Genomic DNA, 98,321 nt, shown 5'->3' on the forward strand with positions numbered 1-98,321 from the left:
TATCTTTCGTTAGGCGCGGACGGTTGGCATTTAATCATGGACTCTGAGCTATACCCCTGTATCACCGGTAGCGGTCTGTGGTGCTGCCGTCGTCTCGGCAGCACGGATCTGAGCCAGCAAGGCATCGTTGAAGTGCAGCCCTTTGAGGCTGGCAGGCGGGGGAACGATTGGCGGCCCCTCGATCGGCACCGGCTGAATATCGGGCGGACGCTCCTCGTCACCTTGCTTGCGAGCGACCGCGTACTCGATCTCCTTGCCGACCCACTTGGAATCTGCCGCAGCGTGCGACCAGAAGAGCAGAAATACATCGCAATGATCAATTTCGCGGTACAGAGCCCTCTCCCAGCGATCTCCGGGATCGAGATCGAGGATGTCCTGGAACACTGACAACCCGGCGATTCGGAAAGCCTGCACCCGGCGCAGGACTTCGGCCCTGTCTTTCGAAGAATAGCTGATGAACGCGCGGCGATAGCGGCGCGCCCGCAGCTCGCGCGCATCGGCGGCACCGGGCGAGGTCCCGGCCGCGGTCAAGGCGACCTGGAAACGCAACGTACCAGCCGGCACGCCAGCGACTGCGATGCGCACGCGCCCGATGACCTGCGCGCCAGCCGCGTCGGCAGGCACCACAACTTCGAATTGCGCCGCCGTCGTGCGGCCACGCCAGACCACCGCCGCGTCGGGTTCCGACACCGTGAGCGCCGGAATCTCGAGGTGCAAATCGACGCGCGTGCCAGGCAGCAGATCGAGCGGCAATGAATACGTGCCCCGTCGCTCGGCCGCCTCGTCCGCCTGGCGCGCCTGCGCGTCCACTTCCGTGGCGGCGTCCGGCGAATACAAGTAGACCTGGACCAAGAACATGCTGTCCCGTGGCACCTGCGGCGGGCAGAAGACGGCGGTATCGACCGGTTCACCACCCCTAGCAGAAGACCCGCGCGTGATCGAGCCGCGAGTGTCCCCTGGCACGGGAGCTGGCAGCGACACGGCACCGGCGGTCTGGCTTGTGGCTTCCGCAACCACCGCCTCCCGCGACGTGGCTTCAAGAGGCTCGGCTTTCTCCGGGCTCTCCACGATCGCACCCGCACGGCCCCGCTTCGTCCCGGGCAGTTCAACCAGCACCGAGTCGGGCACGCGATCAAGGGTACGTTCGGCGAATTCGCAGGTAGCCTCCACGGTGGCGGTTTCGTGGGTGGGTGGAAACTCGAGCAGCACGCTGCCTGACGAAGCCGCAATCTCTCGCGCAGCCTGACGGCCGACACGTGTGAGATCGACACGTGAACCATCACCCAGCCGCATCGATACCGGTGTGCCTGTGAACGCCTTGAAGTAAAGGCTCAGCGAGCTATCGATGGCGGGCTTGCTTGGGAGGTCCAGAACGAAACGGAATTGGTAGTCCGGGGCCTCGAAGTACCGCTTGCCGGCCTCGTAACCGCCGGTGACCAGTTCGCGTAGCGTGCCGGCTCGAGATGCCGTGGCAGCGCGGTCCGCTGCGGGCTTGGGCGGGGCGATCGGGTTGCCGCGTGCCGACAGGCGCCCTATCGCGCCCAATCGGCCCGGGATCTCCGTCAGAAGGTTGTCATCGAGGAAGAGTTCCTCTATGGACCCGGGCAACACCAGCTCGTCGACAGAGGTGAGACGGTTGTGCGAGAGGTCGAGCGTGCGAAGTTCCTTCAGCCTTACCAGTCCGTCCGGCGGCACCGAAAGGCGATTGCTGGCGAGGTCGAGAACCTCGAGGTTGGTCAGGCTGCCCAGATCCGGCAGCCTCTCTAAACGATTGCTGGCGAGATCCAGCCATCGCAGCCCCGAGAGCGACAGTACCGGCTCGGGCAAGGTCCAGAAGAGGTTGCCGAAAAAGCTCAAGCGTTCAAGGCTCGTGCAAGCCGCCAACTTACGCGGCAGGTCGTTCAAGCGGTTCTCAGACAGATCGAGCGACCGTAAAGCGTGCAGACTGCCGATCCCTGCATCGAGCACTCCGATGCGGTTGCCCGACAGATCGAGCTTCTTCAGGTGAGCGAGCTGCCAGAGCTCGGTGGGCAGGGTCCGCAGCCGATTGCCGCTGAGGTCCAGTCGGCGCAAGCTCCGAAGTCCGGCTGTCAGAGGAGGCAACGTCTTCAGCCTGAGCCCGTGAAGATCCAGCGTGTCGGACCGCGCGCGTGATGCGAGCTCGATGGCGCGCTGAGCGCGCGCAAGCGCGGATTCGTTCATGCGTTCCCCTTTGTGCGTGCAGCACTGGTGAGAGCCTCAACCATTGCTGCATGTCCCTTTGCCTGCGCCACCGAGAGCGGGGTACGACCATCCCGATCAGCAATATTCGGATCCGCACCCAGCTCGAGGAGACAGCTCACCCGTCCCGCATCGAAACCCCATGTGGCCGCATACACCGCGGTAACACCCATATCATTGGCGGCGTTGATGTCGGCACCGGCCTGTACCAAGCGACGCAGGCATTGCTCGAGCCGACTGTTGAACGAAAAGTCCCGAGCCCACTCGTTGCGGCCGTCGCTGGCCATGATGAGTGCGGTATCGCCCGTCACGGTGCGCGCATCGACGCCAGCGCCGTGATCGAGCAACCATTCGACCATATCGAGGTGCGCAGTGCGGGCAGCCACCATGAGCGCTGTGACGCCTTCGTCCGTTTCCTCGTCGATGTCCGCCCCCGCATCGAGCAACGCCGCCATGCAATCCGTACCCGCGTTGGCCAACGCGGCATAGTGCAATGGCGTTTCGCCCATACTGGTAGCCGCGTCGGGGTCAGCGCCCCGGCTCAGGAGCCCATGCACGACTTCTGATCGACCGTACCGGGCCGCGAAGTGCAGGGCCGTCACCCCTTCGCCGGTTGCCGCTTGGACGGCAGCGCCGGCATCGCAGAGTGCCATCACCGCAGATCGAGTTGGCGCCCGCATCAGGGCGGTCTCACCGTTGCTGTCCCGCGCGTCGACTTCCGCACCGTGCGCGAGCAGCCAGACCAGGAGCTCCTCGTGGTTTTGTCCCGCAGCCCGGTGCAACGCGGTCCGGCCTTCGGGGTCACGCGACTGGAGCGACGCTCCTGCCGCCGCGAGGGCCTCGGCCACTGCAACACTACCCGCCGTCGCGCAAGCCAGCAACGGTGTGTCGCCATTGGCGGAGGTGCGATCGGGGTCGGCGCCGCAGTCGAGCGCAAGCCGCACGAGGCTGGGGCCTTTGAACACAGCCCGAACCAGCAAGGTGCGGCCATCGGCGTCGGCTGGACCGTCGAGCGGCACGCCGAAGTCACGCAGCGCATGCAGCACCGCACCGATATCGGACATAGTCGGGCCGTGGTAGGTAACCACGCCATGCTCATCGCGCAGCGCACACAGACTTGCCCCAATCTCACCGAGCGGCCAGTCGGCAGTGCTCAGCTTCTCCTGCAATCCCACCTGCTCGTGCAGCAGCCGCCGCAAGACAGCGGGTGCGGCACAACGCCAGGCTGCAGCGAGGACGGCGATCGCCTGCGGCTCGGTCAATGCGCCAAGTGAGGAGACTGCGTCTGCCTGGGCGACGAGGTTAAGATCGTTGAATGCGCGCTCGCAGTCGTCGCCATAAGCACACGGCCGCCGGGGCTCCACCCCGAGCGCAATCGGCACATCGCGCTCCGATTCCCCGAGCCGGCCGTCTGCCCGCAGCGCATCAATCCATGCTGGGCCCTCGGTAAGGGCCTTCTGTATTCGGGCCGCGATGACCTCGTTAGGAGGTATAGCTCGCAAGACATCCTGCTGATCCCCTCGGAAGCCAAAGTGCAGAGCGCCGCGCGCGGACCACGCGGCCGCCGCACGTGATGGCTCGATACCGACGAGGGCCAGCACGAAACGCGCATACGTCGCTCCTACGTGGAGGTCGACGGGGCCTCCGGACTGCATGAGCGACATGTGAAAGTACGGGCCACCCGGTCGCCGCTCGTGGGTACACAGCAATCGCACGCCCGTGAATGCGAGAAAGGCGCGTGGATCGTTGACTTCGAACTGCCGCCCGCGCAGTTCGCAGGCGGAATTCATGAGCTGCGGCAGCGCTGCGGCAAGCTCGCTCAGTGCGGCATCATGTCCGGCGGCTCCGGCACGACTGCCTTTGCCCAGGAAACGATCGAAAACATTGTGGCCAAGTTCATGAGTGATAATGAAGTACAGAGTCCCCGTGCTGTGTAGATCGAGGAGCCTCTCTCGGCCGAAGTGCAGGGAATCGTCGGATTCGCGGCCCTCGACGATGCGGGCGTTAGCCAGCACATGATCGAGAATGGGCATCAGATGACTCGGTGTCAGCGTGCCAATCCGCTCATGCATGTTGATCAGCCCCGCCAATGCCGTGAGGACGTGCGCCTTCAGAGCTTCGTGCTGCAGCACATCGCGGGAGAGTGCCAGGCGCCACAAACCCGATAACGCACCGTCGTCATTGCTGCTCGGCCGCGTCGCAAGGCGCTTCACGTTTGCGAGGAAGGTTCGGGGGTGCAGCGCCGCAGCGTAGGCGCCGAGCGGTGCCGGAAGGTCGGCGGCGAGGAGTCCGTCCATGGAGGTGACTTGAGCGAGCAACGGGAGCGCCGCATCGCAGCCGACCGCACGCGCCAACGCACGCAACTGAGTGAGACTCGCGGCCAAATCGCCGTCGCGCGCAAGGCTCGTAACCACTGCGAGCGCACTCGTCTCGGCGCCCCCGGTAGGTGCCTCGACGAGCAGCTCGTGCAGATCTTCTATGTTCATGCAAATACCTCCAGATGGTGGCGAACGGCCTCCACCACGGCAGCCTTGGTGATGTCCGACGCCGATACAATGGCCCTATGAGCTGCAGCGGTCGTAATCCTTGATCAAAAGCTGCCCGACAGCCGCAACACCACGTGGCTTGTTCTCCCTATTCACTTCCTACGCCTTGAAGCCGTATATCACGCTGGTGGCTCTTCAAGAGGCACCGTCACTTCAACGTCAGATCCTTTCCGGTTGCGAGGTTCAAGACCATAGCGCCGAACGTGATGTCTACAGCCGGTGGGTTACCGCGCTGACAGCACAGTCCCACGAGGTACTGGACGAGCAATTGCGTGAGCATGGCGTCAAGAGCCTAAAATACGCATGAGGCGCTCAGTGAACCGTGCCCGGCGCGGTTCACTGAGTCGCTTCTCCATGCGATTGTTGGGCTTCTTCATGGCCGGTGCCTGCATCGACCGGAATCAGAATTTCGTTCCGCCTCAAGAACCACGGCATAAAAGGAGGGTTGTATCGAGCCCATATCGGCTTGCCCACAATGCTAAGGCCCATTCTCTCAATCCATGACTCAAGTTCCACCTTGTATCGTAGGTAGCCCTTCTCGTTCCAGAAACCGGAGTAGCGTACTGCGGCCATCCGTCGAGCTGGAACCTGGCGCAATGTGACCTTTGGGTCATCTGGTTCCGGAATGTTTTCCAGAGTGTACGAGGCTGGCATCATGAAGCTTACAGCCCACTTTTCCTGAACACGCTGCTGTCCTACGGGTGCCGTCATCTTAATTTTCTCTCCCATCGGCTCTTGGGAAACGGGTGCCGTCATGGCCACTTTGGCACGCGACCGGTTGTCGCCGGAGATATACCGAAAGAGCCTGTTGAATGCGTTGTTTCCGGCCTCCTCGAGATCTCCTTCCACAACGGTTTCGGCGAGGATGTGCGGTGCATAATCGCGGATCTCAAACCTGTTTTCTTGTTTTTCAACGGTGTATGCCGCCTCTTCGATCGCCATGGCATCCGTCCCTCCAATGATTATGATCGTGGCTGCAAATACAGTTCGAATTGAGCGCTTCATAATCACCTCCTTCGATAATTTACATATTCGCCCAACGTCAAGCATCACCGGTGGGAATGGAGCGCAGCGGAATTCCCGTCCGTGTGCATGGCATGGTTAGCCATGAATCCCTTTCCCTTGTGGAATGACTTCTGTGACCGATCCTTCCTTTGTGAACATATTATTGCGGTTCCACCAAACGATCAGGACGGCAGCAACAATCAGCAGGTACGTGTCGTAGGGCTGCGCGTCAGGAAAGATCGGGTTCATGAGTGAGAAATGAAAGAACGCCGACAGCAGAATGCTGCCATGCGACCTGTTGAACAATGCAGTCGCGATGACGCTTATTGCTAAGCACCCAGCAAAGAACGCTGTGAAGGACCACTCGCTCTGCTGGGTTCCGCCCAAGAGGAAGGCCGGCAAATGCCACAGCCCCCATATGGCTCCAAGAATCAGCCCGGCCCAGATTGGAGCGAACTTCCTTTGCAGAAGAGGAAGTGCGAGCCCCCGCCAGCCGAACTCCTCGACGGGGCCTTTGATGGCGGCGAGGCCCAACGCCACGAGCAGTGCCTGAAGGGACGCAAATGGAAACGGTTCCGCAAAAAGGTTCCCTCTGAGCGCGGAACCGCTAATGAAGATCAACGGAATGCCAATGATCAGAAAGACATACCACGCTGCGCCGCAGCGCCAGAGCAACGCTCGTCTGAGGAAGCGCCGCAGACCAGCGATGCCACCGTTGCGGGTAACAAGAGAGAGCGCCGCGATCGCAGGCGCGTACACGGCCAGGAAGAAGAGCGGATGATTGCCGGTGAGCTGGCCAAACACTGTTCCCATAAATTCCGGGAGTAAGATGTACAGCCCAAGCACACCCCAAGCTATGCCGAACGAGATCAGTAGAAAGGGGGTAAATGAACGGAACTGCACGCGGTGCGCTTCAGGCAATGAGATGGTTGGAGGCATGCTTTTCTTTCTTGGCTAGCGGTGGCGGTCAGTGGCAACCAAGATTCCCACTGACATTTGCCAAATTTAAAAAAAATTAATCTGCAAAATAGCTGCAAAATGGATGGCACGACTCTGGCTGTCCACTGCACTGCTTGATTCGGCATTTCTATACTCTTTGATTGGACATTTCTTGATATGAGAATTCCCAGAGCCCAGCATTATCTTTTGCATGTTCTATAGTCATGCTGACAATGTTGCCTTTTTCATCGACGTCAATATAGATATTCTCACTTATTTCTTTAGTCTCATGTACGACCTTGTCTGTGAATTCTATATGAGCAGTATCCGTATCTGAAAAATATTTCATTCTCATATTTTATTCCCCCTTTTATAACCTATCAAAGAACGCATTATGCACCGTTTCGCAATCTTCGAGCAAGATAACCCTCAAGTATTTTCCAACTTCGGATACTTTGGCCCACTTTCTGATCCTTCCATCTGATTGTATCTCAACTTTTTCAGGTTTCTCGATAACCGCCTTTATCCAATCCTCTTTGATCTGAGAACAATCTGGGCGTTTCCTCGTATAATCAAAATATTGTTTGGTCTTCACTTGTCAAAATCCAATCACATTGTTGGTGCCTACGCTTGAGCTCACCGGCGGGGTGGGGTGAACGCAAAAATGTTTGAAAAGGGAATAAACTTTTATCTTGCAAGCAAAACCGAAAACCACTGCCGCCCACCCGGCCAGGTGCAGCAATTTTTTCGCCGATTTAAATCGTCGCTAAGTACTGCCTCAGAAAGGAGGTCCGGCCATTCGTTCGACATTGACGTGCATGCTTAACAGGCTCACTGGATCGCCGAATTGTGTGTAGATGGCAACATCGGCCGCGTCTCGGCCGAAAGCAATTGCGACACGACCTCCCTGGAGATCGGTTTGTGTTGGATCGAACGTGTACCACCGATTTCCGACATAGGCCTCGAACCAAGCGTGAAGATCCATCGGTTCAAGCGTCTCAAGGTAGCCCACAACCATTCGAGCCGGTATCGATAGCGCTCGGCAACAAGCGATGCCCAAATGGGCCATGTCCCGGCATACTCCGCTTCCCAACTCGTTTAGCTCGGAGGCGCTTATGATCTGCTGTCCGGCACCAGGCGTGTACCTTACCGTGTTGCGGATATAATCGACGATTGCAGTGCATTGGTCGTAGCCAGCGCCCCAGCCCGCCGCGAGCGATGCGGCCATTTCAGTGAAACGATCCGATTCACAATACCGGCTTGGGTGAAGAAACGGTAGTGTCTCATAGGGCAACTGTTGCACTTCGACAAACGGGGCTCCAGGGGCCGTGTCGGATGCATCTGCAGTTTCGATGTCAACGGATGTATGCACGGAAAAATACCCAGCCGGTGCGACCAGCCGCTGGCACAGGTTGCCGAACAAGTCAGTGAACTCGACCGCCGATACGCTTGGTGACAAAACATACTGTTCGCGCGCGACCCATTGCTGCCATCCACTCCGAGGGCGCAGCATGAGCAAGAACGGAGTTGGAACCGGAATGTTGAATTCAAGGAAACAGGATGCGTGCAACCACATGACAATCCTTCACTGATTGAGGAACGACTTTCACGTTCGTAGCTGCGATCATTCGTTGGCGAACGTTGGCAGTAACGAGCGTTTTTTCGTAGAGTGAGCGGGAGCGAACGCCGCAGTAAAACGTTCCTGTTAACTGCCCTTGTTAGATGATATTAGCTGATAAATATTTACAGGCGGTTTTCTTTTAAACCCAAAAAACATTATTAACGAAGCCACAATCCAAAATGTGGCGAAGAACCAGTACCACTTACTATGCTCAGGATGATAAACACTCCAAATACCGAAAAGCCCTATACATAAATAAACAACGGATCCAACCCACCTTATAACCAACGGATTCTCAATCTGTTTTAGTAGCATCGACTCCCAAGATTCTTTGCTTGCTCCCATTGGGACGCTTACATTTTGGATTTTTTTTAAGCCCTTTATTTTTCCTTTCATAACAATTTTTTGTTGCAGCATCACCTGTGTGCACTATTTGTGTCACAACAAAATCAAGATTATCCATAAAATCAAAACTTAATTTGTAACTATGCGGGTCATTATACTCACCATCACCGACTATCTCTGACAGAGCATACTGATTTGCTTCGCTGTTAACTTCTACTATCCTCGCATCCAGAACCATCGCATCACTTGTAACACTAATAAGGATTGGGTCTCTTTCTGTAAGATCGCTATTTCTAATAGTTTCTTTTCCATTATTCCAGATAATAACGTTAGCTACAGTAGTCTGTACTTGTGGCGCATCATTAAATAGTACTTTTAATCCTTCTACTGATCCGTGTAGCCCCTAAACTAACTTTTGCGGTTATCTAAAAAGCTCAAGTTGCCTCCCGAGCCCAGGTTTTACAATCCAACCTGGTTTTCAGATTTGGTTCCATTTTAGTTGCTTTCGGTGACACAGATTTCGGCTTGCCGTTTCGTTCAAAAGACAAACTTAAGCTTGGTGGATAACCGCACTAAATTTTGATGATATACCTGATAGCAAGGCCGCTTTTCTCGCTTACTTTTAACAAAGAATATTATAGCTATCACTACGCCAATTATCGCCAATATAAAGCTGCCGATTACCAGGTACGGATTTGCTGCTATTGATTCTATTTCAGCTATCATATGATTCCTTATCATCTAACGCCGCAAATCACCTGCGGCAAAAAGCAGAGCGACGAAGGTGCGGCGCTTTTTGACGTCCGAGTGCATTTGCTTTTTTAGGCCTTTTGCTAAAAATCATGATTGGTTCCACTTACTAAGGATTCGATTTTTTCTTTGTATCTGTATTTTTCAATTGGAGCCCAAATAGTTAAGCCTGGTAAATGGCCAGCTTTCTCATATTTGATATTGCAAAGAAAATCTGCGCAATTGTCATTGTTGTCTTCTATGGCTATTACCGGCCTGCTTTTTTGAATTGTTTCTAATGCACCCTTTAATGCACTCAGTTCATGACCCTCCACATCCAACTGAATTAGCACTAAGTCTTCAATATTAAGGCGATCAATATTTATCGCAGCACAAATCGCGCCTTTATCAGCTATAGTCGAAGCGCCACCCGCATGTCTACCGCCACCCTCGCTTGTGTTGATATAAAGATTACCTAAGCCATCCGAAAGAGCGGAATTCATTAATATAACATTTGCTAAGTTGTTATTGTCCACGCATAACTTTGCGAGAATGTAGTTTTCAAAAACAGGCTCGAATGCATAAACATTCCCCGATACTGATTTAGAGAAATTTGGAATCATATCTCCAAAGAAAGTACCTGCGTGCACCATGGAGCCTTTGAATGATTGGAAAAACTCTCTAACAAAATCATGCGTGTTAGGCTCGTATAGATTACCGTTTAACAAGTTTTTAACTGCCGGTCGATGCAATGCATACTTTGGGACGAAATATTGATTTCCGTCTAAAGTTAGATGTGTAAACTCAATTCCAAATTTTTCATCTTGCATAAATTCGATATCGTGTTGAATGCGACCGACCCCCTTAAGCTTTTTTGGCTTTGGTGCACGTATAATTTCGTAGCCCAAACTTTTGAAAATCTTTTTCACAATCTCTTTCATTGTTTCTCCTATAGTGCACCTATACTGTTTCTCTGCCAAAAGAATAACGTTTTATCCATCATCCCTTCATCATCCTTTTCCTAACACCGCTTTTTTAGCCACGCAGCGCATCGTCAATTGACATTTTCAGTTTGGGATGATGGATAAAACGCTATTCTTTTGCCTGACGATATTCAATATTCATGGAAAATCAAAAACGCCCGCGATTCAAACCGGATCCGAGCTTGAAGCTGATGGATCAGGTTCGTCAGGTGCTGCGCTACCATCATTACGCCAACGCACCGAACAGACGTACTGTAACTGGATTGTCCGGTTCATCAGGTTTCACGGCGCCAAAATCCACCCTGCGGAAATGGGCAAAGTCCATATCGAAGGCTTTTTGAGTCACCTGGCAACCCGGGGCGAGGTGTCGGCAGCCACTCAAAGGCAGGCGCTGAACGCCATCGTCTTTTTGTATCGCCATGTCCTCGGCCAGGAAATCGAGGAGCAGCTCGAGTCCGCACGGGCCAAACGGCACGCCCGGCCGCCGACCGTCATGACCCAGGCCGAGGTCGGGCGCGTCATGGCCGGGTTGGCGGGAACGCACCTGCTGATGGTTAATATCCTTTAAGGATGCGGCCTGCGGTTGATGGAATGCGTGCGTCTGTGGGTGCTGGGTGTGGATTTCGACCGCGGTCTGCTCTATTTGCGGCAGGCAAAAGGGGGCAAGGACCGGACGACGGTTTTGCCGCAGGCGGTCCAATCGGAGTTGCGGCTGCACCTGGAGAAAGTGAAGGATCTTCATGCCGAAGATCTTGAAAACGGATACGGTGAAGTGTATCTGGCGCCGGCCCTGGCGCGAAAGTATTCGTCGGCGTCCAGGGAATTTCGCTGGCAATATGTTTTTTCGGGGAGGAATTTGAGTTGCGACCCCCGCAGCGGCGCCACCCGGCGGCACCATGTGCTGGAGTCCGGCCTTCAGAAGGCCGTCAAAGCGGCGGTGGAGAAAGCCGGAATCCACAAACGGGTCAGCTGTCATACCTTTCGCCATTCGTTTGCCACGCATCTGCTGGAAAACGGCGTCAACATCCGGGTGGTGCAGGAACTGATGGGGCATGCCGACGTCAAAACCACCGAGAGAACTACACCCATGTCATGCAAAAAGACCTGTCGGCGGTTTCAAGCCCCCTGGATCGTCTCCAGGAGAGGGGATCTTAGCCGGGCTCTCGCTGCAACCTGCGCTCCGTGTTTTGGTTAACACGAAAACCGGCACCCCACAACGTGAAACATGCTGTGCGCTCCCGATCCGCGTCGCCGGGACCCCGAGAGGTCTGCAGGCGGCGATAAATCATAACCGGGAGAGGTCCGGCCGCAATTTTCGGATGGGTCACCCCAGCTCCGCAGAGGATGCAAGAACTTGGCGTGGTTGCCGCCTTCCGGAAACACCCAGCCCACGGCTTGCATCTCAAATTTTCGATCCCACCATCGCAAAATTCCAAAAACCTTTTAAAGCCTCCGGTTTTTCACACGCAGTATCTCCCCGATAATCCATCAAAAACCGTCTTCCACGCCAGTGGTATGGATTCTGCTTGGGGGGAGGGTGTAAGTCTCAATCCAAGATCCGGGCATTCCGCAGGGCATGCCCGGCCGCCGCCCGGTGATGCACGCGCTGATTTTCTCATTTTAGATCCGACACATACCCTGAAGGGAGGCTGGCATGGCAAACGACGGTCCCTTTATCCGCTGGTTCGAGGACCTCTCGCTGGAGGACGTGCCCATCGTGGGGGGTAAAAACGCCTCCCTGGGGGAGATGTACCGCGAGTTGGGTGCCCAGGGGGTGCGGGTGCCCAACGGGTTTGCGGTGACGGCCGCGGCCTATCGCCATGTCGTCGCCTGCGGCGAAATCGGCGGCCGCCTGGAGGAAACCCTGGCCGGGCTGGACACCGCCGATGTGGCCGACCTGGCCCGGCGGGGGCGGGCGGCACGCGATCTCATCCTCGGCGTGGGCATCCCGCCGGACCTCTGGGAGGCCATCGCAGAGGCCTACGCGCGTCTCTGCGATCAGTACGGACCCGACACAGACGTGGCCGTCCGCAGCTCGGCCACCGCCGAGGACTTGCCCACGGCGTCCTTTGCCGGGCAGCAGGAGACCTACCTCAACATCTGCGGCCAAAACGCCCTCAGGGAGGCCTGCAGCAAGTGCTTCGCCTCCCTTTTCACCGATCGCGCCATCGCCTACCGCGAGGATCGCGGCTTTGAGCATTTCAGTGTGGCGCTCTCCATCGGGGTGATGAAGATGGTGCGCGCGGACCTGGCCACCAGCGGGGTCATGTTCACCCTGGACACCGAAACCGGCTTCCGCGACGTGGTCTTCATCACGGCGTCCTACGGCCTGGGCGAAAACATCGTCCAGGGGGTGGTGAACCCGGATGAGTACTTCGTGTTCAAACCCACCCGGGCCCAGGGCTTCCGGCCCATCGTCAGAAAGAGCGTCGGCGCCAAAAAGATCAAGATGGTCTACGGGCGGGGCGACTCCAAGATGCTGACGCGCAACGTCGAGGTGGCCGAGGCCGACCGGCGGCGCTTCTGTCTCAGCGACGACGAGGTGCTGACCCTCGCCGACTACGGCATGCGCATCGAGGCGCACTACTCCGCCAAGGCCGGCCAGCCGATGCCGATGGACATCGAGTGGGCCAAGGACGGCCCCGAGGGGGGCCTCTTCATCGTCCAGGCGCGCCCCGAGACGGTGCAGGCCTTAAAGGACCGCGAGGTGCTGGAGACCTTCCACCTGGAGGGGCGCGGACCGGTGCTGGTGAAGGGCAAGAGCGTGGGGGAGAAGATCGCCGCGGGCCCCGCGCGGGTCATTCCGGACGTGGCCCATCTGGCCGAATTTCAACCCGGCGAGGTCCTCGTGGCCAACACCACCACCCCGGACTGGGCGCCGGTGATGAAGACCGCGGCGGCGATCGTCACCAACCGCGGCGGGCGCACCTGCCACGCCGCCATCGTCAGCCGCGAGCTGGGCATCCCGGCCGTGGTGGGCGCGGAAAACGCCACCGAGCTCATCGCCACCGGCACCGAGGTCACCGTCTGCTGCGCCGGCGGCGATGCCGGCGTGGTCTACCAGGGGCGGCTGCCGTTTCACTGCGAGCGCCTGGAGCTCAAGGACCTCCAACGCCCCCGGACGCGCATCATGATGAACGTCGGCAACCCTGAGGAGGCCTTCGGGCTGGCGCTGATCCCCAACGACGGGGTGGGCCTGGCGCGGATGGAATTCATCATCAACACCTACATCAAGATCCACCCCATGGCGCTGGTGCACCCCGAGCGGGTCAGCGACCCGGGCGAGGCACGGGCGATCGGGGAACTGACCGCCGGCTACGCCGACAAGACCGACTACTTCGTCGAGCGGCTGGCCGAGGGGGTCGGCACCATCGCGGCGGCCTTCCACCCCAAGCCGGTGATCGTGCGCACGAGCGATTTCAAGACCAACGAATACGCCAGCCTGATCGGGGGGCGGGCATTCGAGCCGGCCGAGGACAACCCCATGATCGGCTTCCGGGGGGCCGCGCGCTACTACGACCCCCGCTACCGCGAGGGGTTCGCCCTTGAGTGCCGGGCCATGCGGCGGGTGCGCGAGGAGATGGGGCTCACCAACCTGGTGATCATGATCCCCTTCTGCCGTCGGGTGGCCGAGGCCGAGGAGGTGCTGGCTGAGATGGCCGCCAACGGGCTGGTGCGGGGCGAAAACGGGCTGGAGGTCTACATGATGTGCGAGATCCCCAACAACGTGCTGGAGATCGACGCCTTCAGCCGGCTCTTCGACGGCTTTTCCATTGGCTCCAACGACCTGACCCAGCTGACCCTGGGGGTGGACCGTGACTCGGCCCTGGTGGCCCATGATTTCGACGAGCGCGACCCCGGGGTCCTGCGCATGGTGGCCATGGCCATCGAGGGCGCCCGCCGCAACCGGCGCCACAGCGGGCTGTGCGGCCAGGCGCCCAGCGACTATCCGGATTTCGCCGAGTTTCTGGTGCGTGAGGGGATCGATTCCATCTCCCTCAACCCCGATGCGGTGCTTAAAATCACCCTGAAGGTGCTGGAACTGGAAGCCCAGGCAACTGACGCGGCGCCCGCTGACCCCGCCCGCGGTGATTGAAACGGCGGGGCCGTGTTTCTCGAAAACCCATCGCCCAGAGGAGGATCCACATGTACCATGTCATTCTGGTGCCGCTGGACGGCTCCAAGCGTGCCGAGGCCATTTTGCCGCACGTGGAGGAACTGGCGCGCCGCTACGAGGCGCGGGTGGTATTTTTGGGGGTCGTCGAGCCGGTGGTGTTGGCCGACGCCGGCTGGGCCGACCTGCAGCTCAGCCAGCAGATCTACGACGAGCAGGTCGGCCAGACCGAGGCCTACCTGGGGGGGCTGAAGGGGGAGTTCCGTGAAAAGGGGATTCGCGCCCAGGTCCGGGTGGGCCACGGCAGCCCGGTGGATGCCATCATCGCCACCGCCGAGGCCGAAACCGCCGACCTGGTGGCCATGGCCAGCCACGGCCGGACGGGTCTGGCGCGGGCCTTTTACGGCAGCGTGGCCGCCGGGGTGCTCAACCGGGTGGACCGCCCGCTGTTGATGGTGCGCTCCCGGGAGGCGGACTGAACCGAGGCGGTGATTATTTCTCCCCGGGGCGCTGGCCCCGGGGAGAGGAGGGGCAGGGTCGCGGTAAAAAATAATTCCATAATATGGCGCAGGATTTTGGTTTGCCACCAAGGCACATCCGTCGGCACATATTTAGATATGTGTCGGCGGATGTAACGCCGGTGACGGGCCAAAAGACATGCAAGATGTGAAATTATTTTTTTTCGAGGCCCTCAGGTGCCGCTTTCCCAGCTGCTGCGGTAGGCGTCCTGCTCCGCGGTCAGGGTGTCGATGACGACGCCCATGCTGGCCAGCTTCAGGTGGGCGATCTGGTGGTCGATCTCCGCCGGGACGTCGTAGACCGTCTTCTCCAGGGTGTAGGCATTCTTGAGGATATGCTCGGCGCAGAGCGCCTGGTTGGCGAAGCTCATGTCCATCACGCTGGGCGGGTGGCCCTCCGCGGCGCTGAGATTGATCAGCCGGCCTTCGGCCAGCAGGTAGATCCGGCGCCCGTCGGCCAGTTGAAACTCCTCCACGCACTTGCGCGCCGGCCGCCGCTTGACCGCCAGGCGGGCCAGCGCCGCCAGGTCCAGCTCGACGTTGAAGTGCCCGGAGTTGCAAACGATGGCCCCGTCTTTCATCTGCTCGAAGTGCTCCCCGCGGATCACGTTGATATCCCCGGTCAGGGTGCAAAAAAAATCGCCCAAGGCCGCGGCCTGGCCGATGGGCATCACCCGGTAGCCGTCCATCACCGCCTCCAGCGCCCGGATGGGGTTGATCTCGGTGACGATCACCCCGGCCCCCATGCCGGCGGCCCGCCGGGCCACCCCCCGGCCGCACCAGCCGTAGCCGCAGACAACGAAAGTGGTCCCGGCCAACAGCCGGTTGGTGGCCCGGATGATGCCGTCGATCGTACTCTGGCCGGTGCCGTAGCGGTTGTCGAAAAGGTGCTTGGTGTCGGCGTCGTTGACCGCGATGACGGGATAGGCGAGCACCTTGTTGGCGGCCATGGTCCTGAGGCGGAGCACCCCGGTGGTGGTCTCCTCGGTGCCCCCGATGATGCCGGCCAGCAGCTCGCGGCGCTCGGTGTGCAGGGTGCTGATCAGGTCGGCGCCGTCGTCCATCGTGATCCGCGGGGCGAGATCGAGAACGGCGTGAATGTGGCGGTAGTAGCGGTCCCGGTCCTCGCCCTTGACCGCGAAGGTTTTGATGCCGTGGTCGGCCACCAGCGCGGCGGCCACGTCGTCCTGGGTGCTGAGGGGGTTGGAGGCGCACAGGCAGACGGTGGCCCCGCCGGCCTTGAGGGTCTGCACCAGGCAGGCGGTCTCGGTGGTGACGTGCAGGCAGGCCGATACCCTGAGCCCCGCCAGGGGCTTGTCGGTGGTGAACCGCCGCCGGATGGAGCGCAGGACCGGCATGGCTTGTTCGGCCCAGGCGATCCGCATTCTTCCCTTTTCCGCCAGCCCGCTGTCTTTGATGTCGTATTCCATGGTCTCTCCTTCCTGCTGCAGTGCCGCCGGCACCGTCAGGGGGTCTCGGGGGGGCCCAGTTTGAGTTGCAGAATGCTGAATCCCCGGGCGATGTGGGGAAACAGCCGTAGGCAGTTGTACAACCCCAGACGCGGCTCAGGCTGGTCGAAATAGAAAATTTCGTGCTCCAGGCGAATCCCGCGGGCCCAGCGCTCGACGCGCGTTCCGCGGGCCAGACCCCATCTGAAGCGTGCCTGGGTGGCCGTCAGCACCGGGTTGAAATGGGTGAGCAGCGCCTGCAGCGGGGAGACGACGTCGAAGACCATGCGGGCGCCGGGAAAGCGCGCCGTCAGGGTGGCGACCAACTGCCGTACGCCGGCTTCCGGCAGGTAGGGCATGACCCCCTCGGCCAGAAGCAGCAGCCGCTCGCCGCAGTCCGCCGGCAGCGCGTCGCACCATGCCGGGTCCAGCACGGAGCCTGGAATGAAGCGGCAGCGCGGGGTTTCTCTCAGAAACCTGCGGCGGAAAGCAATGACGTCGGGAAAATCCAGGTCGAACCAGAGGACCCGGCCGTTGTCCATCCGGAAAAAGCGGGTGTCCAGGCCGCAGCCGATATTGACCACGCAGCTCCCGGGGCGTTTTTCAAGGAAAGCGGATGTCAGGCGGTCGAATTCGCGGATGCGCATCAGGGTGGCGGTGCAGGTCAGGTCCGGCGGGCCGAAGCGCGAAAAATCGTAGTCGATCTGGCTGACCATGGAATCCGCCAGTGGGTCGCGCACAATCGGTTTTTTGCGCCGGCTCTCCAGGGCGCGGAAGTATAGCGGGATCAGCAGGGTTTCCGACACCGGCCGCAATCCGGTTGACGAGCAGCCCCGGTCCCGGGACGGTGCCATGGGCCCCACCGCGAAGGGGTGCGGCCGGCCCTCGGGCATCGGCGTTGGGTTGCTATCAGTGAACATGGGTCGCGCAGATATGGATGAAACGGTCCAGCTTGATCCGCTGGCGGGCGGTGAGGTTGATAAAGCGCACCCGCAGGAGCCGTCTGCCCGGCTGGACCAGCACGAAATCGTCGGGCAGTTTCAAGTCTTCCACCAGTTGGAAGCGAAGCCCGCCCAGGTAGAGCCGTTTTTCGGCCATCAGAAGATCCAGCACCGCCGTGCCGAGCGCCATGGGGCCGCCGCCGGAGGCATGGAACGCGGCCCCGCCGCGGCTGATGTCGATCAGCGGGCCAACGCGGCAGGGTTTGGAGGCATACACGGCCAGACCGATTTGGCCCAGGCTCATAGCGCCGATCGGGCCGATCCTGCCAGCGTGCGAGCGGATCAGCGCAAAGGCCCCTTTGCGGGCCGGGAAGCGATGGTGCGCCCGACGCTCCATTTCCCCAAAGGTCTGTCGCCGCTGCCGCCTGGGGGGGAGGGCGCCCGGCAGTGGGATCTGGACGTGAGGGCCCAGGTGGTTGGTGGCATCATGGTTCATGGGATCGGCCTTCTGTGGTGTGGTTTTCAGGGGATCGCCGCCTGCGAAGCCCCTTCCGGGTTATCCCCGGGTACCGGTCGCCTTTTGCAAAATCCCCCGGGGCGGGCCCGTGGGTGCAGCCCCAAGCGTCGGGGCGGGCTGGGCGGATGCGAATTGGATGCGTCGAGCAGAGATCCCGGGGGACGGGAGAACAGAACGGACGATTGATCGAATCGAAAAAAGCAAAGAGTGTGCCCGCCAATCAACTGCCCAGCCGGCGCCGGCAGCCGTTCCCCCCCTTTTCCGGTTGCGGCCCCTTGCCGCCGTTTCTTCCGGCAGGTACATCATTAAAATAGGCCTCGACTTGGCCCTTTTCAATTATTTTATACCCCCCAGGGACTGCCCCTGTCCATAGGTGAAACCCCCAAATCACCGGCCGTGGACTTTCATCCGGAACACCTCTTTTTTCGAAAAAATGCGAGGGGATCTTCGCAATTTTATCAAGAGGTCCCGCCGCGTCACCCGGCGGTCCCACGAAATGCGTTTGAAAAGCTGGACCCATAGCTGACCAAGACGTCGATCGCGGCTGGCACGGCTTCTGCTTCGGCAAAGGCCGGTTGTCGGTTTGCGGGCGCCCCTGCCAGAGGCGGGCGCCGATACTGGGACCGCCCATCAAAAAATTCGTCGCCAACCACCCCGCTTCACCGCCAGACCACCAGGCCGCCCGCCCTTGAACTTCCGGCCCGTGACACCAATGAGGAAAGCGCCATGACCACCCGCAATCTCCAATTTCTCTTCAAGCCCACCGCTGTCGCCCTGATCGGCGCCAGCCAGAAACCGGCCTCGGTCGGTGCGGTGCTCTCGCGCAACCTTTTCAGCGGGGGCTTCGAGGGGAACATCTTCCCGGTGAACCCCAAATACGACGCCATCCAGGGGGTGCGCACCTTCCCGGACATCGCCTCCTTGCCCCACCCGCCGGACCTGGCGGTGGTGGCCACCCCGCCGGAGACGGTCCCGCAGATCATCGGCCAACTGGGCGAAAAAGGGGCCCGCGCCGCCGTGGTGATCACCGCCGGTTTTGCGGAGGGTCAAAACCGCCGCGGCCAGGCCCTGCAGGCGGCCCTGCTGGAGGCCGCCCGGCCCCACCTGCTGCGGATCATCGGACCCAACTGTCTCGGGATCATGGTGCCCGGCATCGGCCTCAACGCCAGCTTCGGGCATGTGGCGCCCCTGCCGGGGCGGCTGGCATTCGTGGCCCAGTCCGGGGCGGTACTGACTTCGGTGCTGGACTGGGCCACGGCCCGCCGGATCGGGTTTTCCCATTTTGTCTCACTGGGCGACATGGCCGACGTCGATTTCGGAGACATGCTGGATTATCTCGCCAACGATGCCCGCACCCGCGCCATTCTGCTTTACGTGGAGGCCATCCACCAGGCCCGCAAGTTCATGTCCGCCGCCCGGGCGGCCGCGCGCGTCAAGCCGGTGGTGGTGGTCAAGGCCGGCCGCTTCCTGGAAGGGGCGCGTGCGGCCGCCTCCCACACCGGCGCCCTGGCGGGGTCCGACGCGGTCTACGATGCGGCCTTCCGCCGGGCGGGGATGCTGCGGGTTAAAGACATGCAGGCGCTCTTTGACGTGGTCGGCACCCTGGCCATGACCCGACCCTTCAAAGGCGACCGGCTGGCGATTTTGACCAACGGCGGCGGGGTCGGTGTGCTGGCCACCGACGCTCTGATCGAGCGCGGCGGGCGGCTGGCGGACCTCTGCGGGGAAACCCTGGCGCGCCTGGACAGCGTCTTGCCCCCCACCTGGTCCCACGGCAACCCGGTGGACATCATCGGGGATGCCCCCGGCAGCCGCTATGCCGATGCCCTCACGGTGCTTTTGGACGATCCGGGGGCGGACGCCATCCTGGTGCTCAACTGCCCGACCGCCGTGGCTTCCGGCATCGAGGCGGCCCAGGGGGTGATCGCAACCGTCAAGCAAAACGAGTTGAAGACCGCCAGCCGCGGGTTGTTGACCAGCTGGCTGGGTGAGGCGGCCGCCGAGGGGGCGCGGCAGGCCTTCGGCGAAAACCGGATTCCCACCTACAGGACCCCCGAGGAAGCCGTGCGGGCCTTCATGCAGATGGTGCGCTACCGCCGCGGCCAGGAAATGCTGATGGAAACCCCGCCCAACGTGCCCGAGGATTTCCAACCGGACACGCCGGCAGCCGGCGCCCTTCTCAAGGCCGCCTTGGCGGAGGGGCGGGAGTGGCTGACCGAGGCCGAGGCCAAGGCGCTGCTGGCCGCCTACCGGATCCCGGTGGTGACCACCCGGGTGGCGGCGACACCCGAGGAGGCGGCGAAACTGGCCGCCGGTTTGGGCGGCCCCGCGGCGCTGAAGATCCTTTCACCGGACATCAGCCACAAGACCGATGTGGGCGGTGTGGCCCTGGATCTGGAAACCCCCGCAGCGGTCCGCGCGGCCGCCGCCGCCATGCTGCAGCTGGTGCATACCGCCCGGCCGGAGGCCCGCATCCAGGGCTTTACGGTCCAGCCCATGATTGCGCGTCAGCGTGCCCATGAACTGATCGTCGGCATGGTCGAGGACCCCCAGTTCGGGCCTGTGGTGCTCTTCGGGCACGGCGGGACGGCCGTGGAGGTGATCGCCGACAAGGCTCTGGCGCTGGCCCCGCTCAACATGCACCTGGCGCGCGAGATGATGGGCCGCACCCGGGTTATCCGTTTGCTGGAAGGCTACCGCGGGATGCCGCCGGCCGACCTGGAGGCCATCGCCTTGACCCTGGTCAAGGTCTCCCAACTGGCCTGCGATCTGGCCGAGGTGCTGGAACTGGATATCAATCCGCTGCTGGCCGGAGCCCGCGGCGTCATGGCCCTGGACGCCCGCGTTCGGGTGTGGCCCTCCGCCCGGCCGGCCGCGGAGCGGCTGGCCATTCGGCCCTATCCCAAGGAGTTGGAGGAGACGGTGACCCTGCCCGACGGTCAGCGGCTGCTGCTGCGACCCATCCGGCCGGAAGACGAACCGGCGGTTCACGATCTCTTCCAGCGGCTGTCGCCGGAGGAAATCCGCTTCCGTTTCCTGCACACCATGAAGTACCTGTCCCACGATCAAGCCGCGCGTCTCACCCAGATCGATTACGACCGGCAGATGGCGCTGGTGCTGACCGAGCGGGACGGGCCGGGACACCCCGCGCTTTACGGGGGGGTGCGGATTGCCGCCGATCCCGATAACATGGCCGCGGAATTCGCCATCCTGCTGAGAAGCGACATGACCGGCAAGGGGCTTGGGCCGATGCTGATGCGCAGGATCATCGACTATGCCCGCAGCCGGGGAATCGGTGAGATCTACGGGGAGGTGATGGCCGAGAACCGCACCATGCGGCGGCTGTGCGAGGCCTTTGGGTTCAGCTTCAAGGCGATTGCGGACGACCCCGGTGTCATGCACGCCAGTTTGCAACTCTGACGGCGGGGTGCAGCCCTCCGACAGCAGCCGCGACCGGGGCGGCAACCCGCGTTCGGCCGGTTGAGCGGGCGATTCAGTAAGTGTCGTCTTCCAGGGTTTCGATGGTGTCCGCGGCTTCGGTGATGATGCCCGCCAGGTCGCCGCGGCCGAGTTTCAGATGTGCCAGCGCGCCGGGCTCAACGGGTGCCGCCGGGCTGCCGGTGGTGGCCGCGGGGTCGAAGGCCGCCAGGGCGTCGGCTACGTGCAGAATGTAGGCCAGCGGGCTTCCGCCCGAGCGCGACGGCTGGTGGTGAAAGCGGATGGCGACGGCCTGGGGGGCGGGTATATTCCATTTCTGGCAGAGGGCGAAGCCGGTTTCCGCGTGGTCGAATCCCAAAACCGCCTGTTCGGCCAGAAGCGGGGTGTTGGGGTGGTATTTGCGCAGGGCATCGTAGGCCGATTTGCGCTCCATGACATACGGGTCGAGGATGATTTTGCCGGCATCGTGCAGCAGACCGGCCATGAAGGCCTCGTCGCGTACCGGCAGGCCGGTCCGACTGGCGATCGTCGCCGAGGTCACCGCCACGGTCAGGGAGTGGCGCCAGAGGCAGCCGGAGTCCAGCTCAAACCCCTGCAGTTCGCTGCCCAGCATCTTGGAGGTGCTCACCAGGGTGATGATCTGCACCAGCATCCGGACGCCCAGCAAAACGGCGGCATCCAGCAGCGAGGCCACTTTGCCGGAGCGGCCGTAATAGGCGGAATTGGCGACTTTCAGGACCCGGCTGGCGAGAGCCGGGTCGGTGCGCAGGATGTCGCTGATCTGCCGCAGGTCGGCCTCGGGGTTGGCCGCCAGCGCCCGCGCCTTGAGCATGATATGGGGCATGGGGTAGAGCTTTTTGAGGTTTTCGACCACCTCGCGTTTGAGGTCCTCGCCGTAGGGGGTGAAGATCTGCGCCAGGGGCACCGGCTCGGGGGTGGTGGGGCGGTGGTCGAACGTGAAGACCGTCCGGCAGGCCGGGCATTTCAGCGAACAGGGCGTTTGGGCGGGCAGGCGCTCTTGCGGCAAGCGGTAGGCCCGTCGGCAGGTGGGACATTCTACTCTCATGGCGGCTCGTTTCCTCGGCGTGGCGGACGTTGCCCCGGAGGGCTGCCGGTTTCTGGGGAAGCCCTGCAATCGTCGCCGTCAAAAATAGGATCGGAAACCAGCCGGAATTACTTTACATCTTTCCTGGGAAAGGGCTTGCCAGAGCGGCGCCAAGGCGAGTCAGGCCGCCGCGAGGCGCTCTTGCAGGTAGCCGAGGCAGCCGTTGAGGGTGCTCAAACGGGGATAAGAGGCTTCAGGAATCTGGATTGCGAGCGCCTTTCCCAGCGCCAGCGCAAACCGCAGGCAGTCCACCGAGTCAAAGGTGAACTGGTCGCGGAAGGCCTTGTCCGGGTCGAGTTTTTCCAGCTCGGCTTCCGGCGCAATCTCTGCCAGCAGCCGACGGGTCAGCGTTTCAAGTTCTGCTCGCGTCATTTTTTTCTCCCGGGCCCCCGCCGAAATCCTTGACGATCTGGGCGATGCGGCGCAGCCGTTGGTCCACTTTGAAGAACACGGTCCCTTTGGAATAGGTGTCGTCGGTGCCGGGGCGGCCGGCGGGCAGACCGGTCAGGATCTCGATGCCCTCCTCGACCCGCGAGACCGGCCAGACATGAAATTGACCGTCCCGCACGGCGTCCACCACATCCTGGCGCAGCATGAGGTGGCGGACATTTTTTTGGGGGATGATGACCCCCTGGCCTCCGGTCAGGCCCTTGTGGCGGCAGATCTCGAAAAAAGCCTCGATTTTGCGCGTCACCCCCCCCACCGGCTGGATTTCGCCCTTCTGGCTGACTGAGCCGGTGACGGCGATGCCTTGGCGGATGGGGACCTCGGCCAGGGCGCTGAGAATCGCGTAAAGCTCGGTGCTCGATGCGCTGTCGCCCTCCACCGGACCGTAGCTCTGCTCGAAGCACAGCGAGGCCGTAAGCGAAATGGGCTTGTCGCGGCCGAAGTGCTCCTTGAGAAAATTGCTCAGGATCATGACTCCCTTGGTGTGGAGCTTGCCGCTTAGCTTGGATTCGCGTTCGATGGCGACCACCCCCTCGCGCCCCACCGAGACCGTGGCCGTGATGCGGTTGGGTTTGCCGAACAGATGGTCGCCGGTCATCAGGATCGAGAGGCCGTTGATCTGCCCGACCTTGCTGCCCTCGGTTTCCACCCAGCAGATGTCCTTTTTGACCAGCTCCATGACCCGGTCCTCCACCAGGTTGGCGCGCTGGATCCGGCTGCGGATGGCGGTCTCGACGTGCTGCCGGTCGATCAGTTCGGCCTCGCTTTCCCCGGCGTAGTAGTCGGCCTCGCGGATCAGGTCGCGGATGTCGCCCAATTCCAGGCTCAGCTTGTCCTGATCCTGGGTCAACTCCATGCTGTACTCCAGAAGGCGCGCCGCCCCGCCGCGGGCCACGTGGCGGAAGCCCTCCTCGCGGCAGAAGCGGGCGATCATCTGGGCAAACTGCCGCACATGGTCGGCGGCGCGGTCGATGCGGTCGTCCAGGTGGGCCTTGACCTTGAAGAATTTCTGAAAGCGCTCGTCGAGGGTGTAGAGCAGCTCGTAGATGAAGGGATCGCCGGTGAGGATGATTTTGACCTTCAAGGGGATGGGTTCGGGCCGCAGGCTGCGGGTGCCGAAAAGCCCGTAGAGTTCGCTGGGGTCCTCGATTTTGATCTCATGGTTGTTCAGGGCCCGCTTGAGGGCTTCGTAGGAGAGAAACCACTTGAGCAGATCGCGGGCCTTCATGATCAGGTACCCGCCGTTGGCGCGGTGTAAAGCCCCCGGTTTGATCATGCTGAAATCGGTGTAGAAAGCCCCCAGCACGGCCTGCTTGTCGATGGTGCCGAAGAGGTTGGGATAGGTGGGGTTGCTTTCGATCACCACCGGCGCCCCCTGGGTCTCGGAGTTGTCCAGCAGCACGTTGATTTCGTATTTGCGGAAGGCGCTTTCGCGGGTTGGGAGCCGAAAGGGGCTCGGCTGGCTTTTTTCATCCGGCTTTTTCTTGAAGTCGTCGATGTTGTCGAGGATGTCCTTTTGCGCGGCCTTGAGATAGGCGATCACGTCCGGCTCGTCGCGGTATTTCTCCAGCAGGCTTTCCATGATGTGCTCGACGCAGAAGAGCGCGATTTCGTTGTCCAGGCGCGCATGCTCCTTCTTATACTCCCCCTCCAGGGCGCGCATGCGTTTAAAAGCGGTTTTCATTTTGGCCTGAAGGGCCTCGCTTTTCTCCTGCAGCCGCTGTTTTTCCTCGTCGCCGAGCTGGTTGACGGCCTTCTGGTCCAGCGGCTTGCCGTCTTGGTCGACCGGGATGATCACCATCCCCACCTGGGACACCTGCAGCAGAAATCCCTCGGCGCGGGCCGTGCGGCTGAGTTCCTCCTCCAATTTGCGGCGCTGGCGGTCGAAGCCCTTGGACACCTCGTTCTCCCGCGCGCGGTAGTCATCGCTGTCGAAAACCTCGGGAATGCGGGTGTGCAGGGTTTCGATCAACTCCTCCATGTCGCGCTTGAGGTCCTTGCCGCGGCCGGCCCGGAGCTTGAGGCTGCGGGGTTTGTCGGCGGCCTCGAAGTTGTGGACGTAGCACCAGTCCGGCGGGTCCGGCTCGCGGCGGGCCTGGTCTTCCAGCAGGGTTTTGGCGATGTAAGTCAGGCCGGCCTTGGGGGGGCCGGCGACGAAGATGTGGTAGCCGTCGTTCTTGAGACCGACCCCGAAACGAATGGCGCCGATGCCGCGGGCCTGCCCCACCACGCCGCTTTCCAGCGGGGTCAGCGCGGCGGTGCTTTCGAAGGCCAGCTCGGCCGGGTCGACACGCGCCCGCAACGCTTCTGGGGCGAGCTCCGGAAATTTGCCGGGGGGGTGATCGGCTGGCATGATGTCGGCTCCCCTGTGGGTCGGCATGCTTGGGATGCCTTTCAGAAACAATCGGCCACCCTGCCGCCGAGGTTACATGCGAATTTTGGCCTCGGTTTTTTCGGGGTGCTTTTCCAGGTGTCGGCAGCGGTTGGCCGCCGACTTGGCCAGCCGGGCGATGACCCGGGGCAGATCCGAGGCGTTCCAGACGGCCGAGAAGTCCGGGTCGCTGCCCAAGTCGCGGCTCAAGACATAGAAGGGCTCCTCGGTCGGCACGAGGGCTACGGGCGCGTCCAGCTGCTCGGTCTTTTCGGGGAAAATCTCGGCGAGCAGCCCGCTTGCGGTCTGGGTAAAGTGGTTTTTGACCTCTTCACCAGTTTCAGCCGCGCTGAGTTTCAGACGGAAGTCCGGCAGGATTTCATTTTCAAACTGGGTGAAGGAAACTTGTTTTGCCATCGCCAACCTCCTCTCAGGGTCCACGACTGTCGTCCAGCGCGAGGCAGTCCGCCACCAAAAACGCAAGATGCATACCAGCGCAAAGCGGCATTCGGTCACCAGTCGCGCCGGCTACGGGATGGCCTGCAAGGACCCTGTTCTCTTGCAAGTGTCAGATTTCAAAGCACTAACTCGAGAGGCTGGGGTCGCAGCCGCCTTCGGCCGTGATGGCGGCCGGGGCCGCCGGGCGAGAGGCCGCGGTCGCCGGGTTTCGCAATTCCTCTACCCGGGAAGAGGCCATTGGTCTATTTAAGCGGCTGGAAACAATATTAAAAACAAAACCTTCGGCGTGCCTTCGAACATTCGCCACGGCGCCATGGGAATTTTGCTAAAATCGCGGTTGCAAGAACATTGATGGCCGAAAATTGCGCTCAAAGGAGGCCGTGGGCCGCGTCGGCCACTGTCCCTGCTGGGTCGCCCTGGGGCGGCGGCCGGCAGCCGCGCTGGCCGATCAGGCTCGCTTCCCTTCTCCGGACGCGTTCCTGTTTGAAACCATCGGGTTTTGCTGGTAAGAGAACGACTGTGGGTTCGGTATTCCACCCGAATGCCGTTGGGTGTATGCTAACAGACGCCGCAGCGCCCCTGCGGCGTGGTGGAAAGGCAGGCCGCCATGTATGTCGTGATCGTGGGCTGCGGCCGTCTCGGGGCCCTGCTGGCCGTTGGGTTGAGCGTCGCCGGGCACGAGGTGGTCGTCATCGACCGCCATGAGGCATCCTTTCGCGCCCTTTCGCCCGAATTCAGCGGTTTCCGGCTCACAGGGGACGCCACCGAGTATGCCCTGCTGGAAAGCGCCGAGGTCGGACGGGCCGACTGTCTCATGGCCACCTGCAGCGAGGACACCCTCAACCTCATGGTGGCCCAGGTGGCGCGGCACGTCTTCGGCGTCACCTGCGTGCTGGCGCGGGTCCACCAGCCGGCCTTCGGTGCGATTTTCAAAACCGCCGGGATCCAGATCATCAGCCCCACCCAGCTGGCCTTTGACGCCTTTTGCGCAACCCTCGACGAAGGGGCCAACCGGCAGTCATGAACATCATCCTGATCGGCGGCGACCAGACCACCTATTTTCTGGCGCGGGAGTTCATCTCCCAGGAGCACGGGGTGACCCTGATCAACCGGGACCCCGAAGACAGCCGCATCATGTCTCAGAAGCTCAAGGCGACAGTGCTGCTGGGGGAGGGCAGCGATCCCGAGACCCTGGAGCAGGCCGGCGCCCGCAGCGCCGACGTTCTGATCGCCATGACCTCCCATGACCACGACAACTTGATCGCCTGCCAGGTGGCGCGGCTGCAGTTCGAAATGCCGCGCACCATCGCTCTGGTGAACGACCCCCAAAACGAGGCGGTTTTCGAGGACCTCGGGATTTCGGTGGCCTTTTCGGCCACCCGGATCATCGCTAGCCTCCTCAACCAGCAGACCCGCTTTGCCGCCATCACCCATCTGATGACCCTGGGGCAGGGTCAGATCAGCCTCACCGAGGTGCTGCTCTCCGACAAAAGCCCCGCAGCCGAAAAAACCCTTCACGAGCTGGATCTGCCCGAGAATTTCCTGGTGGCCGCCGTTCTTCGCGGGGACACCGTGCTGGTGCCCCGGGGGCCCACCCGTCTGGCGGTCGGTGACAAGTTGATCGTGGTGGGCGCGCAGGCGGATTTCAAGACGATTCTCACGCGCCTGGTCGGTGACTGAGGATGCGCAACCCGGCCTTTCTGCGTGCGCGCTATGCCGGAATTATTCGGCTCACCGGCGGGATCACCGGACTGATCGGACTGGTCCTGCTCTCGCCGCTGGCCGGCCTGTTTTTTTTCCCTGAGGAAGCCGCGCTGGCCGGGGGCTTCGCCCTGCCGGGCGTAATCGTCACGGCAGTGGGGGGGCTGCTGGTCGGCGGGCTGCGCTCCCGGGTGGTGGCGGAACTGACCTATGCCGAGGGCGCCACGATCATCGTGATGGCCTGGTTGACGGCCGTCGTGGCGGGGGCGGTGCCGTTCTGGATGCTGCTGGAGCTGAGCTTCACCCAGGCCCTCTTTGAATCCACCAGCGGTTGGACCACCACCGGTCTCTCGGTGCTGGATGTGGCCGCCGCGCCGCGCCTGATTCTGCTCTTTCGCAGCATTCTGCAGTACACCGGCGGGGCCGGTTTCGCCGTTATCATGCTGAGCGCCCTGGCCGGTCCGGCCGGCACCGGGATCGGGGCCGCCGAGGGGCGGCCTGCCGGGCTGGCGCCCAATGTCCGGCGCTCGGCCGAGCTGGTCCTCAAGCTCTACAGCGGCTATGCCCTTTGCGGCATCCTGGCCCTGCACCTCGCCGGTATGGGCTGGTTCGATGCCGTCAACCACGCCCTGACCGCGGTGTCTACCGGGGGGTTTTCGACCCGTCCGGAGTCCATCGGTTACTGGAACAGTCCGTCCGTTGAGGCGGTCACCATCGTGCTGATGCTCCTGGGGGGTACCAACTTCCTGACTGCCTACATGCTGCTGACAGGCCATTTCGCCTATGTGCGGCGCAACGGCGAGCTGCATCTTCTGCTGATCCTGGTCGTGGTCGGGGTGCCCCTGATTTTGTTGACCGGGGCCGGCCACCTCTACCCGAGCTGGCCCCCGGCCCTGCGCAGCGCCGTGTTCGAGACGGTTTCGGCGCTCTCCACCACCGGTTTTTCAACCACCGGCTACGGCGGTTGGAATGCCGGCGGCCTGCTGCTGCTGACGTTTTTGATGGTGGTCGGCGGCGGGACCGGCTCCACCGCCGGCGGGATCAAGCTGCACCGGGTTTACCTGCTGATTAGGGGGCTGGTCTGGGAGTTCCGACGCCAGATCCTGCCGGAAAAGGCGGTCAGCGCCCCCTACCTCTGGCAGGGGAACCAGCGCCGGTTCATCACCGATGACGAACTGCGCCACTCCGGTCTTTTTCTTTTCCTGTACCTCTGCTGTTGGGCGTCCGGCAGTCTGGTGGTGTGCTCCTGGGGCTATCCGGTGGCGGATGGGCTGTTTGAATTCGCCAGCGCCGTGGGGACGGTTGGGCTGTCGGTGGGGGTGACCACCGCCGGCACCCCGCCGGCGGTCCTCTGGACCCAGATCGGGGGGATGCTGCTGGGGCGTCTGGAGTTTTTCACCGTCATCCTGGGGGTCATCAAGCTCGTTCGCGACGCTCGGGTGATGCTGCGCGCGGACCGCTCTCAACGCCGCTGAAGGCCTTGTGTTCAGGGACCCTGGTTGTCGGGGGAGGCTTGCGCCGGTTCGTCTTCACCCTCCGGGGCCCGGATGGTCAGCACCGGGCAGGCCGCCATCTTAACGACCTTTTCGGTCACCGAGCCGAAAAGAAATCGGCGCCAACCGGACTGGCCGTGGGTGGCGATGACGATCAGGTCGGCTTTGACCTCCGCTGCGGCCTGGACGATGCCGTAGGCCGGTTCGAAAACGATGGTCCGGGTGCTGACCGTCAAGCCCGGCGCCTCGGCCAACAGACGGGTGGCGATATTCTTCAGCTGCGCTTCGGCGTGGGTTTCCAGATCATGCTGGTAGGTGGGCACGTTGAAAACCTGGTGGTCGTAGGCGGTGGCCACCACCGGTACCGGGGTGATGACGTTGAGCAGGATCAGCCCGGTGTTGAAGTGCGTCGCCAGTTCCACGCCGGCCTGGATGGCCTCATGGCTTGGGGCGCTGAAATCCGTCGGGCACAGAATGGTCTTCCAGGGCAGCATCGGGGCCTCCTTGGGCTGCGGGATTGCAGGGGTTTAGTTGCAGCGAATTTCTAAACATAACAAAAATATCGCGGCCCATCAAACAGGCTGCCGGCCGCCTGCCGGGCGAGGGGCAGGCCGGCAGGATAGTTCCCGGCAATCCCGCTTCAAACACAGAGTGAACGCACGAAAAGGAGCTTTTCATGAAAACCATCAAGGTCAAAGAGATGATGATTCCGCTCGCCAAATATGCCACCGTCAACCAGGAGGCGACCTTTTACGAAGCGGTCCTGGCGCTGGAGGAGGCCCAGAAAAAGTTCGACGGCCTCTACCGGCATCGGGCGATCCTGGTTCTGGACGACGAGGGGCACGCGGTGGGCAAAATCGGTCAGGATGACCTGATCCGGGGCTTGGAGCCGGGCAACAAGGGGATCGAAGATTTCAGAACCCCATCATACAGCGGGTTCAGCCCCACCTACTTCAAGTCGGTGATTGAAAAGTATCACCTCTGGGAGGCGCCGCTGGCGGAAATTTGCAAAAAAGCCGCCGAAATCAAGGCCAGAGATCTCATGCACACCCCCGTGGAGGGGGAAACCGTGGACGAAGAGGCGACCCTCAACGAGGCCATCCACCAGCTGATCATGGCCCGCCACCAGTCTTTGCTGGTGACCCGCAATGGTAAAATCGTGGGAATTTTCCGGATGACCGATGTCTTCCACAAAATCTGCGAAGAGGTCAAGGCCTGCAAGTTCTGACCCCGCTCATTTGCCTGGACCACCTCCCGCGACCTCCGGTGCATACGGCGGCCGGTGGTTCACAGCACCGCGGCGATGACCGCGACCGCTTTTTTCACCAGCGTTAAGTCGGCCTGGCTGCCCATGTGGCCCAGCCGGAAGACTTTTCCCGCCAGCGGCCCGTAGCTGCCCGCCACCACCAGGCCATGGCGGCGCAGGGCCGCATCGAAGGCGGGCCAGGATTCGCCCGCCGGCAGTTTGACGGCGGTCACGGTGGGCGAGGGGACCGCCGAAGGCGCCGGAAAGAGTTCCAGCCCCAGGCGCACCAATTCCTGCCGGCAGTATGCCGCCACCCGCTCGTGGCGCGCGAAGCTCCGCACCAGCCCTTCCTCCAGCAACAGACCGGCGGCGGCGTTCAGCGCCGCCACCCCCTGCCAGTTGGGGGTGTAAGGAAAGTAGCGGTCCTTGAGCGCCGTGCGGAAGGGCTTGAGGGCATCGTAGCCCGCGTAGTCGACCGCCGCGATCACATCCCAGGCCCGTGGGCTGACCGATAGAAAGGCCATGTCGGCCGGTGCTGAAAGGCATTTCTGCGAAGCGCACAGGCACAGATCGATCCCCCAGGCATCGGCTTCCACCGGGGTTCCGCCCGCACTGGCCACCGCGTCCACGTAGAGCAGCGGGATTTGCAGCTGCTCTTTGAGGCGGCCCAAATCGGCGATAGGGTTCAAGGTCCCCGACGGGGTCTCGCAGTGGACCGCGGTGATCATTTTGGGCTTAAAGGCTCTCAGGGCCTCTTCCAGGGCCGTCAAATCGTCGAGGGTTTGATCGTAGGGCAGCCCCAGCGTGCGGACCTCGCAGCCCAGGGCGCGGGCCATTTCGCCGATGCCGTAGCCGAAGACCCCGGTGGCCACGGCCAGCACCCGGTCGCCGGGAACCAGGCAGCTTTTCAGGGCGCTCCAGAGGGCCAGCATACCCTCCCCGGTCTGCAGGACCACCGGGTGGCCGGTTCCCAGGAGGGTTTGCAGACGGGCCTCGGTGTCGGCGTAAAGCCGGAAAAACTCCTCTTCCAGATCGGCGGATCCGTAGGCAATCCGGTAGGCCGCCATGACGGCGGGCGGCACCCGCACCGGTCCGGGGACCATGGGGATCGGGTAGGTTATCATCTTCTTTCTCCGCGGGGGCCGGGGGCAATTCCGAAAGAACGGTGAATCGGTCGTCGGCAGACGTTTGGTTTGAATCAGTTTGGGTGAGCCTAAATCCGCATTCGCCTGAATGCAAGCAAAATGGTTTTTCGGGGCGCGTCTTCGAAGGGGGAATTTAGGGGAGATGCCCAAGCTCCAGGCCCAGACAAAAATCCCGCGGCGGCTGATACCCAGCCGGGGCGGGACGCTGGTGGCAGGCGGCGCCGGGCGCTCGGGGTGGGTCAGGCGGCTTCCTGCAGCAGGCTCAGTTCGTCCGTGTTCAGGACCTTGTCGATGTCCAGCAAAATTTTGACGCCCTTTTCAACCTTGCCCATGCCGAGGATGTAATCGGTTTTGAGGCGGGCGCCGAAGGTCGGTGCGTCCTCGATGTCCTCGGCGCGGATATTGAGCACCTCCGAAACCGTGTCCACCACCAGGCCGATCTGGATCATGGCTACCGGACCCTGAATCTCCACCACGATGATGCAGGTCCGGTCGGTGTGTTCGACGGATTCCAGGCCGAACTTCAGCCGCAGGTCGATCACCGGGATGACCTTGCCCCGCAGGTTGATCACCCCTTTCACGAATTCCGGGGTCTGGGGGACATAGGTGATCGGCATCATGCCGATGATTTCCTTGATTTTCAAGATCGCGATCCCGTACTCCTCGTCCCCGAGTAGAAACGTCAGATATTTGCCGCCTTTGTCCCCGCTGGGTTTGAACTCTTGCATACCGGTAGCCTCACTCTGGTGCCAATGCCTCGGATAATGCGCATCGCTCAGCCGACCTGGCGCCGGCCGAATACTGTCGTGCCAAACGGACTGGTGAAACCGTTTGTTCGACCGCTTTCCGAGCAAACTTTAGGGGCCGCGGGCTTCAGCCGGTGTGGGCGGCGGGCCGATCAGCCCTTTTGTCGCAGCCTCAGCAGGCGCTCGCCGGCCGCCGCCAGGGTCTCGTCGCGTTTGGCGAAGTGCATCCGGACCAGGTTGTGGACCGGCTCGTGGAAAAAACTAGATCCCGGCACGCCGGCGACGCCGATTTCCCGGACCAGCCAGCGGCAGAAGGCCGTATCGTCCTTGAAGCCGAATTCGGAGATGTCCACCAGCACGTAGTAGGCCCCCTGAGGGGTCGTGTAGCGCAGACCGGCGCGCTCGAGGAAGCCCAGGAAGAGGTCGCGCTTGCGGCTGTAGCGCGCCAGAAGGTCGTCGTAATAGGTCGGCGGGAACTCCAGGGCCTTGACCGCCGCGGCCTGCAGCGGGGCGGCGGCGCCCACTGTCAGGAAGTCGTGGACCTTGCGCGCCCCGGCGATGACCTCCGGGGCGGCGATGACGTATCCCAGGCGCCAGCCGGTGATGGAATAGGTCTTGGAAAGCGAGCTGCAGGAGATTGTGCGCGCGAACATCCCCGGCAGGCTGGCGAAATAGGTGTGCCGGTGGGGGGGATAGACGATGTGCTCGTAGACCTCGTCGGTGATCACGAAGGCGTCGAACTCGGCAGCCAGATCGGCGATGGTCTGCAGCTCCGCGCGGCTGAAGACCTTGCCGGAGGGGTTGGCGGGATTGCACAGCACCAGGGCCTTGACGCCCCGGGCAAAGGCGCGTCGCAGTTCATCGGGGTCAAAATGAAAGTCCGGTGGGTGCAGCGGCACGAAAACCGGCTCGGCTCCGCAGAGGATTGTGTCGGCGCCGTAGTTTTCATAGAAGGGCGAGAAGACGATCACCTTTTCCCCCGGGTTGCAGGCCGTCATGATGGCCACCATCATGGCCTCGGTGCTGCCGCAGGTGACCACCAGGTGGGTTTCGGGGTCCAGCGCCAGCCCCATCCAGTGGCTCTGCTTGCGCGCCAGGGCGCGGCGGAACTCGGGCGCCCCCCAGGTGACGGCGTACTGGTGGCAGTTTTCGTCGATGGCGCGCCGCGCCGCCGCCAGCAGCTCCGCCGGCGGGTCGAAGTCGGGAAACCCCTGGGAGAGGTTGATGGCCTGGGCCGCGTCGGCGATGCGGGTCATCTCGCGGATGACCGATTCGGTAAAGCGGTCGAGGCGATGGGCGGTTGCGGGCATGGGACACCCTTTCGATGCGGGGTTGCGGCCGTTAGCCGCAAGGGTTTTTGTAGGTTGGGGCTGTTTGCCACGGGTTATAGAGAACCCCGGCAGAGGGTGTCAAGCGATTCGCGGCCGGGTGTGCGCTGACCGCCAGCCTCCGGCAAAAAGTCCTTGACCGCAATCGGCCAGGTTGGTAGGAAAGCGGCACAATTTAACGTACGCGCCGCGCGGTTAACGGAACACGGTGCAACTCCGTGACGGACCCGCCGCTGTAATCGGAAATGCGGTCGCCGCCGCCCCCCAAAGGGACGGCCGCCACTGGCCTTTTTTCATAGAGGCCGGGAAGGTGCGACACCCCGCTGATATCCGAAAGTCAGAAGACGAACCGCGCCGGGCAAATGGAACACGATGGCAAAGGGTTCTGTTGGGATTTCACTCCTGACAGGGCCCTTTTTTTGTTGGGCGGACCGCCGCCGGCATGTTCCCCCATTTATCCACCCCGGAAGGAGACGCGCATGAAAACCCAGATCGAACTGGCCCGCGAAGGCCTGGTCACCCCCCAGATGGCGCGGGTGGCCCGGGACGAAAAGATCCCCCCCGAGGTGATCCGCGAGCGGGTCGCCCGCGGCGAGATCGTCATCCCCAACAACCCCTTCCGCCCCCATCAGGCCGTGGTCGGCATCGGCTCCGGGCTGAGGACCAAGGTCAACGCCTCCATCGGCACCTCCTCGGACATCTGCCACCTGGACGACGAGGTGCGCAAGGCCCGGGCGGCCGAAGCCGAAGGCGCCGACACTTTGATGGAGCTATCTGCCGGGGGCGACCTCGACAGGATCCGGCGGGCCGTGCTGGCGGCCACCCACCGGCCGGTGGGCAACGTGCCCCTCTACCAGGCCTTCAAGGAGACCGCCCGCCGGCACCGCAACCCCGGCAAGCTCGACCCCGAATACCTCTTCGAGCTGATCGAGCGGCAGCTGGCCGACGGCCTGAGCTTCATGGCCATCCACTGCGGCATCAACCGCCACACCATCGAGCGCCTGCGTAAACAGGGCTACCGCTACGGCGGGCTGGTGTCCAAGGGCGGCACCTTCATGGTGGCCTGGATGGACCAGAACCGCCGCGAAAACCCGCTCTACGAGCAGTTCGACCGGGTCTGCGGGCTGATGAAAAAGTACGACGCCGTTCTCTCCCTGGGCAACGGCATCCGCGCCGGCGCGATCCACGACAGCCACGACCGGGCCCAGATGGCCGAGATGATCATCAACTGCGAGCTGGCTGCGCTGGGGCGCGAGATGGGCTGTCAGATGATGGTGGAGGGTCCGGGCCACGTCCCGCTGGATGAGATCGAGGGCAACATCATGCTGGAAAAGCGCATGAGCGGCAACGCCCCCTACTACGTGCTGGGCCCGATCCCCATGGACCGCGGGGCCGGCTACGATCACGTCGTGGCCGCCATCGGCGCGGCCAACTCGGCGCGCTACGGCGCCGACCTGATCTGCTACATCACCCCGGCCGAGCACCTGGCGCTGCCCACCGAGGCCGACGTGCGCGAGGGCGTGCGGGTCACCCGGCTGGCCGTTGCGGTGGGGGATCTGGCCAAATACCCCGAACGCCGCCAAATGGACAGGCTGGCCGCCCTGGCCCGGCGCGACATGCGCTGGGATGACCTGGAAAACTACCTGCTCTTTCCCGAGGTGGCCCGGGCGATGCGCGAGAGCCGAAAGCCGGCCGAGGAAAAGACCTGCACCATGTGCGGGGATTTCTGCGCCATGAAAAAGGGGATGGAGGTCTTCGCCGGGGACATCGCTGGGGACAAGTGCTCAGCGGGTGTTTAGGGCGCCTGCGGGTCGGTTCGGTGCGGCAGGTCAGGCGGTGGCCCCTCAGGGCATCTTTCAGGCGGCGCTCAGCCACTGCCAGGCTTGGTCCATTTCGGAGCGGTCGAAATAGGCCGTCTGGATGCCGCTGAACAGGCCGAAGAGGCTGATCCAGGTGTCCTTCCAAACCCGGTCGCCGACCACCGCCAGGCGCTCGATGCGATCGGCCATGGGCACGGCGAAGCGCAGGTCGAAATAGAGGTCTTCGGCGCTGTTGAAGGACGGGTAGTGCTGTGCCACCAAGAGCAGCCGAACCCTGCCGGTCCGGCCCGCGAGCTTTTGCAGGGCGGTGCTGATGCGCTCTGTTTCGACGTCGCTGACCGCACCCTCGAGGCGGAAGCCCAGGATATTGGGCCCCAGTTTTTTGAGTTCTCCGATCATGCCGGGCTCCTCCCAGGCCACGATTCCAGGCCGTCAGCGGCCGGGGTTTCGGGCATGAACCAACATAAGGCTGTTTTGAGCGCTGGAAAGAGGGCCTCAAGCGGGCAGCTTTGAGAAAGGACCGGCGAACAGGCGGCCAGCCTGAAAAAAACCGCCTTCCGGGCCGATGCCTGCCAATTCCGGGATCAGGAGCAACGGGATCCATAGGGGCCCCATGATGTGCATCCGGAACCGGGCTTAAAACGCGTGCCGAGGGCGAAGCCCCTGTCGGTAAGATCAACTTTCACCGGGGGAGGTTGGGCCACAAGACCGGCTTCCCTGATGTACGCCACACACCCTTAGGCAAAGGCCATATCCGCTCCGGAATGTGGCACTCGGGCTCCAGGGCGCTCTTCGTCAGGTGGTTGGCCGCGGCGCCTGCGGGCTCACCCCTCCTCACGGCATTTTTTGAGCCGGGCGGCAATCCGCCACTTTTTCATCAGGGCCGCGGTTTCCGGCGGCACCAGGTGGGTCCAGGGGCGGCCCTGGACCATCGCCTTGCGGATGGTCTTGGCGCTGATGCCTTTTTCTTCGGGTGAGACCTCCCGCAGCACATGGATCTTCAAGCCCAGCGACTGGAAGTAATCCCGTTTGCGCCGCCCCCAATCGTCATAGATGCTGAGGAAAAAGACGGCGTTCAGGGGAACGTAGAAAAGGTAGCGCTCGGGCAGATTGATGGGCAGGGGGACCACCGAAAGCGATTCGGCCGGGATCCCGCGGGCCTGCAGGACCGCCTGCAGCATGCGGTAGCGCTCGTAGTAGGTCAGGGGGTTGGCCAGCGGGTCGCTGCGCGCCGGGTCCGCCGACTCCGGGCGGGTCGCCCAGGGGTCGGGGTTGGTGATGCCCACCACCAGGTGGCGGCAGAGGGCTTTACCGGCCAGAAGATATCTCAGATGATCGTTGTGAAGCACCTGGAAGCGGCCGTGGATGACGCCCACCTCCCAGGGGCGGCGCTGGTTTTTCATGTGTCGTCGCCCTTTTTCAAGTCAACCCGGACCGGTGGGTTGCGGCTCGGCGGATTTCGCCTCACGGACCGGGATCCAGCCTGAAGGGCACCGAAAGACCGGGCCAGTATGGCTGGTCCACGGGGGAGTCCATCAGACCCTGCAGCTTGGCCCGGTCCAGGTGGTTTAAAATCAGATACATCAGCTCCCGGCCGCGCACCGGCCCCAGCGCCCCGCCGGCGGCGTTGATCTCGTCGAAGGCCTGCACCCTGTCGCGGCGAACCCCGGGACCGCAGAAGGTCAGCGGCACCGATTCCCCGGAGTGGATCAGGGGGCCTGAGCTGGGGGTCGCGTGGTCGGCGGTTGCGATGATTAGGACCTCCGGGTCTGCCAGCAGCGGGGCGATGGCCTGGCCGAGGCCACGGTCCAGGGATTCGAGGACACGCTTTTTGGCCAGCGGGTCTTTGGTGTGGGCTGCTTCATCGGGGGCTTTGGTATGCACGTGGACAAAGTCGTAGCGGCCCAAGGCCTGTTGGGCCAATCTCAGGCGCGCTGCCAGGTCGGCCCCGGGATCGGTGGAATCGACCACCGGGCGGAAGTCCAGACCGATGTAGGCTGCCAACCCTTGGTAGACGATGCCGGAGGCGATCAAAAGCCCGCGCAACCCGTTTTGTTCTCTAAACGGGGGCGCGTTTTTCAGCCGGCCGGCCCGTTGGGTCAGCATGCCGTTGATGGGCGGGGCGCCTGCGGCGGCGCGCAGGCGGTTGAGGGGCAGGGCCGCCAGGCGGCGGTAAAGGTACCCCAGGTATGCGCCGAGCGCCCGGGCGCTGCGCGCGGCAGCCGGGTCGTGGAAAGCGGCCTGCCATGGCCGGGGCGCCATGACGGGGCGGCCGTGGGTCACCGGATCGGTGTCGGTCACCCGGGGAGAGACGTCCCCGCGCAGGGTCAGGATGCCGCGTAACCCCTCGGTGCGGGTGAAGTCGACCCGCACTTCCGCTTCTTCCCAGGGCGTGACCTGGCCGAAAAGCTGGTCGGCTTCGGCATTGGTGAAGGGCGGTTTGCCGTCGGCCAGCAGAAGACGATCGCCCTCAGGTGTCAGGCTCGCCAGGTGGGCCAGGATCGCCACGGTTTGGTTGTCCAGGGAAATCCCGGCGCCCAATGCCTCCAGGGCGCCGCGGCCCGGAAAGTCCTCGGAGGCGTAGCCGAACATGGCGAAATGGGCGTTTTCGCTGGGCAGCGCCTGACCCAGGGCGGCGGGGTGGTAGAGACCGCTGCAGCCAAGGGCCGCCAGGCGGTCCAAGACCGGGGTGGCCGCCGCCTGGAGGGGGGTCTGGTGTCCCAGCCGCCGGTAGCTGCGATCCCCGGCACCGTCCAAAAGGATTAAAATACACTTTCTGGCCATGGGGCACCTCGGGGTCAATCAATCTCGGCAATCCTAAACCAAATCCCGACCCGCTGCAATTCTATCGATTCTGTCGATACAATCCAACGCAAGGATAGATATTAAAAATTTGCCTGGCGGTGTAGAAATGGTATTTTACCGGCATGTTAATCGATATGCACGTGCACACGACGGTCTCCCCCTGTAGCCGGCTGACCCTGGAGGACCTTCTGACCCACTCCCGGCGGCGGGGGCTGGATGGTGTCTGCATCACCGATCACGGGAGTATGGCGGCGGCGCACACCCTGCGGGAAGGCCGCCAGCCCGACGGGCTGTATGTTTTTTTCGGTCTCGAATATGCCACCCCGGAAGGCGATTTTCTGATCATCGGGCCATTTGACGAACTTGCGCCGCATCTCAGTGCGCGCCGGCTGTTGGATCGGGTGGCGGCCGCCGGTGGAGTGGCCATTGCCGCGCATCCCTTTCGCGGCGGCCGTCCCGTCAGAGAGGATCTGATACGCGAGGGGCGCTGCCGGATCGTGGAGAGTCTCAACGGCCGCAACAAGGCGGTCGAAAATCGGGCGGTCGACGGCTGGCGGCGGCGTTATGATTTCACGGAATGCGCCGGCAGCGACGCCCATTGCCTGGCCGAACTCGGCCGGGTGCGCACCCGCTTCCAGGAGCGCGTCGAAACCCGGGGGCAGCTCGTGCGGGCACTTCAAAGGGGGGTGTGTGCGCCGGAAACGCCCGATGCCATCCTGGCCCCAGCAGCTGCCGGAGACCCTCCGGCCCGGATAAACATCCTCCAGGCGGGGAAATCCGCCCCGCAGCCCATGTCCCTGAGTGAAAAATGAGGTGGAATGCCGGCAATTGGAGACAACCCGGTGAAATTTAAAAACATGGAGGTGAAAAGACCGTGATGAGCCCAAAAGGATTCTCTTTGTCGGTGATCGCCCTGGCGTTGCTGGTGTGCGCGGCACCTGTCTTGGCCGGAGATTTGGACCGCTTCACCAATCTCGAGGGAACCCTGGACATTGCCGGCGGCACGGCCCACATCCCGGTGATGAACGAGGCGGCCAAGCGGATCATGACCTTCAATCCGAAGGTCCGGATCACCGTGGCCGGCGGCGGGTCAGGTATCGGCGTGCAGAAGGTCGGCGAGGGGTTGGTGGATATCGGCAACACCGGGCGCGCCCTGTCCGAGGAGGAAGTGGCCAAGTTCGGCCTGCAGTCCTTTGATTTCGCGATCGACGGCGTGGCGCCCATCGTGCACCCGGAAAACCCCGTGACCGGCCTCACGGCCCAGCAGATCCGGGATATTTTTGCCGGGCGGATCACCCGCTGGAGCGAGGTGGGCGGCCCGGACGAGGCCATCCATGTCTACGGTCGCGAGGAGGCCAGCGGCACCCACGAGGTTTTTTGGGGCAAGATGCTGAAAAAGGAGCCGATCGTGGCCAGCGCGAACATCATTCAGTCCAACGGCGCCATGAAGGTGGCGGTTTCCCAGGATGCCAATGCCATCGGCTACATGAGCATCGGCCATATCGACGACACGGTGAAGCCCCTGGCGGTCGACGGGGTCACGCCCTCCCAGGAGACGGCGGTCGACAAAAGCTATCCCGTGGTTCGGCATTTGTTCATGAACACCAAGGGCGACCCCAAACCATTGGCGCGGGCGTTCATCGACTATATCCTGAGCGAGGAAGGCGCCGGCATCACCAGCGCCGCCGGCTACATTCCGGTGCGGTAGTTTCACCCTCCCCTCCCTGATTCCGATGTTTTTCGAAATTTGGATCCGACGCCTGCTGTGCGCCGCCGCGATGGTGTCCACCGCGGCGGCTTTGTGTATTTTGCTGGTCCTGATCACCCTGGTCCTGCCGCTTTTCGCCCACGGCGGCCTGGCTACGGTGCTCGCCTGGCAGTGGCTGCCGTTTGAGGGGAAGTTCGGCATCCTGCCCATGGTGGTCGGCTCGCTTTGGCTCTCCCTGGGCGCGCTGGCCGCAGCCACACCCCTGGCTGTCGGCCTCGCGTGCTTCGTTCAGGTCCTGGCCCCGGGCCGGGTCAAAAGCCTCTGTCTGGCCCTGGTGCACTACATGACCAGCATTCCCACGGTAATCTACGGGTTCGTCTCGATTTTTATGCTGGTTCCCCTGATGCGGCAGTGGTTTGAACGCGGCACGGGCTTTTCCCTGCTGACGGCCATGCTGGCGCTCACCCTGCTCATTCTGCCGACCATCGTGCTGGTCTTTCACGCCACGCTGCGCGAGGTGGACCGCACGGCCCGGGCCACCTGCGCCGCCCTGGGGTTTTCCAAACCCGCCTACATCCGGCATGTGCTGCTGCCGCTTTCCCGGCGCGGCCTGCTGGCCGCCGTAATCCTGGGGTTCGGGCGGGCCGTGGGGGACACGCTGATATCGTTGATGCTCGCCGGCAACGCCCCCATGGTCCCGGGCTCCCCTGCGGACGCCATCCGCACCCTGACCGCGCACATCGCCCTGGTCGTGGCCACGGACAGCCAGAGCACGTTTTACCACTCGGTCTTCGCCTCCGGTCTGATCCTGTTCCTGATCATGGTTCTCATCAACCTGGCCCTGCGCAGGCTGGGCAGGTCCTTTGCCCCATGACCGCCGCACAAAAACACAGTCTTGCGGACACGGCAACGACCGCTTTCTGCTGGAGTGCAGCCGCGCTTACGGGCGTGGCCGTTCTGGCGGTCATGGGCTTTCTGATCTTTCGCGGGGCAGGCACCCTGGGGCTTGAACTGTTCTTTGGGCAGACCCCCTGGAGGGACGCCTTGACCGGGGCCCGGCCGGTCTTCGACGGGCTCTGGTCGGCCCTGGCCGGGACCCTTATTCTGGTGGTCCTTTCCTGTTTGATGGCCGTTCCCGTGGGGATTGCCGGCGGGGTCTATCTATCCGTCTACGCCAGCCGGCGCTATCAAAGCATGACCGGGTTCGCCGTGGACCTGATGGCCGGCATCCCGTCGATTGTCATGGGCCTCTTCGGCTTCAGCATGATCGTGGTCCTGCGGCATGCGCTCTTTCCCCACGCCAAGACCTGCCTGCTGCTGGCGGCGGTATGTATCGCGCTGCTGATCCTGCCCTATTTGGTGCGCACCACCCAAAACGCCCTCTCCGGGCTGCCGGAGCACTTGCGCCTGCTGGGGCCAAGTCTGGGGTTCAGCACGTGGCAGAACACGCGCCACGTCCTGCTGCCCTCCGCCGGCCGGGGGATCCTCAGCGGCGTGATCCTGGCCATGGGACGGGCCGCCGAAGACACGGCCGTGATCCTGCTGACCGGCGTGGTGGCCCAGGCCTTTCTGCCCCGCAGCCTGTGGGACAAATTCGAGGCCCTGCCCTTTCGGATATACTATCTTGCCGCCGAACACCGCTCCGTGGCGGAACTGGACCAGGCCTTCGGCGCGGCCCTGGTCCTTTTGATGCTCACCGGCGCGCTGTTCTGCCTGGCCTTTCTGATTCAAAGAACCATGGAGCACCGCTGGAAAAAATAATGGCCCTGCCGGAACCCATCCTGGAAATGCGCGACCTGACGGTCCGCTTCGATGAAAAGATCGTTCTTGACCGGATCAATCTGCGCCTTGGCCCCGGCGAACTGGTCATGGTCGTGGGACCGTCCGGCTCCGGCAAGACGACCCTGCTGCGGGCCGTGAACCGCCTGAACGAAGAATATCCGGGGAGTGCGACGCACGGCCTGGTGCGGGTCCGGCTGGGGGGCCACTGGCTGGACTGCTATGCTGAAAATTTCCCCCTGACCGATCTGCGCCTGCGGGTGGGCATGGTCTTTCAAAACCCCAATGTCCTGCCTTTTTCGATTCAAAGAAATCTGACCCTGCCCTTGTGCGTCGCTTTAGGCATGAGCAAGGTTGAGGCGGCGCAGCGGGTCCAGCGCGCCCTTGAGGATGTCTGGTTGTGGGAGGAGGTCAAGGACCGTTTGCGCGACAGCGCCCTGACCCTTTCCGGCGGCCAGCAGCAACGCCTTTGCCTGGCCCGGGTGCTTGCCCTGGACCCCGCAATTCTGCTGCTGGACGAGCCCACGGCTTCCCTGGATTTCAAGGCCACCCGCAAGATCGAGGCGCTCTTTCAAAGCCTCAAGGAGCGCTACGCCATTCTGGCCGTGACCCACAGTCTGAGCCAGATGCGCCGTCTGGCGGACCGGGTCCTGATTCTGCGCGGGGGGCACCTGGTTTCGGAGCTTTCCCGCGCGGAATTCCAAAACCAGGCAAATTGTCTGGAGATCATGGAGGAGTTTTTCTGAAAAGAGGGCATCAAGCGGGTGAATTTCAGGATGCGGCCGGCGCGTGTCAGTTGAGGGCGCCGTCCTTCCAGTACTTGGTGCCCTTGACGGTGGCCTGCAACGCCAGGCCGCTTTCGGTCAGCTGATAGATCGTGATGTTGTCGAAGACCGCCTCCCCGCCCACGGCCGCCCCCATGTCGCTGGCCTTGGCCGCCGCGTCCGCGTGCCCGCCGAACTCCCAGCCGCTGTCGATGAATTGCTGCAGGGTGGCGCTGTCGTGAAAAATGAAGACGGTTCGAAAATCCTTCAGCCCGGCCCCCAGACCGATGCCGACCTCCCCCATTTTCATGTAGGTGTTTTTCCCGCTGCGGTTGTTGCGGACCACGCCGTAGCCGCCGCCGAAGCTGGCCAGGATGATGTTGATGTTGGCGTTGCTGAAAACGGCGTAGCCCGGGGCCTTGGCGATCTGGCCCCTGGCCTGGGGGCGGCAGGCGTAAAGGTCCGTCAGGGTCTTATTTTTCATCTCGAGGATGGCCTGCCGCTTGTCCTGGGGGGTGGTGCCCTTGGTGGTGGCGCAACCCGCGATCAAAGCGGCCGCCAGCAGGATGAGCCCCGCGAGTCGAATGCCATGCATGTGCGTTTCCCTCCGATGGCCGCCTGAACGGCGTCACATGGTTGCCGCAATGGGTGTACGGCCGGTATCAAAGGGGTAATCGGTAAGGGATGCGCAACTCTTTAGGATACCTACTGGGTTCAGGCCACAACGCTTGCGGGCGTCCAAATGCCACTGCCTTTGGACACAGTGCGGCCCCGGGAAACCTGCCGGTTGCATGGTTTGCGCAACTTTTACCGAGCCAGGTGCTCAGGGTACGTGCGTCCCTGGGATGTTTGGAGTTGGTAAATTCTTTTTTCCATGTTATCTTTTTCTTTAGTTTTGGCGTTTACGCCGGTAAAATTCCATGGCAAGGTGGCGCATGAAAACTTTCCAGAAAAAGGGCTTTATCTCAAGTCTCAGTCTTATGATTTTTTTGGCAGGGGGGTGTTTGCCGACGATGGTTTCCATCAGTACCCCTGAAATTCGGAACGTCGAAAATGATTACTTCAGCGCTCAATTGGAGCCGCTTTCCCAAGGTAAAAACTATTTTGACCGTTTTCGGCTCGCGGTCACCAACAAGACTTCCCAAGATCTGGAAATCGATTGGAATCAAACCCGTTATCTCTACCATGGACGCGATGGCGGTGTTTTCGTGTTTGAGGGAATAGCAGCCGAAGACATTAAAAACGAAACCATCCCGCCGGGCATCATTCCTGTGGGGCAGACCTTTACAAAGGAGATCGGCCCACTGGAGCTCGTGGCCCGGGGGCCCCTCGGCGGAAAGGGGGCTGATTCCGGGAAAATTACATTCGGTATCATTCCAAGCGGAGAAAACGGGATACTGTTGGTTATCAGGCAAAACGGCAAGACGCTCGAAGAGAAAATAATGGTTAAAATTTCGCAAAGGGAAGTCCCCAAGTAAAGATCCAAACCCATCGAAAAGCCGCCCACCCATACAAAACCAGACGGTCTTTTTTGGAATTAAGAGATCGCTCTTCCACCTGTCGCAGATCTCCAAATAACGCCATCAAAAGCATTTTACCCCGCCGTGGGGTGTTTGTCAGAAAGATACTCTGGCGGGAATCCCGGGGATAGGCCTGGCTTTACATCTCCCGGTTTTCTTTGTTCATTTTCTTGTGCGGACAAGAAAACGAACCAAAAGAAGCCGCCCGCGTCCCGGGCCCCTTCGGGCTGCCCTGCGCTTCTGGCAGCCGGCGGGCCCTGTGGAAGTCGCTGGCGCTCAGAAAGCCGGTTGCGGGGGGATTGGTTTTTGCCGCCGCCTCTACATCAGCCCCCTGGCGGCCGCATCGGCCCAGGTGATCAGCGGGGTGGGGTAAATGCCGGCCAGGACGGTCAGGGCCACCAGGAAATAGGCCAGGCCGCGGGTGAGGGGCGGCGCCAATAGTGCCGGCTGGGGGCCCTGGGGTTCCGTCAGGTAGGCCGCCCGCACCACCATCAGGTAGAAGTAGAGGGAGATGACGACGTTGATCATGGCGATCAGCACCAGGCTGACATGCCCCTGGGCGATGGCGGCCTTGAAGACCAGAAACTTGCCGGTGAAGCCGATGGTGGGGGGGATCCCCGCCAGGCTGAAGACCGCCATCATCAGGGCCAGGGCCAGGATCGGGGAGCGCCGGTGCAGTCCGGCCAGACCGGCGATCTCCATGTTGCGGCCGCCGCCGGCGGCCGCGACCAGCACCAGAAAGCAGGTGACCTTCATCACCAATAGCGCCAGGGCGTAGAAGATCGCGCCGCCGTAGCCGGCGGGGCTCATGCTGAGAATGCCGATCAGGACGTAGCCGGCCTGGGCAATGCTGGAATAGGCCATCAGGCGCTTGAAGTCCTTCTGGACGAGGGCGCTCAAGTTGCCCACGGTCATAGAGACGATCGCCAGGGCCACCAGGGCATCGGTCAGGAAGCTGCCGGCACCGCCGGTGAGGGCCGCCACGCGGATCAGGACGGCCACCGCGGCCACCTTGGAAACCGTTGCGATGTAGGCCGCCGCCTGGTGGGGGGCGCCCTGGTAGACATCCGGGGCCCAGAAGTGAAAGGGGAAAACGGCCAGTTTGAAGAAAAACCCGGCCAGGGCCAGCAGCACGCCGATGGCCACCATCGGCTGGTGCAGCATCCCGGGCAGGGCGGTCATCAGATCCGCCAGGTAGGCGGACTGGGCGGCGCCGTAGAGCAGCGCCAGGCCGAAGATCATCACCGCCGAGGCTGCCGCGCCGATCAGAAAATAGGTCAGGCCGGCGCGGACCCCCTGGCGCAGGTCGACCCGCAGGTAGACCAGGACGTAAAGCGAGTAGCTGGAGAGTTCCAGAGCCACGTAAAGCGGCAGCAAATGCACGCAGCTCACCAAGAGCATCAGGGCCAGGGTGCTGGCTGTCAGCAACAGGTAAAACTCGGGGTGGTGGCGCTCGGCGACGCCGGTCAGGTCGTTGCAGATGCAGACAATCAGGAAAAAGCCCATGGCCAGCAGGGTCTTGAAGGTCTGGGAGAAGAGGTCCACGCGGTAGGCGCCCAAAAACAGGTCCCCCCGCAGGGGTACGTACGCCAAGCAGATTCCTAGTCCAACGGCCCCCAGGACGACCGCCGTGAGGTAGTCCCGTTCGGGGTCGGGGCGCCCGCTCATGGAAATGCCCAGAAACACCAGGGCGGCGGTCAGGAAGAAGAGTTCGGGGCTCAAAAGGGTCCAGTTCATCAGGGCAATCCGTTGAAAAACGCGACCGTCGCGGTTTGGATCATGTTGACCATGAACGCCGGTAAAAGGCCGAAAAACACGATCACCGACACCAGGATGACCCGTGGTACGCCCAGCAGCGGCGGGATGTCCGGCAGGTGCGTCAGGCGCTGGTTGGGCGGGCCGTAGCAGGTCCGCTGGACCACCCGCAGGATGAAGAGCGCGCTGACCACCAGCGCGCCCACCGCCAGGCTGCCGTAGAGGGGATAGACCCGGAAGGCGGCGATAAAGACCATCAGCTCCGCCCAGAAGCTGGCCAGGCAGGGAACCCCGATGCCGGTCAGGGCGGCCACGATGAAAAACGCGGCCGCCACCGGCATGGTTCGGCTGAGGCCCCCCAGTTCGGCCACGGCCTTGGTGTGGGTGCGGTCGTAAATGTAGCCCACCGCCGAGAAGAAAAGGGCCGTCATGACGCCGTGGGCAAACATCTGAAAGACCGCCCCGTTCAGCCCGTCCACCGTCACGGTGGCCAGCCCCAGGCCGACGATGCCCATGTGGGAGACGCTGGAGTAGCCGATGACGTATTTGAGGTCGGTCTGGCGCAGGCCCACCAGGGCGCCGTAGACGATGCCGATGGTTGCCAGGAGAGCCATCAGCGGCGCCCAGTGCTGCCAGCCGGCGGGGCAGAGGAAGATGCCCACCCGCAGGACGCCGAAGGCCCCGATTTTCATCAGCACCCCGGCGTGGATCATGCTGACCCCGGTGGGGGCCGCCACGTGGCCCACCGGCGACCAGGTGTGAAACGGCCAGACCCCGGCCAGGATGCCGAACCCCAGGTAGAGCAGCAGGAAGGCGAATTTCTCCTGGTAGGGGGTGAAGGTCCCGGGCTGCATGAGCGCCGTGAGGTCAAAGGTGGAAAGGCCGGCCTGGACCACCAGGTAGAGGATCGCCGGCAGGATCAGGGCGCTGCCGGCCAGGAGGTAGAGGGTCAGCTTCATGGCCCCGTATTCTTTGCGGGTGCTGCCCCAGACGGCGATCAAAAGGTACATGGGAAAGAGCGACACGTCGTACCAGACGAAGATGAAAAAGAGATCCAGGCTCATGAAGAGGCCGAAAACGCCGGTCACCAGCAGGAAGGTCAGGGCGAAGAACTCCTTGACGCGCGTCTCCAGCTCCCACATGGTGAGAACCGCGGTGAAAAAGACGATGCCGGTCAAAAGCAGCATGGGCAGGTTGAAGCCGTCGGCGGCGTTGAACCAGGTGATTCCAAGGGAGGGCACCCAGGGGAATTTCTCGACGAACTGCAGCCCGCCGGCGGACTGGTCGTAGGCGATGAACAGGCCGGCCGATAGCACCAGGCAGAGCCCCGAGAAGACGGCGCTGATCCACTTGATCCGCCGGGTTTGGGCGGCGGGGGTGCAGAGGATTGCCAGCAGCCCCCCGATGCAGCACAGCAGCAGCAGGCTCAGGAAAGGGAAGCGGGCGTATGCCATGGGCGCCATCGTGCGGTCACCTCAAAGAAAGAAATAAAAGGCCAGCAGGGCCATGGTGACGAAGATCACCATCAGGCGGTACTGAATCATGCCGCTGTGGGCGCGTTCCAGCAGGCCGCCGGCCCGGGCCGCAGCCCGCGCCAGGCCGTCGATGCCGTCGTCGATCACCCGCCGGTCGTTCCAGGTGCAGAAGCCGGACAGCACCCGATATAGTACGCGGTCCAGCAGCTGACGGTAGAAGCGGTCCAGAAACCACCGCTGGCTGAAGAGAAGATAAAGCGGCGGGATCTTTTCCACGAAGCCCACCTGGCGGGAGCGCGGCAGTCCGAATTCCAGCCCGGCCAGCAGGAGGCCGGCCAGCGTCAGTCCGACGGCCCAGAAGAGCAGGGCCCGGCCGTGCCCCGCAGGGTCCGGCGTCAGGACCGGGGAGCCGCCGAGAAAGGCGGCCAGCGGCGTTTGCGCAAGGCCCAGCAGCACCGTGATCGCGGCCAGGGCCACCAGCGGCAGCGTCATCGCCCGCTTTCGGCGCGGGTCGTCGTGATCGCCGGACGGATGCGCTCCTGGCGCCGCCTCGGCCTCGGCCGGGGCGGGGGCTTTTGTTGACGGAAAGAGGATGATAAAGATCAGCCGAAAGCTGTAGTAGGCCGTCAGAAAGACCCCCAGCATGCCGGCCGCCAGCCACACCGCGGTGGGGCGCGCGGCGAGCGCGGCCAGGATCAGCTCCTTGCTGAAAAAGCCGGAAAGCGGCGGCAGCCCGGAAAGCGCTGCGGCCCCGATGATCATGCAGACCATGGCGGTCTTTGATCGGCGGCCGCCGGCGTGCGCGATGGTGAAGAGGTCGTTGCTGCCGCAGCGGTGGATCAGGACCCCGGCGCAGAGAAAGAGCAGGGCCTTGAAGCCCGCGTGGGTCACGAGGTGAAACACGCCGGCGAAGTAGCCGCCGGCGGCCAGGCCCATGATCATCAAACCCAGCTGGCTGATGGTGGAGTAGGCAAAGACCTGCTTGATGTCCCGGCTGACCATGGCCATTGTGGCGGCCATCAGCATGCTCAGGGTGCCCACGGTCAGACAGACCGTCATGGCCACCGGCGAGAGGCTGAAGAAGGGGAACAGGCGCGCGAAGAGAAACACCCCGGCGGCCACCATGGTGGCCGAGTGCAGCAGTGCGCTGACCGGGGTGGGGCCCTCCATGGCGTCCGGCAGCCAGGTGAGCAGCGGGAACTGGGCGCTTTTGCCGATCACGCCGCCGAAGATCAGCAGGCTGGAGAGGGTGGTCAGCTCCGGCGAAAGGCGCGCGGCGGTCTCGGGCGCGTTGAGCGCCAGGATGTCCAGATCCCCCAGCTGGGTCAGGATCACCAACAGCCCCAGCAGAAAGGCGACGTCCCCTAACCGGGTCATCACGAAGGCTTTTTTGCCCGCCTCACTGGCGCTCCATTTGTCGAACCAGAACCCGATCAGGAGATAGGAGGCCAACCCCACCAGCTCCCAGAAGACATAGAGCTGGAAGAGGGAGGGTGCCAGGGTCATGCTGGTCATGGCCCAGGCGAAAAGCGACATGAAGGCGTAATAGCGGGCAAACCCCGGGTCCCCGGCCATGTAGCCCAGTGAATAGACCTGGACCAGCAGACAGATGGATGCCACCACGGTGAGCATCAGCAAGCTCAGGGGATCGATCAGCAAGCCGAACGGCACCATGATCTCACCGGCCACCAGCCAGCGGCCGCTGAACTGCAGGGGCGTCGGCGCACCCCAATGGCGGACCAGCAGAAAGAGCGTCCCCAGCAGGCAGATGCCGACGGCCCCCAGCGACAGGCCGGCGGAGAGCCGCGGGCGCCTGCGGGTGGCCACCAGGATCGTCGCAAAAGCCGCCAGGGGCGCCAGCACCGCCATCAAGGCGGCCGCCACGGTCGGGTTGAGGGTCAGCGGGTGGGTCATGGTGTGCTCGCGGGTGCAATCCTTATGGGGTGCCGGCCGCTTGCGGCCTTGCACGGGTTCAGTCCAAGCGGTCGGGTGCGACCGTGCCGCTGCGACGGTAAATGCAGATGATCAGGGCCAGGCCGATGGAGACTTCGGCGGCCGCCACGGCCAGGATGAAAAGCGCGAACACCTGGCCTTCGATCGACTGCCATCGCAGGGCGGCGCCCACGAAGGCGATCGCCCCGGCGTTGAGCATGATTTCAAACCCCAGCAGGATCATCACCAGGTTGCGCCGTGCCACCGTGCAGCCGGCGCCCATTACAAACAGCAGGCCGGCCAGCAGAAAGACATGGCTGTATGGGGCGATCATGCCGGCTCCTCCGCCGCGGGGTTTTGGCGCCGGCCGCCGCGCCGGGCGATCAGCAGCGCGCCGATCAGGGCCACCAGCAGCAACAGGGAAACGATTTCGATGGCCAGCCAGTGCCGCTGGAAGAGGTGTTGGCCGAAGCGCGCCGGTGAAGCCACGGCCGGCATCAGGGGCGATGAGGCGGCCGGGTCGTGGAGGACCATTAAAATGCCCACCGCCCCAAAGAGCAGCCCCATGCACCCGGCCGGCAGCCACTGCCGCCGGGGGTGAAACTTTTCCCGCAGCGCCTCCCCGCTCAGCATCATGATGATGAACAGAAAGAGCACCATGATGGCTCCGGCGTAGATGATCACCTCCAGCGCAGCAAGCAGCGGCGCCCCGAGAAGATAGAACAGCAGGGCGCTGCCGAAAAAGGACAGCACCAGGTAGACCACGGCGTGAACCAGGTTGCGCCGGGTGATGGCAAGCCCCGTGGCCCAGAGGATCAGGGCGGCCAGCAGATAAAACAGGATGGTCTGAAACGTCATGGCATCGTCCTTGCCGACCGGTTTCCCACCGGGCGGCGGATGGGAGGTGCGCGCCGTCACGGCAGGTTGCTGCGGACCCTGACCGGCGGGGCTTCCCGCTCGTGGGCGCCCTTGCCGCCGGCCGCGGTCGCAACACCCGCCCAGCGGTAGAAGTTGTAGGTCTTGTCCTTGCCGCAGCCGTCCACCAGGAGGTCCTCTTTTTCGAAGACCAGCTTGAGGATGTCGCGCTGGATGTTTTCGAAATCCGGCGTCAGCTGGATGGCCGCGGTCGGGCAGGCCTCCTCGCAGAGCCCGCAGTAGATGCAGCGCGCGAAGTTGATCCGGAACCAGGCGGCATAGCGGCGGCCGTCCGGCATTTCGGCCGCCTGCATGGAAATGCAGCTCACCGGGCAGACCCCCGAGCACAGGTAGCAGGCCACGCAGCGCTCCCCGCCGTCGGGGTCGTGGGTCAGGACAATCCGGGCGCGGGAGCGTTCGGGCAGCGCCCGCCGGTACTCGGGGTACTCCTCGGTAACCGGTTTGCGCCAGAGGTGCCGCAAGGTGGTGGCAAACCCCGCGCCCAGGGCCTTCAGGGCTTCGAGGGCCGAGGTCTCGCCCGGTTTTTGCGCTTTTACGTGCGGAGACTTTTCTTCATGATCGTTTGGGTCTTCCACTGGTTGCTCCCCTTGCAAGTCTCAAAGCAGCACGATCATCCCAGTCAGCAGGATGTTGACCAGGGCGGTCGGCACGAGCACCTTCCAGCCCAGGGCCATCAGCTGATCGTAGCGCAGGCGCGGCAGGGTGCCGCGGATCCAGATCAGCACCAGGCAGACCAGCATCATCTTCAGCAGCAGCCAGACCGGCCCGGGCAGTAGGGGGCCGTGCCAGCCGCCCAGAAAAAAGACCGCCACCAGCGCGCCCAGCACCTGCATGTGGACGTATTCGCCGATGAAGAACAGCCCGAAGCGCATCCCGCTGTACTCCATGTGAAAGCCCGCACCCAGCTCGTTTTCGGCCTCGGGCAGGTCGAAGGGGATGCGCTTGATCTCGGCCACCGCGGCAATAAAAAAAATGGCGCAGGCGATCGGCTGGACCAGCACGAAGGGCACCCTGGACTGGGCCGCGACGATGTCCACCAGGCTGAAGGAGCCCGCCAGGATCACCACCGGCACCAGCGACAGCCCCAGCGCGAGTTCGTAGCTGATCATCTGGGCCGCCCCGCGGATGCCGCCCAGCAGGCTGAACTTGGAGTTGGCGGCCCACCCGCCCAGGGCCACCCCGTAAACCCCGAGGGATGAGAGGGCGAAGATGAACAGCAGCCCCACGTTGAGGTCCGCGATCACCATGGGCACCTGCCGCCCCCAGAGGGTCAGCGGCGGGCCGAAGGGCACCACCGCGAACATCAGCAGCGCCGTCAGGGCGACCACCGCCGGGGCCAGCAGGAAGATCGTGCGGTCGGCCTCGGCCGGCACGGTGTCCTCCTTGGTTAGCAGCTTGACGGCGTCGGCCACGGGCTGCAGCAGACCGAACTTTCCGGCGCGGTTGGGCCCCCGGCGCACCTGCATGCGGGCCAGCAGCTTGCGCTCAACCCAGACGAGGTAGGCGGCCACCACCAGGACCACCGCCAGGATGACCCCGATCTTGGCGAGCAGCAGCACGATGCCGGCGATCCAGACGAACATGGTTTCGGTCAGCTCCTTCTGCCTTGTGGCACGGCGGCGTGCGGGTCTTCCGTGCGCCGGATGTGTCCCAGGGGGATCCGGGTGCCGGATGGCCCCAATAGCTGCCAGTTGAGGTCGCGGTGGCGCGGCACCACCAGGACGCCGGGGGCCATGTGGGCGCACACCGCGAGGGTGGCCTCGAAACAGCCGCCGGCGGCATTGACCACCAGCCGGTCGCCGCTGGCAAGCCCCAGGGCCTCGGCCGACTGGGGGCCAAGGGCGACCCGCGGCGGTTGTTCCAGGGCCTGCAGCGGCGGCGACAGGGCCGAAAGGGTCTCGGTGCCGAAGGTTTGCTGGGTCAAGAGGATTGTCAGGCCGTCAGGTCCCGCGGCCGCCGGCTCTCCGGTGGGTGAGGTGAACGGGGCGGCCCCGCCAAGGGGCAGGCGGATACCCTCGAGCGGCAGGGCGGCCGGCCGGGGCAGGTTGGCAAACTCCGGCAGGACCTCGGCAATACAGGCGGCGAGGTTGCCGACATCGGCGGCCCGGGCGTCGCCTGCCAGCTGCGTCAGGAAACGCCAGGCAGGGGTCGGCTCGCCGCCGGGCAGGCCTGCGGCATAGTCCCGGGGGGGATGGCCGCCGGCACCGCTTTGGGCGACGGGGATGCCGCCGGTCAGCACCGGCTGCGCCCACTGGACGCGCCCCTCCTGGTTGACCAGGATGCCGCCGGCTTCGAAAATCGTGGCGGTCGGCAGCAGCACCTGGGCCCGGGCGGCGCTGACGCTGGACAGATGGTCCAGCACCACCAGCAGTTCCAGCTGCGCCAGGGCGCGCTCCAGGCGCGGCCGGTCGGGGAAGTCGCTCAAGGGGTCGGCCTCCACCACCACCAGGGCCGTGATGCGGCCGGCTTCGATGGCCTCCAAAAGGGCCTCCAGCGAGGCCCCGGGAGGCGAGACGCGCGCGGCGGCGAAGGCGCCGGCGCCGGGCAGGAGGTAGAAAAGACCGCAGCGCTCGCGGCCGACGGCCAGCAGCCGGGCGCAGTCGGCGGCCAAAGCGGGCAGGGCCGCGGGCACCGTCTCGGTGCCGCAGACGATCAGCGGGCGGCGGCTCTCAGCCAGGACGTTCGCCGCAGCCGGTCCGGAGGCGGCCGGCAGGGCCTGCCAGAACGCACGCGGCAGGTCGCCCAGCGCCTGCGCCGCGCCGGCGGGCAGGGCGTCTTTGACCGCAGCGCCCAGGAAGGCGGCCAGGGCCTCGGGCGGCAGGGGGAGGTGCTGAAATGCCAGCGGCAGCCGCACCGGTCGCGGGTCGGCCACCAGGATGGGGGCGCCCCGGCGCTGGGCCTGGCGCAGGGCGAGGGCCAGCATCGGGGCCTCGTTCAAGGGGTCGGCGCCCACGACGATCACGGCATCCGCATCTTCGATTTCTCCCAGCGAGGTCGCCAGCTCGGGGCTAAGGCCGGCGACGGCTGCCGCCACCCGCGCGGCCAGCCCGGCGCTGTTGAAAAAGGCCGGCGGCCGCCAGCCGCTTGCGCGGCACAGCCGCGCCAGAAAGGCCTGGGTTTCCAGGCTGCTGCGCAGCCCGCCCAGGGTCCCGATGGCATCCGGGCCGGCGCTCCGGGCGATGCGACCCAGCTCTTGCCGGACAAATGCGACCGCTTCCGGTAGGGGCTTGACCGCCTCCCCCACCCGGGCCTGGCGGGGGCGCCGCGGGTGGTCGGCGTAGGAAAAACCGTAGCGGCCGCGGTCGCAGATGAAGTGACCGTTGACCGCCGGGTTGCAGCCGGCCTCCTGGCGCACGGTCTGGCGGTAGCGGGCGCTGGCGACGGTGCGGCAGCCCAGGCTGCAGTGCAGGCAGACCGAGGGGGCGCGCTGGTAGTCCCAGCGCCGTCCGAAGTAGCGCGACGGCTTGTCGGTGAAGACCCCGGTGGGGCAGATGTCGATCAGGTTACCGGCAAACGGGCTCTCTAGCGGGCCGTCGGCGAAGCGGCCGAAATAGACCCGGTTGGCGATCTGCATCGCCCCCAGGTCGAAGCAGCCGGCAAACTCCTGGTAGAAGCGCACGCAGCGGTAGCAGTGGATGCAGCGGTTCATCTCGTGCCGCACCAGGGGGCCGAGGTCCTGGTCGGGGTAGGTGCGTTTGGCGCCGCGGTAGCGCCGCAGGCCGTGGCCGCCGGAGATCGTCGTGTCCTGCAGCAGGCAGTGGCCGCCCTCGTCGCAGACCGGGCAGTCATGGGGGTGATGGAGCATCAGCCACTCGATTACCTGCCGGCGGAAGTCCACCGCCTCAGGATCGGTGGTGGAGACCACCATCCCGTCCAGGGCCGTCACCATGCAGCTCATCTGGATGCCCGCCACCGGCCCGGCCAGGAACTTCACCGCGCACACCCGGCAGGCGCCCACGGACCCCAGGGCGGGGTGGAAGCAGAAGCGCGGGATCATGATGCCCAGCTTTTCCGCGGCCTCAATGACCTTGGTTCCCGCCGGAACCTCGACTTCCTGGTTGTCGATAACGAGTGTGGGCATCGCAAGGGCTCGGTTTCGCCGGCGGCGGGCGCGCCGCCGGCCGGGATCGTTTTCAGCGCACCCGGAAAGGGCAGCGGCCCAGCCGGATATGGGCCTGGACCTCGTCTTCGAAATAGGTCAGCAAACTCTCCAGGGGCGAGGCCGCGCCGGGTGCGAAGGCGCAATAGGCCTTCCAGAGGTGCGCGGCCATGGCCTGCAGCATGGCGATGAATTCGGGTTCCCCGCGGCCGTCTTCGATCCGTTCCAGCAGGTCGCGGATGTAGGGCAGGCCCTCGCGGCAGGGGGTGCACCAGCCGCAGGACTCGCGGGCGAAGAAAGTGATCAGGTTGAGGGTCGCTGCCACCAGGCAGGTCTTGTGGTCGAAGACCATGATGGCGCCGGTGCCCAGCCGGTGCCCGGCCTGGCGCAGGGATTCGAAGTCCATTGGGAGGTCGTAGAATTCCCGCGGCAAAAAGCGCGTGGAGGCCCCCCCGGGCAGGCAGGCCTTGAACTCGGAGCCCGGCAGCATCCCGCCGGCATGGGTTTCGATGATTTCCCGCAGCGGCACCCCCATGGGCAGCTCGAAGCAGCCCGGTTTGCGGACCTTGCCGCTCACGCAGAAAATCTTGGTGCCCGCGCCGGTCTCGGTCAGGGCCAGCGCTTTGAACCACTCCGGCCCGTTGCGGATGATGGGGGCCACGCAGGCCAGGGTCTCGACGTTCTGCAGGACGGTGGGCTGTCCCCAGAGGCCCTTTTCGGTGGGGTAGGGAGGCGGCTGCTTGGGGTTGGGGCGTCGGCCCATCAGGGCGTTCAACTGGGCGCTGCCCTCGCCGCATATATAGCGGCCGCCGCTGCGGTGAACCACGATGTCGAAGTCGAAGCCGCTGCCCAGGATGTCGGCTCCCAGCAGCCCGGCCCGGCGCGCCACCCCGGTCTCACGTTCCAGGATGCGGGCCGCGCTCTCGTATTCCGGCCGGATGAAGACGATCCCGTGGCATGCGCCCTCGGCAAAGGCCGTGAGGGTCATGCCCTCGATCAGGAGATGGGGGTCGGCGTGGATCAGGACCCGGTCCTTGAACGTCCCGGGCTCCATCTCGTCGGCGTTGCAGACCAGGTAGCGCGGGTGGGGGGCGTCGTCGGCCACCGTCATCAGTTTGCGGCCGGTGGGGAAGGCGGCGCCGCCGCGGCCCTGGAGCATGGCCTCCAGGATCTGCTGGCGCACCTTCTGGGGCGACAGGTTGTTCAGTGCCGTTTGGAGCGCCTCGTAGCCGCTGCTTTGGCGGTATTCTTCGAGGGTCGCGATCCGGTCCGGCTGCCGGTTGCGAAAAAGAACCTGGGGATACGGGGCGTCCGCCGGGCTCATGGGACCGCCTCCACCGCTGCGGTCTCCTGACCCCTGCTTTTCAGCCGCTCCAGCAGGGCGTCGAGGCTTTCCGGTGTCAACGGGCCATAGACCCGCTGGTTGACCAAGATCGCCGGCGACCGATCGCAGTAGCCGATGCAGCAGACCGGCAGGAGGGTGAAGAGGCCGTCGGGGGTGGTTTCCCCCATGGCGATCCCCAGCCGGCGGGACAGATGGGCGGCCAGCGAGTCGGCCCCGTTCATCCAGCAGATCACGCTGTCGCAGACGTGGATCACGTAGCGTCCCACCGGTTCGCGGTAGATGAAGGTGTAGAAGGTGGCCAGCTCCTCGATTTCCAGCGGGGTCATCCGGAGCAGTTCGGCCGCCGCGGCCACGGCCTCGTCGCTGAGGTAGCCGACCTGCGCCTGAAGGGCCAGCATGACGTCCACCACCAGCTCGCGCGGGTGGGCGGCGGCGATTTTGGCCTTGAGCGCTTCTGTGAGGGATGTCGGCAGCATGCGGCGTCCTAACGGTCGATGTCCGGCAGAATATAGTCCAGTGACCCGATGACGGCAATCAGGTCGGCGATGCTGGCGCCCACCGCCAGCCGCGGCATGACCTGCACGTTGGCGAAGCCCGGTGAGCGGATGTGCAGCCGGTAGGGGTAGCCCAGGCCGTCGCTGACCACGTAGTAGCCCTGCTCGCCGCGGGGAATTTCGCAGGCCGCGTAGGCCTCGCCGCGGGGTATGCACGGCCCGCGGGTGACGTTGACGAAGTGGTGGATCAGGCTCTCGATATCGTGCAGCATGTCCTCGCGGCGGGGGATCGTGTAGCGGTAGTCGTCGCTGACGTGGCGGCCCGCGGGCATCAGGGCCGCCGCCTGGGCGATGATCCGCAGGCTCTGGCGCATCTCGGCCAGCCGCACCTGGTAGCGGGCGTAGCAGTCGCCCTCGGTGGCGGTGGGAATTTCGAAGGTGAAATTCTCGTAGCCCGAGTAGGGGAACTGTTTGCGCAGGTCCCAGGCCAGCCCGCAGGCGCGCAGGTTGGGCCCGCTGACCCCCCAGTCGATGGCCTCGTCCAGCGAGATCCGGCCGATGCCCTCGGTGCGGGCGCGGAAAATGGGGTTGCGCGTGGTGAGGGTCTCATACTCCCTGAGACGCTCGGGGAAGATCCGGACGAAGGCTTCCAGCGGCGCGCGCCAACCGGCCGGGAGGTCGGCGGCGACCCCGCCGATCCGGAACCAGGAGGGGTGCAGGCGGCCGCCGGTGATGGTTTCCACGATGTCAAGAATCATCTCGCGCTCGCGGAAGGCGTAGAAATTGGGCCCCATGGCGCCCAAATCGTGGGCGAAGGTGGCGAACCAGACCAGGTGGTTGCTGAGCCGGAAGAGTTCGCTGATCAGCACCCGGATCACCTGGGCGCGTTCGGGGACCGTGATCCCGGCCAGGGTTTCCACCGCCAGCAGGTAGGGCAGGTTGTTGGCCGCCCCGGCCAGGTAGTCCACGCGGTCGGTGTAGGGGATGAACTGGTGCCAGGTCTGGCGTTCGGCGATTTTCTCGGCCGCGCGGTGGTGGTAGCCGATGTCCATCTCAAGCGCTGTGATCTCCTCGCCGTCCAGCTCCAGGACGTAGCGCAGCAGCCCGTGGGTGCTGACGTGGTGCGGCCCGACGTTGAGCAGCAGGCGCTGGACGCTTTTCTCCTTGATGAACAGGCCGGCATCCAGGGGCTGGTGGCGGACGGCGTCGGTTCGGGTGTAAGGCGGCATTTCGGTGGCGCGCCCCGGGTGGCACTTGCGCAGCGGGTGGCCCTGCCAGTCGTGGGGCATGATCAGCCGGCGCAGGTTGGGGTGGCCGTCGAAGTGCACGCCCATGAGGTCGAAGACCTCGCGCTCGTACCAGTTGGCCGAGGGCCAGATGTCGGTCACCGTGGGGCTGTGGGGGGCGTCGCCCCGCAGGGGCACCTTGAGCCGCAGGCGGCCGGCGGGCTCAAACGACAGCAGTTGGTAGACCAGGGTGAAATCGGCGTCGGCGGCCGTTCGCCGGCGGGCGGATTCGTCCACCGCGGTGAGGTCATCCAGCCGGCGGAAGCGCTGCCGGGCCTCGGTTTTCAGGTAGCGCAGGACCTCTTTGAGCCGGTCGGCGGGGATTTCGAAGGTGGGGATGTCGCTGCTCCGGGGGGCCGGCCGGAGCGCCTCGCCGAAGCGCGCTCGCAGATCCGCGGCCAGATCCTGCTGGGCTTCCGTCAGGGTGATGGTCGCGGCCGGCGGGGTCCACATGAGGTCGCAGCGGCTGTCGAAAAAGGCCGGCGGGGTCGCGTCGCTGCCGCGGATGGCGCTGCCGACCATGCCCGGGCCGCGGGGGTCGCGGCTTTTGGTGAGCCCGTCGACCCTGACCGGCGTGGCGGTACCCTGACTGCCGCCCCGGAGGTGAAACACCGCGGCTGCCGGGCGCTCCTCGCGCACGATTTTCTCCTGGAGGACCACCAGCCCCTTGAGCACCGCCTCCGGCCGGGGCGGGCAGCCGGGAATGTAGACATCCACCGGCAAAATCTGGTCGATTCCCTGGACCACGCTGTAGGCGTCGTACATCCCGCCGCAATTGGAACAGGAGCCCATCGAGATCACCCAGCGGGGTTCGGCCATCTGCTCGTAGAGGCGCAGCACCACCGGGGCGATTTTCTTGAAAACGGTGCCCGAGATGATCAGCAGATCCGCCTGGCGCGGCGAGGGGCGCAGGACCTCGGCGCCGAAGCGCGCCAGGTCGTAGCGCGCGGTGAAGGCCGTGGCCTCCTCGACGAAACAGCAGGACAGGCCGAAAAACATGGGCCACAGGCTGTTCTTGCGGGCCCAGTTGATCAGCAGGTCGGCGCGGCTCAGCAGTCGTTCTCGGCGTTCTTGCGGGGTGTCGGCCCCCACTCCAACCCTCCCTTGCACCAGACGTAGGCGAGGCCTATCAGCAGCAGAATGATGAAAAAAGAGATCTGCAGCCAGCCCTCCCAGCCCAGTTGCTCCCAGGCCACGGCCCAGGAGAAAATGAAGGCCCCCTCGACATCAAACAACAGGAAAAAAATGGCGACCAGGTAAAACGGCACCGGATAGCTCAGCCGTGCGGTTCCGGTGGGAATGATGCCGCTTTCGTAGGCGCGTGATTTTTCGCGGCCGATTTTTTGCTGGCCCAGCCAGGAGGAGAGAAAAAGGAGCACGGCCACCAGGGCCAAAACGATCAGCACAAACACGCTTAGGCTGAGAACCCCCGGCTCCCAGGGGGACAGGGCCGCTTCGGGTGTCGGTTGCATCGGATCACTAGGCTGCTGGTAAATGCGGTTGGTGGATGGCGGCGACCTCAAAACAGCAATGTCGCGATGGGAGTTACCCTAATCGATTCCGCGGCAAAAGTAAAACCCAAAACGCGCCTCACGTCGCCCGGACGGCGCCCTTGACTTTTTCTCATTCACTCATATTATCGTTTTGAGTCTCATTTTTAGGGTGCGGCAGGAAACCACGCCACCAGCTGACGTCGGATTTGAGACGGCCTACCATGCACACACCCTGCTGACTGCAGTAAAGTGAGCATGCGTAAACGACTTATCCGACGTACCAAAAGACCGGCGGGGGCGCCATCCCCTTTTTCTGCCAAGGCCCACAAGTCCCGCGGGTCGCCGTCGATCACGGCCCCCCAATCGAGGAGGTTGCCATGGCTGCCAAGAGATCAAAACCGGTCAGTTTCAATGCGGTGGTGAAGTTTGCGCTGCAGCACTACCAGATCCCCACCAAAAAAGACATCGACAAGCTCAATGCCAAGCTCGATCAGCTCGAGGGGCTGATCCAGGGCTCGGTCCTCGGCGCACGGCGCGCTAAAGCCGGCCAGGCCCTGCCCGGCGGGGATGCGCCCCTGACGGCCTCCGACCGGGTGCTGGAGATCATCGCGGCTGCGCCGGAAGGGATCAGCTTTGCCGACATCAAGACCAAAACCCTCTACCCGGACAAAAAGCTGCGCAACATCGTCTTTCGCCTGAGCAAAATTAATAAAATCCGGCGCCTGGAACGGGGCGTTTACACCGTCATCCCGCAGTAGGACCCGCCCGACGCCAACTGCGAAGGGCGAAGGCCTGAAAGCGGGCCCGCCACCCGCGACGGCCTTTGCGATTCATGTATACAACCCCACACCGCACCTGCCCCGGCCGTTCCTCTCCGCTACTGGGCCTCTGCCGGAGGCGCACGCCCGCGCGCTATCAGGGGGGCGCGCCGGTCGCCGCTGCGGCCGCTTTTTCAGCGCAGCGTTCGCCGTCAATTGCCGATGAAACGATGCCGCCGGCATAGCCTGCCCCCTCGCCGCAGGGGTAGAACCCCCGTACCTGGGGATGCTCCAAGGATTCCGGGTGGCGAGGGATTCTGACCGGGGAGGAGGTGCGGGATTCCACCGCCAGCAAAACCGCCTCGCGGGACAAAAACCCCTTGAGCTGACGTCCGAAAATCCTGAAACCCTGCTGCAGACGGGTGGTGATCGGGGCCGGCAGCCAGGCGTGCAGCGGGGAGGACACCGCCCCCGGCAGGTAGGAGGTGGCCGGCAGGTCGCTGGAGTACCGGCCGGCCACGAAATCCGTCAGGCGTTGGGCGGGGGCGGTCTGGCCTTGCCGGCCGCCCTGCCGGAAGGCCTCCCGTTCCAGCGTCGCCTGGTAGTACAGGCCCGCCAGCTCAGGGGCGGTGTCCAGGCTGGGGATGTCGGCCAACCGGATTTCCACCACCATGCCGGCGTTTGCGTAGGGCGAGTTGCGTTTGGCGAACGACATGCCGTTGACCACAACCTCCCCGGGGCCGGTGGCGGCCGGAACGATGAAACCGCCCGGGCACATGCAGAAGGAGTAGATGCCGCGGCCCTCCACCTGGGTCACCAGGCGGTAGGTGGCCGGGGGCAGATAGGCTCCGCGCGGCTGTCCATGGTACTGGATGCGGTCGATCAGCGTCTGGGGGTGCTCCAGCCGGACGCCCATGGCAAAGGCCTTGGCTGTGATGGCAATCCCGGCGCGTTGGAGTTTGTGGTAGATGTCGCGGGCCGAATGCCCGGTGGCCAGGATGGTCGCGGCCGCCTTGAAAGTTCCGCCGCCCCGGCTCCTGACCCCCTGGATTTTTCCGGAGCGGATGATGAATTCCGTCAGCGGGGTCTCGAAATGGATTTCACCTCCGGCCGCCAGGATGGTCTCGCGGATGTTTTGGATGACCCTGGGAAGTTTGTTGGAGCCGATATGCGGCTGGGCTTCGAAGAGAATCTCCGCCGCGGCGCCGTGGTGGTGCAAAATGGTCAGGATCCGGCCCACATCCCCGCGCTTGTGGGAGCGGGTGTAGAGCTTGCCGTCCGAGAAGGCCCCGGCCCCGCCTTCCCCGAAGCCGTAGTTGGAGTCGGGGTCCAGGGTGTTTTGCCGCAGCAGGCGGGCGATGTCCTTGCGTCGGGTCTGCACCTCGCGGCCGCGCTCGATGATGACCGGCCGGCATCCCAGCTCCACCAGTCGCAGGGCCGCAAAGAGCCCGGCCGGGCCGGCGCCGACCACCAGCACCGGCGGTTTGCCGTGGACGTCGGGATAGCTCAGCTGCGTGGGTGCCGAAGAGAACCCGGCGGGGTCGGTGGAGATCTCCAGCTCGAGGTTTACCCGGATGCGCCGGGAACGGGCATCGATGGATCTGCGGGTTATCCGGACGGCGGTGATCTCCCCGGTCGCAAAACCCAGCTTGCGGGCGGCGATGGGAAGGTAGCGGTGCGGAGTGGCCGCTTCCCGGGGGGAGACCGTCAGCGCTACACGCTGGTGCATGGGGGAGTCTCACACAAAAGTGGAGGTCCAGTGGTGAACCAAGAGAACCGTGATGTCCCGGCCCCCGGCGCAATCCGCCTGGACCTTGCCCGGCACTGCATCCAAACCGCAATCAAACGCCGCTACGAGCGCAGCCTGGCGGTCAGTCTGCGGTCCGCCGAGAGTGCCGAGGCGCTCGCCGGGACGGTGGAGGCCCTGCGCCTTGCCCTGGAAACACTGGATTTTCCGAAGCTGCGGGCCGCCCACCCGGCCCTTGCCGGCGGCCGCGGCAACCGGGTGGAACTCGGGCGGGACGCCCACAACCGGCTGACACTCCTGATAGACGGGAGCCCCTTTCCCGTTATGCTGCGCGCCCAAGGGGGGCGCTGACGGCCTGCTATACCGCCAGCCCCCGGGCCACCCAGTCCGCCAGAGTGGGCAGTTCCAGACCGCAGCCGGAGACCGGCTTCCACTCGCACTGGGCGTTGAGTTCGACCCCTTCGCAGATCAGGGAAACCGGGTGGTCGGCGGACACCACCACCACCATCAGGCGCGGGTGCTCGGCCGAGAACCGCAGGGCGGAGTTGTAGCGCGCGCCCCGGGCGCGGTTTTCCTCGGTCAGCGCCCTGCCGTCCAAAAGACAGGCGAAGCGGTGCAGCCGCAGGTCGGCGCCGATCTGCAGGGCACCGTCCATTCTGGCCAGGGACCGGGTCAGGTCCAGCAGGCTCTCCTGCCGAAGGTCCAACGGCGCTTCCAGGTCCTGGCCTGAAATTTCAACCGGGGCGGGGTTGAGATCCAGCACCAGGGTGCAGCCGAATTTCTGTTCCTGGGCGTGGTGCACGATGTTGGCGGCGATCTTGTAAAGCCGGTTGCCGTCGTCCGGCTCCAGCGGGGACTCCAGCAACATCTCCTCCAGATGCACGAGGTTGGCCTTGTAGGTGGTCGAGCGGAAGTTGCCGTCGATGAAGCTGCAGACCGGCTCGCCGCCGAAGCGCAGGAACCCCTGACCGCCGCGGTACTCGGCCGTGATGCGACATTGGGGCAGGGAGCCGGCGGCGATGCCGAAGATGCTGACCCCGTCGGAGACCAGTTTGCGGGGGCTGCCCTCCACGGCCAGCAGGGTCTTGCGGACGTGCTTGAAATTCTGCAGCGACGGGCGCTCCAGCTTCGGGAAGCGGGCGATGAAAGCCAGCTGGTGGATGGCCACCGGCTCCACGAAGACGATCTGCCCCCGGGGCCAGGCGCCCTCTTCGCGGGTTTTGGAAATCCCCAGGATCGCGTCCAGAACGGGGTAGACCCGCAGTTGGGTGTCCCAGCCCAGCAAGATGTTGAGCTGGTCCACGATGTGGTCGCGCACCGCGTGGGCGGCGTACTCCCGCAGGAAATATCCCGATATGCCGGTGTAGTAAAAATTTTCGGGCCTCAGGTCGGTGGATAGCCGCCAAGCGGCGTGCTCTAACCAGCGCTCGGTGGGGCCGATGGCGCACATGTCCAGGTGGTGCTCGGTGAACCACATCTGATAGAAGACCGCCGGCGACCGGCCGCCGTAGGAAATCAGTCCGGCCAGGTCGAGGTTTTTGACCGGGTAGGTCTGGCCGGTCAGGGGCATCTGGTCGAAGCCGGCGGGAAGCCGCCGCCACGCATCGCTGTCCAGGTAGAGTTCTTTGAACTTGAGTTCGTGGCCGTGCAGGAGGTTCTGGGGGTCGAAAATACGCAGAGGGTCCTCGGGAAGCACGGAAAAGATGACCGCTGCGCGGCTGGGGCCGGAAAAGTGCGACAGTCCGTCGCGCAGTCCGTCGAGGGCATCGAAGATCCGCCGGTTTTGAAACCAGTCCAGGGCCATGGCTGCAACCGATTGGAGGGCGGCCGGGGCGGGCCGCCAGTGCAGAACATCTTCCCTTACCACTTAACGGGGGCAATCGCAAACCGGTCGGGGCTCTCTTGCGGCCCGGGCGCCCGGCTGCCGCCGCCCCATGCGATTTTGATTGCAAATCAAAAAAATCTCGAGTAGAAGGCTCCCCTTCTATTTGTATCGGTGCTTCTTTATCTTTCAAGAGCCTCCGGGGTCGGAGGTGCGGGAAGGCGAGGCGCTTTTTTTTGAGCGGCGGGCCGCCGAGGCCCGCCCGGCAGAGGGTAAACCGATGTCACATGCTGTTCCAGGTTGTGCGAATCCCAATGCCCTGCCCGGCTCTGCGGGCCTGTGGGTGCCCGCTTGGGGGAGGCTTAAAATGGGGTTCAACCGCCATCAATTCGTCTACTCGGTTCCCTGGAACCTCTTTTTGCTCTCGGTTGGCTCGCTGCTCTTTGCCGTCGGCTTCAAGGCCATCACCCTGCCCCACGGCTTTATTACCGGCGGGATTTCGGGCGTCGCCTTGCTGCTCTACTACCTGACGGATCGCTTGACGGTGGGGATGTGGTATCTGATCGTCAACGTGCCGATTTTTCTGGTGGGCTGGAAGTTTGTCAGCCGGCGCTTCTTCTTTTACAGCCTGTTCGGGATGGCGGCCTCCACCGCCGGGATGGACCTGATCACCTTCACCATCCCCATCCACGACCATTTCCTGGCGGTCCTCGCCGGCGGGGCCATCATGGGTGCCGGCTGCGGCATCATCCTGCGCTCGATGGGTTCGGCGGGCGGCAACGACATCATCGGCGTCATCCTGAATCAGAAGTTAAATCTGCGCATCGGGAGCTACTACTTTTTTTTCAACGTCGTGCTTTTCAGCTTCAGCTTCGGGCTGCTGCAGGTGGACTTGGTGCTCTACTCGCTGGCGATGAGCTTCGTGCTCTCCCAGGTGCTGGATTACTGCCTCAGTATTTTCAACCAGCGCAAAATGGTGATGATCATCTCCGAGCAGGCCGATCCCATCGCGGCCGTGATCAACCAGAAGTTCAACCGCGGCGCGACTTTTTTGCACGGGCAGGGCACCTACACCGGCAAGGCCAAGAAAATCATCATGACGGTGGTCAACAACTACGAGGTCAAGCGGCTGGAAGAGGCGGTCTTCACCCTGGATGCCGAGGCCTTCATGATCACCGAAAACACCTTCAATGTGTTGGGCAAAGGCTTTTCCAGCCGCAAGGTCTACTAACCGCCGCAGTCCTAAGCGGGGGCGGCGGCGGCCGCCTTGCGCTCGGCCTGGCAGCGGCGCAGGTCCGCCCAGACCGTCGCTACCTGGCGACGGGTTTCCTCCAGGTCTCCTTCATTGTTGACCACGTAGTTGGCAAAGCTCAGTTTGTCCTGGATGGACAGCTGGGCCTTGAGGATCGTGGCGGCCTCCTCGGTGCTGATGCCGTCGCGCTTGGCCAGGCGCGCGATCTGCTCCTCGGGGGGGATGTAGACCACCAGGATGCGGTCGAAGAGGTACTGCAGGTTGAGTTCAATCAGCAGCGGGATGACCACCTGGATGATGGCCTCGGGGTCCTCGGCGGTGATGGCGTTCACCTGCCGGAAGAACTCCTCGTAGATCGGCGGGTGGGTGAAGCTCTCCAGTTTTTTGCGTTTTTCCATGTCGCCGAAAACGATCTTGGAAAGCTTTTTGCGGTCCAGGCCGCCGTCGGGCTGCAGCACCTGGCGGCCGAAATAGGCCACGATGTGGTCGTAGCCCGGTGTGCCGGGTTCCACCACCTGGCGGGCGATCAGATCGAAGTCGATGATCGGCGCCCCCATTTCCCGCAGCATGTCCGAGACCGTGGTCTTGCCGCCGGCAATGCCCCCGGTGACCCCCAGCAGCAGCCGGTTGTCGTCGCCGCGGACCTTGGCCATCATCTCGTCCAGCCCCTTGTAGGAGACCGGAAATTCCGGCGCGACATCGCCCTCTGCGCCGGCGAAACTGATGGGGTAGCGCACCCCGCGGCGGTAGAGCGCCTCCAGCCCTTGGAGCGCCTTGGGCATCATTTCGGCCGGAATAGCCATCACCAGCTCGTCGTCCTGGGCGTGGCCGTAGCGGCGCTCGCCGTAGCAGGGGATCGTCAGCGAGGGTTTGCCGCTCTGGTAGCAGCGCACGATGGCGTCGGAGCAGGAGGACTCGCCCACGCAGTGAAACTGCATGACCTCGTAGCGGGTGAACTGCAGGGCGTTGATCAGGAGGATCATCTGGGCGGGGTTGGCATAGACCAGCACGATGTCCGGTTCGAAGGGGTTGTAGACCAGGGGCGCCAGGACCACCGCCTCGTGGCGGCCCAGGGGCAGGCGCGGGATCGCCGCTTCGAACTTCCGCCCGTCGGCCTTGGTGGCGGTCCAGACGATGCTGCGGAAGGTGCCGTCGCGGTGGGCTTCTGGCAGGTCCGTCAGGCCGATGATGGACGGGCAGGAGGGAAAGAGAAAATCCTCACCGTCGGCGCCGACGGTCCAGTCGAAGTTGCGGGCGAGGTTGACCAGTTGGCAAAGGGTGACCTTGTGGTTGGGCCGCCGCATGAAGGCGATCTGATCCAGGTCCGTTTTCTGGGGGAGCAGCTTGAAGGCCACGGGGAAGCTTTTGAGCCGCAGCAGCTGTTCGAAGCGCCGAACGATTTTTTCCCAGTCGTGGGGGGTGTCCATTTTACGTCTCTCCCTGTTTTGAAATTTCTGCCAGCGCGCGTTGGGTAGCGGTTCAGACGGCGGCGGCTTTTAGAATTTGGCGGAAGGCCAGCGGGGCGAAACGGCCGGTTTTAAGCGCCGCCAGCAGGTCGGCTTCGGAGCCGATCGCGGCCTCGAAGCGGGTGGCATAGGTGCCCACCTCCTCCCAGCGGTGAGCGTCGCTGCCCCCGCTGGCCGGCAGGTTGAGGCCCCGCGCGACTTCCGCCGCCAGGTTGTTTTCCGCCGCCGTCACCTTGCCGTTGAGCGTCTCCAGCCCGTTCACCAGCTGAAAGCAGGGCCGGGCCATGGCCTTTTCGACGGTCAGGCCGATCTCGCCGGCGCCGAAGGTCAAAAAGCCCCTGAAGGGGTGGGCGGCGATGATCAGCCCGCCGGCGCGGTCCACTTCCCGGCGCAGCTCCGCCAGCGGGATCACGCCCTTGATGTCGCGCGTAAACCCGAAGACCAGCATGTCGCCCTGGTCGGTGATGATCTCGTTGGCGGCCAGGACCAGAAAACCATGCTTCTGGCGCAGCGCCTCCACATGCTCGGGAGGCCAGACAAAATTGTGGTCCGTCAGGCAGATGCCGTCCAGGCCGATTCTCTGAGCTTCGGCGATCATGGCCGCCACCGGGTCGGAGGCGCACGGCGATGCGGGGGAGGTGTGGACGTGAAGGTCGATCACGAAGCCGCCTGCGGCATCGGCCGGGGCCGGCGCCGCGGGGCGCTCGGGGTGTGGCGGCTGCCGGCGGGGGGCCGCGGGGGCGGCCGAAACGGCGGCCGCCTTGGGGGCCGGCCGCTCGGTCGGGGTGTGGGCGGCTGCAAAGTCCTTGAAGGCTAGCCCGGGGCGCTCGGCCGCGGCGTCCTTCCAGGCGGCGATGCGGGCGGCTTCGCCGGCGGCCCGGCAGCACTCGATCAAGAGGTTGGCGAAATGGCGGCAGCTTTTGCGGCCGATGATCTTGTGGATTTTCTGGTCGATCCCGTCTTCGATCCGGAAGCCTACGGCGGCCTGCAGAAATTCCAGGCTGCGGGGGCACTCGGGTGTGGTGTGGCGGTTCCAGCGGCCTTCGATGGAGAGGAAGGTGAGGTCGGCCAGGCGCACCTTAAGATCGATTTCAAGACCGTAGATGTCGTCGTCCAGCACGCCGTGGATCGCCAGGGTTTCGGGGTCCTTGCGGGCCACGCTGATCAGTTTGTTGCGCATGAATTTCAGCATTGTTTCCCCCTTTGGGTGGCCGGCGGGCGTTAGGCGGGTTTTTCGAAGCCCGCCACCAGGGGCGAGCCCTCGGCAAAGGCCGCGCAGCGGTTGTAGAGGCGGATATTGTCCTTGACCATCTTGGCGTAGAAATCGAACTTGCCCGGGGCGTCATCCGGGGCGTGCAGCAGCACTTTTTTGGTGAGTGTCAGGATCACGCCGTGGCAGGCCTCCTCCACCATGTAGACCAGCTGGCTGTAATCCGCGTGCTCCCCGATCAGACCCGAGATGATCTTGAGCATGCCGGCGCCCACGCGCACCCCTTTGAGCTTTTCCAGGCGCTCGGGCAGATCGGCGATCTCGCCCAGGACGCTGCTGCGGAAATGGCCTTCGGCGGCCTGGATGTTCAGATCGGGCAGTTTCACCGTCAGGGTCACCGCGGCCGTGGTGAGCGTGTCCTGGAGGCGGCAGGTGGAGAGCAGCGTCGTGTCGTTGGGCTGTTCCACGCTGGTGCAGCGGTTCATCGCAAAGTAAAGGATATTGTCGGCCATCTGGGAAGCCTCCCGTGTGTGGATGGGTTCTTTGGGGGCGGGTTCTCGGCGTCGGGCCGCCCCGCGGTGGGGCGGCCTGAAGGCGGCGATCAGGTCCCCAGGGTGAACTTCCAGGCGCAGAACCAGCCTTCGGGGTGCGGGTCCGGCGGGCAGCCGATGCACTCGGTCTGGATGCGCCGGTCGATGGCGCTGGCGAAGTAGGGGTACTCCACCAGCCCCACGGACTTGCAGGGGTAGTCCGGAAGGCCCCGGCGCTGCCGGGCGGCCTGGACGCGGCACTTGTTCATGCGGAAGATGATGCAGTTCTCGTCCACCTGTTCCACCGACTGCTCGTTGATCAGGGCGTACATGCGAAAGGCCAGGGCCTTTTGCAGCGCGGGGATGCCGCCGTTTTCAGGCAGCTTGAGGATTTTTTTGATGCGCTCGGCCTCGAAGGGCGAGTAGCGGGTCCAGCAGGAGTCGTTGCAGCGCTTGGCGTCGTTCATGCCAAAGCGGCGCTCCACGGCCTGGAACCAGATCCCGTCGTTGGCCAGCCAGTTGACCCCGAGTTTTTCCAGCAGGTCGATCAGGGTTTCCTTGGAAAAGCTGTTCAAGACGGCCGGGATGCCGTTTTCCACTGGAAAATCAAGCGTCTTGCCCAGACGCTGGACCTGGTTGGCGAGGCTTGCGCGCCAGACGTCCTCTTCCACCGCCAGGGCTTTTTCCATTCCCAGTTGATGCTCCACCTGGGCAAACCAATGGCCGTAGTGCACCACGGTCCGGCGTAAAGCGTCCACCACCAGCTGGACCAGGGTTTCCTGATCGGTCTCCGCAATGATCTGTCGCATTTCATTCATGCCGTGTGAATCTCCTCCGCGTTGGCGTTGAGGTTGGGGCCGTGGCCAGCTTGGACTGGCGGCCGGGGAAGGCCTCTGCCGGCAGCGGCCGCGGGATGCTGCGATCGACGATCCGGGCGGCGCCGTGAACGGGCGGTTACCTGAGCTTCCACTCCGGTTTGCGTTTGTTCAGAAAGGCGTCGACCCCCTCCTGACCGTCCTCGGTGATGCACAGCGAGGCGAACATTTCGTTGGAATACTCCAGCGCCTTGGCGTACTCCATGTCCGACATGCCGTAAAAGGCCTGCTTGCCCATCTGAACGGCCAAGGGGCTCTTTTTGGCCAGCTTGCGGGCCAACTCGAGGGTGGCTGCGGCCAACTCCTCCTTGGGAACCACCTTGTTGACCAGCCCCCACTGCTCGGCAGTCCGGGCGTCGATCATGTCGCCGGTGAGGAGCATCTCCAGGGCGCGTTTGCGCCCCAGGGAGCGCGAAACCGGCACGGCCGGCCCCATGCAGAAAAGCCCCACGCTGACGGCCGTCAACCCGATGCGGGTGCCTTCGGCCACCACCGCCAGGTCTGCGGCGGCGATCAGACCGCCGCCGTTGGCGACGGCAAAGCCATGGACCGATGCGATCACCGGCTTTTTCATTCCGGCGATGGTTAGGGCCATCTCCTCCATCAGGGCGACCCACTGCTTGTACTCATAGTGGTTCTTGCCGAAAAACTCCTTCAGGTCGATGCCGGCGCAAAAGGCCTTGCCGGCGCCGCGGATGACCACCACCCGGACCTCCGGGTCGGCGTCCAGATCGCGCAGGCCGCGGTTCAACTCGGTGGCCATCTCGCTGTTGAAGGTGTTCATCTGCTCGGGTCGGTTGAGGGTCAGGGTGGCGATATGCTCCTGCTGCTCAATGGCGATGGTGTTAAACGACATGGTGACCTCCCGTGAAAGGCGTTTTGCAAGCATCGAAGATAATGACCCCGCGCGGCGCACAGGGCGGGCCGTTCCGTTCTGAACGAGCGCTCAATCGAGAATAGCCCCTCATCCGGCGGGTGTCAAGGAATTTCCTAATCCGGTTAATGCTTCGAAATCATGCGATTTTCCCTCTGGCACCGCCCCCCTTGGGAGGCCGCGGCCCGAAAGCCTTTGAAATATGCCAGGTCCTATGCTACTTATGCCCCGCTGATCGGGGAGGCCCTGCCGGGTTTTCCCATGAATTCTCAACCCCCCATCAGGGAGGCCCTTCGATGAACCAGGCGGACGACCTCGAGGCCCGGCGCCAGCGCTGGCTGCGCAGCCGGCGCAAGTGGTACAATATTTATCTCTTTGCCGGGGTGGGCATCAACTTTATCCTTTATTTCACCAAGCCGTTCGGCTTTGACCCCAGCCACAGCATCCTGTGGGGGTCCTTTTTCGGCCTCTGCATTCCGCTGGCGACCATGCTGGTCTGCGGCTATATCCACCAGAAACTGTTGGGCCTATGAGCCGCTTGCTTACCAAATCGTTGCAGCCGGTTGGCGTGCTGCTGCTGGTCGCGGTCCTCTCGGGGCTTACGGCTGCCAGCGCGCACGCCGACGCCCGCTTCATCAGCGATCACCGCATGACCGAGCTGATGCTGGGTGACAAGGAAACCGAGTTGACCGTGGCTTACGCGCCGGCGGGTAAATTCCTGGAAAAAAAGACCCGCTTCACCGGCAGCTGGATGAAACGCTTTTTCGGCGAGGTCAAGGAGGAAAAGGTTGCCACCTATTTTTTCCTGGATCGCGATGAAATTCGGGAGATCGACTGGCAAAACGGCCGGATTTATGTTTTTCCCTTCGAAAAAATGGCTGTCATCCGTTGGATTCAAAACAAGAAGGCTGAATACGAAGGGGTTCGCGAGTTCCTCGAGGAGCGCTACCGGGCCGTGCCGGCGAGTCTTGACATCAACGTGGCCGAGGCGCTGGAAACAGTCGACGGCTACCCCTGCCGGCGCGTTACCGCCGAGTTGGTCTACGGCACCGACGACCTCAAGAAGAGATCGCGCAGCATGACGGTGATGCGTCAGGAGTTGTGGCTCTCCGAGGCGGTCCCGGGATACGCCGACGTCGTGGCCTTTCATGAGGCCCTGGCCCGGCGGCTGGGCATCGAGGCCGAACGGCTGGGGAATTTTTCGGATCTGCTCAAGTTCTGGGACGGACCCCTGGAGCCGGTAATCGACAAGCTGCGCCAGGCCACCGGCTACCCGGTCAAGAGCACCCTGAGCGTGGACGCCTACTACACCTCCGGGCTGGATACGGACGCCCCCAAAACCATCACCAAACGCCTGAAGACCGAAGCGGTCACCCTGCGCGAGGTACGCCTGGACCCGGTGGACATGGCCCGCTTCGCCGACCCGCCCCAGTTTCAGATCATCACGGCCGAGTAGCCGCGGCGGGCCGGGCCGGCGCGGGGGGCATCCCCCTTTCTGCTCCGGCCCGACCCAACCGCATCCCGGCTGCACTCAATCCTCCTGGAGTTCCTTGATATCGGCGTAAAAGTCCAGCACCTCGGGGTTGCTCAGGGCGTCCTTGTTCTTGACCTCCTGGCCCTGGATCACCTTGCGCACTGCCAGTTCGACCTTCTTCATGTTCAGCGTGTAGGGAACCGCCGGCACGTTGATGATCTTGGACGGCACATGCCGCGGTGAGGCGTTTTCGCGGATGGTTTTGCAGATCCGCTTTTTGAGGTCTTCGGTGAGCTCGAAGCCGGGCATCAGCTTGACGAAGAGCACCACCCGTACGTCCCCCTTCCAGGGCTGGCCCACCACCACGCTGTCCTCGATCTCCTCCAGCTGCTCCACCTGGCGGTATATTTCGGCCGTGCCGATGCGCACCCCGCCCGGGTTGAGGGTGGCGTCCGAGCGGCCGTAGATGGTCACCCCGCCGCGGCTGCTGATCTTGATGAAGTCCCCGTGGCGCCACACGTTGGGGTACACGTCGAAATAGGCTGCGTGGTATTTGCTGTTGTCGGGGTCGTTCCAGAAGTAGATTGGCATCGAGGGAAAGGGCGCGGTGCAGACCAACTCGCCCTGCTGGTCGATCACCGGCTGCCCGTTTTCGTCGAAGGCCAGGACCTTCATTCCCAGGCCGCGGCATTGCAGCTCGCCGGAATAAACGGGCCCCATGGGGTTGCCCAGGGCAAAACAGCCGTTGAGGTCGGTGCCGCCTGAAATCGACGCCAGCTGAAGGTCCTTCTTGATCTCGGAGTAGACGAAATCAAAGCCCTCTTCGGAAAGCGGCGACCCGGTGGAGAGCACCGCCCTGAGCGGGCTGAGGTCGTAGGTCTTGCCGGGCTTGACGCCGAAGTTCTGCAGAGCGGTCAGATAGCCGGCGCTGGTACCGAAAACCGTGATTTTCTCCTTTTCGGCCATTTCCCAGAGGGCCCCGGGGTGAGGGTGGAAGGGGTTGCCGTCGAAGAGCACCACGGTGGCTCCCACCGAGAGGGCGCTGGTCAGCCAGTTCCACATCATCCAGCCGCAGGTGGTGAAATAGAATATCACATCCTCGCGCGTGAGGTCGGTGTGCAGGATCAATTCCTTCATCTGGTGGATCAGGATCCCGCCCGCGCTTTGGACCATGCATTTGGGAAGTCCGGTGGTGCCCGAGGAGTACATGATGTAAAGCGGGTGATCGAAGGGCAGCTGGGCGAAATCGATCTCGAGGCTGTCCTCGGCGGACTTGAAGTCATCGAATAGCTCCGCCTTGGGCACCGCGCTGATGTCCGGGGCGGGGTCCGTATAGGGCACGACCACCACTTTTTCGATGGAGGGCAGGCTTTCCAGGATGTCGGCGATGCGGCCCAGGGAATCGATTTTTTTGCCTTTGAAGGAATAGCCGTTGGCCGTGAAAATGACCTTGGGCTTGATCTGGCCGAAGCGGTCCAGGACACCTTTGATACCGAAATCCGGCGAGCAGGAGGACCACGCGGCCCCGATGCTGGTGGCCGCCAGCATGGCGATGGTGGTCTGGGGCATGTTGGGCATGAACCCCACCACGCGGTCGCCGGCGCTGACCCCCATCGCGCGCAGCGACTTGGCCACCCGGGCGACCTCGTCATAGAGCTGGGCATAGGTGAGGTGGACGGCCTCCTGGTCTTCGCCCTTGAAGACCAGCGCCACCCGGTCGTCCCGGTAGCGCAGCAGATTTTCGGCGAAATTCAGGCGTGCGCCGCTGAACCACTTGGCGCCGGGCATTTTGGTGACGTCGTCGATCACCTCGGTGTAGGGCCGGGAGGCCCGGATCTCGGCAAAATCCCACATGGCCGCCCAGAAGTCGGTGATATTGTCAACCGACCACTGGTAGAGCTGCGGATAGTCGCTGAAACTCTTGCCGTGCCGCGCGTTGATGAACTGGATGAACCGGTACATGTTGGTTTGCAGGATGCGCTCTTGGGACGGTTGCCACAGCAGTCTGTCCATCTTCAACTCCCTTCGATCATCTTAAAGTGATAGCATTCTCCAAGATATCCCATATACTTCAGCCGGCCCCTGGAGATCAGGGTTTGGTGGTCGGATTTGATCACGATCTCGCCGTCGGCGTCCTTGAGGTCGGCAGGGATTTTATACGGCGCCAGGGCCTCGGGGTGGGCGCGGCCGGCGCTCAAAAAGGCATCCACCACCCGGGGGTCGTAGAGCAGTCCGGCGTTGCTCTTGAGCTGGATCTGAGCCTCGGCCGGGTCCATGCGGCCCATGCGGGGACGCTCCGAGATCATGGCGTCGAAGGCGTCGCAGACCGCCACGATCCGGGCCCCCAGCGGGATTTCGTCGCCGCTGAGGCCCCGGGGGTAGCCGGAGCCGTCGAAGCGCTCGTGGTGGTGGAGAACCGCGGGCAAGATGTCCGCCAGGAAGGGAAACTGCCGCAGTATCTTCTCCCCGATCAGGGGATGGTATTTGACGATGTCGAATTCCTCGGCCGACAGCTGCCCCAGATTGTGAAGCAGCTGGCGACTCAAGCGGATCTTGCCGATATCGTGCAGCAGCCCGGCCTGGTAGAGGCGCTCGGCCTCCTTGAGATTCATGCCCAAGGCCTCGGCCGTCAGGCGGCTGTACTCGGCGACCTTGAGCGAATGGCCGTAGGTGATGGGGTCCTTGTCCCGCAGGCTGAGGGTCAGGCCCTGGACCACCGTCCGGTTTTCGCTGGCGGTTTGGCGGGCACTGGCCAGGGCGCGCTTCAAGGCCTCGGCACAGCGCTCCCCCAGGGCGCTGACCAGTTCGATGCCCTCCTTGCCCAGATCTTGCTCCTCGTCCAGGAAAATCGAGACCACCACCGTCAGCTCGGGGGTGATGGTCAGGGGGATTTCAAAAACCGTCACCCCCGTCCCCAGGAAGTCCTTGATCGCGATGCGCCGCCAGTCTTTGTGCGCCCGGGGTTTGTTTTCAAACAGGATCCCCCTGAAAAAGAACGGATCCTCGATCTGGCCGCTGGCGGCCATCATCTGGATCTCGAAGCTGCGCGTGTCCACCAGGTAGCCGCTGACCCCCCGGGCTCTGATGATGCTGGCGATGCCGTTGACCAGAATTTCCAGGATTTCGGCCGGCTGGCCGTGGGTGCCCAGCGATTGGGTGACCCCTTTGAACAGTTTATTCTTCCTGGAAAAACGCATGAAATCGGTTGGTGGCCGCCGACGGCGGTGTGCCCGACCCCCGGCGGTCGGTCGGATCACACCGCAGCCTGCGGCTACCCCTCGTAAATTACGGCCAGAATGGTCGCGCTGCTGCTCTTGGCGGCGATCAGGTGCGGGGTGGTCGACAGGTAGTAGGCGCTGTCGCCGGGCTCTAGTTCGAAGCGGTCCTCGCCCACCTCGAGAATCACCCCACCCTTGAGCACGTAGACGAACTCTTCACCGTTGTGGACCGACATTTCGCGGTCGGGATTTTCCTCCAGCTGGACGATCAGGGGTTCCATGTGGCGCCCCTGGACCTCGGGTGCGAGGCTCTTGTAGGTGTAGAGCTGCTGCTGGCCTTTGCGGGTGGTGGAGCGTGCGACGGTTTTCTGCTCGCCCCTGCGGGTAACGGCGTAGAGCAGGTTGCCGGTGCCGGAGACCAGCCGTCCGAAAGCGCTGTCCAGCGCCTTGGACAGGCGCATCACCGTTCCCAGTTGGGGCTTGATCTCGTCGGCTTCAATCTGGGACAGAAACGCGACGTCGAAACCGGTCAGGTTGGAAAGCTCCTCCAGGGACAGGCCTTTTTCCTTTCGCAGGGCCTTGATGCGCGGTCCGATCTCCTGGACGCCGCGCGGGGCGGCCTGATCGATGTCGCCGGTCAGGTCCTCAAAGTAGTCCACGTTGATGTGGGGCTTCTGGGTTTCCATTTTTTTCTCCTCAGGGTTTGAAATGCGCCGAAAAAGCGGATCCGGGCGGCTGTTTCCCATGAAAAAAGCTTCCGCGCCGCGTGCCCGGCGGCCCGGATCCGCGAGGGGGGCTTGTACCAGTCAGCGGGGCCGGTGCGCCTCGGGCAGCACCGCCGCGGCGGCCCAGTTGGCCGGCAGCTTCTGGCCCGGGGTCTCACCCAGCTTCTCTTTCCGTTTTTGGAGGCCCGGGCGGGCGAACTCCATGTGGCCTTCCTTCAGGGTCCGGCCGTTGATCATCGCCTCGCTGCGCAGGCGCTTGCCGGCGGTGCGCTCCAACTGGCGCCCCAGCCAGAGGATGCGGTCGACGTCGTAGCCGTGCTCGATGCCCATTTCGTCGATCTGCACCAGGGTGTCCTCCAGGCACACCAAGCCGACGTAGCGGGGGTCTTTGTAATAGTATTCACCGGTCCCCGGCACCGGGCAGTCGTCCAGGAAGTTGGCCGGTTGTCCGCCCAGGCCCCCCAAAGTGGCCTCGAATTGGGTGATGCCGGCCTGCAGCGCGGCCAGCACCGAAGCGGAGGCGACCCGCTTGGTCTCGTGGAAGTGGGCGAGGTGCAGATCGGGGTTGGGGATTTCGTCCAGGATCATGGAGAAGTAGCGGTAGACCTGGGCGGCGGAGGCGCTGCCGTCGTGGTCGGCGTGCTCCACGTCGTGGGCGCCGATCTCCAGCCAGCGCTTGGTGAATTCCACCGCATCGCGCATGTCGGTGGCCCCGCCGATGGGGCTGCCCCAGATGGTGGAGACCGTGCCGCACATTATCATGCCGGCGTCGTTGCACTTCTTGATGCAGCGCTCGCACTCGGCCCAGTAATCCGGCAGGGTGGTGCCCGAGTTGGCGAAGTGGTGCTCCTCCTCGGTGGAGACCATCATCAGCAGCCGGTCGGGGCCGATGCCCTTCTCGCGCAGGGCGATGGCCCGGTCTACTGCGCTTTCGCGGATGGTGATAGTGGTAAAGACCAGCTCGTCGTAGTTGACCCCCCGCTTGGCGCAGCGTTTTTTGAAGCGGTCGCTGCGCAGATGGGTGAGCAGTTCCTCGGCGTCGGCGAACTGGGGCATCAGGTGGGGGTTACCGAGGTTGGTGACCTCGATGTTGCGGCAGCCGGCGAAAATCAGCTCCTCCAGGTAAAAGATCTTGGCGCGAGTGGAGACGAACTTTTCGAGATGCTGGAACCCATCCCGGACCGTAATGTCGCCAATGGTGACCTTGCGTGGCATGCGGGGGAAAATTTTCCAATAATCATACTCGGTCATCGTTGTTTTGCTCCTTTCCTTCATTTATCGTCCGGGGAATACCCCGTGGCGGGGGCGACGTCCGCCCACAGCGGACGAGGTCGCCTCTGATACCGGGCCGCGGCCGCGGCCAAAAACCGGCCGGGACCGCCGCAGCCGGGTTAAAACCTCAGGTTGCCGAAAGCCGGATCGCCGATGGGTTTCAGCAGGCTGACCTCGAAGGCCATGGCCAGCCAGTCGCGGATTTCACTGAACTTCAGGACCCCGTCGTTCAGCAGGCGGGCGCCGCAGTAGAAGGGATGGGCCTCGCCGTCGTACTTGTCGATCATCTGCTGGCGGAAGGCGTCCTTTTCCGCCTCGCTCATGGGCTTTCCCTGGGCCTCGCGCTTGCGCTCCTCGATGGAGAGCAGCACTCCGGCAGCGCTGCGGCCGCTCATCACCGAGGTGCGCGCGCGCATGGTGGAAAACAGGAAGTGGGGCCGATAGGCACGGCCGCACATGCCGTAGTTGGCCGCGCCGTTGTCGGGACCGATCACCAGCTGGATGCGCGGCACCTGGGCGCAGGAAACCGATCGGACCATGTCGGCGCCGTACTTGCCGATGCCCATGTGCTCGGAATCCGAGCCCACCATGTAGCCCGGCGAGTTCTGGACGAAGAGCAGCGGGGTCTTCTCCTGGCTGCAGCGGATGATCCACTCGGTGGCCTTGCGGGCGGCCTCGAAGAAGATGATGCCCACGCCGTTTGAGGCGATCACACCCACCGGCAGCCCCTTGATCCGGATCTTGCCGGCGAGGATGTTGTCGCCGCGGCCCGGGGCGTAGTTGCGCTTGTACTCGTTGAAGACGCTGTCGTCGGCGATCGCCGCCAGGAAGGCCCGGCCGTCGATCCCCTGGTGGATGGCGGCCGGCAGCAGGTCGTAGACGCTGTCGGGGGCCACCTGGGGCGGGGATTCCTCGTAGCGGTGGTGATGGACGGTCTGGGGCCGCTCCAGCGAGAGGATCTCACGAACGGCGGCGATGGCCTCCGCCTGGTTGGCGCAGAAATGGTCCGCCCCGCCCGAAATCTGGGTGTGGACCCGGGCGCCGCCCAGGTCTTCGGCCGAGATCACCTCGCCGGTGGCCATCTTGACCAGAGGCGGGCCACCCAGAAACGAGTAGGCCAGTTTGTCGATCATCACCGACTGGCAGGCCATGAAAACGATGTAGGCCCCGCCGGCGGTGTTGCCGCCGGTGCTGAGCGTGACCTGCTTCAAACCCATGGCCGACATGCGCGCCATGTTGTAGAACATCGAGCCGAAATGCTGATCGTCGGGGAAGACATCCGCCTGCATGGGCAGAAAGGCCCCGCCCGAGTCGGCGATGTAGACGCAGTTGAGGCCGCAGCGCTCGGCGATGGCCTGGGCGCGCATGTGCTTTTTAAGGGTGATCGGGAAATAGGTGCCGGCCTTGACGCGCGGGTCGTTGCCGATGATCATGGTCCAGTTGTTGTAGATTTTGCCGATGCCCGTGACCACGCCGCCGCAGGGAATATCGTCGATGCCGCCGGGATAGCCCACCCCGAAGCCGGCGATGCGGCTGAGTTCGAAAAACTGGGTGCCGGGGTCGATCAGGTCCTGAATCAACTCCCGAACGGGGCGCTTGCCCTGTTTGGCCAGGCGCTGAACCGCCTTCTCGCCCCCCGGCCACACGGCCTGGTAAACCCGTTCGTCCAGTTTGCGCTCTTCATTTTCCCAGAATTCTCGGTTCTCTGTCATTTCCCATCCTCTTTCAGGGTGTTTGCAAAAGGCGGCGTACGCAGCGTGTGCCAGGCCGGAAAGAGCCTGCTGCGGCCGGGTGTCCGTCTGCGGCGGCGGACCCGGCCCGGCCGATGGCGGGCATCACTCCCCGCGGTAGACCGGCTTGCGCTTCTCGCGGAAGGCCGCCAGGCCCTCCAGCCGGTCCTTGGTGGGAATGGTGACCCAGTAGGCGTTGGACTCAATGGCCAGACCGGAGTGAAGGTCGGTCTCGATGCCGTAGTTGATGGCGTATTTGGCCTGCTCGATGGCGACCGGGCCGGTTTCGCAGATCATCGCGGCCATCTCGCGGCAAGCGCTGATCAAGGCCTCCGGCGGGCAGACCTGGTTGACCAGGCCGATGCTCAGTGCCTCCTGAGCGTCCACCCGGCGGCCGGTAAAGATCAGCTCCTTGGCCTTGCCCCGGCCCACCAGGCGCGGCAGGCGCTGGGTGCCGCCGGCGCCGGGAATGATCGCCAGGCGGGTTTCGGTGAGACCCATGGTGGCGCTCTCGGCCGCGATGCGGATGTCGCAGGCCAGGGCCAGCTCGGTGCCGCCGCCCAGGGCGATGCCGTTGACGGCTGCGATAACCGGCTTGCTCAATTGTTCGATGGCGGTGAACAGGTTGCGGATGGTGAAAATGAACTCCTTCACCTGGACGGGAGTCAGGGTCGCCCGTTCCTTGAGATCGGCCCCGGCGCAGAAGGCCCGCTCGCCGGCCCCGGTGATGATGATCACCCGCACGGCCGGGTTGAAGCGCAGCGACTCGATGGCGTCCCGCAGGGCGCGCAGCATCTCGAAGTTAAAGGAATTCATGACGTTTGGCCGGTTCAGGGTCAGCAGGGCGACGCCCTCGGACTCTTCGACCAGCAACAGCGGTTCGCTCATTCTCTCCTCCGGTGCAAAGTTGGGTGCGCGCGGCCCGGCGCCCGGCCAAGACCTGGCGCCGGGCCGCGCATCGGGGCGACAGCAGCCGCCCTTAGGCGGTTTCCACCACCGCGTCCTCGCGCCCCAGTTTCTGGGTGGCCATCTCGCGCAGCTTGTACTTCTGGATCTTGCCGCTGGCGGTGGTGGGGTATTCGTCAACAAACATGAAGAAGGCCGGGATTTTGTGGAAGGCGATGCGCTCCTTGCAGAAGGTGCGCATTTCCTCGTCAGTGGCCGTCTCGTCGGGCTTGAGCTGGATGTAGGCCACCACTTCCTCGCCATACTTGATGCTCGGCACCCCGACGACCTGCACATCCTTGACCTTGGGGTGGGTGTAGAGGAACTCCTCGATTTCGCGCGGGTAGATGTTCTCGCCGCCGCGGATGATCATGTCTTTGATCCGGCCGGTGATCTTGCAGTAGCCGTTTTCATCCATCACCGCCAGGTCGCCGGTGTGCAGCCAGTTGTCCTTGTCGATGGCCTCGCGGGTGGCCTCGGGGTTTTTGTAGTAGCCTTTCATGACGTGGTAGCCGCGGGTGCAGAGCTCACCCTGGACGCCGCGGGGCACTTCTTCGCCGGTGACCGGGTCGACGATCTTGACCTCGACGTTGGGAAGCGCCCTGCCCACCGTGCTGACCCTGAGCTCCAGGGAATCCTCGGGGCGGGTCTGGGTGATGACCGGCGAGGATTCGGTCTGGCCGTAGGCGATGGTCATCTCCGAGGCGCCCATCACGCTGACGACTTTTTTCATCACTTCGATCGGGCAGGGCGAACCGGCCATGATGCCGGTGCGCAATCTGGAGGTATCGTAGGATTTTTTGGTCATTTCTTCAAGTTCGGCGATGAACATCGTGGGCACCCCGTGCAGCGCGGTGCACTTTGAGGCTTGCACGGTTTCCAGCACCGCGTCGGCCTTGAAGGCCACCACCGGCGACATGGCGGCGGCCGAGACGACGCAGCTGAGGGTCCCCAGGACGCATCCGAAGCAGTGGAAGAAGGGCACCGGAATGCAGAGGTTGTCCTTGCTGGAGAGTTTCATGCATGCCGCGATGCTCTTGGCGTTGCCGATGATGTTGGTGTGGGTCAGCATGACCCCCTTGGGAAAACCGGTGGTGCCCGAGGTGTACTGCATGTTGATCACGTCGTGGGGGTCAAGCGCGTCCTGGCGGGCCTTGAGTTCGGCGTCGGAGATGTTCTTGCCCAGGGCCATGACATCCTCCCAGCTGAACGTGCCGGGCAGCTTCTCCTTGCCTAGATAGATGACGTTTTTGAGCTCCGGCAGCTTGGCGCACTTGAGCTTGCCGGGTTCGCTGTCCTTGAGTTCCGGGCAGACATCGTAGATCACCTTGACGTATTCGTCGGGGGTGCGCACGCCGCCGATCAGGATCAGGGTCTGGGAATCGGACTGCTTCATCAGGTATTCCAGCTCGAAGGAGCGGTAGGCCGTGTTGACGGTCACCATGATGGCACCGATTTTGGGGGTGCCGAACTGGGTGTAGAGCCATTCGGGGACGTTGTTGGCCCAGATGGCGACTTTGTCGCCTTTCTGCACCCCGAGGGCCATGAACCCCTTGGCCACCTGGTTGCACACATCGCGGAATTCGCGGTAGGTGTAGTCGATGCCCAGCTTGTGGTACATCAGCGCCTTGCTGTCGCCGAACTGCTCGGCGACCAGATCCACCAGTTGCCCGATGGTCGTTTTTCCCACTTCAAACTTTGGTAGCTGCATCCTATATTCTCCGTATTTTTAAATACTTATATTAATGATCAGACAAGCGGGCCGCAGGCCAGAGCTCTGCCGCTTGGGGGGCCGCTGCCGCCCGTTGCCCCGGCATGGGGCCCACGCGTCGCTCAGCAGCCGATATAGCGGGAGATCACCAGCCGCTGGATCTCCGAGGTGCCCTCGCCGATATCCAGCAGCTTCTGGTCCCGGTAGAAGCGCTCCACGCCGTAGTCCTTCATCAGGCCGTAGCCGCCGTGAATCTGGACGGCGTGGTTGACCACGCGGCCCATCAGCTCCGAGCAGTAGAGCTTGCCCATGGCGGCCTCCTTGGCGAACGGTTTTTTCTTGTCCCGCAGCCAGCAGGCTTTGTAGAGCAGGTTGCGGGCGCACTCGATCTCCATCGCGCAGTCGGCCAATTTGAAGGCGATCGCCTGGAACTTGGCGATCGGCTGGCCGAACTGCTGGCGCTCCCGGGCGTACTTGAGGGCCATCTCGTAGGCCCCCTGGGCGCCGCCCAGCCCCATGGCGCCGATGGAGAGCCGGCCACCGTCCAGGGTCTGCAGCATCTGGTGGAAGCCGTCACCGGGTTTGCCCAGGATGTTGGCCTCCGGCACCCGTACCTCGTCGAAGTAAAGCTCGGCGGTGTTAGAGGCGCGCCACATCATCTTGCCGTGCATGGCGTTGGCCTTGAAGCCGCGCATGCCCTTCTCGACGATAAAGCAGGTGTATTCGGGCTTGCCGTTGGCGCGTGTGCCGGTGATGGCCTGCACGGTGACGCCCAGGGTCATGTCGCAGGCCGCATTGGTGATGAAGATCTTGGAGCCGTTGAGGACCCACTCGTTGCCGTCCTTGACGGCCGTGGTTTTGCTGCCGCCGGCATCGGATCCGGCGGTTGGTTCGGTCAACCCGAAGCCCCACAGGGCCTCGCCGCGGCACAGCGGCGGCAGGTACTTGCGCTTCTGCTCTTCGGTGCCGAAGTAGTTCAGCGGGCCGATGCCCAGCGAATTGCCGGCCGCCACCGTGGCCGCCTGGGAGCCGTCGATGCGGGCCAGTTCCTCGACGGCGATGATGTAGGAGACGTAGTCCATCTCCTGGCCCTCGTATTTTTCGGAAACAAACATGCCGAACAGGCCGATCTCTCCCATCTTGCGGGTTAGCTCGTTTGAGAAGGTCTCGGTCTCGTCCAGTTCGGCCGCCAGCGGGGCGATTTCGCTCTGGGCGAAATTGCGCACCTCCTTGCGGATCATTTCCTGTTCTTTGGTCAGTTCAAAGTCCAATCCTGCCTCCTTTGCCACACCCGCCGCGCCGCCGCCGTGGGCGCAGCGACCCGGCCTGGCGGCGGATTTCATCCGCTGCAGGAAAGGGCCGCGGCAAGCCGGGTTCGAGGGGCGACGGCATTGCGGAGATGGCGGTGATTTTGCGGGCCGGCAAAATCAGGGCGCCGGCCCGCAAAACGGTTTCGCGGTCTTTAGAGATCGGGTCTGATATCCAGTGAGTATTTCTTGATGACCTCATCGCTGTTCGGCTTTGTCATCAGGCTGACGACGATAAAGAAGATGAAGCCGACGAAGACCCAGTAGACCTGGTGCGGGGTGCTGATCTTGTTCTCGGGGTTGCTGAGGAAGAACCAGTGGTAGCTGCCGAGGGCCGTCTTGGCGTACATCCAGGTGCTGGTGGAAAGAATCGTCATGACGATGATATTGAGCATGGCGGCGGCCGTGGTCGCTCTGGCCCACCAGATCCCTAAAATCAGCGGGGGACCCACCGAGCAGAGGATGACCACAAAGGCGGCCCCTGAGATGTCTAGGACCAGTGCCGGCGGCTTGAAGGCCATGAACATGCAGGCCACCAGAACCAGGGTGGTCATGATGCGGGTGATCAGGACCGGTTTTTCCTCGGGCAGGTTGCTGCCGAAGACCTTGCCCATCCAGTCGCGGCCCAGCAGGATGTTGAGCACCATCGTCCAGCCGGCTGCGGTGGCCATGGCGATGGCCAAACCGCCGGCGGCCACGACGGCCAGCAGGAAGGGGCTGTTGAGGGCTTCCATGGCGGCGATCATGGAGTAGTCGGTGACCGACGCGCCGGCCACGCCGTAAGCGGTTTTCATGTGTTTGAGGACATCCATAGCGTTGGCGATGCCCTCGGTCTGCATCAGCGGGTGCAGTTGCTCGACCAGGACGCGCGCACCGGTGCCGATGATGATCAGCCCGCAGTACATCAGGCCGCCCACGACTACCGCCCAGAAGACGCTGCGGCGGGCGGACTTGATGTCCTGGCTGGTGAAAAAGCGCACCACCGTGTAGGGCATGGCCGAAAAGCCGAAGTGCCACACGAAAAAGAAGCCCACCACACCGGTCCAGCTGGCCATCAAGGCGTGGGAGGGGGCGTCGGCCACGTAGGGCATGTTGAAGAAGTTGGCGCTCACCGAGAGGGTGGCATCGGTCAGGCCGTTTAGGCCGCCGTAGTGGCCGATGACGTAGGCCGCGGCGAGGGTCGAGGCCACGGTCATGGCGATCCCCTGGAAGGCGGTCGAGAAGGTCGTGGCCACCATGCCGCCGTAGTAAATGTAGAGAAAAATGACGACCGTGGCGAGAACCACCGAGACGTTGAAGTTCAGTTTCAAGATGGCCAGCAGAAAGAGCGCGGTGCCCACGATGGAGAGCACCACGTAGGCCAACCCGCCGATCAGGGTCGGAATGCCCGCCACCAGGCGCATCCACTTGGTGTCGTAGCGGTCGGCGTAGTAGTCGGTGAACGAGGTCGGGGCGTATTTGCGCAGTGGTGCGGCGGTCAGCAGGGTGGCGATGGGCATGCCGCCGATGATCCCCACGAGCGCCCACCAGAAGGGGTAGCCCAGAATGAAGATGAATGCGGGCAGCCCCAGAAAGCTGGCCGGGCTGAAATAGGTCGCGGCCAGCGCGCTGCCGTTGACGAAGGCCCCGACTTTACGGCCGGCCACGTAATAGTCCGAGGCGTCCAGCGACGCTTTGCGCGAGGACCAGCCGATCCAGAAAATAATTGCGAAATACAAGACAGCACCCAGTATGACGATTGGATTGACTCCCATGTGGTTTTCCTCCTTGCAATTAGGCTTTGGTTTGGGCCTTGAGCGCCTCTCTTTTTTCTTCGGAGCGATAGAAAATAAACGACACCAGGATGTTGATCAGCCACAGGCCGATGATCCAGTTGTAGATGTAGCATGCGGGAACGCCCATAAAGCGCTTCAGCGGAAACCCGGGAACCGTCATTTCGAGAATCATGAAAAGAAAACACCAGCCATACATGATGGCCATGCCGATCCAGAAAATCTTGGGCATACCTTTGAACATGATTACCTCCCCCTATTGTGGTGAGTGTTGGGTGGCGCTGAGCGGCCGGCTGCCGTGGCCGCCGCCTGCCGGTTTTAATTTCACCGCGTTGTCCCGGCACCCCGTGGGCCCGTCGCGATCGGAATTTCCATGTTCGGCCGGTTGTTTCCCGGCCGGGTTTCTAAGCGCTGCCCCATTCGGCGTTGCGCAACTCCCCGCGGCGGATCTTGCCGCTCACGGTTTTCGGCAGGGCGTCCACAAACGCGATCTTGCGCGGGTACTTGTAGGGCGCGCTGACCTTCTTGACATGTTCCTGCAGTTCTTTGACCAGCCCGGTGCTGGGCGTGAAGCCCGGCGCCAGGACGATAAACGCTTTGACCACCTCCCCTCGGGTTTGATCGGGGCTGGAGACCACCGCCGCCTCGGCCACCGCCGGGTGTTCGACCAGGGCGCTTTCCACATCGAAGGGCCCGATGCGGTAGCCGGAGCTGAGAATTACGTCGTCGCTGCGGCCGACGAACCAGAAATAGCCGTCCTCGTCCACGTAGCCGCGGTCGCCGGTCAGGTACCAGCCGTCCCGGAAGACCGCGGCGGTTGCGTCCGGCGCTTGCCAGTATTCCTTGAAAAGCCCCACCGGGCGTGTCGGTTGGACCCGGACGGCGATGTCGCCTTCGGAATTGGCGGGCAACACCGCGCCGTCGCCACCGATCACCCTGAGGTCGATGCCGGGCGCCGGTTTGCCCATGGAGCCGAAGCGCGGCGCAAGGCAGGGAAAACTGCCGGCCAAAAGCACCGTTTCGGTCTGGCCGTAGCCGTCGCGGATGGTGATGCCGGTGGCGCGCTTCCAGACCTCAATGATCTCGGCGGCCAGTGGTTCGCCGGCGGCCACGCAGTGCCGCAGCGCGGGGAACTTGCGGGCGCTGCTGTAATGGAGGATCAGCATGCGGTAGACGGTCGGTGTGCCGCACAGGGTGGTGACGGGGTGGCGCTCCAGGAGCTCCAGGGTCTTGACCGGGTCGAAGCGGTCGCTGTGGTGGACGAACAGCGCCGCACCGCAGTGCCAGGGTCCGAAATAGCTGCTCCAGGCCGCCTTGGCCCAGCCCGTGTCACCGACATTCCAGTGCAGATCGTCGGGCCGCAGATCCAGCCAGAAACGGCCGGTCGACTGGTGGCCGATAGGGTAGGAGGCGTGGGTGTGGAGGGCCATCTTGGGGGTCCCGGCGGTGCCCGAGGTAAAGTAAACCAGGCAGTTGTCGCTGCCGCGGGTTTTGACAGTTTCAAACTGCGCGGTGGTCGCGGCCAATGCCTGGTCGTAGAAAATCCAGCCCTTGCGGGGCTTGGAGATGACGATTTTGGTTTTGACCGTGGGGCATTTGTCTTGGACCTGTTCGAATTTGGCGGCGATGTCGTGGTTGGTGATCAGACAGGCCGCTTGGGATGTGTTGGCCCGAAACGCGAGATCCTTGGTGGTGAGCTGGGTGGCGCCCGGCGCCACCAGGGCGCCCATGCGGATGCCGGCGGTCAGCGTTTCCCACCACTCGGTGTTGCGGGGCAGAACCACCATGATGACGTCGTCGCGTCGGACGCCGCTGGCGGTCAGGACTTTGGCCAGTTTTTTCGAGGCGTTGACGATGTCCAAAAAGGTTTTGCGCACTTCGTTGCCGGCGTCGTCGACCCACAGGATAGCGAGTTTGCCGGGGTCTTGGGCCCATTTGTCGACAACGTCGCCGGCAAAATTGAAATACTCGGGCACCGCCGGGCGGAACTCGGCACATGTCTTTTCGTAATCGGTCATGTTGTGGGCCTGGGTCACTCTGTCTCCTCCCGCGATGGGGGAATCCGTTCGCCCCGGCTTAGAGGGCGCAACCACAGCCTATTGTAGACCCGTTTCAGGGGCGGGTCGGGGGGTGCACCAGCACTTCCTGCGGCAAAGCCTGACAAGGCATTTGGGCGGGGCACCTCCTTTCGATTGAAAAATTTATTGAGCGCTCAGTCGCACAAAAAAGCACAAAAAAAAAGGAAAAAAACCAGTTTGGAAAAATGAACGAGCGCTCGGTCAAAAATTACCGGGCATTCTACCGTCACCCTTTCGGATTTGTCAAACCTTTTTTGTGTTGTTTTGGGGGTAAAAGCCCCCGCGAATGGGTGAGACGCCAAGTAAATGTTGAATAAGATTCATTTTACTTTCGGTCGGTTTTCAGACCCAGTGCCGCAGCCAGGCCACGTTGAATTGGCTGTTGACCAGCTTTTGCAGTTGGGATACCCCCGAGAGGGCGTCCTTGAGGATCATGCGCTCCCGTTTGCGCAGGCTGTAGGGGTCGATATGGTTGTCGGGGGGCTGGTTGTGGCGCGCTTTGCGGGCGTTTTCGCGAATCCGGAACATCATCAGGGTTTCGAAGCTGGCCTCGAAGAGCTCGGCGTCCTCGGCGGGGATCGCCTCACATTCCACCAGCGCCTGCAGGCGGCCGAAGGTCGAGGGCTCGCTGATTTCGTTTTTGATCGCGAAGATGCGGATCCCGTTGACGATGTGGAGGGTGCCGGCCTTTTTGAGGTCGATCTGGTTCTTGTGGGGGCCGCTGCGGGTGGTCACAAAGGTGCCCAGAAAGTTGATCGGCAGCTTGTACTGCAGATCGTCCTTGGTCATCATGTGGCGGGCGGTAAGGGACTCCTTGAAGGCTGTGAAAATGGCCTCGCGGAATTTTTCGGCCAGGGTTACGTTGCCCCAGATCGGGCGGTAGTCCAGCAGAATGGTCAGGGTGCGGGTGTCCTCGGGGTCGTAGGAGCGGGTCCATTCCTGGATCGATGCGATCCAGGCAGCCAGCGGCCGTCGCCATTTGGGGTTGGTGGCCATGACGTCACCGGTGCATTTCTCGAAGCCGCACGCCGCCAGCCCGTCGACTGCAAATGCCGCGAACTGGGCGAAGTAGGCGTCCACCTCCGCTAGCGACTGCCCCTGGGGATCGTCGAAAATGATGGCGTTGTCCTGGTCGGTGCGCAGCGTCTGCTCGTAGCGGGCCGCGCTGCCCATGTTGACCCAGCAGTAGTCCACCGGCGGCGGCCCCCAGCCCTCCAGGCGCATGCGCTCCTCGGTAAGCTGCAACACCCTGCGGGTCATGCGTTCGTGGAGTTCGGACATGACCTCGAAAATCTCCCGCACGCCGGCCTTTTCAGCCACCAGGGCGTAGAGAATGCTGTCCACCTCGCGGCTGATGGCGGCCAGGCCGCGCAGATCGTGCTGGCTCTCGATGTCCTGGGTCAGTAGCAGCGTGCCGGTGCTGCGGGTCTTGAGCAAATCCACCATGGTAACGATCCCGATCAGGTTGCCCCGTTCGATTACCAGCAAATATTTGGTTTTGCTGCGGATCATGGTCACCAAAGCCTGCCCCAGGAATGCCTCCGGGGCGATGCTGACGATGTTGCTCTTCATGACGAAGTCGGCCTGGCAAGTTTCAACCGGACAGGCCCGGGCCGCGATCAGGTATTTCACGATGTTTTTTTCGGTGATGATCCCCCGCGGTCGGTTCTCCCGGTCCAGCACGACGATGGTGCTGATGTCCAGCTCGTCCATGGTCCGGGCCACCGTGGTGACCTTGTCGTGGGTCTGGCAGGTGACCACCGGGGCGCTCATCACCTCGCTGACCCGTTTGCGGAACATCGGGGATTCGCCCATGCCGTAGGCTTCGTAGGACTGCTCACTGACGATCTCCGAGTAGAGCAGGCGCATGCGCTCGGCCAGCAGGGTGTTGAAAAAGCCGGAAAACTCTGGGTAGCTGTAGATCAGCCGTTCCAGGTCACGGCGCCTGACCAGGCAACAGGTCAGGGACTCCTTGACCCGGGCGGAGGCCGGGTAGCGCTGCTGGGAGAGGACCACCGTCTCGCTGAAAAAATCGTGCGGCCGGCGCACGGCGACCACCGATTCGACGCCGCGGTCGTTGCGCGAAGTGATTTCCACCAGGCCGGCGACGATGATGAACAGAGCGTCTTGGCTGACGTCCCCCTGGCGGAAGACGTAGCTGTTGGGTCGATAGTGGCGAATGGCGACCTTTGCCGCCAGTTCCTCAAGGACCTCGGCTTCCAGGATCTCAAACGGGTCGGTTTTGCGGAGGATGGCGACGATTTCGCTCTTTTCCATTGGCGGCTCCCGCGCGGCCCGATCCGGGCTATCTGCAGCGCTGGAAAAAGACTTGACAAGCCGGTTGGTGCATTGTAGCTATGACTGAGCGCTCGTTCATATAATGGTGAGCGGCCACGATGACACACTTCGCGCTTTATTTCAAATAAAATTTCGGAGATCGGTACCCCATGAGGCGCTCGGCCAACAGAACCCATGATGTGCCAACCCAGATCAAAAACCCCGATCTCGTCGAAAAACGCCGCCGCCAGATCGTCGATGCGGCCGTCACGCTGTTTGTCGAGAAGGGGTTCCACAAAACCACCACCCGCCAGATTGCCGCCGCCGCCGGTTTCTCCATCGGTTCGCTTTACGAATACGTGGCATCCAAGGAGGACGTGCTCTACCTGGTCTGCGAGGCCATCCACGATGAGGTGGAACACGGCGTTGCCGAGGCCCTCGCCCGCGTGACCACCGGACGCGCGGCCTTGGCCGAGGTCATCCGCGAATATTTTCTGGTCTGCCACCGCATGAGCGACCTGGTCCTGCTGATCTATCAGGAAACCCAGTCCCTGCCGGCCCAGTGGCGCAAGCGCGTGCTCGAAAACGAAATCTCAATCACCGGGATTTTCGTCAAGGTCCTGGCCAAACTGACGGCCACCGGCGATTTGCCCGAAATCGACGAAAAATCCATCGAACTCGTGGCCCACAACATTTGCGTGCTGGGGCACATGTGGGCCTTTCGGCGCTGGTATCTGGCCCGCCACTACAGCATCGAGGACTACATCGCACTGCAGATCGATTTCATCCTGGGGATTAGCACCGGCAAGGTCAGCCGCTGATCGAAAGCCCGCGGCGTTGATCGCCGCCACCCCTGGACCGGGGCCGGATCACCGCGGCGCAGGATTATAACAAGGAGGGGGCATGAGTATCGAAACCGAACCTTACAAACCCAAACATCACGTCCGGGCCGTCACGGCAACCTCGCTTTTTGACGGTCACGACGCCTCCATCAACATCTTCCGCCGCATCCTGCAGGGCACCGGGGTCGAGGTCATCCACCTGGGGCACAACCGCTCGGTGCAGGAGATCGTGGATGCCGCCATCGAGGAGGACGTCCAGGGCATCGCCGTTTCAAGCTACCAGGGCGGGCACGTGGAGTTCTTCAAGTACATGGTGGAACTGCTGCGCGAGCGCGACGCGGGGCACATCAAGGTCTTTGGCGGCGGCGGCGGCGTGATCGTGCCCGAGGAGATCCGCGAACTCGAGGCCTACGGGGTGACAAAGATCTACTCCCCCGAGGACGGCGCCCGGCTGGGGCTGCAGGGCATCATCAACCACATGGTGCGGACCATGGATTTCGAGCGCGCCCGGGAGGACGACCTCGACCTCGCGGCGCTCTCGCCGGACAACAAGCTGCTGGTGGCCAACCTGATCACCACCGTGGAGGCCGCCAAGGCCCGCCAGAACGGGCACCTCGCCAAGCTGCGAGATGAGCTGGCACGCAAGATGGCCGGCCGCAAGGTGCCGGTGATCGGCATCACCGGCACCGGCGGGGCCGGCAAGTCGTCCCTGACCGACGAGCTGATCCTGAGGCTGCTGCACGACCAGAAAGACCTGCACCTGGCGATCATCAGCAGCGACCCCTCCCGCCGCAAGACCGGCGGCGCGCTCTTGGGCGACCGCATCCGCATGAACGCCATCGGCAGCCCGCGGGTCTACATGCGCAGCCTGGCCACTCGGCGCTCCCACATCGAGATCCCCGACGCGCTGCCCGAGGCCATCGAGGTGGTCAAAGCCGCCGGCTATGACCTGGTCATCGCCGAAACCGCGGGGATCGGCCAAGGGGACTCGCACATCATCGACCTGGTGGACGTTTCCATGTACGTAATGACCAGCGAGTTCGGGGCCGCCTCCCAGCTGGAGAAAATCGACATGCTGGATTTCGCCGATCTGGTGGTGGTCAACAAGTTCGAAAAGCGCGGCGGCGAGGATGCCGTGCGCGACGTGCGCAAGCAGATCCAGCGCAACCGCAACGACTTCAGCCGGCGGCCCGAGGAGATGCCGGTCTTCGGCACGATCGCCTCCAAATTCAATGACGATGGGGTCACCGCCCTCTACCATGCCATGCTGGATGCCATCGGCCAAAAGGCCGGGGTCAAGTTCACCGCGCATCTGCCCCGGCCCGAGTCCCACATTTCCACCTCCAAGACCATCATCATTCCCCCCGAGCGCACCCGCTACCTGGCGGAAATCGCCGACACCGTGCGCCACTACCACCAGCGCACGGAAAGCCAGGCGGCCAATGTACGCCGGGTCTGGCACCTCAACGAGGCGGCCGCGGCCCTGGAAGAGGCCCCCAAAGGCGAGGGCGACGTTTCCGCGATGGTGGCGCGCCTCAAGGTCGAGGTGGCCAGGGCCCAGAAGGCGCTCGACAAGGAAACCGTCGAGCTCGTAGACCAGTGGCCTGGGCTGCGCGAACGCTACCGCCAGGAGGAGCTGGTCTACGAGGTGCGCGGCCACGAAATCCGGCAGCCGCTGACCACCGAGTCGCTGGCGCGCAAGCGGATCCCCAAGGTGGCGCTGCCCGGTTTCACCGATCCCGGTGAAATCTATCGCTGGATGCGGCGCGAGAACCTGCCCGGCTACTTTCCTTACACCGCCGGGGTGTTCCCCCTGAAGCGGGTGGGCGAAGACCCCACGCGCATGTTCGCCGGCGAGGGCGACCCGGCGCGCACCAACCGGCGCTTCCGCCTGCTGTCGACCGAATATGAGGCCAAGCGCCTCTCCACGGCGTTCGACTCGGTGACCCTCTACGGCTACGACCCCGACCTGCGCCCGGACATCTACGGCAAGGTCGGCACCTCGGGGGTCAGTGTCTGCACCCTGGACGACGTCAAGGTGCTTTACAGCGGTTTCGAACTCTGCGCGCCCAACACCTCGGTCTCGATGACCATCAACGGTCCGGCACCGATGGTTCTGGCCATGTTCCTCAACACCGCCATCGACCAGCAGGTGGACAAGTTCCAGGAGGAAAACGGGCGCGCCCCGCTGCCCGACGAGTATGACAAGATCCGGGCAATGGTGCTCTCCAATGTGCGCGGCACCGTCCAGGCCGACATCCTCAAGGAGGACCAGGGTCAGAATACCTGCATCTTCTCCATCGAGTTCGCCCTCAAGATGATGGGCGACATTCAGGCCTACTTCATCGAAAACGACGTGCGCAACTTCTACTCGGTCTCCATTTCCGGCTACCACATCGCCGAAGCCGGGGCCAACCCCATCTCGCAGCTGGCCTTCACCCTGGCCAACGGCTTCACCTACGTCGAGTACTATCTCTCGCGCGGCATGGACATCGACAGCTTCGGCCCCAACCTCTCCTTTTTCTTCTCAAACGGGATGGACCCCGAGTACACCGTCATCGGGCGCGTGGCGCGCCGCATCTGGGCGGTGGCCATGCGCGAGAAATACGGTGCCTCGGCCCGCAGCCAGATGCTCAAGTACCATATCCAGACCTCGGGCCGTTCGCTGCACAGCCAGGACATCCAGTTCAACGACATCCGCACCACCTTGCAGGGGCTGTGCGCGATCTACGACAACTGCCAGAGCTTGCACACCAACGCCTTCGACGAGGCCATCACGACCCCCAGCAAGGAGTCGGTGCGCCGCGCGCTGGCCATCCAGATGATCATCAACCGCGAGTGGGGGCTGGCCAAGAACGAAAACCCGCTCCAGGGCAGCTTCATCGTGGAGGAACTGACCGATCTGGTGGAAGAGGCCGTGTTGTTCGAGTTCGACCAGATCACCCGCCGCGGCGGGGTCCTGGGCGCCATGGAGACCGGCTACCAGCGCAGCAAGATCCAGGAGGAGTCGATCTACTACGAAATCTTGAAGCACGAGGGCAAGTACCCGATCATCGGGGTCAACACCTTCCGCGACCCCGACGTCGACGAGGCCGGCGAGCTTTCCGAGGGGATTTCCTGCCTTGAGCTGGCGCGCGCCACCGAAGAGGAGAAAACCTCGCAGCTCAAGCGGCTGGCCGACTTCCAGGAGCGCCACGCCGAACAGGCGCCGGCGGCCCTGGCGCGGCTGCAGGAGGTCGCGCTCTCCGGCGGTAACATCTTCGCCGAACTGATGAACACGGTCCGCTGCTGCAGCCTTGGGCAGATCACCCGGGCACTTTACGATGTCGGTGGGCAGTACCGCCGCAACATGTAGGGTGGCCGGACGGGGTAAAAATACATCAATCGGGGCCGAGGCCCCGCACGAAGGGAGAAAAATCGATGAGAGAAGCGGTAATTGTGAGTGCCGTTCGCACGCCCTTGGGCAGTTTCAACGGGTCGCTGGGAGGTGTCGGCGCCACCCGCCTGGGGGCGCTGGTGATCGAGGAGGCGGTGCGCCGTGCCGGGATCGCGAAAACCGCGGTCGACGAGGTCATCATGGGCCAGGTGCTGCCCTGCGGCTACGGCCAGAACCCGGCCCGCCAGGCGGCCGTGCAGGCCGGAATGCCCTGGGAGGTGGAATGCCTGACGATCAACAAGGTTTGCGGCTCGGCGCTCAAGTCGGTGATGCTGGCGGCCCAGGCGATCCAGCTGGGGGATGCCGACGTGGTGGTCGCCGGCGGCATGGAGAACATGAGCCTGGCGCCCTACTACCTGGAAAAGGCCCGCTTCGGCTACCGCATGGGCGCCGGCCAGATCCAGGACCACATGGTCCACGACGGCTTGTGGGACATCGTCAACGACTTTCACATGGGGATTTCAAACGACCTCTGTTCGCAGAAATACGGCGTCAGCCGCGAGGACCAGGACCGCTACGCGGCGGAATCCTACCGTCGGGCCCTGGCCGCCATCGCCAGCGGGCGCTTCAAGGACGAGATCCTGCCGGTGGCCGTGCCCCAGCGCAAGGGCGAGCCCCGGGTCTTCGCCCAGGACGAGTGTCCGCGGGAGACCAGCTATGAGAGCCTCGCCGGGATGAAACCGGCCTTCCAGAAGGACGGGGTCGCCACCGCCGGCAACAGCTCCATCATCAGCGACGGCGCGGCGGCCACGGTGGTCATGGCCCGCGAAACCGCCGAGCGGCTGGGCTGCAAGGTCCTGGCCACCGTCGGTGCCCAGGCCTCGGCCGGCATCGACATGAAGTACGTGCTCGTGGCGCCGATCCTGGCGATCCCCAAGTGTTTAAAAAAGGAAGGGATCGGCATGGACGCGGTGGATCTCTTCGAGATCAACGAGGCCTTCAGCGGCTCCACCGTGGCGGTCATGCGCGAGCTGGGTCTGGATTCCGGGCGGGTCAACGTCAACGGCGGCAGCGTTGCACTGGGGCATCCCATCGGCGCCAGCGGCTGCCGGGTGCTGGTAACCCTGCTCTATGAGATGATCAAACAAGACAAGAAGGTCGGCTTGGCCTCGCTTTGCCTGGGCGGCGGCGAGGCCGTGGCGCTGGTGGTGCGGCGCTGAGGGCTTCCCGTGTCTGCGGTGAATTTTTTTCTTCATGGAAGGAGTGACGGTATAAAATGGAGATCAAGACGTTTGGCGTTATCGGTGCAGGGCAGATGGGCAACGGCATCGCCCAGGTTGCGGCGGCCAGCGGGCTGGATGTGATCATGAACGACATCAAGACCGAGTTTGTCGAAAAGGGGCTGGCCGCCATCACCAAAAACCTTCAGCGCGCGGTGGACAAGGGCAAGTTGAGCGCCGCGGATCAGGCCGCGGTTCTTGCCCGCATCAAGACCAGCGTGGACCTTAAGGACATGGCGGCCGCGGACTTCGTGGTGGAGGCCGCCACTGAAAATGAGCCCATCAAGTTCCAGATCTTCAAGGACCTGGACACCATCTGCCGGCCGGGGGTGATCCTGGCCAGCAACACCTCCTCGATCCCCATTGGGCGGATCGCCTCACAGACCGGCCGTCCGGCCGACGTCATCGGCATGCACTTCATGAACCCGGTGCCGGTCATGAAGCTGGTGGAGGTCATCCGGGCGCTGGCGACCTCAGATGAGACCTTCCAGACCACCTGGGCGCTTTGCGAGAAGTTCGGCAAAACCCCGGCCGAGGCCAACGACTACCCCGGCTTCATCGCCAACCGCATCCTGCTGCCGATGATCAACGAAGCGGTCTACTGCCTCTATCATGGTGTGGGCAGCCGCGAGGCCATCGACACCGTCATGAAGCTCGGCATGAACCACCCCATGGGGCCTCTGGCGCTGGCGGACCTGATCGGGCTTGACACCTGCCTGGCGATCATGGAGACGCTCCATGCCGGGTTCAAGGATTCCAAGTACCGCCCCTGTCCGCTGCTCAGAAAATACGTCGAGGCCGGCTGGCTGGGCCGCAAGACGGGGCGCGGTTTTTACGATTACTAGACCGGGTTTTACCCTTGGATGACCCGGTTGTGGCCCCGGTCGGCCCCGGTCGGCAGGAAAGGAGAGCGCATGGCAGCCAAAAAGACAACCAAGCTCGAACCGGTCGGCAAAAAAATCAAGAAGGTGCGGCTGGAGAAAAAACTGACCCTGGAGCGGTTGGCCAACGAAACCGGTTTTGCGGTGGACTACCTCAAAGAGCTGGAGGCCGGCAAGATCATCCCGCCGGTGGGGACCCTGCTGTCCCTTTCGCGGGCCCTGGGGATGGATTCCGGTCTTCTACTGCAGGAGCAGGAGGCCGCACTCAAGGACCGGGTCGAGGCCTACACCAAGCGCACTGAGAACTACGCCTACAAGACCCTCACCCCGGGAGCCGAGAACAAGCACCTGAAGGCCTTCCTGGTCACCATCGACCCCCTCGCGGAGCACCACGGTGTGGGCTACCTGCACGAAGGCGAGGAGTTTGTCTACCTGCTTCGCGGCTGCATCGAGGTGATCGTCGGTGAGAATGTCAACCGGTTGAACGCCAACGACTCGCTGCATTTCAACTCCGGTATTCGCCACCAGATGCGCAATGTCGGCAACGAAGAGGCGGAGCTTCTAGTGGTGGTTTACGGGCCGTAGGCCGGGGGCAAAAAAGGCCATTGGGCCAGGCCGCTGGTCAGCGCTGTGGCGGGCTGAGGACGTAAGCAACCCCCCCGGGGGGGCTGGCCGCCCTGCGGTTGTGAGTTTCAGCCGGCCCCAGACCCCGGCGGCCGGCATTCCAGCCGCGGCACGCTGGAGCCGAAAGCCGTTTTTGCAACTGGCATGCGGTGGTGCGTAATGATGAAAGGGACAAACCGATGACATTCCAACTCACCGATGAGCAATTGATGATTCAGAGCATGGTCAGGGAGTTTTCCCGCAAGGTGCTGGCCGCCACGGCGGCGGAGCGCGACCGCACCAAGGAGTTTCCGGCCGAAAACCTTAAGAAGATGGGCGAGTTGGGCCTGATGGGGATGATGATCCCGCCCGAGTACGGCGGGGAGGGCGCCGATGCCGTCAGCTACGTGCTGGCCCTCTCGGAGGTTGCCTACTCCTGCGCCGCCACCGCGGTGGTGATGTCTGTCCAGAATTCCATCGTCTGCGAAAGCCTCTACCGTTACGGCAGTGAAGCCCAAAAACAGCAGTTTCTGGTGCCGCTGGCATCCGGGGAGATCATCGGCTCCTTTGCCCTGACCGAGCCCGACGCCGGCTCCGACCCTGTCTCCCAGGCCACCACCGCTGAACGCGACGGTGATGTCTATGTTATAAACGGCACCAAGCGCTTTATCACTTCTGGAAAAAATTCCGGGCTGACGATTGTCACCGCCAAGACCGACGAATCCTTGCGCCACAAGGGGATCAGCGCTTTCGTGGTGGAAAAGGGCACCCCGGGGTTAATCGTGGGCGATGAAGAGGACAAGATGGGGCTGCGGGCCTCGGACACCACCGACCTGATCTTCGAAAACTGCCGGGTGCCGGCGGCCAACCTGCTGGGCAAGGAGGGCGATGGCTTCATGATCGCCATGACCGGCCTGGACAGCGGCCGCATCGGCATCGGGGCCCAGTCGGTGGGGGTGGCACAGGCCGCCATGGACGCCGCGGTCAAGTACGCCAAACAGCGTCAGCAATTCGGGCAGGCGATCTCCAAATTCCAGGGGCTGCGCTGGACGATCGCCGATATGGCCACCCAAATCGAAGCCGCCCGGCAGCTGGTGCTTTCGGCCGCCGCCATGAAGGACAACGGCCAGCGCTACACGGCGCAAGCCTCGATGGCCAAGCTGTTCGCCTCCGAGATGGTCAACCAGGTGGTCGGCAAGGCCCTGCAGATGCACGGCGGCTACGGCTACACCAAGGACTACCCGGTGGAGCGCTTCTACCGCGATGCACGGGTCTTCACCATCTACGAGGGCACCTCCGAGATCCAGCGGGTGGTCATCTCCAACCACATCCTCAAAGACACCCGCCGCAGTTGATCGGCTCTGCCGGCCGGTGGGCGCCCCTTTTTCCCGTTCGCGTCCGCCGGCCTGCTCACCCCGCCGAGAGAAAATCCTTTTTCATAAAAATCGATCGCCAATCGTCGCGCGGCGGGGCCGCCGGGTTCCCACCGGCGCTGTGCCGGCTGTAGAGAATGACACGCCCGGCGCTGTCCGCCCGGGCGGCCTCCAGGGCCAGGCTCGCCTGTCGGGTCAGTTCCTGCCAGGTCTGGATCTTGGGAGCCAGAACGGCCAGGCCGATGCTGGCCTTCAGCGGGGAGCCGCATCGGCGCCGGCCCTGGAGCAGCCCCAACTCGGCGATTTCGCCCCGCAGCCGCTCCCCCAAGGCGAGCGCCCGCGGGGCCTCCCGATCCATGGCGAGGAGCAGAAATCTGCCGTCGCCCAGGGGCGTGACGCTATCTTCAGGGCCGCAGTGGCTGCGAATGATGCCGGCCACCAGGCGCGCCAGGGTCTCGCCGCTCAGATGCCCCGGGGGCTGACCCGGCGGCTGAGGGTCTTCCACCGCGACCAGGGCCGCGCACAGATCGCGGTTGCCGCCGCGCGCCGTTTGATAGGCTTTCTGGACGGCTGCGCCGACGGCCTGCCGATCGCCGTCGGCCGGGACCGTGGTCGTCAGGTCGGCAGCGGACCGGGCCGTGGGGCCGTGGGCTGCCAGTTCCCGACCCAGACCCACGGCCATGCGCGCAGCGGTCGCCAGGTCGGCCTCGGTCAGCTTGGCGCTGCCAAAGGCGTTGTCCACCCAGAGCAGGCCTGCCGGCTGGCTGCCCCAGTGCAGCGGGATCAAACCGATTTCCGATGTCTGCAGGCGGCCGAGGAGGGGCTCGTGGCCTGCGGTGTGGCCGCGGATGATGCGCGGGACGCCGTCCCGCAGCGCCTCGAAGAGCCCGCCGGCCGCGGGCGTCAGGTGGAGTTCAAAATCTGCCAGAGACAGCCCGAGCGGGCTGCGGTCCAGGCTGGCAACCGGCTGCAGACACTGCCGCCGGGAATCCAGGCCCAGCACCTGCAGGCGGTCGAAGCCGCAGACCCGCGCAATGGAGCGCAGGACGTCTGAAATGCGCTCGGGCGTGCCGGGGCGGGTTTCCAGGTTGGCCGCCGGTTGGGTTGCGACCTTACGGGCCAGGATGTCCTGCAGGTAGTGGTGCTGGGCGTTGAGCCGGGCGGAGGTCCCCTCCAGCCCGATCCGGTCCGTTTCCAAGGCCGCCCCGGCGGGCAGCGTGAACCCGTAAATTTTGGCGGCGGCTGTGAGGCCCCTGGCCATCTCGGCGGCGATGGCGTTGCGATCCAGCCTCTTGAGATCGATCAGGGCCGTCACCTCGGGCTGCAGGGAAGGGCACTGCTGGAAATTGACCGAACCGAGGCCCTGGAGCCAGGAGAAAAAATTGGCCAGGGACACTATCGCGATCAGGGCGGAGGCTTCCTGGGTCAAGTTGAGGTGATCGAATCGCCCGTGGTGGAAAAGCACCGCCAGCACCAGAGGTTCGGGCAGCTGCCAGTGGGCGCAGAAAAAGGCGCCCAGGCGGTCGTGGCTGAGCCCCACGAAGCGCGCCTCGTCCTCCACCAGGGTGGCGCCATCCCCTGCGGCGTGGCGGCTGCAAAGATCGCTGTATCCCTTGCGGCCATGTGTCTCCAGAATGACCTTGCCCACATCGTGCAGCAGACCGGCGATATAGGCCTCCTCGGGGTCCGCGTTTCCCAGGCGGACGGCCAGGATGCGGGCCAGCTCCGCCACCGCCAGGCAGTGCTGCCAGAAGAACAGCCGATCGAAGCCGGCGGCGGCCTCCTTGGGGACGATCTTTTCAAACAGGGTTACCCCCAGGGCCAGGCCGCGGATGCCGGCAAACCCCAGCAGGGCCACGGCCTGGGAGACCGATGCGATTTTTCGCGGCAGCCCGTAAGCCGCGGAATTGACGATCCTCAGGATCTTGGCGGCCAAGGCCGGGTCGGTTTCGATCACGCGGGCGAGATCACGGGCGGAGCTGCGGTCGTCCAGGGTCAGCTCCAGCAGCCGGACGGCCACCAGGGGCAGCGACGGCAGCTGCAGCCTCTTCTGATCGAGTACACTGCGGACCGCCTCGTGGGATGGCAGCAGGGATGCGTAATTCATGGCAAGAGAATGTCCAGGATTGGCGGTCGGGCCGGCTTTGGGCGGCGCGCCGGCGGGGTCTTTCCCAAAAGAAAAATCTGTCTTTCCTATCGGTTGGAAACGCCTGGGGCTGAAACGCGCCGGCTGTTGGTTCAACCGGCGGCGGGTGCAGGGGGAAGCTCGACGGCCGCCGCCAAGTAGGCGGCATAGTCGCGGAAGCC

Annotated in this window: 81 protein-coding genes, 1 pseudogene and 1 riboswitch; of the genes and pseudogenes, 27 read left to right on the forward strand and 55 right to left on the reverse strand. The window is 63.5% G+C overall.

What is annotated here, in order from left to right; translation table 11 throughout:
* Window positions 1-48: 48 nt before the first annotated feature.
* The 8 genes from LJE63_13810 to LJE63_13845 form a co-directional block, all read right to left on the reverse strand.
* Entirely contained in the window at window positions 49-2,202 is a 2,154-nt protein-coding gene (locus LJE63_13810) for a leucine-rich repeat domain-containing protein (protein ID MCG6907681.1), read from the reverse strand.
* Window positions 2,199-4,706, reverse strand: coding sequence for an ankyrin repeat domain-containing protein (locus LJE63_13815; GenBank protein ID MCG6907682.1), 2,508 nt, complete (start codon window positions 4,704-4,706; stop codon window positions 2,199-2,201). The genes LJE63_13810 and LJE63_13815 overlap by 4 nt, the downstream gene beginning before the upstream one ends.
* A gap of 396 nt (window positions 4,707-5,102) precedes the next feature.
* Entirely contained in the window at window positions 5,103-5,771 is a 669-nt protein-coding gene (locus LJE63_13820; GenBank protein ID MCG6907683.1) for a heme-binding protein, read from the reverse strand.
* A gap of 96 nt (window positions 5,772-5,867) precedes the next feature.
* Window positions 5,868-6,710, reverse strand: coding sequence for a CPBP family intramembrane metalloprotease (locus LJE63_13825; GenBank protein MCG6907684.1), 843 nt, complete (start codon window positions 6,708-6,710; stop codon window positions 5,868-5,870).
* Window positions 6,711-6,858: 148 nt separating this feature from the next.
* Complete coding sequence (locus LJE63_13830; protein MCG6907685.1) at window positions 6,859-7,065, reverse strand: DUF2283 domain-containing protein; 207 nt, start codon at window positions 7,063-7,065, stop codon at window positions 6,859-6,861.
* Window positions 7,066-7,488: 423 nt separating this feature from the next.
* Window positions 7,489-8,286, reverse strand: a complete 798-nt coding sequence (locus LJE63_13835; GenBank protein MCG6907686.1) for a transglutaminase family protein — start codon at window positions 8,284-8,286, stop codon at window positions 7,489-7,491.
* Between the two features lie 340 nt (window positions 8,287-8,626).
* The gene (locus tag LJE63_13840; GenBank protein MCG6907687.1) at window positions 8,627-8,914 is read right to left on the reverse strand and encodes a hypothetical protein; all 288 of its coding nucleotides are present in this window, start codon (window positions 8,912-8,914) and stop codon (window positions 8,627-8,629) included.
* Window positions 8,915-9,509: 595 nt separating this feature from the next.
* On the reverse strand, window positions 9,510-10,346 hold the full coding sequence (locus tag LJE63_13845) for an FkbM family methyltransferase (GenBank protein ID MCG6907688.1): 837 nt from the start codon (window positions 10,344-10,346) through the stop codon (window positions 9,510-9,512).
* A 136-nt stretch (window positions 10,347-10,482) separates the two neighbouring features.
* Between LJE63_13845 and LJE63_13850 the strand changes: the two genes are divergently transcribed.
* The 4 genes and pseudogenes from LJE63_13850 (at window position 10,483) to LJE63_13865 (ending at window position 14,981) form a co-directional block, all read left to right on the forward strand.
* Entirely contained in the window at window positions 10,483-10,956 is a 474-nt protein-coding gene (locus LJE63_13850; GenBank protein ID MCG6907689.1) for a phage integrase N-terminal SAM-like domain-containing protein, read from the forward strand.
* 18 nt (window positions 10,957-10,974) lie between these two features.
* Window positions 10,975-11,463, forward strand: a pseudogene (locus LJE63_13855) (tyrosine-type recombinase/integrase).
* A gap of 579 nt (window positions 11,464-12,042) precedes the next feature.
* Window positions 12,043-14,484: a phosphoenolpyruvate synthase gene (gene ppsA / locus LJE63_13860; GenBank protein ID MCG6907690.1), complete on the forward strand. Its 2,442-nt coding sequence runs from the start codon at window positions 12,043-12,045 to the stop codon at window positions 14,482-14,484.
* A 50-nt stretch (window positions 14,485-14,534) separates the two neighbouring features.
* The gene (locus LJE63_13865) at window positions 14,535-14,981 is read left to right on the forward strand and encodes a universal stress protein (protein ID MCG6907691.1); all 447 of its coding nucleotides are present in this window, start codon (window positions 14,535-14,537) and stop codon (window positions 14,979-14,981) included.
* Window positions 14,982-15,193: 212 nt separating this feature from the next.
* On the opposite strand, the gene ahcY is transcribed toward LJE63_13865, so the two are convergent.
* From ahcY to LJE63_13880, 3 genes are read right to left on the reverse strand one after another with little or no spacing between them, the layout of a single operon-like run.
* Window positions 15,194-16,450 (reverse strand): adenosylhomocysteinase, encoded by a 1,257-nt coding sequence (gene ahcY / locus LJE63_13870; GenBank protein MCG6907692.1) that lies wholly within the window; start codon window positions 16,448-16,450, stop codon window positions 15,194-15,196.
* A gap of 35 nt (window positions 16,451-16,485) precedes the next feature.
* Window positions 16,486-17,322: a class I SAM-dependent methyltransferase gene (locus LJE63_13875; protein MCG6907693.1), complete on the reverse strand. Its 837-nt coding sequence runs from the start codon at window positions 17,320-17,322 to the stop codon at window positions 16,486-16,488.
* A 55-nt stretch (window positions 17,323-17,377) separates the two neighbouring features.
* Window positions 17,378-17,905: a hypothetical protein gene (locus LJE63_13880; GenBank protein ID MCG6907694.1), complete on the reverse strand. Its 528-nt coding sequence runs from the start codon at window positions 17,903-17,905 to the stop codon at window positions 17,378-17,380.
* A 747-nt stretch (window positions 17,906-18,652) separates the two neighbouring features.
* Here LJE63_13880 and LJE63_13885 point away from each other — a divergent pair.
* Window positions 18,653-21,346, forward strand: coding sequence for a bifunctional acetate--CoA ligase family protein/GNAT family N-acetyltransferase (locus LJE63_13885; protein MCG6907695.1), 2,694 nt, complete (start codon window positions 18,653-18,655; stop codon window positions 21,344-21,346).
* A 73-nt stretch (window positions 21,347-21,419) separates the two neighbouring features.
* Here LJE63_13885 and LJE63_13890 read toward each other — a convergent pair whose 3' ends face one another.
* The 4 genes from LJE63_13890 to LJE63_13905 all read right to left on the reverse strand — a co-directional run bounded on the left by LJE63_13890 (window position 21,420) and on the right by LJE63_13905 (window position 25,704).
* Window positions 21,420-22,430, reverse strand: coding sequence for a zinc-ribbon domain-containing protein (locus LJE63_13890; GenBank protein MCG6907696.1), 1,011 nt, complete (start codon window positions 22,428-22,430; stop codon window positions 21,420-21,422).
* 159 nt (window positions 22,431-22,589) lie between these two features.
* On the reverse strand, window positions 22,590-22,841 hold the full coding sequence (locus tag LJE63_13895; protein MCG6907697.1) for a phosphopantetheine-binding protein: 252 nt from the start codon (window positions 22,839-22,841) through the stop codon (window positions 22,590-22,592).
* Window positions 22,822-25,269 carry an AAA family ATPase gene (locus tag LJE63_13900; protein MCG6907698.1) on the reverse strand — a complete coding sequence of 816 codons (2,448 nt, stop codon included), beginning with the start codon at window positions 25,267-25,269 and terminating at the stop codon, window positions 22,822-22,824. Before LJE63_13900 ends, LJE63_13895 begins: the two co-directional genes overlap by 20 nt.
* Window positions 25,270-25,341: 72 nt before the next feature.
* Complete coding sequence (locus tag LJE63_13905) at window positions 25,342-25,704, reverse strand: hypothetical protein (protein MCG6907699.1); 363 nt, start codon at window positions 25,702-25,704, stop codon at window positions 25,342-25,344.
* Between the two features lie 649 nt (window positions 25,705-26,353).
* Here LJE63_13905 and LJE63_13910 point away from each other — a divergent pair.
* From LJE63_13910 to LJE63_13920, 3 genes are read left to right on the forward strand one after another with little or no spacing between them, the layout of a single operon-like run.
* The gene (locus LJE63_13910; GenBank protein MCG6907700.1) at window positions 26,354-26,770 is read left to right on the forward strand and encodes a TrkA family potassium uptake protein; all 417 of its coding nucleotides are present in this window, start codon (window positions 26,354-26,356) and stop codon (window positions 26,768-26,770) included.
* Window positions 26,767-27,426 (forward strand): TrkA family potassium uptake protein, encoded by a 660-nt coding sequence (locus tag LJE63_13915; GenBank protein ID MCG6907701.1) that lies wholly within the window; start codon window positions 26,767-26,769, stop codon window positions 27,424-27,426. Before LJE63_13910 ends, LJE63_13915 begins: the two co-directional genes overlap by 4 nt.
* Before the next feature lie 2 nt (window positions 27,427-27,428).
* The gene (locus tag LJE63_13920) at window positions 27,429-28,922 is read left to right on the forward strand and encodes a TrkH family potassium uptake protein (protein ID MCG6907702.1); all 1,494 of its coding nucleotides are present in this window, start codon (window positions 27,429-27,431) and stop codon (window positions 28,920-28,922) included.
* 11 nt (window positions 28,923-28,933) lie between these two features.
* Here the strand turns inward: LJE63_13920 and LJE63_13925 are convergent, their stop codons facing one another.
* On the reverse strand, window positions 28,934-29,434 hold the full coding sequence (locus LJE63_13925) for a universal stress protein (protein MCG6907703.1): 501 nt from the start codon (window positions 29,432-29,434) through the stop codon (window positions 28,934-28,936).
* Window positions 29,435-29,616: 182 nt separating this feature from the next.
* Here LJE63_13925 and LJE63_13930 point away from each other — a divergent pair, with 182 nt between their 5' ends.
* Complete coding sequence (locus tag LJE63_13930) at window positions 29,617-30,168, forward strand: CBS domain-containing protein (protein MCG6907704.1); 552 nt, start codon at window positions 29,617-29,619, stop codon at window positions 30,166-30,168.
* A 59-nt stretch (window positions 30,169-30,227) separates the two neighbouring features.
* Here the strand turns inward: LJE63_13930 and LJE63_13935 are convergent, their stop codons facing one another.
* From LJE63_13935 to LJE63_13945, 3 genes are all read right to left on the reverse strand, one after another.
* Window positions 30,228-31,310 (reverse strand): aminotransferase class V-fold PLP-dependent enzyme, encoded by a 1,083-nt coding sequence (locus LJE63_13935; GenBank protein MCG6907705.1) that lies wholly within the window; start codon window positions 31,308-31,310, stop codon window positions 30,228-30,230.
* 260 nt (window positions 31,311-31,570) lie between these two features.
* Window positions 31,571-32,059, reverse strand: coding sequence for a chemotaxis protein CheW (locus LJE63_13940; protein ID MCG6907706.1), 489 nt, complete (start codon window positions 32,057-32,059; stop codon window positions 31,571-31,573).
* A 170-nt stretch (window positions 32,060-32,229) separates the two neighbouring features.
* Complete coding sequence (locus tag LJE63_13945) at window positions 32,230-33,387, reverse strand: aminotransferase class I/II-fold pyridoxal phosphate-dependent enzyme (protein MCG6907707.1); 1,158 nt, start codon at window positions 33,385-33,387, stop codon at window positions 32,230-32,232.
* Window positions 33,388-33,573: 186 nt separating this feature from the next.
* Window positions 33,574-33,774, forward strand: a riboswitch (cobalamin riboswitch).
* Between the two features lie 110 nt (window positions 33,775-33,884).
* Here LJE63_13945 and thiC point away from each other — a divergent pair.
* The gene (gene thiC, locus LJE63_13950) at window positions 33,885-35,204 is read left to right on the forward strand and encodes a phosphomethylpyrimidine synthase ThiC (protein MCG6907708.1); all 1,320 of its coding nucleotides are present in this window, start codon (window positions 33,885-33,887) and stop codon (window positions 35,202-35,204) included.
* A 57-nt stretch (window positions 35,205-35,261) separates the two neighbouring features.
* Here the strand turns inward: thiC and LJE63_13955 are convergent, their stop codons facing one another.
* From LJE63_13955 to LJE63_13965, 3 genes are all read right to left on the reverse strand, one after another.
* Window positions 35,262-35,624, reverse strand: coding sequence for an STAS/SEC14 domain-containing protein (locus LJE63_13955; GenBank protein ID MCG6907709.1), 363 nt, complete (start codon window positions 35,622-35,624; stop codon window positions 35,262-35,264).
* Between the two features lie 425 nt (window positions 35,625-36,049).
* Window positions 36,050-36,628 (reverse strand): nicotinate-nucleotide adenylyltransferase, encoded by a 579-nt coding sequence (locus LJE63_13960; protein ID MCG6907710.1) that lies wholly within the window; start codon window positions 36,626-36,628, stop codon window positions 36,050-36,052.
* Between the two features lie 61 nt (window positions 36,629-36,689).
* Window positions 36,690-38,009: an alkaline phosphatase family protein gene (locus LJE63_13965; protein MCG6907711.1), complete on the reverse strand. Its 1,320-nt coding sequence runs from the start codon at window positions 38,007-38,009 to the stop codon at window positions 36,690-36,692.
* Between the two features lie 143 nt (window positions 38,010-38,152).
* On the opposite strand from LJE63_13965, the gene LJE63_13970 reads away from it, so the two are divergent.
* The 5 genes from LJE63_13970 to LJE63_13990 all read left to right on the forward strand — a co-directional run bounded on the left by LJE63_13970 (window position 38,153) and on the right by LJE63_13990 (window position 42,263).
* Window positions 38,153-38,842 carry a PHP domain-containing protein gene (locus tag LJE63_13970; GenBank protein ID MCG6907712.1) on the forward strand — a complete coding sequence of 230 codons (690 nt, stop codon included), beginning with the start codon at window positions 38,153-38,155 and terminating at the stop codon, window positions 38,840-38,842.
* Window positions 38,843-38,907: 65 nt separating this feature from the next.
* On the forward strand, window positions 38,908-39,738 hold the full coding sequence (locus LJE63_13975; protein ID MCG6907713.1) for a phosphate ABC transporter substrate-binding protein: 831 nt from the start codon (window positions 38,908-38,910) through the stop codon (window positions 39,736-39,738).
* Between the two features lie 25 nt (window positions 39,739-39,763).
* Window positions 39,764-40,612, forward strand: coding sequence for an ABC transporter permease subunit (locus LJE63_13980; GenBank protein MCG6907714.1), 849 nt, complete (start codon window positions 39,764-39,766; stop codon window positions 40,610-40,612).
* Window positions 40,609-41,499 (forward strand): ABC transporter permease subunit, encoded by an 891-nt coding sequence (locus tag LJE63_13985; GenBank protein ID MCG6907715.1) that lies wholly within the window; start codon window positions 40,609-40,611, stop codon window positions 41,497-41,499. The genes LJE63_13980 and LJE63_13985 overlap by 4 nt, the downstream gene beginning before the upstream one ends.
* Window positions 41,499-42,263 (forward strand): phosphate ABC transporter ATP-binding protein, encoded by a 765-nt coding sequence (locus LJE63_13990; protein MCG6907716.1) that lies wholly within the window; start codon window positions 41,499-41,501, stop codon window positions 42,261-42,263. Before LJE63_13985 ends, LJE63_13990 begins: the two co-directional genes overlap by 1 nt.
* 46 nt (window positions 42,264-42,309) lie before the next feature.
* On the opposite strand, the gene LJE63_13995 is transcribed toward LJE63_13990, so the two are convergent.
* Window positions 42,310-42,876, reverse strand: coding sequence for a hypothetical protein (locus LJE63_13995; GenBank protein MCG6907717.1), 567 nt, complete (start codon window positions 42,874-42,876; stop codon window positions 42,310-42,312).
* A gap of 340 nt (window positions 42,877-43,216) precedes the next feature.
* On the opposite strand from LJE63_13995, the gene LJE63_14000 reads away from it, so the two are divergent.
* Window positions 43,217-43,759, forward strand: coding sequence for a hypothetical protein (locus LJE63_14000; protein ID MCG6907718.1), 543 nt, complete (start codon window positions 43,217-43,219; stop codon window positions 43,757-43,759).
* Between the two features lie 360 nt (window positions 43,760-44,119).
* Here LJE63_14000 and LJE63_14005 read toward each other — a convergent pair whose 3' ends face one another.
* From LJE63_14005 to LJE63_14060, 12 genes are all read right to left on the reverse strand, one after another.
* Entirely contained in the window at window positions 44,120-45,538 is a 1,419-nt protein-coding gene (locus LJE63_14005; protein ID MCG6907719.1) for an NADH-quinone oxidoreductase subunit N, read from the reverse strand.
* A complete protein-coding gene (locus LJE63_14010) occupies window positions 45,538-47,019 on the reverse strand; it encodes an NADH-quinone oxidoreductase subunit M (protein ID MCG6907720.1) in 1,482 nt (493 codons plus the stop codon). Before LJE63_14010 ends, LJE63_14005 begins: the two co-directional genes overlap by 1 nt.
* 12 nt (window positions 47,020-47,031) lie before the next feature.
* On the reverse strand, window positions 47,032-48,945 hold the full coding sequence (locus tag LJE63_14015) for an NADH-quinone oxidoreductase subunit L (GenBank protein MCG6907721.1): 1,914 nt from the start codon (window positions 48,943-48,945) through the stop codon (window positions 47,032-47,034).
* A gap of 58 nt (window positions 48,946-49,003) precedes the next feature.
* Window positions 49,004-49,297, reverse strand: coding sequence for an NADH-quinone oxidoreductase subunit NuoK (gene nuoK, locus LJE63_14020; GenBank protein MCG6907722.1), 294 nt, complete (start codon window positions 49,295-49,297; stop codon window positions 49,004-49,006).
* Window positions 49,294-49,821 (reverse strand): NADH-quinone oxidoreductase subunit J, encoded by a 528-nt coding sequence (locus tag LJE63_14025; protein ID MCG6907723.1) that lies wholly within the window; start codon window positions 49,819-49,821, stop codon window positions 49,294-49,296. Before LJE63_14025 ends, nuoK begins: the two co-directional genes overlap by 4 nt.
* 56 nt (window positions 49,822-49,877) lie before the next feature.
* Complete coding sequence (nuoI, locus tag LJE63_14030) at window positions 49,878-50,393, reverse strand: NADH-quinone oxidoreductase subunit NuoI (GenBank protein ID MCG6907724.1); 516 nt, start codon at window positions 50,391-50,393, stop codon at window positions 49,878-49,880.
* 102 nt (window positions 50,394-50,495) lie between these two features.
* Window positions 50,496-51,482, reverse strand: coding sequence for an NADH-quinone oxidoreductase subunit NuoH (gene nuoH / locus LJE63_14035; GenBank protein ID MCG6907725.1), 987 nt, complete (start codon window positions 51,480-51,482; stop codon window positions 50,496-50,498).
* An 8-nt stretch (window positions 51,483-51,490) separates the two neighbouring features.
* A complete protein-coding gene (gene nuoG, locus LJE63_14040; protein ID MCG6907726.1) occupies window positions 51,491-53,980 on the reverse strand; it encodes an NADH-quinone oxidoreductase subunit NuoG in 2,490 nt (829 codons plus the stop codon).
* Window positions 53,981-54,032: 52 nt separating this feature from the next.
* Entirely contained in the window at window positions 54,033-55,322 is a 1,290-nt protein-coding gene (locus LJE63_14045; GenBank protein ID MCG6907727.1) for an SLBB domain-containing protein, read from the reverse strand.
* The gene (gene nuoE / locus LJE63_14050) at window positions 55,319-55,819 is read right to left on the reverse strand and encodes an NADH-quinone oxidoreductase subunit NuoE (GenBank protein ID MCG6907728.1); all 501 of its coding nucleotides are present in this window, start codon (window positions 55,817-55,819) and stop codon (window positions 55,319-55,321) included. The genes LJE63_14045 and nuoE overlap by 4 nt, the downstream gene beginning before the upstream one ends.
* Before the next feature lie 8 nt (window positions 55,820-55,827).
* Window positions 55,828-58,179 (reverse strand): NADH-quinone oxidoreductase subunit B/C/D, encoded by a 2,352-nt coding sequence (locus LJE63_14055; GenBank protein ID MCG6907729.1) that lies wholly within the window; start codon window positions 58,177-58,179, stop codon window positions 55,828-55,830.
* Window positions 58,173-58,595 (reverse strand): NADH-quinone oxidoreductase subunit A, encoded by a 423-nt coding sequence (locus LJE63_14060; protein MCG6907730.1) that lies wholly within the window; start codon window positions 58,593-58,595, stop codon window positions 58,173-58,175. Before LJE63_14060 ends, LJE63_14055 begins: the two co-directional genes overlap by 7 nt.
* Before the next feature lie 398 nt (window positions 58,596-58,993).
* On the opposite strand from LJE63_14060, the gene LJE63_14065 reads away from it, so the two are divergent.
* Window positions 58,994-59,374, forward strand: coding sequence for a hypothetical protein (locus LJE63_14065; protein ID MCG6907731.1), 381 nt, complete (start codon window positions 58,994-58,996; stop codon window positions 59,372-59,374).
* A gap of 157 nt (window positions 59,375-59,531) precedes the next feature.
* On the opposite strand, the gene LJE63_14070 is transcribed toward LJE63_14065, so the two are convergent.
* Window positions 59,532-61,103 (reverse strand): FAD-dependent monooxygenase, encoded by a 1,572-nt coding sequence (locus LJE63_14070; protein MCG6907732.1) that lies wholly within the window; start codon window positions 61,101-61,103, stop codon window positions 59,532-59,534.
* Window positions 61,104-61,136: 33 nt separating this feature from the next.
* Between LJE63_14070 and LJE63_14075 the strand changes: the two genes are divergently transcribed.
* Window positions 61,137-61,472: a hypothetical protein gene (locus LJE63_14075; GenBank protein MCG6907733.1), complete on the forward strand. Its 336-nt coding sequence runs from the start codon at window positions 61,137-61,139 to the stop codon at window positions 61,470-61,472.
* A gap of 7 nt (window positions 61,473-61,479) precedes the next feature.
* Here LJE63_14075 and LJE63_14080 read toward each other — a convergent pair whose 3' ends face one another.
* Window positions 61,480-62,925, reverse strand: coding sequence for a DNA integrity scanning protein DisA nucleotide-binding domain protein (locus LJE63_14080; GenBank protein ID MCG6907734.1), 1,446 nt, complete (start codon window positions 62,923-62,925; stop codon window positions 61,480-61,482).
* Between the two features lie 385 nt (window positions 62,926-63,310).
* Between LJE63_14080 and LJE63_14085 the strand changes: the two genes are divergently transcribed.
* A complete protein-coding gene (locus LJE63_14085) occupies window positions 63,311-64,174 on the forward strand; it encodes a YitT family protein (GenBank protein MCG6907735.1) in 864 nt (287 codons plus the stop codon).
* An 11-nt stretch (window positions 64,175-64,185) separates the two neighbouring features.
* Here the strand turns inward: LJE63_14085 and coaE are convergent, their stop codons facing one another.
* The 5 genes from coaE to LJE63_14110 all read right to left on the reverse strand — a co-directional run bounded on the left by coaE (window position 64,186) and on the right by LJE63_14110 (window position 69,132).
* The gene (gene coaE / locus LJE63_14090) at window positions 64,186-65,622 is read right to left on the reverse strand and encodes a dephospho-CoA kinase (GenBank protein MCG6907736.1); all 1,437 of its coding nucleotides are present in this window, start codon (window positions 65,620-65,622) and stop codon (window positions 64,186-64,188) included.
* A gap of 52 nt (window positions 65,623-65,674) precedes the next feature.
* Entirely contained in the window at window positions 65,675-66,853 is a 1,179-nt protein-coding gene (locus LJE63_14095) for a PHP domain-containing protein (protein ID MCG6907737.1), read from the reverse strand.
* 29 nt (window positions 66,854-66,882) lie between these two features.
* The gene (locus LJE63_14100; protein ID MCG6907738.1) at window positions 66,883-67,383 is read right to left on the reverse strand and encodes a hypothetical protein; all 501 of its coding nucleotides are present in this window, start codon (window positions 67,381-67,383) and stop codon (window positions 66,883-66,885) included.
* 89 nt (window positions 67,384-67,472) lie between these two features.
* On the reverse strand, window positions 67,473-68,219 hold the full coding sequence (locus LJE63_14105; GenBank protein MCG6907739.1) for a DUF6125 family protein: 747 nt from the start codon (window positions 68,217-68,219) through the stop codon (window positions 67,473-67,475).
* A gap of 136 nt (window positions 68,220-68,355) precedes the next feature.
* Complete coding sequence (locus LJE63_14110; GenBank protein ID MCG6907740.1) at window positions 68,356-69,132, reverse strand: enoyl-CoA hydratase/isomerase family protein; 777 nt, start codon at window positions 69,130-69,132, stop codon at window positions 68,356-68,358.
* A 314-nt stretch (window positions 69,133-69,446) separates the two neighbouring features.
* Between LJE63_14110 and LJE63_14115 the strand changes: the two genes are divergently transcribed.
* Together LJE63_14115 and LJE63_14120 are read left to right on the forward strand one after the other, a co-directional pair.
* Window positions 69,447-69,683: a hypothetical protein gene (locus LJE63_14115; protein MCG6907741.1), complete on the forward strand. Its 237-nt coding sequence runs from the start codon at window positions 69,447-69,449 to the stop codon at window positions 69,681-69,683.
* Window positions 69,680-70,606: a hypothetical protein gene (locus LJE63_14120; GenBank protein MCG6907742.1), complete on the forward strand. Its 927-nt coding sequence runs from the start codon at window positions 69,680-69,682 to the stop codon at window positions 70,604-70,606. Before LJE63_14115 ends, LJE63_14120 begins: the two co-directional genes overlap by 4 nt.
* A 75-nt stretch (window positions 70,607-70,681) precedes the next feature.
* On the opposite strand, the gene LJE63_14125 is transcribed toward LJE63_14120, so the two are convergent.
* From LJE63_14125 to LJE63_14180, 12 genes are all read right to left on the reverse strand, one after another.
* Window positions 70,682-72,637: an acetoacetate--CoA ligase gene (locus LJE63_14125; protein ID MCG6907743.1), complete on the reverse strand. Its 1,956-nt coding sequence runs from the start codon at window positions 72,635-72,637 to the stop codon at window positions 70,682-70,684.
* A 2-nt stretch (window positions 72,638-72,639) separates the two neighbouring features.
* Window positions 72,640-73,821: an HD-GYP domain-containing protein gene (locus LJE63_14130; GenBank protein ID MCG6907744.1), complete on the reverse strand. Its 1,182-nt coding sequence runs from the start codon at window positions 73,819-73,821 to the stop codon at window positions 72,640-72,642.
* Between the two features lie 74 nt (window positions 73,822-73,895).
* Window positions 73,896-74,528, reverse strand: a complete 633-nt coding sequence (locus LJE63_14135; GenBank protein MCG6907745.1) for an XRE family transcriptional regulator — start codon at window positions 74,526-74,528, stop codon at window positions 73,896-73,898.
* Window positions 74,529-74,648: 120 nt separating this feature from the next.
* The gene (locus tag LJE63_14140) at window positions 74,649-75,818 is read right to left on the reverse strand and encodes a pyruvate carboxyltransferase (protein ID MCG6907746.1); all 1,170 of its coding nucleotides are present in this window, start codon (window positions 75,816-75,818) and stop codon (window positions 74,649-74,651) included.
* 140 nt (window positions 75,819-75,958) lie between these two features.
* Window positions 75,959-77,551 carry a propionyl-CoA carboxylase gene (locus LJE63_14145; protein MCG6907747.1) on the reverse strand — a complete coding sequence of 531 codons (1,593 nt, stop codon included), beginning with the start codon at window positions 77,549-77,551 and terminating at the stop codon, window positions 75,959-75,961.
* A gap of 123 nt (window positions 77,552-77,674) precedes the next feature.
* A complete protein-coding gene (locus LJE63_14150) occupies window positions 77,675-78,457 on the reverse strand; it encodes an enoyl-CoA hydratase (protein MCG6907748.1) in 783 nt (260 codons plus the stop codon).
* Window positions 78,458-78,548: 91 nt separating this feature from the next.
* Window positions 78,549-80,225 carry an AMP-binding protein gene (locus tag LJE63_14155; protein ID MCG6907749.1) on the reverse strand — a complete coding sequence of 559 codons (1,677 nt, stop codon included), beginning with the start codon at window positions 80,223-80,225 and terminating at the stop codon, window positions 78,549-78,551.
* 122 nt (window positions 80,226-80,347) lie between these two features.
* A complete protein-coding gene (locus LJE63_14160; GenBank protein ID MCG6907750.1) occupies window positions 80,348-81,496 on the reverse strand; it encodes an acyl-CoA dehydrogenase family protein in 1,149 nt (382 codons plus the stop codon).
* A 191-nt stretch (window positions 81,497-81,687) separates the two neighbouring features.
* Window positions 81,688-83,286 carry a cation acetate symporter gene (locus LJE63_14165; GenBank protein ID MCG6907751.1) on the reverse strand — a complete coding sequence of 533 codons (1,599 nt, stop codon included), beginning with the start codon at window positions 83,284-83,286 and terminating at the stop codon, window positions 81,688-81,690.
* Window positions 83,287-83,305: 19 nt separating this feature from the next.
* Window positions 83,306-83,548, reverse strand: coding sequence for a hypothetical protein (locus tag LJE63_14170; protein MCG6907752.1), 243 nt, complete (start codon window positions 83,546-83,548; stop codon window positions 83,306-83,308).
* A gap of 160 nt (window positions 83,549-83,708) precedes the next feature.
* Complete coding sequence (locus LJE63_14175; protein MCG6907753.1) at window positions 83,709-85,340, reverse strand: AMP-binding protein; 1,632 nt, start codon at window positions 85,338-85,340, stop codon at window positions 83,709-83,711.
* A gap of 384 nt (window positions 85,341-85,724) precedes the next feature.
* The gene (locus LJE63_14180; protein MCG6907754.1) at window positions 85,725-87,659 is read right to left on the reverse strand and encodes a DUF294 nucleotidyltransferase-like domain-containing protein; all 1,935 of its coding nucleotides are present in this window, start codon (window positions 87,657-87,659) and stop codon (window positions 85,725-85,727) included.
* 170 nt (window positions 87,660-87,829) lie between these two features.
* On the opposite strand from LJE63_14180, the gene LJE63_14185 reads away from it, so the two are divergent.
* The 6 genes from LJE63_14185 to LJE63_14210 all read left to right on the forward strand — a co-directional run bounded on the left by LJE63_14185 (window position 87,830) and on the right by LJE63_14210 (window position 95,996).
* Entirely contained in the window at window positions 87,830-88,480 is a 651-nt protein-coding gene (locus LJE63_14185) for a TetR/AcrR family transcriptional regulator (protein MCG6907755.1), read from the forward strand.
* Window positions 88,481-88,562: 82 nt separating this feature from the next.
* The gene (locus LJE63_14190) at window positions 88,563-91,856 is read left to right on the forward strand and encodes a methylmalonyl-CoA mutase family protein (protein MCG6907756.1); all 3,294 of its coding nucleotides are present in this window, start codon (window positions 88,563-88,565) and stop codon (window positions 91,854-91,856) included.
* A gap of 65 nt (window positions 91,857-91,921) precedes the next feature.
* Window positions 91,922-93,097, forward strand: a complete 1,176-nt coding sequence (locus LJE63_14195; protein ID MCG6907757.1) for an acetyl-CoA C-acetyltransferase — start codon at window positions 91,922-91,924, stop codon at window positions 93,095-93,097.
* Window positions 93,098-93,153: 56 nt separating this feature from the next.
* Entirely contained in the window at window positions 93,154-94,002 is an 849-nt protein-coding gene (locus LJE63_14200; GenBank protein ID MCG6907758.1) for a 3-hydroxybutyryl-CoA dehydrogenase, read from the forward strand.
* A gap of 69 nt (window positions 94,003-94,071) precedes the next feature.
* Window positions 94,072-94,623 carry an XRE family transcriptional regulator gene (locus tag LJE63_14205; protein ID MCG6907759.1) on the forward strand — a complete coding sequence of 184 codons (552 nt, stop codon included), beginning with the start codon at window positions 94,072-94,074 and terminating at the stop codon, window positions 94,621-94,623.
* A gap of 218 nt (window positions 94,624-94,841) precedes the next feature.
* The gene (locus tag LJE63_14210; GenBank protein MCG6907760.1) at window positions 94,842-95,996 is read left to right on the forward strand and encodes an acyl-CoA dehydrogenase; all 1,155 of its coding nucleotides are present in this window, start codon (window positions 94,842-94,844) and stop codon (window positions 95,994-95,996) included.
* A gap of 55 nt (window positions 95,997-96,051) precedes the next feature.
* Here LJE63_14210 and LJE63_14215 read toward each other — a convergent pair whose 3' ends face one another.
* Window positions 96,052-98,121, reverse strand: coding sequence for an HDOD domain-containing protein (locus LJE63_14215; protein ID MCG6907761.1), 2,070 nt, complete (start codon window positions 98,119-98,121; stop codon window positions 96,052-96,054).
* Window positions 98,122-98,321 lie beyond the last annotated feature (200 nt).

The sequence above is a fragment of the Desulfobacteraceae bacterium genome (assembly GCA_022340425.1).
In the GTDB taxonomy this organism is placed as follows: Bacteria; Desulfobacterota; Desulfobacteria; order Desulfobacterales; family JAABRJ01; genus JAABRJ01.

What these genes read in the sequence shown, in the direction of transcription:
- LJE63_13925 (MCG6907703.1), bottom strand. Translation starts at nt 29,434, where the DNA reads ATGCTGCCCTGGAAGACCATTCTGTGCCCGACGGATTTCAGCGCCCCA.
- LJE63_14110 (MCG6907740.1), bottom strand. Translation starts at nt 69,132, where the DNA reads ATGTCGTTTAACACCATCGCCATTGAGCAGCAGGAGCATATCGCCACC.
- LJE63_14190 (MCG6907756.1), top strand. Translation starts at nt 88,563, where the DNA reads ATGAGTATCGAAACCGAACCTTACAAACCCAAACATCACGTCCGGGCC.
- LJE63_14150 (MCG6907748.1), bottom strand. Translation starts at nt 78,457, where the DNA reads ATGAGCGAACCGCTGTTGCTGGTCGAAGAGTCCGAGGGCGTCGCCCTG.
- LJE63_13885 (MCG6907695.1), top strand. Translation starts at nt 18,653, where the DNA reads ATGACCACCCGCAATCTCCAATTTCTCTTCAAGCCCACCGCTGTCGCC.
- LJE63_13865 (MCG6907691.1), top strand. Translation starts at nt 14,535, where the DNA reads ATGTACCATGTCATTCTGGTGCCGCTGGACGGCTCCAAGCGTGCCGAG.
- LJE63_13915 (MCG6907701.1), top strand. Translation starts at nt 26,767, where the DNA reads ATGAACATCATCCTGATCGGCGGCGACCAGACCACCTATTTTCTGGCG.
- LJE63_13900 (MCG6907698.1), bottom strand. Translation starts at nt 25,269, where the DNA reads ATGCCAGCCGATCACCCCCCCGGCAAATTTCCGGAGCTCGCCCCAGAA.
- LJE63_14165 (MCG6907751.1), bottom strand. Translation starts at nt 83,286, where the DNA reads ATGGGAGTCAATCCAATCGTCATACTGGGTGCTGTCTTGTATTTCGCA.
- LJE63_13905 (MCG6907699.1), bottom strand. Translation starts at nt 25,704, where the DNA reads ATGGCAAAACAAGTTTCCTTCACCCAGTTTGAAAATGAAATCCTGCCG.
- LJE63_14170 (MCG6907752.1), bottom strand. Translation starts at nt 83,548, where the DNA reads ATGTTCAAAGGTATGCCCAAGATTTTCTGGATCGGCATGGCCATCATG.
- LJE63_14070 (MCG6907732.1), bottom strand. Translation starts at nt 61,103, where the DNA reads ATGCACCAGCGTGTAGCGCTGACGGTCTCCCCCCGGGAAGCGGCCACT.
- LJE63_13975 (MCG6907713.1), top strand. Translation starts at nt 38,908, where the DNA reads ATGAGCCCAAAAGGATTCTCTTTGTCGGTGATCGCCCTGGCGTTGCTG.
- LJE63_14145 (MCG6907747.1), bottom strand. Translation starts at nt 77,551, where the DNA reads ATGACAGAGAACCGAGAATTCTGGGAAAATGAAGAGCGCAAACTGGAC.
- LJE63_13985 (MCG6907715.1), top strand. Translation starts at nt 40,609, where the DNA reads ATGACCGCCGCACAAAAACACAGTCTTGCGGACACGGCAACGACCGCT.
- LJE63_13890 (MCG6907696.1), bottom strand. Translation starts at nt 22,430, where the DNA reads ATGAGAGTAGAATGTCCCACCTGCCGACGGGCCTACCGCTTGCCGCAA.
- LJE63_14130 (MCG6907744.1), bottom strand. Translation starts at nt 73,821, where the DNA reads ATGCGTTTTTCCAGGAAGAATAAACTGTTCAAAGGGGTCACCCAATCG.
- LJE63_13840 (MCG6907687.1), bottom strand. Translation starts at nt 8,914, where the DNA reads ATGGTTCTGGATGCGAGGATAGTAGAAGTTAACAGCGAAGCAAATCAG.
- LJE63_14085 (MCG6907735.1), top strand. Translation starts at nt 63,311, where the DNA reads ATGGGGTTCAACCGCCATCAATTCGTCTACTCGGTTCCCTGGAACCTC.
- LJE63_13955 (MCG6907709.1), bottom strand. Translation starts at nt 35,624, where the DNA reads ATGATCGGAGAACTCAAAAAACTGGGGCCCAATATCCTGGGCTTCCGC.
- LJE63_13935 (MCG6907705.1), bottom strand. Translation starts at nt 31,310, where the DNA reads ATGATAACCTACCCGATCCCCATGGTCCCCGGACCGGTGCGGGTGCCG.
- LJE63_13850 (MCG6907689.1), top strand. Translation starts at nt 10,483, where the DNA reads ATGATGGATAAAACGCTATTCTTTTGCCTGACGATATTCAATATTCAT.
- LJE63_14100 (MCG6907738.1), bottom strand. Translation starts at nt 67,383, where the DNA reads ATGGCCGACAATATCCTTTACTTTGCGATGAACCGCTGCACCAGCGTG.
- LJE63_14155 (MCG6907749.1), bottom strand. Translation starts at nt 80,225, where the DNA reads ATGCAGCTACCAAAGTTTGAAGTGGGAAAAACGACCATCGGGCAACTG.
- LJE63_13940 (MCG6907706.1), bottom strand. Translation starts at nt 32,059, where the DNA reads ATGCAAGAGTTCAAACCCAGCGGGGACAAAGGCGGCAAATATCTGACG.
- nuoK (MCG6907722.1), bottom strand. Translation starts at nt 49,297, where the DNA reads ATGATCGCCCCATACAGCCATGTCTTTCTGCTGGCCGGCCTGCTGTTT.
- LJE63_14005 (MCG6907719.1), bottom strand. Translation starts at nt 45,538, where the DNA reads ATGAACTGGACCCTTTTGAGCCCCGAACTCTTCTTCCTGACCGCCGCC.
- LJE63_14065 (MCG6907731.1), top strand. Translation starts at nt 58,994, where the DNA reads ATGGCTGCCAAGAGATCAAAACCGGTCAGTTTCAATGCGGTGGTGAAG.
- LJE63_14010 (MCG6907720.1), bottom strand. Translation starts at nt 47,019, where the DNA reads ATGGCGCCCATGGCATACGCCCGCTTCCCTTTCCTGAGCCTGCTGCTG.
- nuoE (MCG6907728.1), bottom strand. Translation starts at nt 55,819, where the DNA reads ATGCTGCCGACATCCCTCACAGAAGCGCTCAAGGCCAAAATCGCCGCC.
- LJE63_13845 (MCG6907688.1), bottom strand. Translation starts at nt 10,346, where the DNA reads ATGAAAGAGATTGTGAAAAAGATTTTCAAAAGTTTGGGCTACGAAATT.
- nuoG (MCG6907726.1), bottom strand. Translation starts at nt 53,980, where the DNA reads ATGCCCACACTCGTTATCGACAACCAGGAAGTCGAGGTTCCGGCGGGA.
- LJE63_14135 (MCG6907745.1), bottom strand. Translation starts at nt 74,528, where the DNA reads ATGGAAACCCAGAAGCCCCACATCAACGTGGACTACTTTGAGGACCTG.
- LJE63_14000 (MCG6907718.1), top strand. Translation starts at nt 43,217, where the DNA reads ATGAAAACTTTCCAGAAAAAGGGCTTTATCTCAAGTCTCAGTCTTATG.
- LJE63_13995 (MCG6907717.1), bottom strand. Translation starts at nt 42,876, where the DNA reads ATGCATGGCATTCGACTCGCGGGGCTCATCCTGCTGGCGGCCGCTTTG.
- LJE63_13835 (MCG6907686.1), bottom strand. Translation starts at nt 8,286, where the DNA reads ATGTGGTTGCACGCATCCTGTTTCCTTGAATTCAACATTCCGGTTCCA.
- LJE63_14045 (MCG6907727.1), bottom strand. Translation starts at nt 55,322, where the DNA reads ATGAGCCCGGCGGACGCCCCGTATCCCCAGGTTCTTTTTCGCAACCGG.
- LJE63_14115 (MCG6907741.1), top strand. Translation starts at nt 69,447, where the DNA reads ATGAACCAGGCGGACGACCTCGAGGCCCGGCGCCAGCGCTGGCTGCGC.
- LJE63_13990 (MCG6907716.1), top strand. Translation starts at nt 41,499, where the DNA reads ATGGCCCTGCCGGAACCCATCCTGGAAATGCGCGACCTGACGGTCCGC.
- LJE63_13810 (MCG6907681.1), bottom strand. Translation starts at nt 2,202, where the DNA reads ATGAACGAATCCGCGCTTGCGCGCGCTCAGCGCGCCATCGAGCTCGCA.
- LJE63_14125 (MCG6907743.1), bottom strand. Translation starts at nt 72,637, where the DNA reads ATGGACAGACTGCTGTGGCAACCGTCCCAAGAGCGCATCCTGCAAACC.
- LJE63_13965 (MCG6907711.1), bottom strand. Translation starts at nt 38,009, where the DNA reads ATGGCCAGAAAGTGTATTTTAATCCTTTTGGACGGTGCCGGGGATCGC.
- LJE63_14120 (MCG6907742.1), top strand. Translation starts at nt 69,680, where the DNA reads ATGAGCCGCTTGCTTACCAAATCGTTGCAGCCGGTTGGCGTGCTGCTG.
- ahcY (MCG6907692.1), bottom strand. Translation starts at nt 16,450, where the DNA reads ATGGAATACGACATCAAAGACAGCGGGCTGGCGGAAAAGGGAAGAATG.
- LJE63_13930 (MCG6907704.1), top strand. Translation starts at nt 29,617, where the DNA reads ATGAAAACCATCAAGGTCAAAGAGATGATGATTCCGCTCGCCAAATAT.
- LJE63_14215 (MCG6907761.1), bottom strand. Translation starts at nt 98,121, where the DNA reads ATGAATTACGCATCCCTGCTGCCATCCCACGAGGCGGTCCGCAGTGTA.
- LJE63_14095 (MCG6907737.1), bottom strand. Translation starts at nt 66,853, where the DNA reads ATGCTGAAATTCATGCGCAACAAACTGATCAGCGTGGCCCGCAAGGAC.
- LJE63_13820 (MCG6907683.1), bottom strand. Translation starts at nt 5,771, where the DNA reads ATGAAGCGCTCAATTCGAACTGTATTTGCAGCCACGATCATAATCATT.
- LJE63_14205 (MCG6907759.1), top strand. Translation starts at nt 94,072, where the DNA reads ATGGCAGCCAAAAAGACAACCAAGCTCGAACCGGTCGGCAAAAAAATC.
- LJE63_13825 (MCG6907684.1), bottom strand. Translation starts at nt 6,710, where the DNA reads ATGCCTCCAACCATCTCATTGCCTGAAGCGCACCGCGTGCAGTTCCGT.
- LJE63_14180 (MCG6907754.1), bottom strand. Translation starts at nt 87,659, where the DNA reads ATGGAAAAGAGCGAAATCGTCGCCATCCTCCGCAAAACCGACCCGTTT.
- LJE63_14015 (MCG6907721.1), bottom strand. Translation starts at nt 48,945, where the DNA reads ATGACCCACCCGCTGACCCTCAACCCGACCGTGGCGGCCGCCTTGATG.
- LJE63_13895 (MCG6907697.1), bottom strand. Translation starts at nt 22,841, where the DNA reads ATGACGCGAGCAGAACTTGAAACGCTGACCCGTCGGCTGCTGGCAGAG.
- nuoH (MCG6907725.1), bottom strand. Translation starts at nt 51,482, where the DNA reads ATGTTCGTCTGGATCGCCGGCATCGTGCTGCTGCTCGCCAAGATCGGG.
- LJE63_14060 (MCG6907730.1), bottom strand. Translation starts at nt 58,595, where the DNA reads ATGCAACCGACACCCGAAGCGGCCCTGTCCCCCTGGGAGCCGGGGGTT.
- LJE63_13980 (MCG6907714.1), top strand. Translation starts at nt 39,764, where the DNA reads ATGTTTTTCGAAATTTGGATCCGACGCCTGCTGTGCGCCGCCGCGATG.
- LJE63_13960 (MCG6907710.1), bottom strand. Translation starts at nt 36,628, where the DNA reads ATGAAAAACCAGCGCCGCCCCTGGGAGGTGGGCGTCATCCACGGCCGC.
- LJE63_14210 (MCG6907760.1), top strand. Translation starts at nt 94,842, where the DNA reads ATGACATTCCAACTCACCGATGAGCAATTGATGATTCAGAGCATGGTC.
- LJE63_13945 (MCG6907707.1), bottom strand. Translation starts at nt 33,387, where the DNA reads ATGCCCGCAACCGCCCATCGCCTCGACCGCTTTACCGAATCGGTCATC.
- LJE63_14140 (MCG6907746.1), bottom strand. Translation starts at nt 75,818, where the DNA reads ATGACCGAGTATGATTATTGGAAAATTTTCCCCCGCATGCCACGCAAG.
- ppsA (MCG6907690.1), top strand. Translation starts at nt 12,043, where the DNA reads ATGGCAAACGACGGTCCCTTTATCCGCTGGTTCGAGGACCTCTCGCTG.
- LJE63_13910 (MCG6907700.1), top strand. Translation starts at nt 26,354, where the DNA reads ATGTATGTCGTGATCGTGGGCTGCGGCCGTCTCGGGGCCCTGCTGGCC.
- coaE (MCG6907736.1), bottom strand. Translation starts at nt 65,622, where the DNA reads ATGGACACCCCCCACGACTGGGAAAAAATCGTTCGGCGCTTCGAACAG.
- LJE63_14195 (MCG6907757.1), top strand. Translation starts at nt 91,922, where the DNA reads ATGAGAGAAGCGGTAATTGTGAGTGCCGTTCGCACGCCCTTGGGCAGT.
- LJE63_13970 (MCG6907712.1), top strand. Translation starts at nt 38,153, where the DNA reads ATGTTAATCGATATGCACGTGCACACGACGGTCTCCCCCTGTAGCCGG.
- LJE63_13875 (MCG6907693.1), bottom strand. Translation starts at nt 17,322, where the DNA reads ATGGCACCGTCCCGGGACCGGGGCTGCTCGTCAACCGGATTGCGGCCG.
- LJE63_14200 (MCG6907758.1), top strand. Translation starts at nt 93,154, where the DNA reads ATGGAGATCAAGACGTTTGGCGTTATCGGTGCAGGGCAGATGGGCAAC.
- thiC (MCG6907708.1), top strand. Translation starts at nt 33,885, where the DNA reads ATGAAAACCCAGATCGAACTGGCCCGCGAAGGCCTGGTCACCCCCCAG.
- LJE63_13815 (MCG6907682.1), bottom strand. Translation starts at nt 4,706, where the DNA reads ATGAACATAGAAGATCTGCACGAGCTGCTCGTCGAGGCACCTACCGGG.
- LJE63_13880 (MCG6907694.1), bottom strand. Translation starts at nt 17,905, where the DNA reads ATGAACCATGATGCCACCAACCACCTGGGCCCTCACGTCCAGATCCCA.
- LJE63_14080 (MCG6907734.1), bottom strand. Translation starts at nt 62,925, where the DNA reads ATGGCCCTGGACTGGTTTCAAAACCGGCGGATCTTCGATGCCCTCGAC.
- LJE63_14105 (MCG6907739.1), bottom strand. Translation starts at nt 68,219, where the DNA reads ATGAATGAAATGCGACAGATCATTGCGGAGACCGATCAGGAAACCCTG.
- LJE63_14185 (MCG6907755.1), top strand. Translation starts at nt 87,830, where the DNA reads ATGAGGCGCTCGGCCAACAGAACCCATGATGTGCCAACCCAGATCAAA.
- LJE63_14025 (MCG6907723.1), bottom strand. Translation starts at nt 49,821, where the DNA reads ATGACGTTTCAGACCATCCTGTTTTATCTGCTGGCCGCCCTGATCCTC.
- LJE63_13920 (MCG6907702.1), top strand. Translation starts at nt 27,429, where the DNA reads ATGCGCAACCCGGCCTTTCTGCGTGCGCGCTATGCCGGAATTATTCGG.
- LJE63_13830 (MCG6907685.1), bottom strand. Translation starts at nt 7,065, where the DNA reads ATGAGAATGAAATATTTTTCAGATACGGATACTGCTCATATAGAATTC.